Here is a 115343-nt window from a genome sequence, read left to right as displayed (position 1 = left end):
CCGGAATGATCGGACAGGACCATATCCGCCGGCTGACCCATGTGATCACCGGTACGCAGGTCACCGCGGTGTTCGACATCGACACCGCGCGCGCCGAGGAGGTCGCCGCGTCCGTCGGCGCCCGCGCCCTGCCCAGCGGCTCCGAGGTCATCACGGCGGACGATGTCGACGCCGTCGTGATCACCTCCTGGGGCCCGACCCACGCCGAGCACGTCCTCGCCGCCATCGCGGCGGGCAAGCCGGTCTTCTGCGAGAAGCCGCTCGCCACCCTCCCCGAGGACTGTCTGAAGATCATCGAGGCGGAGACCGCCCATGGCACCCGGCTCGTCCAGGTCGGCTTCATGCGGCGGTACGACGCGGGCTACCGGCAGATGAAGGAGGTCATCGCGTCGGGCCGGATCGGCGAGCCGCTGATCGTCCACTGCGCACACCGCAACCAGAGCGTCCCGGAGTCCTACACCTCCGCGATGGCCGCGCAGGACACCGCCGTTCACGAGATCGACGTCCTGCGCTGGCTGCTGGACGACGAGATCCGCTCCGTACAGGTGCTGAGGCCGCGCAGGACCCGCAAGCGGCACGAGCACCTCCAGGACCCGCAGATCATGCTCTTCGAGACCGCTGAGGGCGTCCGGATCGACCTGGAGGTCTTCGTCAACTGCCAGTACGGGTACGACATCCAGTGCGAGACCGTCGGCGAGGAGGGCACCGTCCGGCTGCCCGACCCGGCGGCCGTGGCGGTACGCGGCGGCGGCAGCGCCTCCACCGGGATCCTCCAGGACTGGAAGGGCCGCTTCGAGGCCGCCTTCGACACCGAGTTCCGCGAGTGGGCCGAGTCCGTCGCGACCGGCACCGAGCCCACCGGCCCCTCCGCCTGGGACGGCTACGCCGCGACGGTCATCACGGACGCCCTCGTCCAGGCGCTGGAGTCCGGCGAGATCGTCCGTGTCGACGCCCTGGAGAAGCGCCCCGCCTTCTACGGCGGAGCCTCCTGACCGTACGAACCGCCTGAACCCCAACGACCGCCGCCCGGCCGGACCCACGGAGTCCGGCCGGGCGGCGGTTTTGTGCTGTCGGGACCGCTTCGCGGTGAATCGGGCCCGATTCCGTCCGGCCCCTGCCCGAAGAATTTTCCGGATGAAACCGCAGGCCAACGGTGTGATGACGATGTAATGACCACCCCCCGGCCGGAAAGTTGGAAAGTTTCCGCACGCGACCTGAACGGATGGGGCACTGTTCTCGTATTCAAGAACATCGGCTCCTTCGAACGTGATCGCTCAGGGACGGGAATGACCGGCAACCGATGCCGGCGGAAGGGCGTGGCCGGCAGTGGACAGGGAACCGATCACGGTCACGACCGCCTATCACGTGGCGCAGGGCCGTGAGCGGGAATTCAGCTCGTGGGCCATGGCTTTATTGGGTGCGACCGCCCGCGCTCCGGGGTACTTGGGCGGTGGCGTACTCGCTCCCGGAGATTCCGGGGTCGAATGGCATGTCATTCACCGGTTCGACTGTGAGAGATCCGCCGGAGTATGGGAGGAATCCGCCGCCCGGGTGCAGTGGGCGGCCCAGGGGGACCGGCTCGCCAGAGAGACGGGACACCGCAGGATACGCGGGCTGAAGCCCTGGTTCGAGGGCCCGGCGGCACTGCCCCTGCCGGTGCCTCCCAAGCCTCCGCCGAAATGGAAACTGTGGATGGTGAATATGAGTGCGGTCTTCCCTCCCGTGCTCATATTCAATCTGACGGTCATTCCCTACCTCAACCATTTCAATGCTCTCGTACGGACTCTTATTCTCTGCCTGGCCGTAACAGCCATTGTCACCTGGGTACTCATGCCTCGCCTCCAGCGCTTTCTCAAAAAATGGCTTTACCCGCCATTGCGGGCGCTGCGCGGACGGCACAAGCGGCGGTCCCGCGCAAACGGGCGGGCCGCATGAAGGCTGCGTAAAGAACCGGAAGGCCCCGGAAAGACGAAAAGGAGGTGGGCCGGGTGAAGACTCTGCTCATCGACAACTATGACTCGTACACGTACAACCTGTTTCAGCTGATAGCCGAGGTCAACGGCGAGGAGCCGGTCGTCGTGCTCAACGACGCCCCGGCCGGCGCCGAGCTGGATCTGCTGGAGTTCGACAACGTCGTGGTGTCCCCGGGGCCTGGACACCCCGGCAGAGAACGCGATTTCGGTATCGGTACGACCCTGCTGGCGCGGGCGAACATCCCCGTACTGGGAGTGTGTCTCGGGCACCAGGGCATCGCGATCGGCGAGCAGGGCGCGGTGGGTTCCGCGCCCCTGCCCCGGCACGGCCATCTGTCCACGATCAGACACGACGGCCGGGGGCTGTTCCGCGGAATACCGCAGAACTTCACCGCGGTGCGCTACCACTCGCTGTCCGTGCGCGAGCCGCTGCCGTCGACCCTGGAGGCCACCGCGTGGGCCGAGGACGGGGTGCTGATGGGGCTGCGGCACCGTACGCGCCCGCTGTGGGGTGTGCAGTTCCACCCCGAGTCGATCCTCACCGAGTTCGGCCACCGGATGCTCGCCAACTTCCGTGACATGACGGCGGCCAGACCCCGTCCCGCCCGGCCCCGGGCCCCGAAGCAGCGGCAGGGCGCCGGGCCCGGAGCCGCCGCGACGCCCGCGGAGGCCGGTGTGTCCGGCGGTGGCCATCGGCTGCACAGCAGGGTCATCGGCACGGCGGTCGATCCCGAGACGGCGTTCACCCGGATGTCCGCCGACGCGCCGCGCGCGTTCTGGCTGGACAGCTCCCTGGTCGAGGCCGGGCAGTCCCGCTTCTCGTTCTTCGGGGACGGCAGGGGCCCGCTGAGCGAGTTCGTACGGTACGACGTCGAGGCCGGCCTCAGCGAGATCGAGCGGCCGGGACAACCGGTCCGCCGGGTCGAGGGCAGTGTGTTCGACTACCTCCGGGAGCGGCTGGCGCTGCGCGCGGTGGACGCCCCGGAGCTGCCCTTCGACTTCACGACCGGCTATGTCGGCTATCTGGGGTACGAGGTGAAGGCGGACTGCGGTTCGCCGGGCCGCCACCGGGCCGACACCCCGGACGCCTGCTGGCTCTTCGCCGACCGGCTGGTGGTCGTGGACCACCAGGAGGGGAACACCTACGCCGTCTGTCTCGCCGAGGACACACCGCTCGGCCTGCGGGACGCCACCGACTGGCTCGACACCGCCGTGACGGAGCTGAGCGGTGTGCCCGCCGCCCCATCCCCCTGCGAACCCCGGCCCTCCGTACCGGGGCACGGCCTCGATCTGACCGCCGCCGAACCGTGGCTGGTGCGCGACCGCGCGGGCTATCTCGCCGATATCGAGTCCTGCCAGCGGGAGTTGAGAGAAGGGGACAGTTACGAGATCTGCCTCACCAACGCCGCCAGACCGCCCGCGCCACGTGACTCGTACGACTACTACCGGGTGCTGCGACGGTACAACCCGGCGCCGTACGCGGCCTATCTGAAGTTCGGGGAGGTCGATGTGGCCTGCTCGTCCCCCGAGCGGTTCCTGCGGATCACCCGGGACGGGGTCGCCGAGGCCAAACCGATCAAGGGCACCGCGCCGCGTGGCGCCACCGAGACGGAGGACGCCCGGCTGCGGGCGTCGCTCGCGCTGGACGAGAAGACCCGCGCCGAGAACCTGATGATCGTCGATCTGCTCCGCAACGATCTGGGGCGGGTCTGCGAGACCGGGTCCGTACGGGTCCCCCGGCTGATGGCGGCCGAGACGTACAGCACCGTGCACCAGTTGGTCTCCACCGTCGAGGGGCGGCTGCGCCCGGACACCGACGCGGTGGAGTGTGTCCGCGCCTGCTTCCCCGGCGGTTCGATGACCGGCGCGCCGAAACTGCGGACGATGGAGATCATCGACTCGCTGGAGACCGAGGCGCGCGGTGTCTACTCCGGCGCCATCGGCTATCTCAGCTGCAACGGCGCCGCCGATCTCAATATCGTCATCCGCACGGCCGTGTTCAGCGGCGGCCGGATGCGGCTGGGCGCGGGCGGCGCGATCGTCCTCGGCTCGGATCCGGCGGCGGAGTACGACGAGATGCTGCTGAAGACCGCGGCCCCGATGCGCGCCCACCGCGACCTCACGGTCGGGGAGGCCACGCGGGCCGCCACTCCCACGGCGCCGCTGGTCCCGCTGGTGGCCCCCCTGGATACCGCCGTCGCCGTCGCAGAGGAGCCGGTCCGATGACACCCCCGTCCACACTGCGGCTGACCCCCCGCTCCGCGTTCCGCTCCCCCACCGGGCAGACCGCCGAGCGGCCCGCTCCGGGCCGCGGCCACCCGGACCGCGCCTGTCCGGGCAACCTGGCGGCCGATCTGGCCGATCTGGCGGTACGTCACCACTGGACCGACCGGCCCGCGTTCCACCAGGACCACCGGGTCTGGACCCACGGCGAGGTGCACGGCCTCGCCGCGCGGGCGGCCACCGTCCTGGCCGACCACGGGGTGCGCGCGGGCGACCGGGTGCTCCTCGCGCTCCCCGACTCCATCGCGTGGGTGACCACCTTCCTCGCCACCGCGCGGCTCGGCGCGGTGGCCGTGCTGGCCAACCCGGAACTGCCCACGGACAACCATGACTTCATGGTCGAGGACGCCGGCGCCACCCTCTGTGTCACCGGTCCGGGGCTGGAGGACCGCTTCACCCCCGACAGGCGTCTCTGCGCGGACCAGTTACTCGCGCTCACCTGCACCGCCGCCCCGGCCGCCCCCCATCCGGCCGGGTCGGACACCCCCCTGTACATCCAGTACACCTCCGGAACCACCGGGCGTCCCAAGGGGGTTGTGCACCGCCACGGCGACCCGGAGGCGTACTACGAGTTCATCGGGAGGCGGCTGCTGCGGATCGAGCCCGACGATGTCACCCTGTCGGTCTCCAAGCTCTTCTTCGCCTACGGCTTCGGCAACGGGTTCGTCTTCCCGCTCTTCTCCGGCTCCTCGGCCGTCCTGGTCGGCCGGCGCCCCACCCCGGCCGCCCTGGACGAGCTGGTCGCCCGGCACCGGGTCACACTGCTGTACTCCGTACCGTCGGCCTATGCCGCTCTGGTGGCCGACCGGTCCGACGGGCACGCGGTGTGCTTCTCCTCCGTACGCGCCGCCGTGTCGGCCGGGGAGGCCATGCCCGCCGGGCTCGGCGAGCGGGTGACCGAGCTGCTCGGGGCACCCGTCCTGGAGCAGCTGGGCTCCACCGAGGCGGGCCACGCCTTCTGTGCCAACAGCCTCTCCCACAACACACCGGGTACGGTGGGCCGGCCGGTGCCCGGGTACGAGGTGGAGCTGCGGGACCCCTCGGGGCGTCCCGTGGCCGAGGGCGACGAGGGCGAACTGTGGGTCAAGGGACCGACGTTGACCTCCGGCTACCTCAATCTGCCCGAGGCCACCGCGCGGACCCTGTCCGGCGGCTGGCTGGCCACCCACGACCGGGCCCGCCGCGAGCCGGACGGCACGTACCGCCATCTGGGGCGGTCGGACGACATGGAGATGGTCGGCGGCATCACCGTCTCCCCCCTTGAGGTCGAGGGGGTGCTGCGGACCCATCCTGGGGTACGGGAGGTCGCCGTGGCGGCGGTCACCGACGAGGCGGGCGCCTCCCGGCTGCGCGCCTTCGTGGTGACGCACCCTCAGAACGCGTCCGAGACAAGTGAGTCCGACATCCCCGAGGAATCCGTGGACCGCGTGGACCGCGTGGACTCCGAGAAGTTCGAGAAGTTCGAGGAGGAGATCCTCGCCCTGGCCCGGCGCCGGCTGGCCCCCTTCAAGGTGCCTCGGACGGTGCTCGTGGTGCCGTCGCTCCCCCGCACCCCGACCGGCAAGCTCCGGCGCCATCTGGTGCGCCAGGGCTCCTGGTAGCCCCCACACATCAGGAAGGAACGGCCCCCATGCGTCACACCCTCTTCTCCGAGCGCGGGTTCTATCTCGGCATGATGTTCCACCGGGCCGCCGCCCGGTTCGGCTCCGTACCGGTCAGTCTGGACCGGCCGCTGGACGTATGTCCCGGGGCGGGGCTCGGCCTCGGCTATCCGGAGCTGGCCGCCCTCGTCGACGATCTGTCGGCGCGGCTGTGGGCGGCCGGGGTCCGGCCGACCGAGCGGGTCGCCATCCACAAGTCGGACAACTTTGACATCGCGGTGCTGACCTGCGCCGCCTCCCGGATCGGCGCGGTCCCCGCGCTGCTCTCGCCCGGCCTGGACGGGCCGGTCGCCGGCGAGCTGCTCGGGCGTCTCGATCGGCCCTGGCTGATCACCGACCGGGCCAAGCTGGACGGTCCGCTGTGCTCCGCGGGCCCGGCGGGCGGCGATGTCTCCGCTCTCGTACGCGAGGTGCTGACCGTCGACGACGGACCGGGGCCGACCCCGGGCGTACCGCTGGAGAAGTTCGCCGGGGCGCCCGCGCACGCGCCGGTACGGCTGCATCCCCGCGAGCCCTCGCTGATCACCCACAGCTCGGGCACCACCGGCACCCCGAAGCTGGCGGTGCACTGTGCCAACACCATGTGGAACCGGCTGGTCCCGCAGAAGGCGATGGGGTGGCCGACCCGGGGCGAGACCGCGGCGCTGCACATGTCCTTCGTCCACTCGCGCTTCTACCATCTGCTCGGTGTGCTGCTGAACTTCGGCTCCCCGCTGGTGATGATCGTCGACCCCGACCCGGCCGCCGCCGGACCGCTGCTCGCCGCACACCGCCCCGGCATCGTCGAGACGCACCCCAACACCTTCGTCCTGTGGGAGGAGTTGGCCGAGGCGCCCGGCGATCCGCTGTCCTGGGTGCGTTCGTACGGCTCCACCTTCGACGCGATCCATCCGCGCACCGTCCAGCGGCTGCTGGGCGCCTCGCACCGGCGCGCGCCCTGGCTCATCCAGCTGTACGGGCAGAGCGAGACGGGCCCGGTCGCCTTCCAGTGGTACACCCGGCGCGGAGCCGCCCGTACGGACGGACGCCGGGTCGGGACCGCGATCCCCGGATTCACCCGGATCCGGATCGCGGACAGCACGGGCAGGCGTGCCAAGGCCGGTACCGCAGGCCGGATCGAGGCCCGCACCCGGGGCAGGATCCTCACCTATCTCGGCGCGCGGGATACCTATGACCGCCAACTGCGGGACGGATGGTGGCAGATGGGGGACATGGGCTATCAAAGCCGATGGGGCGGGCTGTATCTGATGGACCGTGAGATCGACCGGATCGATTCCATGGAGAGCAATCTGGAGGTCGAGGACGTACTGATGTCCCGCCTCGAAGAGCTGCGCGAGATCGTCATCGTGCCCGGCGCCGAGCGCGAGCCGGTGCCGGTGGTGTGTGTACGGGGCGACGAGCCGCTCGACACCCGGCGGTGGGACGAGGCGACCACGGACCTGCCGAGGATGGCGACCCCCCTCCAGTGGCGGTTCGACGATCTGCCGAGGACCTCCACCTGGAAGATCAAGCGGGTCGAGATCGTCCGGATGCTCGCCGAGGGCGCGCTGCCGGCCGCCCGGTTCGGGGTCTGAGATGGCGCCGCCCGTGCTGGTCGTGGGCGCCGGTCCGGTGGGCATGGCGGCGGCGCTCGCGCTGCGGGCGCGCGGGCTGCCGGTGACCGTGCTGGAGGCCGACCGGAAGGGCCGTGAACGGCCGGGCAGCCGGGCCCTGTTCGTCCATCGCGAGACGCTCCAGCTCCTGGACGCGATGCGGCCGGGGCTGGCCGCCGAGATCACCGCGTACGGCCGGACCTGGCACACCAAACGCACGCTGTACCGGGGGCGGGAGGTGTACGCGCGCACCTTTCCGCCGCCCGAGGACGGGCCGGGGGCCGGTTTCTCCGCCGCCCGCACACCGTTCACCAGTCTGCGGCAGGTGGACACCGAGCGCTTCCTGCTCGCCGCGTGCGACAGCGCCGGGGTGCGCTTCGAGTGGGACGCCCGGGTCGGGGACGTCCGGGTCTCGGCGAACACCGTCGAGGTCACCACCGAGGACGGCCGGAGCTGGACCGCGAGCCATGTCGTCGCGGCGGACGGCGCCCGCTCGGCGGTGCGGCGGGCGCTGGACATCCCCATGGAGGGCACCCGCTCGTCCGGGTTCCATGTCGTGGTCGATGTCGCCGACATCCCGGGGTCCGAACTGCCGCTGGAGCGGGTCTTCCACTACGAGCACCCGAGAACCGACGGCCGCAGTGTGATGCGGGTGCCGTTCACCGGCGGTTTCCAGCTCGACCTCCAGTGCCGGGACGACGACGACCCGGAGGAGTACGGTACGGACGAGGCGGTACGCGGCTGGCTGCCCGGTGTGGTGGGCGACGGCTACGCCGACCGGGTGCTGTGGGTCTCCACGTACCACTTCCTGCGCAAGGTGGCCGGCGCGTTCACCGATCCGGGGCGGCGGGTGCTGCTGGTCGGCGAGGCCGCGCATCTGTTCCCGCCGTTCGGCGCGCGGGGCATGAACAGCGGGATCGCGGACGCGGCCGCAGCGGCGGCAGCGGTCGCCGCCAACTCCCCTGCCGCGGTCGAGGAGTTCGCCGTGGCCCGGCGGGAGGCAGCGCTGTTCAACAGCGCGGCGGCGGGGACGGCCCTGGCGCATCTGCGTCCCGAGCGCCGGATCGTCCGGGCGAAGCAGCGGGTGGCGGCGACGCTCTCCTCCGTCCTGCCCTGGTGCGGGGCGTGGCTGGAGCACGCGCCGTACGGCCCGCGGCACGGCTCGGCGGCGAGCGCGGGCCGCAAGTACTGACACCACGGGACAGCACGCGGGACAGCACACACGGAGCAGCCGGGAGGCACGGCCAGGATGACCACCACACACATCGAAGCGACCTCCACAACGATCGGGGGACAGGTTCTGGGCTGGACGCCGGGGCGTGGGCTCACCCTCGTGGACGAACCGCCGGACCAGTTCCACGGGCTGCTGCCGGCCGCCGATTCCTGGCTGGTGCTGGACGGCCGGGTACGCGCCCTGGCCCGGCACCGCGAGCGGTTCCTGACCGCGTGCGCCGACGCCTCCGACCTGCCCGCCGTCCAACTGGTCTCGTTCTGGCGGGACATGACGGCCGCGCTGCCGCGCGAGGGCGCCTGGTTCCCCCGCGTCGAGCTGCTGACCGCGGACCACTCCCCCCGGCTGCGGGTACGGATCAGATACTCGCCCCGGCGTACCTCCGGGGTACGGGTCTGGGCCTCGGGCCAGCCGGATCCGCGTACCGTACCGCGCCGCAAGGGGCCCGACCTCGACACACTGACCGGGGTACGGCACCGGGCGGGCGACCAGGGAGCCGACGAGGCCGTACTGACCAGCGCCTCGGGGCTGGTGCTGGAGGCGACCAGTTCCAGTGTGCTGTGGTGGGAGGACGACACACTGTGTCTGCCCTCACCCCGGCTGCCGGTACTGCCCGGGGTCACCACCGCGATCATCCAGGACCACGCCGGGGAGTCCGGGATCCGGGTCCTCCACCGGGAACGGACCTTGGCGGAGCTGGCGGGCCGCGAGGTGTGGCTCGTCAACGCCCTGCACGGGATCCGCCCGGTGACCAGCTGGCTGGGCCCACCGATGCTCGCGGGTCCGGCTGCACACGCCGCGCGGTGGCAGAAATGGCTGAATGGCATCGCGGAGCCGCTGCCGGACCACTGATCCGCGAATCACCGAACCTTCGGGCGGCGGACTCACCGGGTCGCCCACTCGCCGCACAGAATTCACCTAAAAGACATAAACGGGCGCGCCGGGTCGAAAGGATCGACCCGGCGCGATATTCGGCGTTCAGGAATTCTTCGGGGCGGGCCGATAACCGCCCGGCACCATACGTGTCGCGATGGCGATGCGGTTGTACGCGTTGATGACGGTGGCCGCCCAGATCAGCGCCGCGACCTGCTCCTCCGTGAAGACCCCGGCCGCCTCCCGGTATACCGCGTCAGGCACCTGGCCGTCGTTCACCAAGGTCACAGCCTCGGCCAGGGCCAGGGCGGCCCGCTCCCGCTCGGTGAAGAACGGGGTCTCGCGCCAGGCGTTCAGCGCGTAGACACGCTGCTCGGTCTCGCCCTGCGCACGGGCGTCCTTCGTATGCATATCGAGACAGAAAGCGCAGCCGTTGATCTGCGAGGCGCGGATCCTGATCAGTTCGAGAAGCTCCGGTTCGACCTTGGCGTCGCTCGCGGCGGAAACGGCGGCGGCGTGCAGCGCGCCCATCGCCCCGGAAACCTGCGGGGTTATTTTCTTGAGGGCGACACGGGGCGCGGTTTCGTTATTCGTCATAGCCGAACTCTATTACCCGGGAAAGCCCCGGCGCGTACCGAATCCAGGATTCGGTACGCGCCGTTGTCAGGAAGTACGCGGCTCGCGACGCGAGCTGACGGTATGTCAGTAGGGGCCGTTCACGTTGTCGATCGAGCCGTACCGGGCGGCCGCGTAGTTGGCGGCGGCGGTGATGTTGGCGACCGGGTCGTAGCTGTCGAACGACGTACCGGGCACGTGGTACGCGCGGAAGGTCGGGTCGATGACCTGGAGCAGGCCCTTGGACGGAATCCCGGCGGCGGCGTTGGAGTCCCAGAGGTTGATCGCGCGCGGGTTGCCCGAGGACTCGCGGATGATGTTGCGGTAGAGGCCGTTGTACGTGCCGGGGATGCCGCGCGCGGCCATGATGTCCAGCGACTCGCGGATCCAGCCGTCCAGGTTGTTGGCGTAGGTCTTGGCGGCGGCCGGAGCGGCGGCGGGCTTGGCGGCCGTCGCGGCCTTTCCGGCGAGCGCCAGCTGGAGACCGGGCTTGATCAGCTCCGGGTTGCCGCCGATGACCGTGCGGTTGTTCTCGTACAGCTTCTTCCAGCCACCACTCAGGGAGTGGGCGGCGGCGATCCGGGAGAGGGAGTCGCCCACGACGACGGAGTAGGTCGCGGTGGTGGCCTTCTGTACGACGGTGGTGACCGTCGGTACCGACTTCACGGCGGCGCTCTGCGCGGACGGCGCCGCGTGGGCCGTGGTGGCGGCCATCAGCGGAAGCGCGAGTACGACGGCGCTGCCCGCGCCCGCGGCGACGAGCCTCCTGGCGAGCGGACCGGCTCCGGTACGACGGTGCTTGGCCTTTGTGGGCATGACGAATTCCTCTCCGTCGCCTGCGAGGTGAGCTGTCGGATTCGGGCTGGAGATGCCCGGTCGCGGTATGAGCGCGACTTCACCCCTAGCCGATCCCCGGTCTCTGAATCGGCGGCTTACCTGGGTTCCCCGCTCCTGCCGTACGTGTGAGTGAGTGGATGAGTGTGGTTTCCGGACAGCGGCAGGATTCGGCGTTCCACCCGGATTGACGAGAACGTAAGCGAGAACGCCAGGACAAAACAAGTCCGGAATTCACGAGCAGCCCTCGCGGGCCGTTCCGAACGGGAAAGATCAAATTATTCGCCCGCCGCCGGGGGGCTCAACTTTCCTTTGCCGTGAGCCGAATGGACGGGCAGTCAGAGACCGCGAACCCACCACGGGCGTGACGCACATCACGGATAAAGTGGATCATCCGCCCCAACAAGACCCAACATGAGCGACCATATCCCCCAAATACCCCAGACACGAAACTAGCGACAAAATTACCTAAAACGCCCATAGTGACAACAGGGCTCGCGGAGATCATCCCGGCACACGGACCCCCGATCCGGATAATCCACAGAGCGAGGGAACGAATGAGAATGATCGAATTCAAAACCCCTCACTCGCCGCCCGGGACCGCCCGGACCGCTCTCCTTCCTCCCTCTCCCGTCGCCCCGGACCCGACCCTTTTCCCGCACCTCTCCAAATCCCTTCGGAAGCCGCCGAGTTCGACAGCCGATCCCCTTACCGCACCAGGGAGAAAGGGCGTTGACGAGAAAGGGTCCTGTCGTATTTCGCACCGGCCCGCCCGGCACCAGGCACCCGCCAGCAGGAAACACGCGGGCGGGAGCCGCCGGGGCCGGCGGGCGGCCTGTCGGGCAGGGCTCCCAGCAGGCCCCGACTGTACGGGGGGCGGGGGGCAGGGCGCCGAAGGAGGCGGCGGCCTCGGCCGGTTCGACGAAGCGCCCGGCGCCCATGACCGCGATCCGGTCGGCGACGGGAGGAGGGCCGGCCACCGCTGTCCGGCGAGCGGGGCGCCCGCGCGCCCCTGGATGAGGGAGCCGAGGCTCGCGGTGCGGGAGGACGGCCCGTGCCCGAGGGGTTAAACCCTCAAGGTCATTGCCCGCCCCTTATCCCGCTCTTTTATTCCGCCCCCGTCGTCCCCAGGCCACCCGGGGTGTTCGCGTACCCAACCAGCAAATCTGGTACGGAACTCGGCCGAGCGCAACCATACTTTGCGCCACCCTCACAGCTCCATACAAGATCGCCGACGGAAGGGAGGACTAGACCTGGACGACTTCGTATGGCCATGCTTAAGGTGGATCGTTCAAGTGAGAGGGGTGGAAGTGGCGTTCGCTTTACACCGTCACATCTCCCCTGTCGAAGGTGTGTACGCATTTGACGAGGGGGCCGCGCTTTCGAAGATCCATATCGTCGACGGCGGCATTGACGGCGCCCGGCTCGCTCGCGGACGGGGCCGGTACGCCATCATCCGGCCTCTCTTCTCCGCCGTCGCGGAAACGAAGGACGAACGCTTTCGCCGCGAGACCTTTCCCGGGAACCCCTATGCGGTACCGCGCGAGCAGCGGTCGGGGGAAGGCCGGATTCGAAAAGCAGTTCGCTTGAAGCCATCGTCGCCACACGGACCGCCACTGGGGGAAATCTATATGTCGGATCTACGGCCACCTGAGATCGGCGTACGAAGCGGACGCGCTCAACGCGGCACGTGACGCGCACCGGGGAGCGGTGCGGGCCGCTCCCCGGGGTTCGATACGCGCCGCACCCTGCGGCGCACATCAGGTCCGGCGCCGGACATCCTGGCGCTGCCGGGTCACCCTCGCGATGCTCGGCCGCGCCGGGGCAGGGACAGCTCGGTTTCCGGCGGCCGTCCCACGCGTTCCCCGAGGCCGTCGTATCCGGGAGATACGCGAGGCGTTGCACCTTTCCTTCGACGTCTTGAAAGAAGGCTCATTTGTCCGACCGGAACAGCTCTCGATCCATGCTCGCCCGCGGCCTGAGCGTCCTGCGGTGCTTCCGCCCGTACGAACGGGAAATACCACTCTCCGAGCTGGCGCGACGGGCCGACATGCCGAAGGCGACGGCTCACCGCATCGTCGCCGTATTACTGAAGGAGCACATGCTGGAGCGCGGCGAGAACGGCCTGCGGCTGGGTGTGGCACTTTTCATGATCGGTACTCGGGTGCCGGGGCAGCGGGAACTGCGGGACGTGGCCCGGCCATTCGTCGAGCGGCTGCACCATCTCACCCGTGGTGGCGTGTTCGTCTTCATATCCGACACGCTCGACGCGGACACCGCGTTGGTCGACCAGATCCACCATTCCCAGGGCAACGAAAAGGAGTTCGGGGAACAGGTCGCGATCTCCACCCGCGCCGCCCGGGAAACCCTCAGATTTCATGGAAGAACCGGTACGCGAAACGTACCGCCGATCCGCACGGGAGTGAAGGGAGGAGGCATCGGGGCATTCGGTGGTGAAGAGGTGATACACGTCCGCCGGAAGGATCTTGTCATTCTGCGTACGGCCGAAACCGTCGCCCTCGCGGCCCCGTTGCTGCTGTCGCCCGACACCGTGATCGGCGCCCTCGCCGTCTCCGCGCCGTCCGGCTGGCTCCTCGAAACACAGGCGGCCTCCCACCTCCAGGCAGCCGCCGCGGCTGCCTCCCGCGCCCTGCAACGCACCCCGGCGCTGGCCCGCCGGTCCTGACGCCCGCGGGCGGGCCCGACCCGCGGCCTCAGGGCACCCGGCCCCGGGCGCCCCGAGGCTGCGCCCGCGCGGCCGGGCGGACCGAGGTGATCAGGCTCGGCAGCAGCCGTCCGGCGAGGTACTCGGCTCGCGCGGCGGTCAGCGTGTCCCGGATCAGGTCGGTCGCGGCCTCGCCGTAGATCCCGGCGATGCTGCCGCGGAAGAGCCGCACCACCTTGAGCCGCTCCGCGAGCAGCGCCAGTGCCCACGGCGTCAGGTCGTGCCGGACCACGTCCGGGAACCCGGCGTCCGCCAACTGCCGCAGCCGGTCCGGGAGCGGCGTCGTGAAGAAGACCCCCTCCGGATGTGTCCCACGGAACGCCCGCGACGGAGGTGCCGACGTGGGCGTGAGACTGACCTCCTCGGTGAGGACCAGCGCACCGCCCGGCCGCAGCAGCCGCGCGGCCTCCCGCAGGACCGCCCCCGGGTCGGGGAAGTGCGGCATCGACCCCGTCACCACCACCACGTCGAGCGAACCGTCCGGCAGCGGGACCTCGGCCGCCGACGCGCACACCTCGGTGATCCGCGTGAACCCGTGCCGTTCGCTGATGCGGCGGCCGACCGCGACATGCTCCGCCACCAGCTCCACGCCGTAGGCGCGCCGCACGGATACGCCGACCGTCGCCAGCCGGTCCACCAGGTGGCGCAGGGCGCCGCCGAACCCGCTGCCCAGCTCGCAGAGCGCCACCGGCGCGGACGGGGTGCCGGTGTCCACGGCCCAGGCCCGTACGACATCGGCCACCAGGTCACAGCCCTGTGGCCCGAAATGGCCCATCTGGTCGAGTCCGAGCAGCCCGCTCGGGCCCTGTTCCCCGGTGAACTCGACGATCGACCGCTCGGTACGCTCCCAGTCGTGCAGGGCCGGGAACAGCTCCCGGTGGTAGGCGTACTGCGCTCCGCGCTGGTCCGGGGGGTCGGCCGACCGCGCGCCATGGCCCGGCCCCCCGGTCACCGCGCGTCCCGGCGCGGCAGAGCGGTGGACGTACAGGGCGTGAACGCACAAGTGGACGTACAGGTGGACGTACAGGGCATGGGCGGGCGGGTCACGGGCACGGGGACTCCTCCTCGGGAACCGGGGGACGGCTTACCGGACGAGCGGCGGACCGGACGGACAGCCACCGGCGTACGCGGTGACGCGGTGCGGCTCACGACGGCGACGGGGCGCGGAACTCGTCCGGCACCGCGGCGCACACCGCGTCCAGCACCGACAGCGCCTCCTGCGCCTCCTCGTCCGTGGCGACGAGCGGCGGCAGCAGACGCAGCACCTCGGGCCGGCCCAGACAGGGGGACACCACCAGACCGGACCGGCCGAGTTCCATCAGTACGTGTCCGGCCACCGCGTCCGTACCGAACTCCACGCCCCACAGCAGCCCCCGCCCCCGCACCTCGGTGACGAGCGAGGGGTGGCGCCGGGCCAGGTCGGTCAGGCCCGCCGCGAGCAGCCCGGCGAGCCGGTCGCCGCGCGGGGCCAGTTCCTCCACGGCGACCAGGGTGGCCAGGCCCGCGGCAGCCCCCAGCGGGTGGCCGGAGAAAGTCGTGGTGTGGACGAACGGGTCCTCGGCCAGCGGCCGGTACAGCTCGGGCGTGGCCACCACCGCGGACACGGGCTGCACCCCGCCGCCGAGGGCCTTGCCGAGCAGTACCGCGTCCGGTTCCAGGCCGCTGTCCGCGCCGGCCAGCCGGGGTCCGCAACGGCGCAGGCCCGTCTGGATCTCGTCGGCGATCACGAAGGCGCCGTGTGTGCGCGCGGCGTCGCCCAGCGCCCGCAGGAAAACCGCGTCCAGGGGCCGCACCCCGCCCTCGCCCTGGACCGGTTCGACCAGGACGGCGGCGACCTCGGGGCCCGCGAACGCGGCCGCGATCGCGGAGACGTCCGGTGCCAGGTGGGTCACCCCCGGCAGCAGCGACTCCAGCGAGCGGCGGTAGCGCGGGTTCCAGGTCGCCGCGAGGGCGCCGAGGGACTTGCCGTGGTAGGCCCCCTCGACGGCCAGGACCCGGGTGCGCCCGGTCGCCAGGCGGGCCAGCTTCAGCGCGGCCTCCACCGCGTCGGAGCCGTTGAGGCCGAGCCACACCTTCGTCAGCCGTCCGGGGTCCGCCCAGCCGGCGAGCGCCCGCGCGAAGCGGGCCGTGGTGGGGTTGCCCAGGACCCGGGTGGAGACCGGCATCGCCTCCAGCTCCCGCCGTACCGCGCGCACCACATCCGGGTGTCGCTGCCCGAGCAGGGTCACCGCGTAGCTGCCGAAGTCCAGCAGGCTGCGGCCGTCGGACAGCCGCAGCCGGGCGCCCGCGCCGTCGGCCTCCACGGCGCCGGTGCCGTTCATGCCGTACACCAGGGCGAGTTGGGGCGACAGGTGTGCGCGGACGGCGGCGAGCGCGCTCCGCGCGGGTTCCTGGCCGGTGAGCGCTGTCATAGAGGGATCGGTCTTCCTCTCGTCTCTCGTGTCGCGGACCGCGCGCCCACCGTGGCCGGGCGGCGGCCGCTCCCTCCGTACGAAAGTACGAAGGGCGGGAAGGACGGGTGGGTCACGGCGGCGGCGCACCCCCACGGCCAGTAGTTCTAGTCCGCCGCCGACTCCCGGGGAAGCCGCGTTCCGGCAGCCGGAACGTTGCCTCTTCCGGGGTACGGCCGTTGGCAGGATGGCGGGGGCCGGCCGCCCCGACCGCGCCCCGCCGCCGCCCCGGCGGGCCCGGCGCCCCCGTGGCCCCGGAGTCACCGCCCGCGATCCGGCCGGGCGCCGTCCCGCCCGGGACCGCCGCGGGCCCCGCCCGCCACCGCTTCGTAGCCGAAAGGTGCCCGACCACATGCAGACCACGTCAGCCGGTGCCGTCGCGTTCCCGAACGCCGACACCCTCGCCCGGCGCCTGGACGCGTTCCTGGAACAGCGCGGCCTGACCCGGGAGGTGGTGCGCGGCGAAGCCGACCAGGGCATGGGCGCCCCGGTACTCGCCGTCGTCGCCGGTTCGGTGCTCGCCGGTTTCGGCAACCACCGCAGCGACCTCGACCTCCTGGTCCTCGTCGAGAACGACCGGCTCACCCGCTTCCCGATCCAGTCCCACGAACACGGCTCCCTCATCGACGTCAACATCCGCCGGGCGAGCGCCGTCCGCGTCACCACCGCGGCGCTCGCCACCACCCCGTGGCCACGGTTCGACAGCGTCACCGAGGACGCGTGGAACCACCGGCGACGCGCCCTGAACACCGTCGGCCGCCTTGCCCTGGGCCTGCCCCTGACGGCCGAACCGCCCTGGGACGACTGGCACGCCTCCCTGCGCGCGCCCTGGCTCGCCGAGGCGATCACCCGGTGGTACGCCGTCGAGGCGCACCGCCTGGCGCTCGCCGCCCGCTGGCTGCTGCCGTACAAACCCCACGCCGCCGCCGCCCGTGCCCGGGAGGCCGTCGTCGCCGCCCTCAACGCCCGCGCCGCCGCCGCCGGCGAGCTGTACTTCGCGTCCAAGTGGGCGGGCGAGAAACTCAAGGTCCTGGGCGACACCGAAGGGCTCGCCGTGCTGCGCGCGGCCCTCGTCCCCGAGGTCGACGTACCGCGTGCGCTGGCCGACGTCGACCGCCTCGTGGGCGCCCCCGACGGGCTGCACGCGGTGCTGCGCTGGGCCGCCGGCGTCACGACGACCCCCCTGGACGACCGGACCGTGACGGACCGCTGGCAGCTGCGCGCCGTGGAGACCCCCGGGGTCGGCCTCCCGCCCGGCGACGGCGACACCGTCGTCTGGTCCGGCCCGGCGGACACCCGGCCCCCGGACGACCTGCTGCGGCTGTTCGTACACAACCTGGTGTGGTGCGCCGTGGCCCACCCCGACCCGGAGGTGCCCGCGTGAACCGGACAGCGACGCCCGTCGCGACCGAACCGACCGATCTGCGGCGGCTGCTCGTCTTCCGTGCGCACGGCGCCGCCCGGCTGCTGCTCGGCTGCCGCGCCCGGCTGGAGGACGTCGAGGGCGCCATCGTCGCCGGACAGCACGAGACCGCCGTCCTCATGGCGTACGAACTCGTACAACTGTCCCTGTCCGTAAGAGGGTTGCGCACCGAGGGCGAGCTGACGTACGGACGCGACGAGGTCGCCTTCGACCCGTTCGCCGGTGTACCGGAGGACGAGATCCGTGCCGGGCTGCGGCTCGCCGCCGAGGGCCGCGACGCCACCGGCGAGGACGGCACGGCCTGGCTGGCACGGCTCCACGCCCATGTCCGCGTCACCGAGGCGCAGCTCGGGTACGCCGAGCCGCTGCCCGACGTCCGCTCCGGCAGCGGCATGCTGAAGGGGTTCAAACTGGCCCGGACCTGGGAGCCGCTGCTGCGCCGCGCGGCCCTGCCCGACCTGCTCCCGGACGCCTGGAAGCGCCGTGCCGACTGATCCCCCGCCGGGTCCGGCCGACGCTCCGGTCCTGTCGCTGCGCGGTGTCGGCAAGCGGTACGGCGCCACCGTCGCCCTGCACGACGTGAGCCTCGCCATCCCCGAGGGCCGGATCGTGGGCCTGCTCGGCCACAACGGAGCCGGCAAGTCCACCCTGATGTCCCTGGCCGCCGGGCTGCTGCGCCCGGACACGGGCACCGTCGAGGTGTGCGGCCTGCCGGTGGCGCGTGTCCGGAACCGGCTCGGCCTGGCCCCCCAGGATCTCGGCGTCTACCCACCGCTGACCGTGCGCCAGAACCTGCGGTTCTTCGCCGAGCTGGCCGGGGTGCGCGGGCGCGACGTGCGCCGGCGCACCGAGGACGTCGCCGAACCGCTCGGCCTGACCGCCCTCCTCGACCGGCGGGTCGCCCGGCTCTCCGGCGGCGAGCAGCGGCGCGTACACACCGCGGTCGCCCTCCTGCACCGCCCCCGGCTGCTGCTGCTCGACGAACCCACCGCGGGCGTCGATGTCGAGACCCGCACCCGACTCATCGGCCACGTCCGGGAGCTGGCGGCCACCGGCACGGCCATCTGCTACTCCACCCACTACCTCCCCGAGGTCGAGGCGCTCGACGCCGATGTGGCCGTCCTCGACCACGGGCGGATGATCGCCGGGGGGCCACTGCCCGACCTGGTCCGCGACCACGGGGACGGCTGGGTGGAGCTCACCTTCACCGGCGCCCCGCCCGAGCTGCGGCTGCCGTGGCCGGTCACCGCGGACGGGGAGTCGCTGCGCGTCCGCGCCGACCAACCGCACCTGGCCGTGCCCGGGATCCTGGCCGCCCTCGGCGACCACGCCTCCCGGCTGGCCCACCTGAACGTGGTCCGGCCCAGCCTGGAGAACGTATTCCTGCGCCTGACCGGACAGCGGTACGCGGCGGCCACGCCCCCGTCGACCGGGACACCCGACGGACCTCCCCCGGACGGGCGACAGAACACGGAGGCGGTGCGCCATGCGTGACGGATCCCTCGGCCGGGTCGTCGCCCTGGTCCGGCAGGACGGCCGACTGCTGCTGCGCGACCCCGCGCCGCTGATCGTCCGGACCGTCATGCCGCTGCTGATCATGGTCTTCATGCAGCCCCTGTTCCGGGCGGCGCTGCGCGCCGGCGGCGAGAGCGATGCCAACGGCGCCGAGCAGGGTGTGCCGGGCATGGCGGTGATGTTCCTGTTCTTCCTGGTCAACCTCGTCGGCTTCGCCACGTTCCGGGAACACGGCTGGAACACCTGGGACCGGCTGCGCGCCGCGGGCGCCCGCCCCGGCGAACTCCTCGCGGGCCGCGTCGTGCTGCCCCTCGTGGTCGCCGTCCTCCAGTTGGCGGTGGTCTTCGGCGCCGGTGTGCTCCTGTTCGACCTGCGGGTACGCGGTTCCTGGACGGCGCTGCTCGTGGTCGCCGTCCCCCTGTCGCTGTGCGTGGTGATGGTCGGCATGGCGTTGGCGGCGGTGTGCCGCACCATCGCCCAGCTGAGCGTCCTGGCCAATCTGCTCGCCCTGTTCTTCGCCGGGCTCGGCGGCGCCCTCGCCCCGCACGCCACGCTGCCCGCCTGGACCCAGCCGCTGGCGCCCGGGGTCCCCAGCTACTGGGCCATGCGCGGCTTCACCACCGTCATCCTCGACGGCGGCGGGGTCGAGGACGTCCTGCTGCCCGCCGGAGTGCTGTGCGCCTTCGCCGTCGGGCTCACCGCGCTCACCCTGCTCTTCTTCCGCGCCGACCAGCGCAAGCTCTCCTGGTCCTGAACGCGCCGCGGCCCCGAGCCCCTTCGGAGCCCCTTCCGTCAGAGAGAGGCACCCCATGCCCGCCGTCGTGGTCTTCGACTGCTTCGACACCCTTGTCACCTCCGCGCCGCTGCCCGGCCCCGAGGTGTGGACCGCGTCCCTGGCCGACACCCTGGACCTGGACGCGCGCGACGCGGGCGCGGTCGCGCGGTCGGTCTTCGCCACCCTCCACGCGGCCATGTCCGACCGGTCCGCGCTCCAGCCGGCCACCCTCGGCCTGCTCGACGCCGCCCTGCGCGAACGGGGTACGCCCCGTGGCATCCCCGCTCAGGAGCGGGCGCTGTGGCGCGCGCTCGGCTGCGAGGACCCCGGCCAGTACGGGCTGTGCGTGCCGGTGGCCGACGCCCTGCGGCGGGTCGCCGACGCCGGGCACACCGTACGGCTGCTGTCCAACTGCTACCTGCCCTCCCCGCTGATGCGGCGCCTCCTGGAGCGCCTGCGCGCCCCCGGCGTATGGGAGCAGGGCCTGTTCACCGCCGACGGAGGCCCGAAGAAGCCCGACGCACGCGCCTTCCAGCAGATCGGGGAGGGCGCCTTCGACCGGCGCGTCATGGTCGGCGACTCCCCCGAACTCGATCTCGTGCCCGCCGCCGCCCTGGGCTGGGAGACCGTCCGCATCGATCCCGTACGACCCGACCCGGCGCCCCTGTACGCCCTCCTCGGGTGCTGAGCGCTCCGTCGTACGCGACACCGGCCCTGTCGTACGCGGCACGGCTCGTCGTACGCGGCACCGGCCCGGAGCACGCCCAACAGCCGGGGAAAACAGCGTTCCGCACAAAGAAACACCCGCTGAATTCCACCGACCGGCCTCCTACCGTTCCTGATGGCGCCGCTCGAAGCGGCCGTACCGCCGCGACCCCGGCGCCGTCGCCTTCCCGCGCTCACGCAGAAGGAGCCACCCATGCACTGCCCCGCTCCGCCTCCGGCGCCCCGGCCCGTCTCCGACGGTGCCGCCGCATGACCGCTCCCGCCGCCGACGCCCCTCCCCCGCACCTCGCCCTGCTCGACGCCGGGTGGCGCACCCCGCCGCTCCCCGTCCCGCCCCGCGAGGGCGCCTGCGGACCCGAACGCATCCGGGCCCTGGCGGCCGCGGGCTACGCCGCCCTGCCCATCCCCGGCGAATTCGGCGGCGCGGGGGCCGGGCTGCCCGAGGTGGCCGCCGCCCAGCGCGTACTGGGCCGGAGCGACCCGTCCGCGGCCATCGCGCTCAACATGCACGCCTTCACAGTCGGGCTCATGGCCGACTACTGGGAGCGCCACCGCGACACCACCTGGATGCTCCTGGAGGGCATCGCCGAGGCCGGCGCCCTGGTGGCCTCCGCCTTCGCCGAGCCCGGCGGCAGCCCCAACTTCATGAGCAGCCGCTCCGAGGCGGTCCCGGTGGGCAAGAGCTACCGGGTGACCGGGGTGAAGTACCCCTGCTCGCTCGCCACCACCGCCACCCTGGTCTGTCTGACCGCCCGGGTCACCGGCACCGACGAGACGATCCTCGCCCTGGTGCCGCGTACGTCGCCGGGGCTGACCGTGGAGGGCGAGTGGCCCTCGCTCGGCATGACCGGGTCCGACACCGCCCGGCTCGTACTGCGCGATGTGGACGTCGACGACCGGCTCGTCTTCCACCGCGGCCCCGCCGACGTCATCGACGACACCGTCGTCTCCGGGATGGTGTGGTTCGCGGTGCTCCTGACCGCCACGTACCACGGTGTGCTCAGCGGTCTGCTGGACGAGGCCGCCCGCCAGATGACCGGCGCGGGCACCTACGGCCCCCGGACCGCGCTGCTCGGCCGCGCCACCCGCGAACTGCTCGTCCTCGGCGGCGCCTGCCGCCAGCTGAGCACGGACTTCTCCGACGGGACCCTCACCGGACACGCCGCCCTCGCCTCGGCGGTGGGGCTGCGCGCCTCGCTCAGCGAGACCCGTGACCGGGTGCTGGCCGCGCTCACCCCCGTACTCGGCGGCCGTCTCTACGGGCGGGGCCAGCGCGCCGCGGACCTCCTGGTGGACTCCCTCGCCGTCCACCACCATCCGCCCTCCCTGCTCACCTGCGACGAGGCCATCGGCGCCCACTGCACCGGCCGTGACATCACCTTCGACCCGGCCCGCTGACCCGCCACCGTCCCTGCTCCGCTCTCTCCCGCGCATCCCTCGAAGGAGACCCGCAGCCATGCCCCACGTCGAGGTCCAACTGCCGATCAAGGCCCCGGCGGCCGACGCCTGGCAGGCCGTCATCAGGCTGGAGGACTACGCCGCCTACATGGAGAACGTCGAGTCCGTCACCGTCCTCGGCGAGGACGGTGACGGAGTGCGCACCAGCGCCTGGTCGGTCCTGCTCAAGGGCTCCGTCCTGGAGTGGGTCGAGAAGGACGAACTCGACGAGGACGCCCGGGTGATGTCCTTCTCCCAGACCTCCGGCGACCTCGACGAGTTCACCGGCTACTGGCGGGTCGACGACCTCGGCGACGACACCTCGGTGGTGACCTTCTCGGTCGCGTTCGAGATCGGTATCCCGCTCCTCGCCGACATGCTCAACCCCGTCGCGAGCAAGGCGCTGCGGGAGAACTCCGAACACATGCTGCGCGCCATCGAGCGCCGCATCACGACCGCCCCATGACCGGCCCCGTCCTGGTCACCGGGGCCACCGGCGCCGTCGGCAGCGCCGTCCGCCGCGCGCTGGAGAGCGCCGGCCACACGGTCCACGGGGTGAGCCGGCGCGGCGGGTCCGGCCCCGGGCAGCACGCCTGGCGCGTCGGGCAGGACGCGCCGCCCGACGCGCTGCGCGGACCGTGGAAGGCCGTGGTGCACTGCGCCGCCGACACCCGCTGGAACCTGCCCGCCGACAAGGCCGAACAGGCCAACGTCGACACACTGCGCGCCGTGCTCGCCGTCATGGATCCCGGCACCCATCTCGTCCATCTGTCGTCCTCGTTCGCCACCGGTCTGGCGGGCGATGTCACCGCCACCTCGCCGGACGCCTACCGCAACTCCTACGAGTGGTCCAAGGCCGCCGCCGAACGCCTGCTGCACGCCGAGCGGGACCGTGCGGACATCGTGCGGTTCCCCATCGCCATGGGCGCCCGCGCCGACGGCCACCTGGACCGCTACAGCGGCTTCTTCTGGCTGCCCGCGGCCCTGTGCAGCGGCGCCGTACCCGCGCTGGTCGCCGAGGACAAGGCGTTCCTGGACATCATCAGCACCGACGATGTCGCCGCCCACGTCACCCGGCTGGTGGCCGGCGGCCCCCCGGACGGGGTGCGCCTGTCCGTCCTGGGGCGCGGCGACCGGGCCCAGCGGACCGTCGGCGCGTTCGACACCGTACGCGAGGCGCTCAACGACTGGCGGGCCGCGCACGACCTGCCGCGGCTGGAGGGCCTGCCCTATGTCAGCCCCGAGCAGTGGAACCGCTTCTACCTGCCCTTCGCGGAGGGGCACCTGGACCGTACCCAGCTGCTGCGCGTCACCGCCTTCCGCTCCTATCAGGGGTACCTGTCGGTGACCGAGCCCTTCGCGGTCACCCACCAGGTCGACGACACCACCGGGACGCTGTTCCGCTCCATCCGCCGCTGGGCCGCGACCCACGAGACCGCCGCCCGCCGCACCCCCCGGCCCTGGCGCGCCTGAACCGCCCCGCTCCCGACCTCCCGGCCAGCGCCGGGGCCCGTCCAGAAAGGAACACCCCAGATGAAGGCCATACGTGTCGCGCTCGCCGGTACCGGTAACTGCGCGTGGAGCTTCAGCCAGTTCGCCGCCCAGGCGCAGGCCGCCCCCGAGGCGTCGCTGCCGGGCCTGATGTGCCCCACCGTCGGCGGCTACCGGCTCGCCGACGTGCGGGTGGTGGTGGCGTTCGACGTCGACGCCGACAAGGTCGGCCGCCCGCTGGCCGCCGCCTTCGAGGCGCCCGCCATCTCGGCCACCCGCTTCGCCGAGCTGGGCGCCGACCGGGACGCGCCCGTCCTGGCGGCGCCGCTGCTCGACGGCCTCGCCGGGCCGCTGAGCAGCGTGATCACGCCCGCCCGGGAAGTGCGCGACGCCACCGCCGAGGGCGTCGCGAAGGCCCTCGTCGAGCACGATGTGGACGTCCTGGTGATCGCCCTGCCCACCGGCGCCGCGCAGGCCGTACGCATGTTCGCCGAGGCCGCCCTCACCGCCGGCGCGGCTGTGGTCAACTGCACGCCCGAGGTGGTCGCCCGCGACGCGGAGCTCAGCTCCCGCTTCGCCGACTCGGGCGTACCGCTGCTCGGCGACGATCTGCGCAGCCACGTCGGCGCCACCACCCTGCACACCGCGCTCATCGAACTGCTCCTCAGCCGTGGCCTGGAGCTCGACACCACGTACCAGCTCAACGTCGGCGGCAACACCGACTTCCTGAACCTGGCCGACACCACCCGCTCCGCGACCAAGTTCACCTCCAAGGCCAACGCGCTGCGGGCCGCGGGTATGACCGACGTCCACGGGGTGGCCGGGCCGAGCGGCTTCATCGGGCACCTGGGCGACACCAAGCTGTGCTTCGCCAACGTACGGGCCCGGTCCGTCCTGGGCTCGGAGGTGCAGATCGACCTCAAGCTCACCGTCGAGGACAGCCCCAACGCCGCCGGCGTCATCGCCAACGCCGTCCGCGCCGCGAAGACCGCCGCCGACCGGGGCCTGTCCGGAGCCGTGCACGGGCCCGCCCCGATGCTCTTCAAGAGCCCGCCGAACGGTCTCCCCGAGTCGCAGGCGCGCGCCGCGTTCCTCGACTTCGCCTCCTGACCCGCACCACGGCCACCCCCTCCCCGCCACGAGAGAGACGGACCATGCTGTCGATTGAACGGCACCATCAGTCGGTCGAGGACCTGCCCTACGAACTGGTCGAGCGCAAGGGGGTGGGCCACCCCGACACCATGTGCGACGCCATCGCCGAGCGCATGTCCCGCTTCTACTCGCAGTACTGTCTGAGCCGGTTCGGCGGCGTCGCCCACCACTGGTTCGACAAGGTCACCCTGTACGGCGGCGGCGCCGACATCGACTACGGGCGGGGCGAGCTCACCGCGCCGTACCGGGTCAAGGTCTTCGGCAAGTGCGCCTTCCGCGTCGGGTCCGTCGAGATCCCCGTGCGGGACCTGATGTTCCGCGCCGCCTCGGAGGTCCTGTCTGAGGTCACCACCGGCTTCGACCCCGCCCGGCACCTGGTGGTCGAGCTGGGCGTCGTCGACCACCAGGGCTCCGGCCGCGGGGTCTCCCGCTACCAGCCGGCGAGCCCGGCGGACCTGGTGCGGCCGTACGCCGCCGGTCTGGTGTCCAACGACACCAACCTGCTGCACGGCTACGCCCCGCTGTCCCGTCTGGAGACCGCCGTACTGGGCCTGGAGAACCTGATCAACGGCCCCGACTTCAAACGGCGCCACCCGGACACCGGCTGGGACGTGAAGGTGTTCGGCAGCCGCCGCCGCGACACCTTCAGCCTCGTGGTCAACATGCCCTTCCTCGCCGCGCACATCGAGTCCATGGACCACTACCGGGCGCGCAAGGCCGTCGTACAGAAGGAGCTGGAGGAGTACACGCGGTCCCTCCTGGGCCCGGCCGACTTCACCATGCTGATGAACGCCACCGACCGCAACGGCCGCCCCTATCTCACCGCGCTCGGCTCCGTCGCCGACACCGGCGACGTCGGTGTCGTCGGCCGGGGCAACCGCGTCAACGGGCTGATCACCCCGATGCGGCCCATGAGCATCGAGGCGCCCGCGGGCAAGAACCCGCTGGACCACACCGGGAAGATCTACAACGTCATGGCGATGCGGCTCGCCCGCCAGGTGCACGAGCAGTGCGGCGGCCCCGCCCAGGTGCACATCTTCACCTCCAAGGAAGCCCCGCTGGAGCGGCCCGACGAGGTCGTCGTCACCGCGCCCGAGGCCGACGAGCAGACGGTACGCGCCCTCGTCGAGGCGGCCGTCGCCGGCTCCGGCGACCTGACGGCCGAACTCATCGAAAAGGGCATCACCCTGTGGTGACCGCCGCCGGGGCGCGCGCCCTGGCCGCCGCCGCCGGGCGGGCCGCCGAGCGACGGGACACCGGTCCCGCGCCCGTCGGCCCCCCGGAGACCGGCAGCCACTTCGCGGTCCTGGTCAAGCCCGAGGTGATGACGCCCGCGTACGCCGAGGACGCGCTCGCCACGGCCGTCGACGTCCTCACCGCCGACGGCGTCCGGGTGCTGCGGGCCGCGGTCCTGCCCGCCGCGGACTTCACCCGCCGCGGCCATCTGCTGCTGCACTACCCCCGGCTGCACCGGGTCGCCGCCGACGGCGCCCGGGCCCTGACCACCGCGGCCCGCCGCGCCCTGCTGGCCCTGCTGCCCGGCGCGGACGACGACGACGCGTTCGGCGCGTACGAGGCCACGACCCGCGAGGCGGGCCTCACGCCCGAGGCGCTGGAGGAGCGCTGCCGGTCCGGGGGCATCCACAAGCTGGGCTCGGGCTCCTACGCCTCGCTGGTCGAGGTCCACGGGCGGCCGGTCGCCGTCCTCAACGGCTTCCTGCCCGCCCTCACCGAGGGCTACCGCGCGCCGGGCGCCCAGGTCGGCCTGCTGGAGTGCCACAGCCCCCGCGAGATCGCCGCCCTGCGCGGTGATCTGCTCGGCGCGCTGCACCCCGGCGCGGCCGACCCCGCGTCGCTGCGCGGCTCCCTCGGCGCACTGGGCGGGCGGCACGGCATCGCGCTGTCCGAGGGCCGCAACGCGGTGCACCTGTCGGCCGGGCATCTGGAGGCGATGTTCCAGGTGTGGCGCTACTTCGGCGCCCCGGACCGGCGCGGCCCGGGGGACACCGCGTTCGGACGGACCCTGACCGCCGCCGGCGTACCGGAGACGGCGCTCGCGGCGCTCGCCGCCGACCCTGATCTCCCCGCCGACCCTGCTCTTCCCGTCGGCACAGCGGAGACCCTCTCCCCGCACGGCGCCACCGAGGGCCTCGCCCGGGACGCGGTCCTGGAGCGCGTACGGCACTGGACCACCCGACAGGCCGGGGACGGCCGCAAGGAGAAGCCATGACCACCGGCACCGGAGACACCATCCCCCGTGGCACCAGAAGGCTCACCGGCCGCACCGCCGTGGTGACCGGCGGCGCCCAGGGCATCGGCGCCGCCGTCGTGGAGCGGCTGTGCGCCGAGGGCTGCCAGGTCCTCGTGTACGACAAGAGCGCCGAGCACGGCGAGGCCGCCGTGGCCCGCTGGCGCGAGCAGGGCCACGCCGTGGCGCTCGCGGTGGGCGACGTCACCGACGGGGACGCCCTCGCGGCGGCCTTCACGGGCCTGCCCGACGGCTGGCCCGCGCCGACGCTCCTCGTGAACCTCGCGGCCGGTTTCGTGTTCAAGGGAATCGAGGCGACCGCGGCCGACTGGCACGCCGCCCTGGACCCCACCATCGTCGGACTGTCCCTGGCCACCCGGGAGTTCGTCGCCCATCTGCCGGACCGGGACGCGGACGCGGCGATCGTCAACATGGCGTCCATCTCCGCGCACATCGCGCAGAGCGGCTACCTCACCTACAACACCGGCAAGTCCGCGGTCCTCGGCTTCACCCGGTGCATGGCCCAGGACCTCGCGCCCCGTGGTGTCCGCGTCAACTCCGTGAGCCCCGGCACCGTATGGAACGCCAACAACGAGCGCCACCACCGCGAGGCCCTCGGCCTGGACCGGGCCGCGGCCGAGGCCGCCCCCGAGCACGGCGGGAAGTTCCTGCTGGGGCGGTTCGCCGACCCCGCCGAGGTCGCCGCCCCGATCGCGTTCCTGCTCTCCGGCGAGGCCAGCTTCGTCACCGGCGTCGATCTGCCCGTCGACGGCGGATATCTGGCGGTGTGAGCGTGATCGATCTGCACACCCAGCACGAGCGCTGCGGACACGCCACCGGCTCGTTGCGGGACTATGTCACCACGGCCCTGGAGATGGGCGTGCGCGTCCTGGGCCTGTCCGATCACACCCCGATGTTCGCCGCCGCCGAGGACCACGCCCTGCCCCGGGTGGCGATGCCCAAGTCGGAGTTCCCGGCGTACGTCGCCGAGGCCCTCGCCCTGAAGGAGGAGTTCGCGGGCCGCATCGAGGTCCTGGTCTCCGCCGAGGCCGACTATCTGGCCGGCGCGACCGAACCGTACGCGCGGGAGCTGGCCCGCTACCCCTTCGACTACGTCATCGGCTCCGTGCACATGTTCGAGGGCAAGGACATCTTCGACACCAGCCGCTGGGACGGTCTGGACGACGGCGAACTGCCCGCCGTCAAGGCGCGGTTCTTCCGTACCGTCGCGGACTGCGCGCGCACCGGTCTCTTCCACGTGATGGGCCATGTGGACGCGCTCAAGGGCAACCACCCCCGGCTGGGGACGGTGCCCGCGCCCGCCGCCGCCGACGAGATGCTCCGGGCGATCCGCGACTCCGGGGCCGTCCTGGAGGTCAACACCTCCGGCAACACCAAGCGGCACGGCGGCTGGTACCCCGAGACCGACATCCTGGAGCGCGCCCACCACTTCGGCGTCCCTGTCACCTTCGCCTCCGACGCCCATGTGCCCGAGCGCCTCTGCGACCAGTACGCCGACGTGGTCCGGGTGCTGCGCGGCATCGGCTTCCGGCAGTGGACGGTCTTCCGGTCCGGCCTGCCCCACGTCCTGCCGATGGAGTGACGGCCACCCCGTCCCGTACCCCGCCCGCGACACAGCCCGCCCCGGGAGGAGCGCCCATGCGCGTCACCGACACCACCACCGCACAACCCGCCGGAGCCGTCACCCGCCACCTACGGATACGCACCCACCATCCGCTGCGGCTGATCACCGCCTCCACCGGATCCGACGCCCTGGTGTCGGAGACCTTCTGGCCGCCGGGCATGCTGGGCGTCACGGCGGTGGACCGCGCGTCCCGGCCCGAGCTGACCGTCGTCGACCTGGTCCGCGAGCCCGCCGACATCGCCGCGCTCCTCGACGACGCCGCCGCCACCGGCACGGCCGGCGACTTCGAACTCACCCGTGGCTACCGCCAGCCCCGCCACGACGGCGCCACCTGGACCGTGTTCACCCTGCGCGACGTCAACGCCGACGAGGTGGCCGCCCTCGTCCGCAGCGAGGACCGCCTCACTCTGGTGCGGCCCCCGACCGGCCTCGGGGACCGGTGGCTCACCCGGATCGTCCGCGACATCGCCACCCGGATCGCCAAGGCGGAGGGCTCCCTCGTCCTGCACTCCTCCGCGTTCGTGCACGCGGGCGGCGCCTACCTCGTGATCGGCGACTCCGGCGCGGGCAAGTCCACCACGGCCGTCGCGCTCGCCCGGCTGCTGCCCGACGCGGGGTGGATGGGCAACGACCGCATGCACCTCGACCGGCACACCGACGGCTACGAGGTGACCGCCTGCCCGCTGCCGCTGGCGATCAACAAGGGCTCGCTCGACGTCATGGGCGTCACCGACTTCGCGTCCTGGCCGATCCGCGCGGGCCTCCCGGCGCCGGGGTCGGACTGGGACCAGCTGCACGGCGAGGACAAGCTCAAGCTCAGCTCCCAGGAGGTCCACCGGCACCTCGCCGTGCCGGTCGTGCCCCGCGCCGAACTCGCCGGGGTGATCCTCCCGTCCATCGACCTCACCGCCGACTACTCCTTCGCACCGGCCGACCCCGGTCACACCGCCGGGGTGGTCCGGCGCAACTGCTTCTCCCTGGACGACAACCTGTACGGCGAGGACTGGCTCGGCGTGCCCGTCCGGGACCGTACCGAGCCACCGTCCGTCGACGCGTTCCTCGGTCACCTCGCCAAGCTGCCCGTGCTGCGCTGTACGGTGACCGGCGCCGCCGACGTGGCCCGGCTCGCCGACGACTTCCGGGCGGCCGTCCGCAGATGACCGGCGCGGCGGTGCCCGGCGGCCCGCTCAGTGGCCGTCGGGCGCCGCCGTGTCCAGCTCCGCCGCCACCGCCGCCACCAGCGCGGCGTTGTCCGCGAAGCGGGCCCAGAACCGCCCGACCCAGCCCAGGTACCAGGGGCCGAGGTCGGCGCCGCGCCGCACCAGCAGGTCGACGTGGTCGCGCCGGGGCAGGAACCACAGCGCCCCGAGCCGGGCCAGGTCCACCGCCTGCCCGTACGGCACGCCGACCCGGCCGCGCAGCCGGCGCAGGAAGTCGCGGACGGCGGCCGGGTCCAGGACGAAGTCCCCGCGGCCCCGCCGGCACGACAGCCACAGCGCCTTGCCCGCGTCCGCGGGCCGCCGGGAGAAGCCGGTCTCGTCCCAGTCGATCACCGTCCAGCGGCCTGGCCCGGCCGTGATCAGGTTCCGGCCGTGCAGGTCCCCGTGGTGCACCACCAGGGAGTCCGCCCGGGTGAGCCGGGCCGCGCCGGCCAGCGCCGCCGGCAGCTGGGCGTCCACGGCGCGCGCCGGCACCGCCCACTCGCCGGTGAGGAGCGGCGCCACCCGGGCCCGCTCCCGCTCGGCGTCGCCCAGCCAGGCGGTGGCGTAGTCGCCGACCAGCCCGTCCTCGACCGCCGTGCCCCGTGCGCCCGTGGCCAGGGCCGCCAGGACGTCCATCACTTCGGGCAGCTGGGCGCGCGCGTCGTCGGACGGGGCGCCCGGCGCGTACGGCCGCACGACGACCAGCCGGTCCCGGCCGCCCGCGCGGACGGTGGCCAGGTCCAGCACCCGCGGGTACCAGGGCGCGCCCCGCAACAGGGCGTCGACCCGGCGGATCCGGGACGCCTCGACGGCGCCGGACCGTTCCGGGCAGTGCACCTTCACCGCGTAGGCCACCCCCGCCTCGACGAGCCGGTACGAGGCGTTGAGGCCACGGCCCGACAGCTCCTCGGCGGCCCCGGCCGCGACGCGTGCCGCGGCCTGCCGGGCATCCGGCGCGGCGGGCGCGCTCATGGCGTACGACGGCCGGCGGCGGGCCCGGTGTCCAGCCAGCCGGTGACCGAGGCGACCAGCTCGTCCAGCGGCCGGGAGCTGTCCTGGCGCAGCACCGGGCAGTCCAGCGTGGCCAGCCAGCGTTCGTCCTTGGCCTGGCGGCCGGGGGCGTCGCCGTTCTCGTAGCCCCGGGCCCACTCCATGAAGTCGTGGTGCGCGGCCTCCTGGCTGCCGCCCCGCCCGATGGTGTCCCCGTACCGTACGACCTCGCGGCTCATCAGCCGCCCCATGCGGGTGTCGGCGTCGATGGTGAGGAACACCACCGCGTCGACCTCGGCGATGACGGGGTCGCCCCAGCCCCGCAGCGTCCCGGAGAGCACCCACGCCTCGCGGGGCACGAACAGCGTCCGCATCAGCGCGAGCCGCTCCTCGACGGGCCGTTTGTGCTCGTAGGGAGGGGTGCTCGGCAGCCACAGGTAGTCGTCCACGTCGGCGTGCGGCACCGCCCAGAGGGTCGCCAGGGCCCGCCCCAGGGTGGTGCTGCCCGCTCCGCTCGGCCCGGTGACCAACAGCCGGTGCCCGGCCATGGGGCGCCTCCTCTTCCACAGTCCACGGTCGATCTTCACAGTCCACGGTCGATCCAACCACCCTACCCACACGGCGGGTTCGTCCCGGCACGGATGTACGGGGGTTACGCTCACCGCCATGCCGACCGCCCTGGTGACCGGAGTCTCCCGTGGTCTGGGAGCGCATGTGTGCCGCGCCCTGAAGTCCTCGGGCCACCGTGTGCTGGGCGTGGGCCTGGCCGCCGCGCCCGGCACCGGCGATCTCGACGGCTACCGGGTGGCCGACCTGCGCGCGCCGCTGCCCCCGGACCTGTTCGCCGGTGAGGAGGTCGACGTCCTGGTGCACAACGCCGGGGTGTACCTGGACGACCCGCGCCGTGGCTACGGCGACCTGTTCGCGCTGTCGGTGGCGGATCTGCGCGACACCTTCGAGGTCAACCTGTTCGGCGCCGCGCGGATGGTCCTGGAGTACGCCCCCCGCATGCTGGACCGCGGGTCGGGGCGCGTGGTGTGCGTGTCCTCGGGCATGGGCCGCCTCCAGGACGCCGACGGCGCGTCGTTCGCCTACCGCTCGTCCAAGCTGGCGCTGAACTCCCTGGTCCTGTCGGTGGCCCGGCACTTCGCCACGGGCACCGGCGACCTCGCCGCGTTCGCGTACTGTCCGGGCTGGATCCGTACCGGGATGGGCACCGACGAGGCGCCGCTCGACCCCGGCCCCGTCGCCGAGGACCTGGTCCGGCTGCTGGCCCGGCCCGCCGCCGAGGCCAACGGCCGGTTCTTCCGGGGCGGCGCGGAACTCGGCTGGGACGTCCGCGGCCCCTTCGTGGGCCCGGCCGAGGAGCCCGGCGAGGAGCCGCCCCGGAGGCCGGGCGCCGGGCGCGGGTGACGCCCGGCCGCGTACGGCAGCCGGCGTTCCGCCCAGCGGAATCGCCCCGGACAGACCCGGACCGCCTTGCCATGCTCGGTGGAGCGGTCCCGCGCGGCGTCGCGCCGCCCCCGTACGGGACCGGGTCGCCGCGCGACGCGGTGCGAACCGGCCCGTGGCACGGGCCCCACCCTGATCCGGAGGTGAGCCCGGCATGCGACCGACCGAAGCGCCACGCCCGTACCTCGTCCGCTCCCGCTTCGCGACCACCGGCCTGATGTGCGTACCGTCCGTCGCGGCGGAGATCGACCGACTGGCCCGCCCCTATCTGACGGTGGAGCCCGGCCTCGCCGGTCCGGGCGACTGGCAGGTGGGCGCGGGGCTGCCGGCCACCCCCGGGGCCGTGCCCGAGCCGGTCCGCGCGCTCGGCGAGCCCACCGTGGAGTACGCCGTCGACCATGCCGCGCGCCGCCTGTTCCACCTGGCCCCGGAGGGCCCGGCCTGGGCCTGCCAGTCGCTGCTGCGGGCCACCCGCGCGGTGCACCGCTCCGCCGCCGCCCGCGGCGGCATGCTCTTCCTGCACGCCGGGCTGGTCGAACTGAACGGCCTGGGCGTGGCCCTCGTCGGCGGCAGCCGCGCGGGCAAGACGTCGTTCGTGATGGCCGCCGTCCTCGACGGCCAAGGCGTCATGGTGTGCAACGACGACGTGAGCCTGTCGGCGGACGAGACCGGGCGCGGCGTACTCGGGGCGGGCTGGCCCCGGTCGGTGTCGGTGCGCCTGGACACCCTGGACCTGCTGTTCGGGCCGGAGCGGGCGCGGGCCGTCCAGGACGGTCTGACGCACCCGGCGAACGCGACACTGCCGAGCCTGCGCGCCTCCGGTGTCGAGCGGCACGGCACCGCGCTGATCTACCCCTGGGAGTACGCCGACCTGCTGAAGACGGAGATCGGGCGCTCCGCACGGGTGGACGCGCTGGTGCACCTGAGCCTGGCCGACGCCCCCGACGAGGCCGAACTGTCCGCCGTCGCGCCACGGGAGCGGGCCGCGCTGCTCGACCGGCATGTCCTGGACACGCCGAACAAGCACCTCAACATCTTCGGCCACGCGCCGGATCCGCGGATCCCTCTGCGCACCCGGGACGCGCTGACCGCCCTGCCCACCTTCCGCTTCCGGTACGTGTTCCGCGACGTACGCCGCGAGGTCGACCGGCTCGGCGCGCACCTGCGCGCCGCGCTCCCGGTGGTGTGAGGGCCGCGCGGGCCGCGGACCGGCCGCGCCCGGACGGGCCGACAGCCCACGAACGTACCGCCGACCGACCACTACCAGAGAGGGGCAGAGCGGACGTGCTCTCCTTCCGATCCCATATCTCCGCGGTCACCGCCATCGACGACTTCGACGAGCAGGACGTCCTCGCGCGCGTCCATCTGGCGCCGGACGACATCCTGCTGCTGTCCGGTTCCCTCGTGGACGGTTCCGGTACGCCCTCCTCCGACTTCGACTTCTGTGTGCTGGCCCGCGACAAGGACGAGCGCTTCCACCGCGACACGTTCCCCCGCGAGCGGCACATGCGGTACTACACCAGCGGTGACCGAGTGCGGGCGAGCTTCGACTACCTGTCGCGGAGCCTGCTCGGCGTGGACGTCGAGTACCGCACCGTGCGCGAGGTCACCGACATGCTGGCCGCCCACGCCGACCTGTACGCCTATCTGCGTACCCGGGCCCGCAAGTCCTCCGCGTTCGCGACCTCCGCGGTCGACTTCCGGCTGCTGTCGCGCCTCACCTACGGAGTGCCGCTGACCAACGCGCCCGCCTTCGAGGAGGTCGCCCGGCTGGTGCGGCCCGGCGAGGTCGCCTACACCGCGTTCCGTACCGCCGTGGGCAGTTACCCCGACTTCCGGGACCTGGCGGGCATGTGGGCGCAGGGCGACCACGAGTCCGCGCTGATCGCCGCCCGCAAGCTCGGCACCGACACCTTCCGGGGCCTGACCCACGTCCACGGCAACACCAACCGCAACCCCAAGTACCTGGCGCGGTTCCTGACCCGCCTGCCGCAGCGGCTGGCCCCCGTCACCGACCGGTTCCGGCATCTGAACGCCTACGGTGTCGCGGAGCCCGCCGCGGCGGCCGACGCGGTGCTGGAGTGGCTCGACCTCGTCGACCTGGCCTTCGCCGAGATCCGCCGGGTCCGTGACACCACCGAGGCGTTCGTGAGCGGCGCGGACTTCATGGACCTGCTCAAGGGCGAACTGCACCGGACGATGAGCTGGAACGCGGAGATCTCCAACGAGTACTGCTTCCGCGCCCGCGAGGCCACCGACGACGTACCGCCGCTGCGCGACCTGCTGACCGCGCTGACGCGGCGCCGCGCGGCCGGCCTCGGCCTGCCGCTGCGGGACTGGGCGGAGGGCCGCGCCGCGCCCGCCGGGGAGGACAACAAGTCCGCCTGACCTGCCGGCCGCGCATCCACCCGCCCCGGCCCTCCTCGCACGTCCCCTCCGTCCCAAGGGAGACAAGCTCGTGTGCCGCATCTACGGCTACCTCGGCGCCGACCCCGGCCGCGCCGCGATGGACCGCGCCCGCGACGCCCAGCTGTCGGGCGGTCCCGACCAGCAGGACCGGGTGTGCGGGGACGGGTGGGGGCTCGGCTGCAACCGCCTGTCGATCCAGGACCCGGCCCACGGCCGACAGCCGTTCACCAACGCCGACGGCTCCGTCGTCCTCGTCTTCAACGGCGAGATCTACAACTTCCGCGCGCTGCGCGACGAACTCGCCGCGCACGGTGTGAGCGTCGAGGGCGATTCCGACGGCTCGGTCCTGCTGCCCTTCTACGAGCTGTACGGCGAGGACTTCGTCGACCGGCTCGACGGCATGTACGCCATCGCCGTGGTCGACCTGCGCGCCGGACCGCGGCTGCGTCTGTGGTGCGATCCGCTCGCCGTCAAGAGCCTCTACTACCGGGTTACGGACGACGGCGTCGTCTTCGCGTCCGAGCTCGACGGCCTGACCGCGCTGTGCGGGCACACGCCTCCGCTCGACCCGGCGGCGGTGGACCACTACCTGAACTGGCAGTGCCTGCCCGCCGGTGCGACCTGGTACCGGGACGTGGCCACCCTGCGGCCCGGCGAACGCCTGGAGCACGACGGGCGGTACGCCGTCCGGCCCGCGGCGCGCGCCCCCGCTGCCGTGCCGCCCGACGCGGAGTGCGGACCCGAGGCCCTGCGCGCCCTGCTCGACCGGGAGACCGCCCGGATGTGCCGGCAGGAGTCACCGGTGGCCCTCCAGCTCTCCGGCGGCCTCGACTCCGCGGCCCTGGCGAGCCTGTTGTCCGCCCACCGGTCCGATGTCACCGGCTTCCACGTCACCCACGAGGGCACGCACGACACGGACGAGGAGCGGTACGCGCGCGCCGCCGCCGCGCACGCGGGCATCCCCCTGGAGGTCGTCGAGGTGCGCGAGGCGGAGGTGCCCGACCTGCTGCCCGCGATGGTGCGCGCGCTCGGCACGCCCAACGCGACCCCGCACGCCCTGAGCGCGTACGTACTGTTCCGGGAGATCTCCGCCGCCGGATTCCGCGTGTGCTTCGTCGGCGACGGCGCCGACGAACAGTTCGGCGGCTACCGCCGCTACAGCACCGCCCTGGCCGCCACCGACGGCACCTGGCCCGAACGCTATCTGGACCGCCTCTCCCTGGTCCCGCACGCCGAGTACCGGAGCCTCTGCTCCCCCGGCTACCGGGCCCTGCTCGACGAGGGCACCAGCAGCCGGCGGCAGGCCAGGGAGCTGCTGGACCGGGCCGCGGCCTCCCGCCTGGAGCGGTTGCTGACGTTCGACCGGCTGTACAAGCTGCCCGCGCTGAACCTGCGCAAGCTCGATCACCTGTCCATGGCCCACTCGGTCGAGGGCCGGGTGCCCTACTGCCAGCCGGCGGTCACCCGCTTCGCGCGCCGCGTCCCCGACCCGCTGAAGGTCGACGGCGACCGGCGCAAGGGCGTCCTCTGGGACGCGGGCGCGCCCCTGATCCCGGCTGCGGTGCGCCAACGCCGCAAGCAGCCCTTCACCTTCCCGGTCTCCCATTTCCTGCGCCCCGGCGGGAAGTTGTGGGAGTTCACGACCGATATCCTGACCCGGCCCCGCCTGTGCGCGGCCGGCTACCTGAGCGGGACGGCCGTCCGCGACGTCCTCTCCGCCCACGCCGCGGGCCACGACCGGGCGAAGCTCCTGTGGGGCCTGATGGTGCTCGAACTGTCCTTCCCCGGCCCGTCCGCCTGACGTCCTGCGGTACCGTCCGGCACACATGGGCCCGAACTCTCAGCGGAAAGGCACATCACGGTGCGCAACGTCTACGTCGTCACCCACCCGGAGGCGAGCCACCACGTCGACGGACTGGTCGGCGGCTGGTACGACTCCGAACTCACCGAGAACGGCCGCCGGGACGCCGCCGCCCTCGCCCGCGCACTGCGCGTGCGGATCCCCGAGGACGCCGATGTCGACGTGATCTCCTCCGACCTGCTCCGCACCCGCGGCACCGCCGAGGAGATCGCCGGACAGTTCGGCGTCACCCCGGTATGGGACCCGAGGCTCCGCGAGAAGTCGTACGGCGAGGCGGAGGGCCGCCCCCAGGAATGGCTGGACAAACGCTTCCTGCCGCCCCCGGCCACCGGGAACCGCATGGACCACCACGAGGGCGTCCAGGGCGCCGAGACGAAAACGGTGTTCGCCGAACGCGTCTACGCCGCCATGGACGACATCCTGCGCCTCGACAGCGAGCACCAGATCGTCGTCACCCACGGCTTCGCCCTGACCTTCGTGGTAGCCGCCTGGGCCCGCCTCCCCGTCGACGCACTGGGCTACGTCAACTTCCGCGCCCCGTCCGGCAGCGTCACCCACCTCCGGGAGGACGACTTCTTCCACAACCGCCAGATCGTCCACCTGGGCGACACCGGCCACCTGACCTCCTGACCGACCGGAACCCGCCCCGTCATGCGCGCCTACAGCGAACCGCTGGTACGCGCCCGCCACAAGGTTCCCGGACGGCGCCGGAGGGGAACGGGCGGGAAGCGCCCGTGCGGCGCTTCCCACTCTCGGCCCCTTTCACGCCCCGCGCGTGGTGGTACACCTCACCATCCGGATCTGGTCGTGATCCGTCGCGTCGCCGAGCGGACCCGTAGGCTGACCGGCGCAGCTGGTTCGCACCCGTCCGCCAGGCGGGAGGCGTCGTAAGAGGGAACCCGGTGGGAATCCGGGACTGCCCCGCAGCGGTGAGTGGGAACGACCGCCGTCATACGCACTGGGCCCGACATACAGGGGCTGGGAAGCGACGGCCAGTAGGCGTCCTCCATCAGGAGGATGTGCCCGCGAGTCCGAAGACCTGCCCGTTGCCCGCGTACGACCACTCGTGCGCGGATATCCCGGTGACCTCGTGGGCGGGTCGGCGTACATATCCGGCGGACGACCGCGCTTTTGCCGCGCGGGTCGCTTTCCGTCGGGTTCGTCATCCTTCGCGTCCTCGTCCCGTCGCCGGGATCTCAGGGATTCATCTCGCGAAGGAGATCTCCGTGACCACTGAGACCGCAGCCGCGGCAGCACGGGCCACCGTGTACGGCTACCCCCGCCAGGGCCCGAACCGGGAACTGAAGAAGGCCATCGAGGGGTACTGGAAGGGCCGCGTCGACGCCGACGCCCTCCGGGCCACCGCCGCCGAACTGCGCCGCACGAACTGGCAGGAGCTGGCCGAGGCCGGCATCGACGAAGTGCCGACCGGCGATTTCTCGTACTACGACCACGTCCTGGACACCACCGTCATGGTCGGCGCGATCCCCGCCCGCCACCGGGAGGCCGTGGCCGCCGACGCGCTGGACGGCTACTTCGCGATGGCGCGCGGCACGCAGGACGTGGCGCCGCTGGAGATGACGAAGTGGTTCGACACCAACTACCACTATCTGGTACCGGAGTTGGGCCCTGACACCATCTTCACGGCCGACTCGGCAAAGCAGGTCTCGGAGTTGCGGGAGGCCCTCGGCCTCGGGCTGACCGCCCGCCCGGTGCTGGTCGGCCCGGTCACCTATCTCCTGCTGGCCAAGCCCGCCCCGGGTGTGCCGACGGACTTCGACCCGCTCACGCTCCTCGACCGGCTGCTGCCGGTGTACGCCGAAGTCCTTGCCGCCCTGCGCGCGGCCGGCGCGGAATGGGCGCAGTTGGACGAGCCCGCCCTGGTCCAGGACCGCACCCCGGCCGAGCTGAACGCCGCAGCCCGCGCCTACCGCGATCTCGGCGCCCTCGCCGACCGGCCGAAGCTGCTGGTCGCCTCCTACTTCGACCGGCTCGGCGACGCGCTGCCGGTACTGGCCAAGGCTCCCGTCGAGGGGCTCGCGCTGGACTTCACCGAGGCCACCGCGGCCAACCTCGACGACCTGGCCTCCGTGGGCGGGCTGCCCGGCAAGCGCCTGGTCGCGGGCGTGGTCAACGGCCGCAACATCTGGGTCAACGACCTGGCCAAGTCCCTGTCCACGCTCGGCACCCTCCTCGGCCTGGCCGACCGGGTCGACGTGGCCGCCTCCTGCTCCCTGCTCCACGTCCCGATCGACGCCGCCGCGGAACGCGACATCGACCCGCAGATCCGGCGCTGGCTCGCCTTCGCCAGGCAGAAGACGAGCGAGATCGTCACCCTCGCCAAGGGCCTCTCCCAGGGCGTCGGCGCGATCACCGGCGAACTCGCCGCCAACCGCGCCGATCTGACCTCCCGCGCGACCTCGCCGATCACGCACGATCCGGCCGTACGGGCCCGGACCACCGCGGTCACGGACGCCGACGCCCGCCGCTCCCAGCCCTACTCCGTACGCACCACCGCGCAGCGGGCGCACCTCGGGCTGCCCCCGCTGCCGACCACCACCATCGGTTCCTTCCCGCAGACCGGCGAACTGCGCGCCGCCCGCGCCGATCTGCGCGCGGAGCGCATCGACACGGCCGGTTACGAGGAGCGCATCAGGGCCGAGATCGGCGAGGTGATCTCCTTCCAGGAGAAGGCCGGTATCGACGTCCTGGTCCACGGCGAGCCCGAACGCAACGACATGGTCCAGTACTTCGCCGAACAGCTGACGGGGTACCTCGCGACGCAGCACGGATGGGTGCAGTCCTACGGCACCCGCTACGTCCGCCCGCCGATCCTGGCCGGCGACATCTCCCGCCCGGAGCCGATGACGGTGCGCTGGACGGCGTACGCCCAGTCCCTCACCTCACGCCCGGTCAAGGGCATGCTCACCGGTCCGGTCACCATGCTGGCCTGGTCCTTCGTCCGCGACGACCAGCCCCTCGGCGACACCGCCCGGCAGGTCGCCCTCGCCCTGCGCGACGAGGTGAACGACCTGGAAGCCTCCGGAACCTCCGTGATCCAGGTCGACGAGCCGGCCCTGCGCGAGACCCTGCCGCTGCGGGCCACCGACCGCCCGGCCTACCTGGCGTGGGCCACCGAGGCGTTCCGGATCAGCACCAGCGGGGTGCGTGAGGACACCCAGATCCACACGCACATGTGCTACGCCGAGTTCGGGGACATCGTCCAGGCGATCGACGACCTCGACGCCGACGTCATCAGCCTGGAGGCGGCCCGCTCGCACATGCAGGTCGCCCGTGAACTCGCCGCCCACGGCTACCCGCGCGAGGCCGGCCCCGGGGTGTACGACATCCACTCCCCGCGCGTTCCGAGCAGCGAGGAGGCCGCCGAACTGCTCCGTACCGGCCTGAAGGCGATTCCCGCCGAGCGCCTCTGGGTCAACCCCGACTGCGGTCTGAAGACCCGCGGCTGGCCCGAGACCCGCGCCTCGCTGGAGAACCTGGTCACCGCCGCCCGTACGGTCCGCGAGGAACTCTCCTCGTCCTGACGGCAAGCCCAGTCCGCCGGGGAAGGACGCACCCACCGTCCTTCCCCGGCCCGGCATCGGAGAAAGCACCAGCACATGGCTCTCGGCATGCCCAGCACCAGGGCAGACAGCGCGGTATCCATTCGCGATCTCCTCCAACGGGGAGGCCGCTCCTACTCATTCGAATTCATGCCGCCACGCAGCACGGCGGCCGAGGCCGGCCTGTGGACGGCGATCCGCCGTCTGGAAGCACTGTCGCCCACCTTTGTCTCGGTGACCTACGGCGCCGGCGGCTCGACGAGAGGCCGGACCGTCAACGTCACCGGGCGGATCGCCCAGGAGACCACCCTCACCCCGGTCGCCCACCTCACCGCGGTGGACCACAGCGTCGCCGAACTGCGCAACATTCTCGGCCACTACGCCGATCAGGGCGTGCGCAATATCCTCGCGCTGCGCGGAGACCCGCCCGGCGACCCGCTCGGTCCCTGGAGAACACATCCGCGGGGTGTCCGATACGCGGCCGAACTGGTCAGCCTGATCAAGGAATCCGGAAACTTCTGTGTCGGCGTCGCCGCCTTCCTCGAGATGCATCCCCGCTCCCCCGACCGGGACAGCGACATCCGTCACTTCGTCGACAAGTGCCGGGGCGGAGCGGACTTCGCCATCACCCAGATGTTCTTCGACGTCGAGGACTATCTCCGCTTCCGTGACCGGGTGACAGCGGCCGGCTGCGAGACACCGATCATCCCGGAGATCATGCCGGTCACCACCGTCCGCTCACTGCGACGTATTCCCACGCTCTCCACCGCCGTCTTCCCCGCCCGGCTGGCCGAGAGAATGCTTGCCCTGCGGGACGATCCCAAAGCGGTCAGAGCACTCGGAATCGGCCATGCCACCGAGATGTCCCGCCGTCTGCTCGCCGAAGGGGCTCCCGGACTGCACTTCATGACCATGAATTTCTCAACGGTGACGACAGAGATCTATCAGAACCTGGGACTCCATGAATAATCACCCAGCCCTCCCGCCCGTGGGAATCCATCGCCCTTCGCTGGTCGGGATCGTCAACATCACCACGGATTCGTTCTCGGACGGGAACAACTTCCTGACCGCGCACGCAGCGGTGGCCCACGCCCTCCGGCTGCGCGCGGAGGGGGCCGACGTCATCGAACTCGGGCCTGCCGCGAGCCATCCGGGAGCACAGCAGGTGACCGCGGCCGAGGAGATGAGGCGGCTGGCCGATGTGATCGACCAACTGGTCGCCGAGGGCATCCCGGTATCGGTCGACTCCTACCAGCCCGCCACACAGCGGTTCGCCGCCGCGCGGGGCGCCACCTATCTCAACGACATCCAGGGCTTCGGCGATCCCGCCCAGTACGAGGAACTCGCCGGCACCGGCTGCCGGCTCATCGTCATGCACTCCGTGCAGCGTCACGGCCTCGCCACCAAGGTACGAACCGACCCCACGCAGGTGTGCAGAGGCATCGAGGAGTTCTTCGACGAGCGCCTGGCCGCGCTGGAAACGGCCGGCATCCCTCACGACAGGCTGGTCATCGATCCGGGACTGGGCTACTTCCTGGGCAGCGGTCCCGAACCGTCACTGAGAACCCTGGCCGGTCTCGAACAGTTGAAAGCCCGCTTCGACGTACCGGTGCTCGTCTCCCCCTCCCGCAAGTCGTTCCTGCGGACGCTCACCGGCAGCGGCCTTTCCGCCATCGGTCCGGCCACCCTGGCGGCGGAACTGTATGCCGCTCGCAGGGGGGCGGACTTCATTCGTACCCATGACATCGCCGCCCTCCGGGACGCGCTCACGGTTTTCGAAGCCCTGGAATCGGCAAAGGAGGGGGTTTGGTGACGCGGCGGTGAACGTACCGGCCCCTGAGGTGCCCCCCGGAGTGTGGACACAGGGGTTCATGCCGCGAGTGTGAGTCTACGTTCTGTTTGGTGCTGTTGTTCGAACTCGACGGGTGAGAGGTAGCCGAGCGAGCTGTGGCGCCTTCGCCCGTTGTAGTACGTCAGCCACTGGAAGAGTTCCAGTCTGGCCTGGCTGATCGTCGTGAAGAGCCTCTGGTTCATCGTCTCTCTCTTCAGCCCCTGCCAGAAGCTCTCGGCGAGGGCGTTGTCGTAACTCGACCCGACGCGGCCCATGCTCCTACGGATCCCGAAACGGTCGCAGACCTGGGCGAACGTGTTCGAGGTGTATTGGGATCCCCTGTCCGCGTGGAAGATCACCCCGGCCACGCTGCCGCCCCGGGTCGCCACCGCCATCTTCAGCCACCGCGTCGTTTCTGAACTCCACCGGATATGGAGACTTCCGTCCCACCAGGACGCCCTTCCTCGGACCTACAGGATCCATTGTCAGAGTGTCCACACCACGGGAGTCACCTCAGCGTCACCGACGCATCAAGCAGGGGCATTCAGGCAGTTCCAATACCCGACTCCACCGTTACATCTCCAGCCCGACGCCCACCGGGCCGTACTCGGCGCCTGGGAACGCCTTGAGGCCCCGCTGACCCTTGCCATATAGAACGCCTGGACCGGCCCTTCCCCCTCTCGTCAGGCGAGAGAGGAAGGGCCGGTTCTTTGTCCACCGGCCTTGCGGGTCCAGCCCGGCTCCCGAGGCAGGCAGATGCCGATGGTGCCGAGACTTCGAGCGTCAACATCCACGCTGAGTAACGGCAAACTCCATGGTCAGAGCGGCGCCAGACCATGATCAACGAGCGTCAGATGAGCGTCGCGAGCGTCATTTCAGCGTCAAGACATCGCCCGCAGCACCCTCGACGCACATCATGCGCATCGACAAAACCCCCGCTCAGTCGTCCTTCTTCACCGGCTCCAGAATCGCCACGCACTCCACGTGGTGCGTCATCGGGAACAGGTCGAAGGCCCGCAGCGTGCGCGGCTTGTAGCCGCCCTCCCGGAAGTACGCCAGGTCGCGGGCGAGGGCGGCCGGGTCGCAGGCGACGTAGGCGATGCGGCGGGCGCCCAGGGAGGCGAGGTGTTTGACGGTCTGTTTGCCGGCGCCCGCGCGCGGGGGGTCCAGGACGATGAGGTCGGTCTTGGTGATGTGGGTGCGCGGGAGGACCTGGTCGACCTTGCCCTGTTCGATACGGACCCGGGGCATCGCCTGGAGGTTGTGGCGGGCGTCCTCGACAGCGCGCTTGCCGGATTCGATGCCGAGCACCGCGCCGGTCTCGCCGACGCGCTCGGCGATGGCTCCCGCGAACAGGCCGACCCCGCAGTAGAGGTCGAGCGCGGTCTCGCCCTTCCTCGGCATCAGGCCCTGCATCACGGCCTCGATCAGCAGCTGGGGTGCGCTCGGGTGCACCTGCCAGAAGCCGCCCATGCCGACGCGGTACGTACGGCCGTCGGCGCGCTCGCGGACGAAGGCGCGGCCGTGGACGCGGTGGACGCCGCCGTCCTGCTCCGCCACCCGCAGTACGGAGACGGGCTTGTCCAGCTCCACCAGCGGCAGCCGGCCGCCCTCGCGCGGGGTCAGGATCACCTGGCGGTCGCCCGAGCCCGACGCGGCGATGGCCTCGACCGAGGCGATCTGCGGCCATTCGCGCCGCTCGATGCCCAGCTCGCTGACGCCCTGCGTGGCGATCATGCAGTGGTCGACCGGCTCGATCTCGTGCGAGCGGTGCTTGCGCAGCCCGGCGCGGCCGTTCTCGTCGACCGCGTACTGCACCCGTGAGCGCCACGCGGGCACCTCGCCCTGGGGCAGCTTGTCGCCGGGCGCGGGCATGACGGTCCCGTCCCAGCCGGCCTCCTCTGGGGTGAGGCCCGCGAGCCGCTGGAGCTGCTCGGTGATGACCTCGCCCTTGAGGCGCCGCTGCGCGCCGGGCTTGGCGTGCTGCCAGTCGCAGCCGCCGCAGCGTCCGGGGCCTGCGTACGGGCAGGGGGCCTCGACCCGGTCCTTGGACGCGTCGATGATCTTCACCGCGTCGGCGCGGAGATAGCGCGAGTCCGCCTCCCCCTCCGTCACCCGCGCGAGGATCTTCTCGCCGGGCAGCGCGTGCCGTACGAACAGCACCCGGCCCTCGTCGGTACGGGCGATGCAGTGGCCACCGTGGGCGACGGGACCCACCTCGACCTCGTACTCCTCCCCGATCAGCGAAGCCTGCGGTTCTGTGGACATGAGGGAGTGGCTCCAAAAATCAAAAGGGGCGAAGGGAGAGTTCAGAGGGAGGGCGGGGAGGACGGGGAAGGAGATTGCGCGGCACTTTCCGGGGGCACCGGAGGCGGCCGCCGGACGACAGCCCACAAGTCTACGTCCGGCACGACCGCGCGCCCGCCACCGGAGCGGCTCCGCCCGTCCCGCCCCACCACGAGCCACCAACCGGCCCCTACGACTTCGACTTCGGCTTCGGCCGCGAGTCCGTCGGTCCCACCGGCCCCCGCCGCACCGCGCCCGGCGCGTGGTAGGCCGCGCGCCGCTTCGCCCGCTGCTTCGCCAGCTCGGACGACTCCAGCTGGTAGGGCACCGAGGTCACCATCACCCCCGGCGTGAACAGCAGGCGCCCCTTGAGCCGCAGGGCGCTCTGGTTGTGCAGCAGGTGCTCGTACCAGCGGCCGACCACGTACTCCGGGATGTAGACGCTGATCGCGTCGCGCGGGTTCTCGGTGCGCAGCCCTCGTACGTACTCGATGACCGGCCGGGTGATCTCGCGGTACGGCGAGTCGAGGATCTTCAGCGGTACGTTGATGCCGCGCCGCTCCCACTCCTCCTTGAGCACCTTCGTCTCCGCCACGTCCACATTGACGGAGAGCGCCTCCAGCGTGTCCGAGCGCATCAGCTTGGCGTATCCGAGCGCCCGCAGCGTGGGCTTGTGGACCTTGGAGACCAGCACGATGGAGTGCACACGCGACGGCCGTACGGTGTCCTCCGACGGGTCCTCGGCCGCGGCGATCTCCGCGCCGACCCGGTCGTAGTGTCCGCGGATCGCGGTCATCGTCCCGTAGAAGATCACCATGCCGAGCAGGGCGACCCAGGCGCCATGGGTGAACTTGGTGGCGAGTACGACGATCAGCACCAGCCCCGTGAAGAAGGCGCCGAAGGTGTTGATCGCCCGGGAGCGCATCATGTGGCGGCGCTTGGCCGGGTCGCGCTCGGTCCTCAGGTGGCGGTTCCAGTGCCGGACCATGCCGGTCTGGCTGAGGGTGAAGGAGACGAAGACACCGACGATGTAGAGCTGGATCAGCCGCGTGGAGTCGGCCCCGTAGATCCCCACCAGCAGCGCGGCGGCCCCGGCCAGCAGCACGATGCCGTTGGAGAAGGCGAGCCGGTCGCCGCGCGTGTGCAGCTGGCGCGGCAGATAGCGGTCCTGGGCGAGGATCGAGCCGAGCAGCGGGAAGCCGTTGTACGCGGTGTTGGCGGCCAGGAAGAGCACCAGCGCGGTGGCGGCGGCGAGCAGGACGAAGAAGAACGTCCCGCTGCCGAAGACGGCTGCCGCGACCTGCGAGATCACCGGGTTCTGGACATAGTCCGCGCCGAGCGGCACCCCGTTGTGGACCAGGTCCGTGCCGGGGTTCTCGGCCATCTTCACATCGGTGGCCATGGCCAGTCCGATGATCCCGCAGAACATCGTGACGGCGAGCCCGCCCATCAGCGCGAGCGTCGAGGCCGCGTTCTTGCTCTTGGGTTTACGGAAGGCGGGCACGCCGTTGCTGATCGCCTCGACCCCGGTCAGCGCGGCGCAGCCGGAGGAGAACGCCCTCAGCAGCAGGAAGACCAGCGCGAAGCCGGCCAGCCCCTGGTGTTCGGGCTTGATCTGGTAATCGGCCGTGGGGGCCTGCATCGACTCGCCGAGCACGAGTCCGCGGAACGCGCCCCAGGCGATCATGATGAACACGGCGCCGACGAACACGTACGTGGGGATCGCGAAGAGCTTGCCGGACTCGCGTACCCCCCGCAGGTTCATCAGGGTGAGCAGCACGATGATCCCGATGGCGACGAAGACCTTGTGCTCGACGACGAACGGGATCGCGGAGCCGAGGTTCTCCACTCCGGAGGAGATCGAGACGGCGACGGTGAGGACATAGTCGACCAGCAGCGCGCTGGCGACGGTGAGACCGGCCTTGGGGCCGAGGTTGGTGGTGGCGACCTCGTAGTCGCCGCCGCCGCTGGGGTAGGCGTGCACGTTCTGCCGGTAGGAGGCGACGACCGTGAACATCAGCACGACGACCGCCACGGCGATCCACGGGCTGAAGTGGTAGGCCGACACACCCGCGATGGACAGCACCAGAAGCACTTCCCCGGGCGCGTACGCCACTGAGGAGAGCGGGTCGGAGGCGAAGACGGGGAGCGCGATGCGTTTCGGAAGGAGGGTCTCGCCGAGCTTGTCGCTACGCAGCGCCCGCCCGATCAGGATGCGTTTGGGCACGTCGGTCAGTTTGGACACGGAAGGGATCGTATGCGTTCGAACAAGCACGGGTGAGGGCACCACCCTCCACCCGTCGCGAGTTATACGAAAGTCATACGGAAGCCGTATCGGTCCTGGGGCTTCTGTACTGCTATGGGGATGCCGCACCCTGGTCGGCCGCCGCATAAGCTCGTACCGGAGGACGGCCGTGAATCGGCTGTCCCGGTTGGTCCCCGGTATGTCGAGAAAGAAGAGTGAACAGGGTGTTTTCGCAGGTCATCCAGGCGACCAGGACTGCGGGGTAGCGCGGCGTGCACATCGTCATCATGGGCTGCGGCCGGGTGGGCGCGACGCTCGCGCACAACCTGGAGCAGCAGGGACACACCGTCGCCGTCGTCGACCAGGACCCCACCGCGTTCCGCCGGCTCGGCGCCGGTTTCGGCGGTCGGCGTGTCAGCGGGGTCGGATTCGACCAGGACACCCTCCGCGAGGCGGGGATCGAGGACGCGGGCGCCTTCGCGGCGGTGAGCAGCGGTGACAACTCCAACATCATCGCCGCCAGGGTGGCCCGCGAGATGTTCGGCATCGAGAACGTCGCGGCCCGTATCTACGACCCCAAGCGCGCCGAGGTCTACCAGCGCCTCGGTATCCCGACCGTGGCCACGGTCCGCTGGACCGCCGACCAGATGTTGCGCCGGCTGTTGCCGTCCGGCGCCGAGCCGCTGTGGCGCGACCCGAGCGGCGGGGTGCAGCTCGCCGAGGTGCACACCTCGGCGAGCTGGATCGGCCACAAGATCAGCAGGCTCCAGGAGGAGACGGGCGTCCGCGTCGCGTTCCTCACCCGACTGGGCGAGGCGATGCTGCCGACCTCCCAGACGGTCCTCCAGGAGGGTGACCTCGTCCATGTGATGATGCGCACCGATGACATCGAGAAGGTCGAGGCGGCCTTCGCCGAGGGCCCGGACGGAGGCGGGATCTGATGCGCGTCGCGATTGCCGGAGCAGGCGCGGTGGGCCGTTCCATCGCGGGCGAGCTGCTGGAGAACGGGCACGAGATCCTGTTGATCGACAAGGCGCCGACCGCCATCTCGGTCGAGCGGGTCCCGCTCGCCGAATGGCTGCTGGCCGACGCCTGCGAGATCACCTCGCTGGACGAGGCGGCGCTCCAGCGCTGCAATGTCGTGATCGCCGCGACCGGTGACGACAAGGTCAATCTGGTCGTCTCGCTGCTCGCCAAGACGGAGTACGGCGTGCCGCGGGTGGTCGCCCGGGTCAACAACCCCAAGAACGAGTGGCTGTTCAACGAGTCCTGGGGCGTCGATGTCGCCGTCTCCACACCACGGCTGATGTCGGCGCTGGTCGAGGAGGCGGTGAGCGTCGGCGATCTCGTACGGCTGCTGCGCTTCAGCCACGGCGACGCCAACCTGGTCGAGCTGACGCTGCCCCCCGAATCGGCCGTGACCGGCACCCAGGTCGGCGATGTGAGCTGGCCGGAGGACACGTCCCTGGTCACGATCATCCGGGGCGCCCGGGTCCTCACACCGAACCCGGAGGAGACCCTGGAGGCCGGCGACGAGCTGCTGTTCGTCGCGGCCCAGGCCCGTGAGGAGCAGCTGGAGGACCTGCTCTCGGTACGCCGCGAGGACGTCGAGGCCTGACCTCCCGTACCCACACGAGCACGTACACACGGACGAGCGCCGGACGGGCTGATCCTCAGCCCGTCCGGCGCTCGTCCGTGTACGGCTACGGCTGCCGCCGGTGTCCCGGCTGCACGGCTACACCGCGCTGGCTACGGCTACCGCCGGTGGCGGGCGCGCTCCCCGGATGCCTCTGTCACGCCTCCGGCCGTCGCGGCGGCCTCGGCCGCCCGTGCCTTCTCGGCTGCCTCCTCCGCCGCCTCCTCGGCCTCCATCTCGGCGAAGACGTCGATCGGCGGCGGCGCCTTCGCGAGGAAGACCCAGGTCAGATAGACCGCGAGCAGGAACGGCGGGATCTTCAGCGCGATCAGCACCCAGCCGAGCTGGGTGGTGTCCGCCCACCAGTAGAGCGGGAAGAGGATCGCGCACTTGGCGAGCAGGATCAGCCCCCAGGCCCAGCTGGCCTTGGCGTACGCCTTCTTGCGTCCCGGGTTGCGGGTGCGCCAGGAGAGGTTCTCCTTGAAGACCGGCCCGAGGATCAGCCCGATCAGCGGCACGCCCGCCAGGGTGGTGATGATGTACGCGAGCGCCAGCCCCAGCGTGTAGATCATGCCGGGCAGATAGAAGTCCTTGGCGTTGCCGGTCATCATCGCGAAGACGACGCCGAAGGCGACACCGAAGACGCCGCTGAAGGCGTGTTTGACGGTGTCCCGGCGGACCAGCCGGACCACGACGAGCAGCAGCGAGACGCCCAGCGCCGCGATGGCCGCCGTGTGCAGGTCCTTGTTGACGGTGAAGATCGTGACGAAGAGAAGTCCGGGGAGGACCGTCTCCACCATGCCGCGCAGGCCGCCGAACGCCTCGAAGAGCGCCGCCTCGGTGACCGCTTTCGCGTCACTCTCCTGATCGGGTACGGCGGAGCCGGGGCGGTCCGGGGAATCTGTCGAGGCGGCGGGCTTGTCGAATGACGTCACCGGCTACTCCTGTCCGAGCGGTCGGAGTTCGTATTTGGGGTTGAACAGCACCCGTCGGCCGTGGCTCAGGGAGATCCGGCCGGAGGCGATCAGCTTACGGCCCGGCTCGATGCCCACGATGGAGCGCCGGCCCAGCCACACCACGTCCAGCGGCGCGGTGCCGTCGAACAGCTCCGCCTCCAGCGCGGGGACGCCCGCCCGTGGACGCAGGGTGACCGTCCGCAACGTACCAGTCACCCGGACTATCTGGCGGTCGTCGCACTCGGAGATCCGGGTACAGCCCGACGCGTGCGCGTCCTCCCGCAGCTCCTCGGACTCCAGATCCTCCTGGGAGCTGGACAGCCGGTCGAACAGCCGGCGGAAACGGCCGGTCGGCTTCTCAGCACTCATGGCTAGAGCGTACCGGGGTACGGAGACCCCTGTTCCCCGTACGTCACGGCGGGACCAGCGCCGGAAGGCGCGGAAAGGCGCGGCCCCCGGCGCCGCACGGGCCCGGACGGCCCACGGCCCCCGGCGCCGCACGGGCCCGGGAGGCCACCGCTCAGCGTTCGAAGCGGTAGCCCATCCCCGGTTCCGTGACGAAGTGGCGGGGGTGCGAGGGGTCCGCCTCCAGCTTGCGCCGGAGCTGGGCCATATAGACCCGCAGATAGTTCGTCTCCGTGCCGTACGAGGGCCCCCAGACCTCCTGGAGCAGCTGTTTCTGGCTGACCAGCCTGCCGGTGTTGCGGACCAGCACCTCCAGCAGATGCCACTCGGTGGGGGTGAGCCGGACGTCCCGGCCCTCCCGGTGCACCTTCTTGGCGGCCAGGTCGACGGTGAACCCCTCGGTCTCGACGACCGCCGGGCTCTCCTCGTCCCCGCCGACCGGCTCGGCACGCCGGACGGCGGCGCGCAGCCGGGCCAGCAGCTCGTCCATGCCGAAGGGCTTGGTGACGTAGTCGTCGGCGCCCGCGTCCAGCGCCTCGACCTTCTCGTCCGAGGTGTGCCGGGCGGAGAGCACCAGGATCGGCACCCGGGTCCAGCCGCGCAGGCCCTTGATCACCTCGACGCCGTCCATGTCCGGCAGCCCGAGATCCAGCACGACGACATCGGGGTGGCGGGCGGCGGCCAGCTCCAGCGCGCTCGCGCCGTCGGAGGCCGCGTCCACCTCGTACTTGCGCGCCCTCAGATTGATCACGAGGGCCCGTACGATCTGTGGCTCGTCGTCGACCACGAGCACCCGGGTCATAGAGGTCCGCCTTTCTGCTGTCCGGCTCATGAGAGGGCCCGGACGGATGATTCGGTTCCGGCCGGCACGGGTCCGGACGCGGCTGAGAGATTGAGGACCATGGTCAGTCCGCCGCCGGGGGTGTCCTCGGCGGCGAGGGTGCCGCCCATCGCGTCCACGAACCCGCGCGCGACCGCGAGGCCGAGACCCACGCCCGCGCCGCGCGGGGCGTCACCGTGGCGCTGGAAGGGTTCGAAGATACGATCCTTCGCCTCGTCGGGAACACCGGGGCCCCGGTCCACGACCCGCACCTCCACCCGGTCGCCGAGCGCGCTGGCGGCGACGGTGACCCGGCGTCCGGCGGGGCTGTACTTGACGGCGTTCTCGACGATGTTGGCGACCGCGCGCTCCAGCAGCCCCGGGTCGACGGCCACCATGGGCAGCGATTCGGGGATGTCCAGCTCCACGCTGTTCTCCGGTACGCCGCCGAGCGCCATCGGGACCACCTCGTCGAGGTCGATCTCACGCATCAGCGGGGTGACGGTACCGGTCTGGAGCCGGGACATGTCGAGGAGGTTGCCCACCAGATGGTCGAGGCGGTCCGCGCCGTGCTCGATTCCTTCGAGCAGCTCGGCCCGGTCCTCCTCGGACCACTCGACGTCGTCGGAGCGCAGCGAGGTGACGGCGGCCTTGATGCCCGCGAGCGGGGTCCGCAGATCGTGGCTGACGGCCGCGAGCAGGGCCGTACGGATCCGGTTGCCCTCGGCGAGCTCGCGGGCCTGTTCCGCCTCGCCCACCAGCCGCTGCCGGTCGAGGACGACGGCGGCCTGGGCGGCGAAGGCGGCGAGCACCCTGCGGTCCTCGGCGGGCAGCACCCGCCCGGAGAGCGCCAGCGCCATGTGGTCGCCGACCGGCATGTCCACGTCGGCGGCCTCGGGGCGGTCGACGGGCTGCGGTCCGACGCTGCCCGCGCGGGTCCAGGGGTCGACGTCGCTGTGGCGTTCGAGCAGCGCCACGGACTCCATCGCGAAGGTCTCGCGGACCCGTTCCAGCAGCGCGTCCAGCGCGGTCTCCCCGCGCAGCACGCTGCCCGCCAGGAAGGAGAGGATCTCGGACTCGGCGCGCAGCCGGGACGCCTGGTGGGTGCGGCGGGCCGCCAGATCCACCACCGAGGCCACCGAGACGGCCACCGCGAAGAAGATGACGATCGCGACCAGGTTCTTGGGATCGTTGACGGTCAGGGTGTGGGTGGGCGGCGTGAAGTAGTAGTTGAGCAGCAGCGAGCCCACGGCGGCGGAGGCGAGCGCGGGCCGCAACCCGCCGAGCAGGGCCGCCAGTACGGTCAGGAACAGGAACAGCAGGACGTCGTTGGCGAGCCCGAGGGTGTTGTGCAGCTCGGTCAGCAGCAGCGACAGCAGGACGGGCGCCACCACCCCGGCCAGCCACCCCGAGACGATCCGGGAGCGCCCGAGCCGCGCCCCGCGCGCCACCGGCAGCCCGCGCCCCTTGGCGACCTCCTCGTGCGTGACGATGTGCACGTCCAGGTCGGGCCCGGACTCGCGGGCCACGGTGGCGCCGACGCCGGGGCCGAAGATGTACTGCCAGGTCTTGCGCCTGCTGGAGCCCAGCACGATCTGGGTGGCGTTGACACCCCGGGCGAATTCGAGCAGCGCGGACGGGACGTCGTCGCCGATGACGTGGTGGAAGGTGCCGCCGAGGTCCTCGACCAGTTTGCGCTGGACGGCGATCTCCTTGGGCGAGGCGGCGGTGAGGCCGTCGCTCCTGGCTATGTAGACGGCGAGGATCTCGCTGCCGGAGCCCTTGGCCGCCATCCGGGCGGCGCGGCGGATGAGCGTACGCCCCTCGGGGCCGCCAGTGATGCCGACGACGATACGTTCGCGGGCCTGCCAGGTGGTGCGGATGTTGTGCTCGCCGCGGTACTGCTGGAGGTACTCGTCCACCCGGTCGGCGACCCAGAGCAGCGCCAGCTCGCGCAGCGCGGTCAGATTGCCGGGGCGGAAGTAGTGCGAGAGCGCGGCGTCGACCTTGTCGGGCTTGTAGACGTTGCCGTGGGCCATCCGGCGGCGCAGCGCCTGGGGCGACATGTCGACCAGCTCGATCTGGTCGGCGCGGCGGACCATCTCGTCGGGGACGGTCTCCCGCTGCCGTACACCGGTTATCGACTCGACGACGTCGCCGAGCGACTCCAGGTGCTGGATGTTGACGGTCGACACGACGTCGATGCCCGCCTTGAGCAGTTCCTCGACGTCCTGCCAGCGTTTGGCGTTGCGGGAGCCCGGCACATTGGTGTGGGCCAGTTCGTCCACGAGGGCGACGGCCGGGGCGCGTTCCAGCACCGCGTCGACGTCCATCTCGGTGAAGACGCTCCCCCGGTACTCCAGCTCCTTGCGGGCGACCGCCTCCAGCCCGTGCAGCATCACTTCCGTACGCGGCCGGTCGTGGTGCTCGACGAAGCCCACGACACAGTCGGTGCCGCGCTCGACCCTGCGGTGCGCCTCGGAGAGCATCGCGTAGGTCTTGCCGACGCCCGGTGCCGCGCCCAGATAGATCCGTAGCTTGCCGCGTCCCATGGCCCCATTGTCCGCCTGGTCGGCGGACGCGCCCGACCCGCCCGCCGGCCAGGCGCTCTCCCCCGCTCCGGTCATCGCGTGGAGCCACCGCCGGTCAGCTCCCGCAGGGCGATGTTGAGCGCCAGGACGTTGACCCGGGGCTCGCCCACGAAGCCCAGCACGCGCTGCTTCGTGTGCTCCTCGACCAGCCGCCGCACCTCGGGTACGGAGAGGTGGTTGCGCTCCGCCACCCGGTGGACCTGGAGCCGGGCGTACGCGGGCGAGATGTCGGGGTCGAGTCCCGAGCCCGAGGAGGTCACGGCGTCCGGCGGGACGTCGGCGGGGCGCACCGGGTGGCCGGGGGTGGAGTTGTCCCTGACGACGGCGGCCCGGGCGGCCTTCACCGACGCGATCAGCTTCGCGTTGTCGCCGGACAGGTTGGTCGCCCCGGACAGCAGCAGCCGGTACTGGGTGTTGACGCTGTTGGTGCCCAGACCGTTGGAGGGGCGCGGCTGGAACCACTTCAGGTCGGGCTCGGGGCTGCTCTGCCCCTTCTTGAGCGGCAGGTCGTAGCGCTGCCCGATGAGCGAGGAGCCGACGACCTTCCCCGCCTGCCGGACCTCGGAGCCATTGGCCTGATGGGGGAAGAGCCCCTGGGCCAGTCCGGTGACCGCCAGCGGATAGAGCACACCGCACAGGACGGTCAGGACGAGGAGGGCGCGCAGTCCGGCGCCGAGGAGCCGGGCCGTATTGCCCGCGGAGCTGTTCATGGAGGACACGCCGTTCACCCGATCCCGGGTATGAGGGAGAGGAGCAGGTCGATGAGCTTGATGCCGATGAAGGGCGCGACCAGCCCGCCGAGGCCGTAGATCCCGAGGTTCCTCCTGAGCATCCGGTCGGCGCTCATCGGCCGGTAGCGCACGCCCTTGAGAGCGAGGGGTACGAGCGCCACGATGATCAGCGCGTTGAAGATGACCGCGGAGAGGATCGCGGACTCGGGCGAGGACAGCCGCATGATGTTGAGGCGGTCCAGGCCCGGATAGACGACCGCGAACATGGCGGGGATGATCGCGAAGTACTTCGCGACGTCGTTGGCGATGGAGAAGGTCGTCAGCGCGCCCCGGGTGATGAGCAGCTGCTTGCCGATGCCGACGATCTCGATGAGCTTGGTCGGGTTGGAGTCCAGGTCGACCATGTTCCCGGCCTCCTTGGCGGCCGAGGTACCGGTGTTCATGGCCACCCCGACATCCGCCTGTGCCAGCGCCGGCGCGTCGTTCGTACCGTCGCCGGTCATCGCGACCAGCTTGCCGCCCGCCTGCTCGCGCCGGATCAGCGCCATCTTGTCCTCGGGGGTGGCCTCGGCGAGGAAGTCGTCCACGCCCGCCTCCTCCGCGATGGCCTTGGCCGTCAGCGGGTTGTCGCCGGTGATCATGACGGTCCTGATGCCCATGCGGCGCAGTTCCTCGAACCGCTCGCGCATCCCGTCCTTGACCACGTCCTTGAGGTGGATGACGCCCAGGACGCGCGCGCCCCTGTCGTCGTCCACGGCCACCAGCAGCGGTGTGCCGCCGGCCTGCGCGATGGTGTCGGTGAGCGTCCTGGTGTCCGCGGAGATCTCGCCGCCGCGCTGCTCGACCCAGGCGACGACCGACCCGGTCGCCCCCTTGCGGACCTCGCGGCGCGCGCCGTCCTCCGTGATGTCGACGCCGGACATCCGGGTCTGCGCGGTGAAGCCGACCCACTCGGCCCCGACCAGCTCGCCCCGGTGCCGCTCGCGCAGCCCGTACCGCTCCTTGGCGAGTACGACGACGGAGCGGCCCTCCGGGGTCTCGTCGGCCAGCGAGGACAGCTGTGCGGCATCGGCGAGTTCGGCCTCCGTGACGCCCTCGACCGGGACGAACTCGGATGCCTGCCGGTTGCCGAGGGTGATGGTGCCGGTCTTGTCGAGGAGCAGGGTCGAGACATCGCCCGCCGCCTCGACGGCCCGTCCCGACATGGCGAGCACATTGCGCTGCACCAGCCGGTCCATGCCCGCGATCCCGATCGCGGAGAGCAGCGCGCCGATGGTGGTGGGGATCAGACAGACCAGCAGCGCGATCAGTACGACCATGCTCTGCGCGCTGCCCGCGTACACGGCGAACGGCTGGAGGGTGACGACCGCCAGCAGGAAGACGATCGTGAGGGACGCGAGGAGGATGTTCAGCGCGATCTCGTTGGGGGTCTTCTGCCGGGCCGCGCCCTCGACCAGGGCGATCATCCGGTCGATGAAGGTCTCGCCGGGCTTGGTGGTGATCTTGATGACGATCCGGTCGGAGAGCACCTTCGTGCCGCCGGTCACGGCCGAGCGGTCGCCGCCCGACTCCCGGATGACCGGCGCGGACTCACCGGTGATGGCCGATTCGTCGACGGACGCGACGCCCTCGGTCACATCGCCGTCGCCGGGGATGATGTCGCCCGCCTCGCAGACGACCAGATCGCCGACGCGCAGCTCCGTACCGGGCACCCGCTCCTCGGTGCCGTCGCCGATCCGGCGCGCGACCGTGTCGGTCTTGGCCTTGCGCAGGGTGTCCGCCTGCGCCTTGCCGCGCCCTTCGGCGACCGCCTCCGCCAGATTGGCGAAGATCGTGGTCAGCCAGAGCCAGCCGGCGACGGCCCAGCCGAACCAGTCGCCGGGGTCGAGCGCGGCGAAGACCGTGCTCAGCACGGATCCGACGAGGACGACGAACATCACGGGCGCCTTGATCATCACCCGGGGGTCGAGCTTGCGTACCGCCTCCGGGAGGGAGCCGATCAGCTGCCGCGGGTCGAACACACCCCCGCCGGGACGTGTGGTCGGTCGAGCGGTCATGACGCCAGCCCTTCGGCGAGAGGCCCGAGCGCCAGCGCCGGGAAGTAGGTGAGACCGGCGACGATCATGATCGTGCCGACGAGGACAGCGCTGAAGAGGGGTTTGTCGGTACGGAGCGTGCCCGCCGTCCCGGGTACGGGGCGCTGCTCGGCCAGCGAGCCCGCCAGCGCGAGGACGAACACGATGGGCACGAAGCGGCCCAGCAGCATCACCAGCCCCAGGGTCGTGTTGAACCACTGGGTGTCCGCGTTGAGCCCGGCGAAGGCCGAGCCGTTGTTGTTGGCGCCCGAGGTGTACGCGTACAGGATCTCGGAGAAGCCGTGCGGCCCGGAGTTGGCCATGGAGTGGCCCGGGGTGGGCAGCGCGATGGCCACGGCGGTGAAGCAGAGCACCAGCGCCGGGGTGACGAGGATGTAGCAGGCGGCGAGCTTGATCTCGCGGGTGCCGATCTTCTTGCCCAGATATTCGGGCGTACGTCCGACCATCAGACCGGCGAGGAAGACAGCGATCACGGCCATGATCAACATGCCGTAGAGCCCGGAGCCGACCCCGCCCGGCGCGATCTCACCGAGCTGCATCCCGAGCAGCGCGATTCCGCCGCCGAGACCGGTGAACGAGGAGAGGAAGGAGTTGACCGCGCCCGTCGAGGTGAGCGTGGAGGCCACCGCGAAGATCGACGAGCCGCTGATCCCGAAGCGGGTCTCCTTGCCCTCCAGGGCGCCGCCCGCGAGGTCGAACGCGGGCCCGCCGTGGTGGAACTCGGTCCACATCATCAGCGCGGTGAAGCCGATCCAGATCAGCGCCATCGCGGCGAGGATCGCGTACCCCTGCCGGATCGAGCCGACCATCCGGCCGAAGGTGCGGGTCAGCGCGAAGGGGATGAGCAGGATCGCGAAGACCTCGAAGAGGTTGGACACGCCGTTGGGGTTCTCGAAGGGGTGGGCCGAGTTGGCGTTGAAGTAGCCGCCGCCGTTGGTGCCCAGCTCCTTGATGGCCTCCTGCGAGGCGACCGCGCCGCCGTTCCACTGCTGCGATCCGCCGAGGAACTGGCCGACCTCGTGGATCCCGGCGAAGTTCTGGATCGCCCCGCAGGCCACCAGCACCAGCGCGCCGATCACCGAGAGGGGCAGCAGGATCCGTACGGTGCCCCGCACCAGGTCCGCCCAGAAGTTGCCCAGCTCACCGGTGCGGGACCGGGCGAAGCCCCGGACGAGCGCGACCGCGACGGCCATGCCCACGGCGGCGGAGAGGAAGTTCTGCACGGCGAGCCCGCCGGTCTGGACGACCGGGCCCATGGACTGCTCGCCGTAGTACGACTGCCAGTTCGTGTTGGAGACGAAGGACGCGGCGGTGTTGAACGCCTGGTCCGCGTCGATCGAGGAGAAGCCGAGCGAGCCGGGCAGAACGCCCTGGACACGCTGGAGCAGATACAGGAACAGCACGCTCACCGCCGAGAAGGCGAGGACCCCGCGCAGATAGGCGGGCCAGCGCATCTCGGTATCGGGGCGGGCGCCGATGGCCTTGTAGATCCACTTCTCGGCCCTGAGATGCCGGGTCGAGCCGTAGACACGGGCCATGTAGTCACCGAGGGGGCGGTACGCCAGCGCGAGCGCCACGATCAGCGCCAGCAGCTGGAGCACGCCCGCGAGGACGGGGCTCATCGCTCAGAACCTCTCGGGGAAGAGAAGCGCGAGGACGAGATAGCCCAGCAGGGAGACGGCCACGACCAGTCCGACGATGTTCTCCGCGGTCATAGCTTGGCCACCCCCTTGGCGATGAGGGCCACCAGCGCGAAGACCGCGATCGTGGTGGCGACGAAGGCCAGATCGGCCATCGGGTGCTCCTGAATCGAGTACGGAAGGTCTGACTTCCTGAGGAAACCCGCTGTTCCGGCAGACCCGGCTTTCGTTGACGGTTCCCATACTCATCGGACCCCCGGCTTGACGCACTTCGTACGCCCGAACGGCTCGCCCCGCCCTGACCAGCAAAAACCGGTGGGCCGCACCCCTGATACAGGGATACGGCCCACCGGTCGCGCACAGGCGCGGGTCATACGCGAGGGGTCAGCGCACCTCGGTGATCTCGGGACCGCGCTGGAGCTGTCCCATGCCACCGGAGAAGCGCGAGCCCTCCTGCTCCTCCTGCTGGACCCCGGCGCCCTCGGCGACCATCTGGGCGTCCTCGGGCAGCTTGAGGACGATCGGGTCACGGGGCGCCATCGGTCCGTCACCGCGGACGACCACCGTGTCCCGGAAGATCTGCTCCAGCAACCCGGCGGCCTCGGGCTGCACCGCGCCCTGCCCGGAGATCACCCCGCGCAGGAACCAGCGCGGCCCGTCGACCCCGATGAAGCGCACCAGTTGGACGCCTCCGGTGCCGTCCGGCAGCTGTACGGGGACCTGGGCGCGCAGCTCCCAGCCGAGCGGGCCCTCGACCTCGTCGATGACACCGCCCTGCTCGGTGATGCCGGTGGCGATCTCCTCGCGCACCTCACCCCAGATGCCTTCCTTCTTGGGCGCGGCGAACGCCTGGAGCTGTACGGCGCTGTCGCGCACGACGACCGTGGCGGCGACGATCGCGTCGCCGGCCACCTCCACCCTCAGCTCCATGCCCTCGACCGCGGGGACGAACACGCCCCCGAGGTCCACCCGGCTCTCCTCGGGCCTGGAGACCTCGGAGATGTCCCAGGGGCCGTCGGGCCGAGGCGCCGGCGGAAGGTTCGTCCGGCGGGGGGCGTCCCCCGCCGCATCGGCGTCGGCGTCAGCGCCGGCCCCGTCGACGACCTGCTCGGTCTCGCCCGTTGCGTCCGCCGTGTCGGCGGAACCACTCTTCTTGCGACGTCCGAACACGTCACTGTCCTTCCCGGTCGGATACGACCGAAGCGTATCGATTCCCACCCTGTACCCCGCCCACGGCGGCATGACCGCCGGTGGACCCGAAGCCCCCCGTGGCCCGCGCGGAGCCGGGGAGCTCCGCCACCTCGTGGAAGCGCACCTTCTCGACCTGCTGGACCACCAGTTGGGCGATCCGGTCGAATCGCTCGAACCGCACGCTCTCGCGGGGGTCCAGATTGACCACGATCACTTTGATCTCTCCACGGTACCCGGCATCCACCGTCCCCGGAGCATTCACCAGAGCCAGGCCGCACCGGGCGGCCAGGCCCGAGCGGGGATGCACGAAGGCCGCGTACCCGTCGGGCAGCGCGATGGAGATGCCCGTGGGCAGCACCGCGCGCTCCCCGGGCGCCAGCTCGGCCGCCTCCGTGGTGACCAGATCCACCCCGGCGTCGCCCGGATGCGCGTACGCCGGAAGCGGCACCTGCGGATCGACCCGGCGGATCAGTACGTCGACGGGGGCGGCGGGCGCGGGGCTCATGGGTTCACCTCGAAGGCGCGGACGCGCCTGGCCTGGTCCGGATCGGCCATCGCCGCCCGGATCTCCTCCTGATGGCCATGGTCGATGAAGTGATCGACCTTGACCTCGATGAACAACGCGTCGGCCCGCACCGCGACCGGCCCCTCGGGGCCGCCGATCCGGCCGGTGGCCGAGCAGTAGATCTTGCGTCCGTGGACGGCGGTGACCGCCGCCTCCAGGAAGAGCAGCGCGCCGACCGGAACGGGCCGTACGTACTCGGTCTGGAGCCGTCCCGTCACCGCGATCACCCGCAGCAGCCAGTTCAGCGAGCCGAGCGTCTCGTCCAGCGCGGAGGCCAGCACACCGCCGTGCGCGAGCCCGGGGGCGCCCTGGTGGGCGGGTTTGACGCGGAACTCGGCGGTGATGTTCACACCGTCCCCGGCGCGCGTCACCAGCCGGAGTCCGTGCGGCTGTGCCTCGCCGCAGCCGAAACAGTGCTCGTAGTGCGGCCCGAGCGGCTCACCGGGCGCCGGTGCGCCGGGATGCCGTACGGGCGCCACGGCACCGGCCGGCGGCGTCAGGGGGCCCGGCCCTGTGGGGGGTCTCCCCCCGGTTGGCGCGTTACTCACAGGCGCAGACCTTACCCGCGCGGTCGCCCGCTTACCCCACCGTGCCAAGCTTGGCCCCATGGAGCCTTCCGTCGCACGCTACGACGAACGTCTGACCGCACCCCGTTCCTGGTGGGGCATTGCCGCGCTGATCTCCCTCGCGGGCGGTCTGATGCTGCTGCCGCTGGGGCCGCTGCCGCTGCTCGGCGGGCTGATCGGCGCGGGCGCCCTGGCGGCCGCCGGGGTCAGCTCGTACGGTTCCGCGCGGATCCGGGTGGTGGCGGACTCGCTGGTCGTGGGCGACGCCCGGGTCCCGGTGTCGGCGCTCGGCGAGGCCGAGGTGCTCGACAGCGAGGAGGCGCGGGCCTGGCGGCTGCACAAGGCCGACCCGCGCGCGTACATGGTGCTGCGCAGCTATGTGCCGACGGCGCTGCGCGTCCTGGTCACGGACCCGGACGACCCGACCCCGTACATCTATCTCTCGACCCGTAACCCGAAGGCGCTCGCGGAGGCGCTGACCGCCGCGAGAATCAGCCGGTCCGGCGCCTGAGGACACGGCACGTAGCCGGTCCGGCACCTGAGGACACGGCACGTAGCCGGTCGAGCCGAGGTCAGGCGGGGCCGCCCAGCTCCTTGGGCAGCCCCGGGGGGAGCTCCCCGGGGTGTTCGAGGGAGGGCAGGGCGGGCAGCGCGTCCCAGGCGATCTGGCGGGCCCGCAGGTCCTTGCGGACGTGCTCCGCGACCTTCTTGGTGTCGCGCCGGTTCATCATCGCGCCGACGGCCGCGCCGATCATGAACGGGACCAGGTTCGGCAGGGTGCGGAGCATGCGCTTGGTGATCTGCTGGCGCAGCTCGCGCTTCATGCCGCCACTGAGCGCGCCGTTGAGGGTGGACGGTCTGGTGATGTCGACCCCGCGCTCCTGGGTCCAGGAGGTGAGGTAGCCCAGGCTGCGCTCCTTGAGCGTGCCGGGCGGCCGCAGTCCGTAGACCTCGTGCAGCTCCGCGATGAGCTTCAGTTCGACCGCGGCGACGGCGGTGATCTCGGCCGCCAGCTCGGCGGGCATCGCGGGTGGTACGGGCAGCATCGCGGCGGCGCCGACCCCGGCACCCACCGTCGAGCTGGCGTTCGCGGCGCCCGCGACCAGTCTGTCGGCCAGCTCCTCGGGGCCGAGCCCCGGGAACTGCTTGCGCAGGGTCGCGAGATCGCGGACCGGGATCCGGGGCGCGTTCTCGATGATCCGGTCGGCGAGATGGCCGAGCGCCGCCCTGGCGCCCTCACCGCCCCTGCGCACGCCCCGTTTGACGCCGTCCAGGCGTCGGCCCCCGGTCACGGGGCCTCCGCGGTCGTCCTGGGCGGCTTCGAGCGAGGCCGGGAGGCCCCGCTCGTCCTTGTGCGCGCCGTGCTGGGGCAGCAGGGCGGCGGAGTGCTCGGCAGCAGGCTGTACGCCCTCTGCCGGGCCCGTGCCGCCCTGATACGCCTCCGGTGAACTCTTACGCCGGAAGCGCCGTTTCCGGGGCGGGGTGTCGCCTGCCACGGCCGGCCTGACCTCAGTCGCAGTCTCGGCAGATGGGCTGGCCGTTCTTCTCCCTGGCCAGCTGGCTGCGGTGGTGCACGAGGAAGCAGCTCATGCAGGTGAACTCGTCGGCCTGCCGGGGCAGGACCCGGACGGACAGCTCCTCGTTGGAGAGATCCGCGCCGGGCAGTTCCAGGCCCTCCGAGGCCTCGAACTCGTCGACGTCGACGGCCGAGGTCGACTTGTCGTTCCGACGGGCCTTCAGTTCCTCAAGGCTGTCCTGATCGACGTCGTCATCGGTCTTGCGTGGGGTGTCGTAATCCGTTGCCATGTGTCGCTCTCCCCCTCCGGGTATCTGTGGTGTCTCAGCGCGGGTAACGCGTGAGAGGCCGGACTTGTGCCCGACCTGAGGCGGAGATTTTGCCTCACATCAAGGTCTGTTACTCAATCGACACCCAACCGGACTCACGAGGAGTGACCGGTCTCGGGTGGCGATGGGGACCGTACACCGTCCCCGGGTTGTCGCTGCACGGGCGCCACCCCGTGTACTTCCCGTAATCCAGGCACCCGGAAACCCGGACTTTACCGGCTTTCCGATGAAGCCCCGATCACGCAGAGTGGGGCGACGGGAATTCGATCCTGTGATCGATCACACATACCCCTCCCGGGAATCGCTCCCGGGAATTCCGCGCAAAGCGAACAAAATCTTTGCCTCGCACATCACTGCGCGCAGTCTCTCAGACCGGCAGAGTGACGCGCATCACGAGACCACCACCCTCGCGCGGTTCCGCGAGGATCCGGCCACCGTGGGCGCGCGCCACGGAGCGGACGATCGAGAGTCCGAGGCCCACCCCCCGGTCGCTGCCCGTACGTTCCGTACGCAGCCGCCGGAACGGCTCGAAGAGATTGTCGATCTCGTACGCCGGGACGACGGGACCGGTGTTCGACACGACCAGGACCGCCTGGCCCTGCTGGATCTCCGTGGTGACCTCCACCCATCCCCCTTCGGGGATGTTGTACCTGACGGCGTTCTGCACCAGGTTCAGCGCGATCCGCTCCAGCAGGACACCGTTGCCCTGGACGACCGCCGCCGCGCACTCGGTGCGGATCTCCACGCCCTTGGCCTCCGCCTCGGAGAGCGCCTGATCCACCGCCCGGGTGGCGACCTCGGCGAGGTCGACCGGTTTCCGCTCCACGATCTGGTTGTCGCTGCGGGCGAGCAGCAGCAACCCTTCCACCAGTTGCTCGCTGCGCTCGTTGGTGGCCAGCAGCGTCTTGCCGAGCTGCTGGTACTCGATCGGCGCCCCCGGATCGGAGAGATGGACCTCCAGCAGGGTGCGGTTGATCGCGAGCGGGGTCCGCAGCTCGTGCGAGGCGTTGGCGACGAACCGCTGCTGCGCGGTGAAGGCGCGCTCCAGCCGCTCCAGCATCTCGTCGAAGGTGTCCGCCAGCTCCTTCAGCTCGTCGTCCGGGCCGTCCAGCTCGATCCGGCGCGCCAGGTCGGACCCGACCACCCGGCGGGCGGTACGGGTGATCTTGCCCAGCGGCGAGAGGACACGGCCCGCCATCGCGTAACCGAAGGCGAACGCGATGACGCTCAGCCCGACCAGCGCGAAGAGCGAGCGGCTGAGCAGATCGTCCAGCGCCTGCTGGCGCTGGTGGTTGACGCAGGTGTTCATCGCCTCGTTGAACTGCTCCGGCTGCGCCGTCACGGGGAAGTTGCAGGCGTCGCTGCTGACCTTGCCGCTGACGATCTTGAAAGGCAGCTCGCTGCCCACGTGCAGGGCCTGCGCGGCCAGCATGTAGATGATCGACAGCAGCAGGATGCCGGCGATCAGGAACATCCCGCCGTACAGCAGCGTCAGCCGTATCCGGATGGTCGGGCGCACCCAGGGGAGCGTCTGTTCCGGCCGCCTGGGGTCCCAGGTGGGCTTCGGGGGCGTCGTGGGGGGCGCCGGGGTGGCTGCCACCCGCATCAGATCCGGTATCCGGAGCCGGGCACGGTCACGATGACGGGCGGCTCGCTCAGCTTGCGGCGCAGGGTCATGACCGTCACGCGCACCACGTTGGTGAACGGGTCGGTGTTCTCGTCCCAGGCCTTCTCCAGCAGCTGCTCGGCCGAGACGACCGCGCCCTCGCTGCGCATCAGGACCTCCAGGACGGCGAACTCCTTCGGCGCGAGCTGGACCTCCTTGCCGTCCCGGAAGACCTCACGGCGGTTCGGGTCGAGCTTGATCCCGGAGCGCTCCAGGACGGGGGGCAGCGGCACGGTCGTACGGCGCCCGAGGGCGCGTACCCGGGCGGTCAGCTCGCTGAAGGCGAACGGCTTGGGCAGATAGTCGTCCGCGCCCAGTTCGAGCCCCTCGACCCGGTCGCTGACATCGCCGGAGGCCGTGAGCATCAGGACCCGGGTGGCCATGCCCAGCTCGACGATCCTGCGGCAGACGTCGTCGCCGTGGACGACGGGCAGGTCGCGGTCGAGCACCACCACGTCGTAGTCGTTGACCCCGATCCGCTCCAGGGCCGCTCCTCCGTCGTACACGACGTCCACGGCCATGGCCTCCCGGCGCAGTCCGGTGGCCACCGCATCGGCGAGCAGCTGCTCGTCCTCGACGACGAGTACGCGCACGTCGTTGTTCCTTCCTCTGGGCCCGTCACCCGCTGACCGGGACAGGTTGTAGCACTGACTGTGTGGCCCCATCCTGCCTCTGACGGCCATAAACCGGCGGTAAGACGATGCGGGTGACCTGGGACGTCCGGGAGAGCGCCGGATTTATCGCGCGCCCGAGGTTTCTCGGGGACGGACCCGGGGGAAGACGACTTCACACCCGAGATCACGCCCTGTTTGTGGCATGCCACACCCTTATCTGCCCCCAGATAGCTGTTCTCCAGTGGACAGAGGGTTTCTGATCTTCCCGCCGTCGGCACCTCCCAGTGCCACTGACCCACGACGAGGGGGCGCAATGGACGCGTTCACCGCCGGGCTTCTGCAGCGCATAAAGGCCACGGAGACAGATCTGACCCATGCCCGCGAGACGGGCGACGACTTCCTCGCGGATGTCGAACAGGAAGAGCTGGAAGACCTCCGTCGGCTCGCCGCCGAACACGGTGTGGAGGTCGGCGCCGCGAGCGTCTGACCCCGCACATCCGTGTTGTACGGCCGAGTCGTACAGCCCGTACAGAGCCCGTACAGAACAGAGCAGCACCACCGAGCAGTATCCGGAAAGAGCCGCGAACGACGTGTGGAGGGCCCCGCAGCCACCTTGGGTTCCAGGGGACGGCGCCGGGGCCTTCCGTGCGCCCGTGTGCGGTCGTGGTCAGTCGTGCCAGGCGCCGTGCTCCTCCAGCAACGCCTGAAGGGGCTCGAAGACGCCCTGAGCGGCCGCCACGGTCAGTTCGAAGCCCGGAGGGCCTCCCGGGCGTCCGCCGGTCCGCGCGCCCGCCTCGCGGGCGATGAGGGCCCCTGCCGCCAGGTCCCAGGGGTGCAGCCCGCGCTCGTAGTAGCCGTCCAGCCGGCCCGCCGCGACATCGCAGAGGTCGACGGCGGCCGAACCACCGCGCCGGATGTCCCGCAGCAGCGGGATCAGCCGCTGGGCGACCTCCGCCTGGTGGGCACGGACGGTGCTGACGTAGTTGAAGCCGGTGGAGACCAGCGCCTGTTCCAGCGGCGGGGCCGGGCGGGCGGAGATGCTCCGGTCGCCGAGGAACGCGCCGCCGCCCAGCACCGCGCGGAAGGTCTCGCGGCGCATCGGGACCTCGACGACCCCGACGAGCGTCTCGCCGTCCCGTTCGGCGGCGATCGAGACGGCCCAGGTGGGCAGGCCGTACAGATAGTTGACGGTGCCGTCCAGCGGGTCGATGACCCAGCGCACCCCGCTGGAGCCGGCCGAGCCGGCCCCCTCCTCGCCGAGGAAGCCGTCGTCGGGACGGTGCTCGGCCAGATAGCCGGTGATCAGCTTCTCGGCGGCGATGTCCATCTCGGTGACGACGTCGACGGGGCTGGACTTCGTGGCGGCGACGGCCAGGTCGTCCGGCCTGTCGTCCCGCAGCAGCGCCCCGGCCCGGCGGGCGGCCTCCAGGGCGAGGGCGAGCAGCTCGGCGGTCAGGGCGTCGGACGCGGTCGCGTCGGTCACTGCGGGCTCCTTCAGGCGTACGGGCTGTCGGCGCCCGCGGCCGCGGGCTTGGGCGCGCGGGCCGGGCAGCAGCCGACCGGACAGAGGTCGTGGCCCGCGCCGAGCGCGCCCAGGGCGCAGCGCTCGACCTCCAGCCCTCGTTCGACGGCGGCGCGCTCCAGGAGCAGGTCGCGTACGGCGGCGGCGAAGCGCGGGTCGGCGCCCACGGTGGCCGAGCGGCGGACCGGGAGCCCCAGCTCGGCGGCCTTGGAGGTGGCCTCGGTGTCCAGGTCGTACAGGACTTCCATGTGGTCGGAGACGAAGCCGATGGGGGCCATCACCACGGCCGGGACGCCCTCGTCGCGCAGCGTCTCCAGGTGGTCGCAGATGTCCGGTTCCAGCCACGGGATGTGCGGGGCGCCGCTGCGCGACTGGTAGACGAGGCGCCAGGGGTAATCGATCCCGGTCTCCTCGCGGACCGCGTCCACGATCACCCGGGCGACATCGAGGTGCTGGGCCACATAGGCGCCGCCCCCTCCGTGCTCCTCGACGGGTCCCGAGGTGTCGGCCGAGGCGTCCGGGATGGAGTGGGTGGTGAAGGCGAGGTGCGCGCCCGCGCGGACCTCCTCCGGCAGGTCGGCGAGCGAGGCGAGCACGCCGTCGACCATGGGGCCCACGAAGCCGGGGTGGTTGAAGTAGTGGCGCAGCTTGTCCACCCGGGGCGGGGTGAGCCCTTCGGCCTCCAGCGTGGCGAGCGCGCCCGCGAGGTCCTCGCGGTACTGGCGGCAGCCGGAGTAGGAGGCGTACGCGCTGGTGGCGAGGACGGCGATACGGCGGTGGCCGTCCCTGGTCATCTCGCGCAGGGTGTCGGTGAGGTAGGGCGCCCAGTTGCGGTTGCCCCAGTGGACCGGCAGGTCCACGCCGTGTCCGGCGAAGTCCTTGCGCAGGGCGTCGAGCAGGGCGCGGTTCTGTTCGTTGATCGGGCTGACCCCGCCGAACAGGAAGTAGTGCTGGCCCACTTCCTTGAGCCGCTCCTTGGGGATGCCACGGCCCCGGGTCACGTTCTCCAGGAACGGAACCACGTCGTCCGGCCCCTCGGGGCCTCCGAAGGACAGCAGAAGGAGAGCGTCGTACGGGGAATTCGCGTGCTGTTCCGGCATGTGCCGAATCCTGCCATCCGCCTCCGGCCACGCGACAGCAGCCCCGGCCGCCCGCGCGGAAACCCGGGGCGCCGGGCCCGTACACGGCCGTAAGCTGTCGGGCCAGATTCATTCCTTACGGAGCATCCGTTGCCCAGTTCCTACAGAGCGATCTTCGCCGTCCCCGGCACCAGGAAGTTCAGCGCCGCCGGTCTGATCGGCCGGCTGCCGCTGGCCATGATGGGCATCGGCATCGTGACGATGATCTCCCAGCTGACCGGCCGGTACGGACTGGCCGGGGCCCTCTCGGCGATGCTCGCCATGTCGGCCGCGGTCCTCGGGCCGTGGATCTCCCGGCTGGTCGACCGGCACGGCCAGGCCCGGGTGCTGCGCCCGGCGACGCTGATCGCGGTGGCGTCGGTCGCGGGGCTGCTGCTCTGCGCGCAGGGGGGCGCGCCCGACTGGACCCTGTTCGTCTTCGCGGCGGGCGCGGGCGCGGTGCCGAGCCTGGGCGCGATGGTGCGGGCGCGGTGGGCGGCGATCTACCGGGGCGCCCCGCGCGAGCTGCACACCGCGTACGCCTGGGAGTCGATCGTCGACGAGCTGTGCTTCATCGTCGGCCCGATCGTCTCCATCGGGCTCTCGACGGCCTGGTTCCCGGCGGCGGGGCCGCTGCTGGCGGCGGTGTTCCTGGTCGTCGGGGTCCTCTGGCTGACGGCGCAGCGCGCCACCGAGCCCGTACCGCAGCCGCGTGAGCAGCACACCGGGGAGTCCGCGCTGCGCTCCCCGGGGCTGCGGGTGCTGGTGGCGACCTTTGTGGCGACCGGGGCGATCTTCGGGGGCGTCGAGGTGGTGACGGTCGCCTTCGCCGACGAGCGGGGCCACAAGGCCGCGGCCAGTCTGGTGCTGGCGGTCTACGCCCTGGGGTCGTGTCTGGCGGGCGTGGTGTTCGGGGTGCTGCATCCGGCCGGGCCGCCCGCGCGAAGGTGGCTGGTGGGTGTCTGCGCGATGGCCGTGAGTATGATCCCCCTCCAACTGGCCGGGAACCTGCCGTTTCTGGCCGTGGCGCTCTTTGTCGCGGGCCTGTCCATCGCACCGACGATGGTGACCACCATGGCCCTTGTCGAAGCGCATGTACCGCGCACCAAGCTGACCGAGGGCATGACCTGGACCAGTACCGGGCTCGCGGTCGGCGCGGCGCTCGGCTCGTCCGCCGCCGGCTGGGTGGTGGACGCGGCCGGGGCGAGGGCGGGGTACACGGTGCCCGTCGCGGCGGGCGCGGTCGCGGCCGTGGTGGCGTTCCTGGGGTATCGCCGGCTGCGCGGGCCGGTGGCGATTCGGGGAGGGCGCGGGGCGGATGACCAGGAACCGGACAAGCACGACGAGCGGCACGTGGCGTAACTGGGCGGGGACGGTCACGGCCAGGCCGGCGCGGACGGTCGCCCCGGCCTCGGTGGCGGAGCTGACCGAGGTGGTACGGCGGGCCGCCGAGGACGGGCTCGGGGTCAAGGCGGTCGGCACGGGCCACTCCTTCACCGCCACCGCCGCCACCAGCGGTGTGCTGATACGCCCGGATCTGCTGACGGGTATCCGGGAGATGAACCGGGCCGCCGGTACGGTCACGGTGGAGGCGGGCACCTCGCTGAAGCGGCTGAACGTGGCGCTCGCCAGGGAGGGGCTGTCGCTCACCAACATGGGCGACATCATGGAGCAGACCGTCGCGGGCGCGATCTCCACCGGCACCCATGGCACCGGCCGCGACTCGGCCTCGATCGCCGCGCAGATCCGCGCCCTGGAGATGGTCACGGCGGACGGTTCGCTGCTGCGCTGCTCGGCCGAGGAGAACCCGGAGGTCTTCGCCGCCGCCCGGATCGGGATCGGAGCGCTGGGCGTGGTCACCGCTGTCACCTTCGCGGTGGAGCCGGTCTTCCTGCTGACGGCCCGTGAGGAGCCGATGACTTTCGACCGGGTCACGGCCGAGTTCGATCAACACGTCGCCGAGAACGAGCACTTCGAGTTCTACTGGTTCCCGCACACCGGCAACTGCAACACCAAGCGCAACAACCGCAGCGCGGGCCCCGCCGCCCCGCCCGGCCGCGTCGGGGCCTGGATCGAGGACGAGTTCCTCTCCAACGGCGTCTACCAGCTGGCCTGTTCGCTGGGCCGGACCGTGCCCGCGACGATCCCCGCCCTCGCCAGGATCTCCAGCCGCGCGCTCTCCGCCCGTACCTACACCGACATTCCCTACAAGGTCTTCACCTCACCGCGCCGGGTGCGGTTCGTGGAGATGGAGTACGCGCTGCCGAGGGAGACCGCGATCGAGGCGCTGCGCGAGGTCAGGGCGATGATCGAGCGCTCGCCCCTGAAGGTGAGCTTCCCGGTGGAGGTCAGGACCGCCCCCGCCGACGACATCACGCTCTCGACGGCCTCGGGCCGGGAGAGCACCTATATCGCGGTGCATCTGTACCGGGGCACTCCGCACCGCTCGTACTTCACCGCCGTGGAGCGAATCATGACCGCGCACGGCGGCCGCCCGCACTGGGGGAAGATCCACACCCGGGACGCGGAGTATCTGGCCACGTCCTACCCCCGCTTCGCGGAATTCACGGCGGTACGGGACCGGCTCGACCCGGACCGGCTGTTCGGGAACGACTATCTGCGGCGGGTCCTGGGCGACTGAGCCCCGCCCTCCCGCCACCCGCGGTCACCGGCCGCCGGAGGTGCCCGTTCCGGTGTCCTGCCCGGTGGTGGCGCCGCTGTCGCCGCCGGCCGTCGCGCCCCCGGAGGCGTCGGAGGCGGTGGGCGTCGGCGTGGAGCCGGCGGAGGGCGTCCCGCCCCCGGAGCCCGAGGTGTCCGAACCGGTGGCGGCCGGGGTCGGCGTGGGCGACGGGTCCGTGGCCCCGCTGTCCTGGCCGCTCCCCGTGCTCGGCCCGGCGTCGGGCGACGCGCTCGCGTCCGTACCGGCGCCGCCCGGAGTGGCGGTGGCGTCCGGTGTCCGCTCCCGGCCCGGCTCCGGGGAGGACGTGACCGCCGGATCCGGGTGGGGTACGGACCGGGCGGCGCCGCCTCCGACGACGGAGCCCACGGTCGTACCGGCGCCGCCGCTCAGGTCCTGGCCGGAGATCAGCTCGTACCCGGTGATACCGGCCATCGCCGCCCCGAAGACGACAGCGGCCGCGACGACGGGGCGTTTCCAGCCGCGGACCCGTGTGCCGTGTGTGGTGGCCCGGCCGAACTCCCCGTCGGCCCCGGCCGGGTCGGGGGCGTCCGGCTCACGGCGCGCGGCCCGCGGGGTCCGGCGCCCGCCCTGCCGCGCGGCCTGGACGGTGGCCTCTCTGAGCTGCTCGCCGGTGCGCCGGAACAGATGCTGGAAGACCGAACCGCCGCAGGTGGCGACCACGCTGACCACGCCCGCGCCGATGATCGTGCCGTACACCCCGAGCCGGGAGGCGAGCACCGCCGCCGCGACCGCCGCGAGCGCGCTGCCCGCGACCTGCGGCACGTTCAGATCAAGCCGCCGCTCCTTCCGTACCCCGTTCTCTTCCGCCCGTGTACCGCTGCCCAGCCCCTGATCCATCTACCGTCCCCGCTTGTCCATCTGTCCCGCCTTGCACCAAGAAGGGACAACTGGGCGAAACGGAAAGTTCCGGTTTTGTGGATTCTGTGAAGCAGGACACCCGCTCATGGATGTTCCGGTGTCCAACCGCCCAGGCCGAAGAGAAATCGGGCGGCGCGCCGTCCACCCGCGTGGCCCGAATGGAGTACTGTGGCGAGCCCTGGGGCCGGACTCCCTCATGGGCGTCCGGGACCTACGGGAAGGGGGCCGAACGTGGCACTCGATCCGGCGGAGCCGCGGCACCGTACGGACGCCTGCTGCTCAGAGTGACGATTTCCGTCACCCTGCGTCGCAACGGGGTACCGTGCCACCGGCGATCCAGGGCATCATGTCCGACACGCCGGGCAGCACGGAAAGGTTGTGGCAGGCTGCACCCGGGCAGGCCACACTCGACTAGCGGAAGCAGCGACGCACGTGACGTCGGCAGGCACCACCCGGGAGGTCCCCATGCCCGAACTGCGTGTCGTGGCCGTCTCCAACGACGGCACACGACTGGTGCTCAAAGCTGCCGACAGCACGGAATACACGCTGCCGATCGATGAGCGGCTCCGTGCCGCCGTCCGCAACGACAGAGCCCGCCTCGGTCAGATCGAGATCGAGGTCGAGAGCCATCTCAGGCCCCGTGACATCCAGGCGCGGATACGAGCCGGTGCCTCCGCCGAGGAGGTCGCCCAGCACGCCGGGATCCCGGTGGACCGGGTCCGTCGCTTCGAGGGACCGGTGCTCGCCGAGCGCGCCTTCATGGCCGAGCGGGCCAGGAAGACCGCCGTGCGCCGCCCCGGCGAGAACACCGGACCCCAGCTCGGCGAGGCCGTACAGGAGCGTCTGACGCTGCGCGGCGCCGAGAAGGAGAGCGTCCAGTGGGACTCCTGGCGTCGCGACGACGGCACCTGGGAAGTCCTGCTCGTCTATCTGGTCGCCGGTGAGCCGCACTCCGCGAGCTGGACGTACGACCCGCCTCGGCGGCTCGTCCAGGCCGTGGACGACGAGGCGCGCGCGCTGATCGGCGACACGGACGACACGGTCACCACGAAGGAGCCGAGCTTCCCCTTCGTACCGAGGATCGCCCGGCTGCCGCGCGACCGTTCCCTCGACCGTCCGATGGACCGGCCGGGCGAGCCGGACGAGACGAGCGAGCGGGACTCCCTGACCAGCCTGCTGGAAGCGGTGCCGAGCTTCCGGGGCGACATGGTGGTGCCCGATCGCGCCGCCCCGTCCGAGCCCGGCGAGAGCGACCCGGACGACGGCCCCGACGCCGAGGAGCCGGTGGCGCCCGCCGCCTCGGCCGGATCGGCGTACGCGGACGTGCTGATGCCGCGCTCGGTCGCCGGTCACCGCGACCGGCTCACCGGGACCACGGACCGGCAGGCCGAGGCCGATGGCGTACGTCCCGGCAGACGGGCCGCGGTACCCAGCTGGGACGAGATCGTGTTCGGCACGCGCCGCAAGAAGCAGGACTGACGCGGGCCTACGCAGGAGTAGCACGTACCTACGTACGTAATCGGAGGGGCCCGTACTCATCGCCCGGCGCATCACCCGGCGGTACGGGCCTCTCCGATCTCCCGTTGGGCGACGGCTACTTGGGGTCGGGTCCCGTGGCGACCGGGCGGGCGGGGTCCGCCGACCACTCGGACCAGGAGCCCGCGTAGAGCGCCGCCGGGATGCCCGCGAGCTCCAGGGCCAGCACCTGCTGGGCGGCGGAGACACCGGAGCCGCAGTAGACACCGACCTCCGTACCGGTGGCACCGAGCGCGGCGAAGCGGGCCGCGAGGGCCTCCACCGGGAGGAAGGTGCCGTTTTCGGCCATATTCTCCGATGTCGGGGCCGACAGCGCACCGGGGATATGCCCGCCCACCGGATCGATCGGCTCGACCTCGCCCCGGTAGCGTTCGCCCGCCCGCGCGTCCAGCAGCAGTCCGTCACGGGCCAGCGCCGCCGCGCCGTCCGCGTCCAGCAGCGGCAGCGCTCCGGGGGCGGGGACGAAATCGCCCTCCGCCGGTTCGGGGACCTCCGTGGAGAGCGGCCCCGGCCAGGCCGCGAGCCCGCCGTCCAGCACCCGGACATCGGGGTGGCCCGTCCAGCGCAGCAGCCACCAGGCGCGCGCCGCCGACCAGCCCAGCGCGCCGTCGTACACGACCACCGGGGTGTCCCGCGAGACCCCGGCCCGGCGCATCGCCGCGCCGAAGGCGGCCACCTCGGGCAGCGGATGCCGGCCGCCGACGCCGGGCGGGCCCGCCAGCTCCGTATCGAGGTCCACGTAGACGGCGCCCGGCAGATGCCCGGCCTCGTACTCCGGGCGTCCCGGGGGTCCGCCCAGCGTGAAGCGGATGTCGAGCAGGACCGGCGGACGCGGACCGGCCGACTCGCCGGCGAGTTCGGCTGCGGTGATGATGGCTGTCATGGACGCCATCCTCCCGTACGGGCCGTCCAGGTTGTCACCGGGGAGAAACGGACAGTAAACACCCGATCGAGATCCCGCCAAACGCGGCGCGGCCACAGAGCGCCGCGCGCGGGCGGGTGCAAGCATCTGCTCGGGCGCACGTCCGGCCCCATCCGGCCGTTCAAGGTCCCGAGGGAGAGAATGACGATGACCGAGGCTGCGATCCGGCGCACACCGGGCACACCCTGCTGGGTGAGTCTGATGGTGCACGGCCTTGCCGCGACCGAGGAGTTCTACGGCACGCTGTTCGGCTGGGAGTTCGAGCCGGGACCCCAGCAGCTCGGACCGTATGTCCGGGGGCTGCTCAACGGCAAGGAGATCGCGGGCATCGGCCAACTGCCCCCCGACCGTCATCTGCCGATCGCCTGGATGACCTATCTGGCCACGGACAACGCCGATCTGACGGCAGAGACGATCAGAAGCTGCGGCGGTACGGTCGGAGTCGGTCCGCTGGACGCGGCCGAGGCGGGCAGGATGGCCATAGCCTCGGACCCGGCGGGCTCGGTCTTCGGGATCTGGCAGGCGGCGGCGCACACCGGGACGGCGGTGGCGGGCGCCCATGGCACCCCCGTCTGGAACGAGCTGATCACCCGTGAGACCTCCACGGTCGGCAAGTTCTACGAAGCGCTCTTCGGGTACGAGGTGGAGGCGGTCGTCTCCGCCGACTTCGACTTTCTGACCCTGTGTCTGGAGGGCCGCCCGGTCGCCTCGCTCCACGGTGTGGGCCGGGCACTCGGCCGCGACCGGGGCTCGCACTGGATGACGTACTTCGAGGTGAACGATGTCGACGACGCCGCCCAGCTGGTCACCGAACTGGGCGGCCATGTGGTTCAGCCGCCGAGGGAGGGTGCGAACGGGCGGCGGGCGACGGTCGCCGACCCGGAGGGCGCGGTCTTCTCGATCGTACGGACGGCCACCCGCTGACCTCCGGCGCTTCCGGGAGACCCGCGATCAGCCGGACGGGACAGGCAGGACGTCCGGTGACAACGCGCCCGCGCGAGCCGTCGCGCTGGTCATCCTGCGCTGGTGATGGCGTCGGCACAGCACCTCGTAACCGACCTCGTCCGCCAGCTGGTTGACATCCCCGACCACCACCTGGGCGCCCTCGACCACCATCTCGCCGCCCACCGTGCGGGCGTTGTGGGTGGCGCGGGCGCCGCACCAGCACAGCGCCTCCACCTGAAGCGCCTCGATCCGGTCGGCCAGCTCGATGAGGCGCTGGGAGCCGGGGAACAGCTTCGTCCGGAAGTCGGTGGTGATACCGAACGCGAAGACGTCGAGTTCGAGGTCGTCCACGACCCGGGCGAGCTGGTCGATCTGGCCGGGGGCGAGGAACTGGGCCTCGTCCACGATCACATAGTCCACCCGGCCACCGCGGGTGATGCGGCCGACGAGATAGGCGTACAGATCCATGCCCTCGTCGGCCTCGACCGCGTCGGTGACCAGGCCCAGCCGGGAGGAGAGCTTTCCCTCGCCCGCCCGGTCGTCACGGGTGAAGATCACACCTTGCAGGCCACGGGCCGAACGGTTGTGTCCGATCTGTAGCGCCAAAGTACTCTTCCCGCAGTCCATGGTTCCGGAGAAGAACACCAGCTCTGGCATGAGGGGGTGACGGCCTTTCGGTGTTCGGGGGGTGGCTTCCGGGGGATGTCTTCGGCTCCGCGGAAGGCTACGAGCGTACTTCGAGCAGGGGGACGAGCTGCTCGACGGGGGTCATCGAGCCGTGCATCCCGACCATCGCCGACTCGTGCGGCTCCTGGCGGGAGGCGGTGATGACCACATCGTCGTGGGCGGCGGCGACGACATCGCCGATCCGTCCGTACACCCGCTCGTCCATCGCGCCGGGCGCTCCGAACCAGCCCGCCGCGATGGCCTCGTCCCGGCTCGCCACCCAGAACTGCTCGCCGAGCACCTCGCGCCAGACGGCTTGCACGTCGGACACGGCGCCCGGCACCGCGTACACATGGCGGGCCCGGCCCTCGCCGCCCAGCAGGGCGACCCCGGCGCGCAGCTCCCAGTCCTCGTCGAAGTCAATGCGCGACCGCTCGTCGAAGGGGATGTCGATCATGCCGTGGTCGGCGGTCACATAGAGCGCGGACCGGGGCGGCAGCTGCTCGGCGAGGCGCTGGACGAGCCGGTCGACGTACATGAGCTGGCCGCGCCAGGCGTCGGAGTCGACGCCGAAGCGGTGCCCCTTGCCGTCGACCTCGCTGTAGTACGTGTAGACCAGCGACCGGTCCCCCGCCGCGAGTTGGCCGGCGGCCAGGTCCATCCGCTCCTCGCCGGTGAGCCGGCCGTGGAAAGAACCGCCGCTGAGCGCGACCTTGGTGAGCGGGGTGTGCTGGAAGGCCGGGGCGGACACCTGGGCGGTGTACACGCCCGCCGCGTGGGCGAGCTGGAAGACGGTCGGGTACGGCTGCCACACATGCGGATCGGTCCAGGGCTTCCAGCGGAGCTGGTTCATCAGCGCGCCGGTCGCGGGGTCACGGACGGTGTACCCGAGCAGACCGTGGGCCGCGGGCGGCAGTCCCGTACCGACGGAGGCGAGGGAGGTCGCCGTGGTGGCGGGGAAACCGGCGGTGATGGGGCGGCCGGTGTTGCCGCGCGAGGTGGGGAGGAGCGAGGTGAGATACGGCGCTTCGTCCGGGTGTGCCACGATCTGCTCCCAGCCGAGACCGTCGATCAGAAAGACGCAGTTCCGGTCGGCGGGGGTCAGTTCGGGAATGGCCGCGGTCAGATTCGGTACGCCCTGGCCTGCCGCGAGCGTGGGCAGCAGATCCGCGAGCGAGCCGCTGCCGTATTCGGGCAGCGGCGCGCTGTCGAGGGCGAGCGGGACGGGGTCCTGCCAGACGGGCTGGGCGGCCATCAGCGGCCGGCCGCCGCGGTGGTCGCGGCGATGGCCTCGGACAGCGCCTGGGCGAAGACGAGCGCCTGACGGACGGTGTCGGGGCCGTCCCCGGCCTCGCTGACACGCAGACTCAGATCGTCGGCCGTGGAGCTGCCGGTGTAGCCGTGGTCCGCCTCGCAGTTGGGATCGCCACAGGCTGCGGGCTCCAGATCGATCCGGGATACGGCGCCCCAGCCGATGGTGAGAACGACCTCGCGCGGCAGCGTGCCGGGCTTGTACGCCTCGGGGTTGGCCACGACCCGGCTGACCACGACCGAGGAGATCCGGTCGATCTTGACCGACTCGGTGGAGGTGGTCGCGTACGGGGTCGGGGAGCTGGCGTCCGCGGCCTGCTCGTCGGTGTGGCTCACGATGAAGCGGTGGGCGGTCAGCACCAGCACGGTGACATGCCGACGCACCTCGTTCGCGTCGAACGTGGTCTCCTGGTGGATCAGGTACGACGCGATCGGCTCGCCACCTACGGCGGCTTCCACCGCCTCGGCCACGAGAGCCGGGTAGTAGCCGCTGCGCTCGATCGCCGTGCGCAGCCCCTGGGTCGTCGTACCGGTCTTCGCCATGGGGTCCATCCTACGGTGGCCGGATGGCTGCGGAAGACGCCGTGGGTGCGGCATTCCCCTCCGCGCGCTCCGGCACCGCCACGGCCACCTCACCCGCGCACCGCTCAGTAGCTCGGGAGCCTGCGCGGCCCCAGGTCGTCACGGGCCGGTGGCGGGGCCAGCCGGACGCTCGCGCCGAGCACGGAGAGGCCGTGTGCGGCCACGACGACGGGCTCCAGGGCGACCGAGACGATCTCGGGGTGATCGTCGACCAGCCGGGAGACCCGCAGCAGCAGTTCCTCCAGGGCGGGGGTGTCGACGGGCGCCGAGCCGCGCCAGCCGAACAGCAGCGGGGCCGTCCGAATGGAGCGGATCAGCTCGGCGGCGTCGCGGTCGGTGGCGGGCACGAGCCGGTGGGCGAGATCCCCGAGCAGCTCGGAGGGCGCGCCCGCCAGCCCGAAGGAGAGAACGGCCCCGGCCGCCGCGTCGATGGCGGCCCGTATGACGGTGTCCACCCCGCGCGGGGCCATGGCCTGGACCACGGGGCGCAGCTCGGCGGGGGTGCCGAGCGTCTCGGTCAGCTCGCGGTAGGCCAGGCGCAGTTGGGCCTCGTCGGCGAGGTCGAGCCGGACACCGCCGAGGTCGGAGCGGTGGCGCAGATGCGGCGCGGTCGTCTTGAGGGCGACGGGATAGCCGAGGCCGCCGGCCGCGGCCACCGCCTCGTCGGGGCCGGGCGCGGGAAGGACGGGGCGCACGGGGATGCCGTACAGGGCCAGCAGTCCGTGGGTGTCCTCGGCGCTGAGCGGGATGCCGTGCGGGTCGCGGGCGCCGTCGAGCAGCGTGGCTATCAGCTCGGCGGCCGCGCTCTCGTCGATGGCGTCGTCGAGGAACTCGGGGATCTTCCCCGGCTCGGCGATCTGGCGCCGCCACTGCGCGTATCCGACGGCCTCGGCCAGCGCCCGGACGGCCCGCTCGGCGGCGGGATAGGCGGGGATCCGCCTCGGTACGACGGGGGCCTCGGGCTCCGGGGCACGCGCCCCTGAGGCGGGCTCGGGGGCGGGCTCGGGGGCGGGCGCCCCCGAAGCGGGAGCGGGGACCTGCGCCCCTGAGGCGGGCTCGGGCCCGGGTGCCGGCTCCGAGAGCGCCTCCGCCAGCCCGCCGATCTCCACATGGACCACCGCGACCGGCTTCACCTGAGCGCCGCCCACCGCCTCGCGCAGGGCGGCACCCAGGGCCCCGCCGTCCGTGTGGTCCAGCGCGCCGACCTCGCCGACGTGCGGTATCGCGGTCACGACGACGGCGTCGCAGACGGGGTCGGCCAGGGCCGTGGCGAGGGCGGCCCGGAAATCCTCCGGGGTGGCCGCGGTGGTCAGATCGCGGGGCGGCAGCGGGCGCAGCCCCTCGGTGAGGCAGGCGTCGTAGGTGAGCAGGCCGAGGGATTCGGAGTTGCCCAGTATGGCGACGCGCGGCCCGGCGGGGAGGGGCTGCGAGGCGAGCAGCAGACCCGCGTCGACCAGCTCGGTGACCGTGTCGACGCGGATCACCCCGGCCTGCCGGAACAGGGCCGAGACCGTGCTGTCCGGGATACGGGTGGCCGGGACGGCGTGGCCGGGCGGCTCGCTGCCGCTGTGGCGCGCGCCCTTGACGACGACGACCGGCTTCACCGCCGCCGTACGCCGGGCGAGCCGGGTGAACTTGCGCGGGTTGCCGATGGATTCGAGGTAGAGCAGGGCGACATCGGTGTCGGGGTCCTCGTACCAGTACTGGAGGATGTCGTTGCCCGAGACGTCCGCGCGGTTGCCCGCCGAGACGAAGGACGACAGTCCGGCGCCGCGCCGGTGGAGCCCCGCGAGCAGGGCGATACCGATCGCGCCCGACTGGGTGAACAGCCCGATGCGTCCCCGGTCCGGCGGATCGGGCGCGAGGGAGGCGTTGAGCCGGACGGCGTCGGCCGTGTTGATGATCCCGAACGCGTTGGGCCCGATGATCCGCATTCCGTACGAACGGGCCTGCCGCACCAGCTCGCGCTGGCGCGCCCTGCCCTCGGGGCCGCTCTCCGCGTAACCGGCGGAGAGGACGACCAGGCCCTGTACGCCGTGTCCGCCGCAGTCCGCGACCGCCTCGGGCACCCGCTCGGCGGGCACGGCGAGGACCGCGAGGTCGACGGGGGCGCCGGTCAGCGCGACCGAGCGGAAGGCCGGGATGCCGTCGATCTCGGCCCGCTCCTCGGGGAACGCGCTGTTCACCGCGTACAGCCGGCCGGTGAAGCCGCCGGCGGCGAGGCTGCGCAGGACCGTACGTCCGACGCCGCCCGGCGCCCGGCCGGTGCCGACGACCGCGACGGAACCGGGTGCCAGCAGCCGCTGCACCGAACGCGCCTCGGCGCGCTGCTCCCGGCCGCGCTGGACGGCGAGGGACTCGGCGGTCGGTTCGAGATCGAGCGTGAGCCGTACGGAACCGTCCTCGAAGCTGCGCCGCTGGGTGTATCCGGCGTCCCGGAAGACCTTGATCATCTTGCTGTTGGCGGGGAGCACCTCGGCGGCGAAGCGCCGGATGCCCCGCTCACGGGCGACCGCCGCGATGTGTTCGAGGAGGGCCGAGGCGACCCCGCGCCCCTGGTGCGCGTCCTGGACGAGGAACGCGACCTCCGCCTCGTCCGCCGGGGCCGACGCGGGCAGCCCCTCGGCGTCGATGCGGTCGTACCGCACGGTCGCGATGAATTCGCCGCCCACCGTCACGGCGAGCCCCACCCGGTCCACGTAGTCGTGATGGGTGAAGCGGTGCACGTCCCGGTCGGAGAGGCGGGGGTAGGGGGCGAAGAAGCGGTAGTACTTCGACTCGTCGGACACCTGCTCGTAGAAGCTGACCAGCCTCCGCGCGTCCCCGGTGGTGATGGGCCTGATCCTGGCGGTGCCGCCGTCGCGCAGCACCACATCGGCTTCCCAGTGGGCGGGGTAGGCGTGGTCGGACGACGACGTTTCCATGACCGAAGCCTACGGCGGGGGTACGACAACGGCCGGTCCCGCGGCGACCCGCGGGCGGTCCGGGGCCGACGGGGAGGCCCTGCCCCGCACATGAGAGTCTGGAGCGGACACCGTTTTTAAGACTTTTCAGACTTGAAGGGCAACACCATGGCTGAGCGTCGCGTCAATGTCGGCTGGGCCGAGGGCCTGCACGCCCGTCCCGCCTCCATCTTCGTCCGTGCCGCCACGGCCACCGGCGTTCCCGTGACCATCGCGAAGGCCGGCGGCGACCCCGTCAACGCCGCGTCGATGCTCGCGGTGCTCGGGCTGGGCGCGCAGGGCGGCGAGGAGATCGTGCTGGCCTCCGCGGCCGAGGGTGCCGACGCCGCGCTGGACCGGCTGGCGAAGCTGGTCGCCGAGGGCCTCGACGAGCTGCCCGAGACCGTCTGAGCCGACCGGCACCGACCGGCGCGGAGCGATTTCGCGAGGGAGCCGTGGTCCACCGAATTCGGTGGGGCGCGGCTTTTCCGTTTCCGGTGCCGCGCTCCGTCCCGGACATAACTCTTCATCGTTTTACCGCGCACCGGACGCGGACAGCGAGAAATAGACCTCGCCCTTTTCTTCTCTTTTGTATACGGCGCGAATGTTAAGTGGGCGCACTCGCGGTGTTTACGGCATGTTGCGAAACCCTCACCTTTTCGCGGGTACGGTCCAGGCGCTTCAGCCGGTGCGCCCCCGCCGTCCGCTCGGCGTGCAGGGCCGTCAGCGCCCGCGCCCGCTCCGCGTCACCGCGCGCCACCGCGTCCACGATCGCGCCGTGCTCGGCCCAGGACTCCACGGGGTGGGCGGGCTGCTCGACCACGTACATCCAGGCGATCTTGTGCCTGAGCTGGGTGAGCAGGGAGGTCAGCGCGGGGCTGCCCGACGCCTGGGCGAGCGTCTCGTGGAACCAGGCGCCCAGGGAGCGCAGATCCTCGCCCTGGCCCCGGCGGGCCCGGTCCTGTCCCAGTCTGACCAGCCCGCGCAGGACCTTGAGATGGGCGTCCGTACGGCGCTGGGCGGCCCGTGCCGCGCCGAGCGGCTCCAGCATCAGCCGTACCTCCAGGAGGTCGGCGGCCTCCTGCTCCGTGGGCTCGGCGACACACGCGCCGACATGGCGGCGGGTGGTCACGAAGCCCTCCGACTCCAGGGTGCGCAGGGCCTCGCGCACCGGGACGCGGGAGACACCGTACCGCCGCGCCAGCTGTTCCTCGGTGAGCCTGCTTCCCCGCTCGAACAGACCGGAGACGATGTCGTCGCGAATCGCCGTGCATACCGAGTGCGCGGGAATGCGCATATCCCAACCTCCGCTTAATCCGCGCGAAACGCTGCCGATTGACTCCTGTTCCGTGACTCTATTGCAATGAAGGCGAATTTCCGAAGGGTGCCCGAAATCGATGGATATCTTTTGGCCAACGCCAGACCCGACGCCGCCCCCGACCCGACGCCGGCGTCAACAGCGAAGGCCCCGGCACGGAGCCGAGGCCTTCCAGGGATGTCCGGGGCGTACGGACGGGTCAGACGTTGGCGCCGTGCGCGCGCAGATACGCGACGGGGTCCATGTCGGAGCCGTACTCCGGGCCGGTCCTGGCCTCGAAGTGCAGATGCGGTCCGGTGGCGTTGCCGGACGCGCCGGAGAGACCGATCTGCTGGCCGGGGGTGACGCTCTGGCCGACGGAGACCGCGACCGAGGAGAGGTGGGCGTACTGGGTGTACGTCCCGTCGGCCATCCTGAGCACGATGTTGTTGCCGTACGAGCCGCCCCAGCCCGCCTCGACCACGGTGGCCGTGCCCACGGCCACGACCGGGGTGCCGAACGCGGCACGGAAGTCGACGCCGGAGTGGCTGCCGGAGGACCAGAGGGAGCCGCCCGCGCGGTACCCCGTGGTGACGTAGGAGCCCGCGACGGGGAGCTGGAAGGTGTTGAGGAGCCTGCGCTCGGCCGCGCGGGTGGCGCGCTCCTGCTCCGCGCGGATCTCCTTGGCGCGCGCCTCCGCCAGCCGCTTCGCCTCCGCCTTCGCCTGCGCCTCGGCCTTGAGCCTGGCGGTCTGCTCGGCGGCGCGGCGCTGGACCTCGGCCTGTTCGTCGATCACATCGACGAGGGAGTCGCCGAGGGTGATCGCGTGGTTCAGTCCGGTCTGCGAGGCGGCCTCGATGTCCGCGCCGGCGGCGAGGGCCGGGGAGGCGGCCAGGGTGCCGATGACTCCGGTCGCGGTGAGCGTCGCGAGACCGGCGACGCTCGCGCCGCCCTTGCGGCTCATACCGCTGCGGGCACGGTGCTTCCCGGTGGCTCGGGTGAACGCCATGGAGTGGCTGGTCCTTTCCTTCCCTCTCGCCTACCGGGTTAGCTGACGGGTTCGGAGCAGGAAGGTCTCCTACGGGCCCCTCCGCGCGGGCCGAGCCGCGAAGGCGTCCGATTCACCCCAGGGACTGATGGGTCCCCGGCTCCCCCTCGGCTCGCGCCTGACGGGGACTCGGCGATGGCTGCCCGGTGCCACGGATGCGGCGGGATGCTGGCGGACAACCGGACCGACGCTAGGCGTGTCGTCTTTCGTTCGCCAACCGAACAGGCTGTTTTGTCATATAGCCCACAGGCCAGACGGGAAGATTCACCAAGGAAGCGGACATAAAGAGGGAACCCCGGCAGCCGAGGCCACCGAGGTTCCCTCCCGCGGACGAATCAGCCGGTGACAACCGTCACTTCACCGATACCGAGAGCCTCGACCGGCTCCTTGATCTGTGCGGCGTCCCCGACCAGTACGGTGACCAGCCGGTCCACCGGGAAGGCGTTGACGGCCGCCGCCGTCGCCTCGACGGTGCCGGTCTCCGCCAGCCGCGCGTACAACTGCGCCTGGAAGTCGTCCGGAAGGAACTGCTCGACCTGGTCGGCCAGCGTGGCCGCGACGGAAGCCGCCGTCTCGTACTTCAGCGGCGCCACCCCCACCAGGTTCTGTACGGCCACATCGCGCTCGGCGTCGGTGAGCCCCTCCGCCGCGAGCGTGCGCAGCACCTTCCAGAGGTCTTCCAGCGCCGGGCCGGTGGACGCGGTGTCCACGGAGCCGCTGATGGCGAGCATCGCGGCGCCGGTCGCCCCGCCCGGGGCGGTGGGTGACGAGGAGCGCAGCACCTGGCCGAAGGCCCGTACGCCGTAGGTGTAGCCCTTCTCCTCGCGCAGCACCCGGTCGAGCCGGGAGGTGAGCGTGCCGCCCAGGCAGTAGGTGCCGAGGACCTGGGCGGGCCAGACCCGGTCGTGCCGGTCGGCGCCGATCCGGCCGATCAGCAGCTGGGTCTGGACGGCGCCGGGGCGGTCCACGATCACCACCCGGCCCGTGTCGTCCGCGGTCACGGGCGGTACGGGCCGGGGCGCGGCGGTGTCGCCGGTCCAGGCGCCGAGGGTGTCGGCGAGGATCTCGTCCAGGTCGACCCCGGTGAGGTCGCCGACGATCACGGCGGTGGCCGTGGCGGGGCGTACGTGCGCCTCGTAGAAGGCGCGTACACCCGCGGCGTCGATGCGCTCCACCGTCTCGGCGGTGCCCTGGCGTGGCCGGGACATCCGCAGGGAGGCCGGGAACAGCTCCTTGGAGAGCTGCTTGGCGGCCCGGCGGCCGGGGTTGGCGGTCTCGTGCGGGATCTCGTCGAGCCGGTTGCGTACGAGCCGGTCGACCTCGCTGTCGGCGAAGGCGGGGGCGCGCAGCGCCTCGGCGAGCAGGCCGAGCGCCTTGGGCAGCCGGGAGACGGGGACCTCCAGCGAGACCCGTACCCCCGGGTGGTCGGCGTACGCGTCGAGCGTGGCGCCGCAGCGCTCCAGCTCGGCCGCGAACTCCTCGGCGGTGTGCTTGTCGGTGCCCTCGGAGAGCGCCCGTGCCATGATCGTGGCCACGCCGTCGAGGCCCTCGGGCTCGGCGTCCAGCGGGGCGTCGAGGTTGATCTCGACCGCCACCACCTGCTGTCCCGGGCGGTCACAGCGCAGGACCGTCAGGCCGTTGCCGAGCGCGCCGCGTTCGGGGGCGGGGAAGGCCCAGGGCCTGGCCACGCCGGCCGTCGGCTGCGGATGGAAGTCCATGGTCACGGCAGCGTCGGTCACTGGTCCGCCCCCTCGTGCTCGTTGTCGGTCCCGGCGGCGTCGGCGTCCTCGGCGGTGAGCGGCTCGTACACCAGCACCGCCCTGTTGTCTGGGCGCAGTCGCGCGGCGGCCACAGCCCTGACCTCTTCCGCGGTGATGTCCAGCACGCGCGTGACGGCGGAGAGCGCCAGCTGCGGGTCGTCGAAGAGCACGGCGAACCTGCACAGTTCGTCCGCGCGGCCCGCGACCGTACCGAGCCGGTCCAGCCACTCGCGCTCCAGCTGGGCCTGGGCCCGCTCCATCTCCTCGTCGGTGGGGCCCTCGGCGGCGAGCCTGGCCAGCTCCTCGTCGACCGCGGCCTCGATCTTCGGGACCTCGACACCGCCGGACGTCTTCACATCCAGCCAGCCGAGCGACGGGGCGCCCGCCAGCCGCAGCAGCCCGAAGCCGGCCGCGACGGCGGTCTGGTCGCGCCGTACCAGCCGGTTGTGCAGCCGGGAGGACTCGCCGCCGCCGAGGACGGTGAGGGCGAGATCGGCCGCGTCGCACTCGCGCGTGCCGTCGTGCGGCAGCCGGTAGGCGGCCATCAGCGCGCGCGCCGGCACCTCCTCGTGGATCTCCTCGCGCAGCTCCTCGCCGATGATGTCGGGCAGCGAGCCGTCGCGCGGCGGCTTCTTGCCGTCGTGGGACGGGATCGAGCCGAAGTACTTCTCGACCCAGGCGAGCGTCTGCTCGGGGTCGATGTCGCCGACGACCGACAGCACCGCGTTGTTCGGCGCGTAGTTCGTACGGAAGAACGCGCGGGCGTCCTCCAGCGTGGCGGCGTCCAGATCGGCCATCGAGCCGATCGGGGTGTGGTGGTAGGGATGGCCCTCGGGGTACGAGAGCGCTGTCAGCCGTTCGAAGGCCGTACCGTAGGGCACGTTGTCGTACCGCTGACGGCGCTCGTTCTTGACGACGTCCCGCTGATTTTCCATGGACTCTTCGTCGAGCGCGGCGAGCAGCGAGCCCATCCGGTCGGCCTCCAGCCAGAGCGCCAGCTCCAACTGGTGGGTCGGCATGGTCTCGAAATAGTTGGTGCGCTCGAAGCTCGTGGTGCCGTTCAGGGAACCACCGGCCCCCTGCACCAGCTCGAAGTGACCGTTCCCCGCCACCTGCTTCGAACCCTGGAACATCAGGTGCTCGAAGAGGTGGGCAAGCCCTGTACGCCCCTTGACTTCATGGCGTGAGCCGACGTCGTACCAGAGGCAGACCGCGGCGACCGGGGTCAGATGGTCCTCGGAGAGCACCACGCGCAGGCCGTTGGCCAGGCGGTGCTCGGTCGCTGTCAGGCCGCCGGAACCGGCCTGCGCTGTGGCCGTGTGACCCATGGGCATGTACGTCCCTTCGATCGCGATATGGAGAAGTCCTGCCACTGTATGCAAGCGCGCTGACACCTGGCGAAGTTCCCCCGCAACGCACCCCCGGCCGACTCTCGACGACGGGTCGAGGTCGGCGTTGTCAGTGGCTCGGTCCACAATGGTCCGCGTCAGTTCCAGAAGTTGCCGTACAGAACCTGTGAAGGAGCCGCAGCCGCGATGGCCCGCCGCAGCACGAAGACCCCGCCGCCGGAGGACTTCGAGGAGAAGATCCTCGACATCGACGTGGTCGATGAAATGCAGGGCTCCTTCCTCGAGTACGCGTACTCGGTGATCTACTCCCGGGCCCTGCCCGACGCCCGGGACGGCCTGAAGCCGGTGCACCGCCGCATCGTGTACCAGATGAACGAGATGGGCCTGCGCCCCGACCGCGGGTATGTGAAGTGCGCCCGCGTCGTCGGCGAGGTGATGGGCAAGCTTCACCCGCACGGAGACGCGTCGATCTATGACGCGCTGGTCCGGATGGCACAGCCGTTCTCCATGCGGCTGCCGCTGGTCGACGGCCACGGGAACTTCGGTTCCCTCGGAAACGACGACCCGCCGGCCGCCATGCGGTACACCGAGTGCCGGATGGCTGACGCCACGTCACTGATGACGGAGTCGATCGACGAGGACACCGTCGATTTCCAGCCGAATTACGATGGCCAGGAGCGGGAACCGGTCGCACTTCCGGCCGCGTATCCGAACCTCCTCGTCAACGGCACCTCCGGGATCGCGGTCGGCATGGCGACGAACATGCCCCCGCACAACCTGGGCGAGGTCGTGGCGGCCGCACGCCATCTGATCAAGTATCCGGGCGCCGACCTGGAGACACTGATGCGTTTCGTGCCGGGGCCCGATCTGCCGACCGGCGGCCGGATCGTCGGGCTGACCGGCATCAAGGACGCGTACGAGAAGGGCCGGGGCACCTTCAGGATCCGGGCCACCGCGACGGTGGAGGACGTCTCCGCGCGCCGCAAGGGCCTGGTTGTGACGGAGCTTCCCTTCTCGGTCGGTCCCGAGAAGGTGATCGCCAAGATCAAGGACCTGGTCTCCGCCAAGAAGCTCCAGGGCATCGCGGACGTCAAGGACCTCACCGACCGGGCGCACGGTCTGCGCCTGGTCATCGAGATCAAGAACGGCTTCGTGCCCGAGGCCGTCCTGGAGCAGCTCTACAAGCTGACGCCCATGGAGGAGACCTTCGGCATCAACAATGTGGCGCTGGTCGACGGCCAGCCGTTGACGCTGGGTCTCAAGGAACTGCTGGAGGTCTATCTCGACCACCGGTTCACGGTGGTGCGCCGACGCAGCGAGTTCCGCAGGACCAAGCGGCGCGACCGGCTCCACCTGGTCGAGGGGCTGCTCGTCGCGCTCATCGACATCGACGAGGTCATCCGGCTGATCCGGTCGAGCGACAACTCGGCACAGGCCAAGGAGCGGCTGATCGAGCACTTCTCGCTGAGCGACATCCAGACGCAGTACATCCTGGACACGCCGCTGCGCCGGCTCACCCGGTTCGACCGGATCGAGCTGGAGAGCGAGCGCGACCGGCTCACCGGCGAGATCGACGAGCTGACCGGGATCCTGGAGTCGGACACCGAGCTGCGCAAGCTGGTCTCGGCCGAACTGGCCGCGGTGTCGAAGAAGTTCAGCACCCCCCGGCGGACGGTGCTGCTGGAGTCCGCGGGCTCCGCCGTGGCTTCCGTACCGCTGGAGGTCGCGGACGACCCGTGCCGGGTGCTGCTCTCCTCGACCGGTCTGCTGGCCCGTACGGCCAACGGCGAGCCGCTGGAGGGCGGTGACGGCAGGCGCGTCAAGCACGATGTGATCGTCTCTGCCGTGCCCGCCACGGCGCGCGGCGACATCGGCGCGGTGACGTCCACCGGGCGGCTGCTGCGGATCTCGGTGATCGATCTGCCACAGCTGCCGGACACCGCTGCCGAGCCCAATCTGTCCGGTGGGGCGGCGGTCTCGGAGTTCCTCGCGCTGGAGGGCGACGAGGAGCTGATCTGTCTGACCACGCTCGACGAGTCGTCCCCGGGGCTCGCCCTGGGCACGCTCCAGGGCGTCGTCAAGCGGGTCGTGCCCGACTATCCGTCCAACAAGGACGAGTTGGAGGTCATCTCCCTCAAGGAGGGGGACCGGATCATCGGCGGCGTCGAGCTGCGTACGGGCGAGGAGGACCTGGTCTTCATCACCTCGGACGCCCAGCTCCTGCGCTACCAGGCCGCGCAGGTACGGCCGCAGGGCCGGCCCGCGGGCGGTATGGCGGGCATCAAGCTGACCGAGGGTGCCTCGGTGATCTCCTTCACCGCGGTGGACCCGGCGGTGGACGCGGTGGTGTTCACCGTCTCCGGTTCGCACGGGACGCTGGACGACTCCGTACGTACGGCGAAGCTCACCCCGTTCGACCAGTACCCGCGCAAGGGCCGGGCGACCGGCGGGGTGCGCTGTCAGCGGTTCCTGAAGGGCGAGGACGTGCTGGCCCTGGCCTGGACGGGGGCGAGTCCGGCGCGCGCCGCGCAGAAGAACGGCACACCGGTCGAGCTGCCGGATCCGGACCCGCGCCGGGACGGCTCGGGCACCCCCTTCGCCCCGGAGATCGCCGCGCTGGCGGGGCCCATGCTCTGACCGCGTGTTGACCGCTCCCGCTGTTCCGGCCGTTCGACGGCCGGAACAGCGGGAGTGGCGTCACGGCCCGTCCGGGGCCTGCTCCGGGTCCGGTCCCTCGGGGTCCGGCTCGGGCTCGCCCCCGGGCGAGCCGGGTACGTAACGCAGGACGCCCCACATGGAGCGGTCGGCCTCGGCCGTGTCCCGCGCTCCGTTCTCCCCGGCCGCCTGTTCCGCCGCCTGCTCTTCCGCCGCCGCCCGGCCTTCCGCCTCCGTTGCCCGGCATGCCTCCAGCTCCTTGAGCAGCGCCTCGCGGTCGAGGCCCGAGCCGATCAGCACCAGCTGGGTGAGGCGCTCCTCGCCGCGCGCCCAGGGCACCGGGTGGAACCTCAGCGACCGGCCCACCGCGTGCAGGGCGTAGCGGCGGGCGGGGTCGGCCGCGCCGAAGTCGACGAACCCCTTGATCCGGTAGAGCCCGGCGGGCCTGGAGTCGAGGAAGTCCATGAGCCGTCGCGGACTCATCGGGCCGCGCGCGGTGAACGAGACGCTCTCGTAAGCCGCGTGGAGATGGCCCTCGTGGCCGCCACGACGGTCCCCGTATCCCTCGGCCTCCTGGTGAGCGTCCCCCTGGTGGCCGCCCTCCTGCAGATCCTCGTACAGGTCCTCGAAGGTGAGCTGACGCGCCTTCTCCTCCTCGGCCGGCCGGACGGCCGGGTCGAAGAGCAGCTCCGGATCGACCCGCCCGTACGAGGCGGAGACCACCGGTGTCCCCGGGCCCAGTTCGCCGAGGGTGGCGAGGATACGCCGGTGCTCCGGTCCGGCCACCCGGTCGGTCTTGTTGAGGACCACGAGATCCGCGAGCGCCAGATGCCGGTCGGTCTCGGGATGGCGCTCCCGGGTCGCGTCGAACTCGGCCGCGTCGACGACCTGGACCAGCCCTCCGTACACCGTGTTCGGGTTGTCGCCGTTGAGGATCATCCGGACCAGCTCCTGCGGCTCGGCCAGTCCGCTCGCCTCGATGACGATGATGTCGATCCGGGCGGACGGCCGGCTGAGCAGCTCCAGATAGCCGTCGAGTTCGCTCGCGTCGACGGCGCAGCACAGACAGCCGTTGCCGAGCGAGACCGTCGAGCCGACCTGTCCCGCGACCGTCATCGCGTCGATCTCGATCGCGCCGAAGTCGTTGACGACCACCGCGATCCGGTTGCCCGCGCGGCGGCGCAGCAGATGGTTGAGCAAGGTCGTCTTGCCCGATCCCAGAAAGCCGGTGAGGACGACCACCGGGATCTGCTTCCTGCTCAAGAGCGCGCCTCCGTACTGCGTGGTTCGGTTCGGTCCCGCGCTCAGCGGGCCGGGACCGGCTGGGGCGGGGGCGGTCCCACGTAGCGGGCCGCCGGGCGGATGATCTTGCTGTCCTCCGCCTGCTCCAGGATATTGGCGCTCCAGCCGACGACCCGGGCCGCGGCGAAGGTCGGGGTGAACATCTCGCGCGGCAGCCCGCACAGCTCCATGACCACCCCGGCGTAGAACTCCACGTTGGTGTGCAGTTCCCGGCCCGGCTTCAGCTCGGCAGGGCCGCGTCCGGCAGCTCTCCGTAGAACATCAGATACCAGACGTCCTCGAAGTTTCGGCTCCGTGCCAGCTCGACGGCGGAGTACTGGCGGTAGTGGACCACCGCCCGCCATGTGAAGCTGCACGCCAATGTCGATCTCGCGCTGGCCGCGCTGTCCGTGACCGCCGGAATGCCCGCCGAGGCGGGCGAGACGGTCTTCGCGGTGGCCCGGACGGCGGGGTGGATCGCGCACGCGCTGGAGGAGTACGGCGAGAAGCCGCTGCGGATGCGTCCGAGCGGGCAGTACAACGGCCCCCGGCCGCCCCGGGAACTGCCCTGAGGAAACCTCCGGCCCACCCGGGCGGGGGAGATCGCGGAAGGATTTCGGAAAGGCCGCCGGGCCCTCTACCGTTCGTACACATGAGTGCCGGACCGCACACCACCGGCGTACGGCGGCGATTCGGCTGGCCGCGCCGGGTCTTCTCCCAGATCCTGCTGACGCAGCTCGCCATCGCCGCGGGCGTCACCGTACTGGCCACCGGGCTCTTCCTCGCGCCCTTCAGCCGTGAACTCGACGACCAGGCGATGCGCCGCGCCCTGGCCATCGCGGAGACCACCGCGTCCCCGCGCGTCGCCGCCGAGCTGCTGGCGTCCCGGCCGACGGCCGACGGGCCGGTACAGGCCGAGGCCGAGCGCGTCCGGGTGGCCTCCGGCGCCGAGTACGTGGTGGTCATGGACCGGCGCGGGGTGCGCTGGTCGCACCCCGACCTCCGGGCGATCGGGCGCGTCGTCTCCACCGACCCCAGCGGCGCCCTCGCAGGTGAGCACGTCATGGAGCTGGACAGCGGCACCCTGGGCCGCTCCGCCCGGGGGAAGGTGCCGCTGCGCGACCGTACGGGAGAGATCGTCGGAGCCGTCTCGGTCGGTATCGCGTACGACAGCGTCCGCGACCGCTTCCTCTCCGCGATCCCCGGGCTGCTCGCGTACGCGGGCGGCGCCCTGGCCGCGGGGGCCCTGGCCGCTTATCTGATCTCCAGAAGGATCCAGCGGCAGACCCATGACCTGGCCTTCTCCGATATCGCGGCGCTGCTCACCGAGCGCGAGGCCATGCTCCACAGTCTGCGCGAGGGCGTGGTCGCGCTGGACAGGACCGGCCGCGTCCGGCTGATGAACGACGAGGCGCAGCGGCTGCTGGGCCTCGGCCCCGATGCCACCGGCCGCCCGCTGGACGAGCTGCTCGGCGAGGGCCGCACCACCGAGGTGCTGACCGGCCGGGTCCGGGGCGAGGACCTGCTCGCGGTACGGGGCAGCCGCGTCCTGGTCGCCAACCGGATGCCGACCGACGACGGGGGCGCCGTCGTCACGCTCAGGGACCGCACGGAGCTGGAGCGGCTGGGCCGGGAGCTGGACGCCACCCGGGGGCTGATCGACGCCCTGCGCGCCCAGGACCACGAACACGCCAACCGCATGCACACCGTGCTCGGGCTGCTGGAGCTGGGCATGTACGAGGAGGCGGCGGAGTTCGTCACCGAGGTCGTCGGGGTGCACAGGATCACCGCCGAGGAGATCACCGAGCGGATCCATGACCCGCTGCCCGCCGCGCTGCTGGTCGGCAAGGCCACGGTCGCCGCCGAACGGGGCGTCTCTCTGCGGCTGTCGCCCAACACCCTGCTGCCGGACCGGCTGGTCGACCCGCAGGGCCTGGTCACGGTGGTGGGCAATCTGGTCGACAACGCGCTGGACGCGGCGGCCGGTTCCGCCGATCCCCGGATCGAGGTGGAGCTGCGCGCCGAAGGCCGTACGGTCGTCCTCGTCGTCTCCGACAGCGGCCCCGGGATCCCGGCCGACCGGCACGAACTGGTCTTCACGGAGGGCTGGTCGACCAAGGAGCCGCCCGCCCACGGCAGACGCGGCCTCGGCCTGGCTCTCGTGCGCAGGCTCGCCGAGCGGCAGGGCGGCAGCGCGCGGGCCGGCGCGGGCGCGGACGGCGGCGCCGAGTTCACCGTCGTCCTCCCCGAGGCGCTGACCGAGGCGGGCCCCGAAGGGACCACGGACCCCCTGTCCACCGCCGGTACGGCCGATGTGGAGCGGGGACGGACAGCGACGGGCGGGACACGGTGATCGACGTGCTGATCGTGGACGACGACCTCCGGGTGGCCCAGGTCAACACGGCCCATGTGGCCAGGGTCGCGGGCTTCCGGGTGGTCTCCCAGGCCCACTCCGCCGCCGAGGCACTGACCCGGGTCGCCGAACGCCCCGTCGACCTGATCCTCCTCGACCACGGACTGCCGGACGGGAACGGCCTCACGGTCCTCCGGGAGCTGCGACGGCTCGGCCACCGGACCGATGTGATCATGGTCACGGCGGCGCGCGACATCGCCACCGTCCAGTCCGCGATGCGCCACGGCGCGCTCCAGTACCTGATCAAACCGTTCGGGTTCGCCGGCCTGCGGGCCAAGCTGGAGGCGTACGCGACGCTCCGCCGCACCCTGGAGAGCGGCGGCGAGACCGAACAGGCGGAGGTGGACCGGATGTTCGGAGCGCTCTCCGCCGCGGTCGGCCCGCCCCTCCCCACCGGCCACTCGGCCGCCACCGCCGCACTGGTGCGCCAGGTGCTGATGGCCGCGGACGGGCCGCTCTCCGCGCACGACATCGCGGAGCGCGCGGGGATGAGCCGACAGACCGCTCAGCGCTACCTCAAGCTGATGGAACGGTCCGGACGGGTACGGCTCACGCTCCGGTACGGCGCGACCGGGCGCCCCGAGCACCGCTACGCGTGGGCGGCGGGCGCGGGCGCCTGACAGCGCGTACCCCGGCGTACGCGGGCACTTGCTACGTACTCCCCGTACTGTCCCCCGCTCAGACGGCTCCCGCGCCGGTCAGCGACCGCACCTCGGTCTGCGCGTGCTTCGCCTCGTCCGGCGGCTCGGCCGAGGTGACCGTACCGATCCAGCCCGCCAGGAAGCCCAGCGGGATGGAGACCACGCCCGGGTTCTGGAGCGGGAAGAGCTGGAAGTCCGCCCCGGGGAAGACCGATTCGGGGCTCCCCGAGACCACGGGCGAGAGCAGCACCAGCACAACGGCCGGAATCAGCCCTCCGTACACGGACCACACAGCGCCGCGCGTGGTGAAGTTCCGCCAGAACAGCGAGTAGAGCAGGACGGGCAGATGGGCGGAGGCGGCGACCGCGAAGGCGAGACCGACCAGGAAGGCGACGTTCAGGTCCCGCGCGAGCAGGCTGAGCCCGATGGACACGGCGCCGACCCCGGCGGCCGCCACCCGTGCCACAGCGACCTCGCCGCGCTTCTTGGCGTGCGGGCGCTTGAGCGAGGCGTACAGGTCATGGGCGACGGAGGCCGAGGAGGCGAGCGTGATGCCCGCGACGACAGCGAGGATGGTGGCGAAGGCGACCGCCGCGACCACCGCGAAGAGCACCGTGCCCCCGGTCGACCCCGCTCCGCCGCCGAGGTCGAGGGCGAGCAGCGGTACGGCGGTGTTCCCGGCCGGGTTGGCGGCCCGTACCGCGTCGGAGCCGACCAGCGCCGCCGCGCCGAAGCCGAGCACGATCGTCATCAGGTAGAAGCCGCCGATGAGCCCGATGGACCAGATGACCGAGCGGCGGGCGGCGCGCGCGGTGGGCACCGTGCAGAAGCGCGACAGGATGTGCGGCAGCCCCGCCGTCCCGAGGACGAGGGCGAGCCCCAGGCTGATGAAGTCGAGGCGCGCGGTCCCGTCTCCGCCGTACTTCAGCCCCGGGGCCAGGAACTCCACTCCGTGGCCACTGCGCACGGCGGCGGTGTTCAGCAGGGCGTTGACATCACCGTGGAACCGGACCAGGACCAGGACGGTCAGCGTGAGCGCCCCGGCCATCAGCAGGACGGCCTTGACGATCTGGATCCAGGTGGTGGCGCGCATCCCGCCGAGCGAGACGTGGATGACCATCAGCGCGCCCACCCCGATCACGGTCCAGGCGCGCGCCGCCCCGCTCGTACCGCCGAGCAACAGGGCGACCAGACTGCCCGCACCGACCATCTGCGCCACCAGATAGAGCACGGAAACGGTCACCGAGGAGGTGCCCGCGGCGATCCTGACCGGCCGTTCGGCCATCCTGGCCGCGACCACGTCGGCGAGGGTGAAGCGTCCACAGTTGCGGACGAGTTCGGCGACGAGGAGCAGGACGACCAGCCAGGCCACCAGGAAGCCGACCGAGTAGAGCATGCCGTCGTAGCCGAAGAGGGCGATCACACCGGAGATCCCGAGGAAGGAGGCCGCGGACATGTAGTCGCCCGCGATGGCGAAACCGTTCTCCATCGGCGAGAAGAGCCGGCCGCCCGTGTAGAACTCCTCGGCCGAGCCGTGGCGGTGCCCGCTCACCCATGCGGTGATCCCCAGGGTGACCGCGACGGACGTGCTGAACAGCAGCAGCGCCAGGGTCTGGTGGTCGCCGCTCACCGGCCGGTCCCCCCGGTACGCTCCGGCGTCCACCCGGACATCTGCCCAGGCGTCCGCCCCGATGTCCGCTCCGATCTCCGCTCCTGGTCGAACACGGTCCAGCGCAGTTCGAGCGCCGCGCGGTCCCGGTACAGCCGGGCATGGCGGGCGTATGCCCAGGTCAGCAGGAAGGTGGAGAGAAACTGGCCGAGACCGGCCACCATCGCCACATTCACCGCGCCCGCCACGGGCAGGGCCATCAGCCCGGGGGCGGCTGTCGCCATCACGACATACGCGAAGTACCACAGGAGAAAGGCGATCGACGCCGGTACGACAAACCTTCGGTAGCGGCCGCGCACCTCCTGGAAGGCGGCGCTGCGCTGCACCTCCGTATAGATGTCGACGGCCGTACGCGCGTCGGCGGCGTCCTGACCGGGCCCGGGGACCACGCTCCCCTCGGCCGGTACGGACGCCATGGCTATGTCCGTACCCGCGGAATCGCCCCAGTCCGAGGCCAGCGCGGCGTACCACGGGTCGTCGAGCCGCACCGTCGCGGCGTCGCGCCCTTCCTGCTTCTCCACCGGTCCACTCTCCCTGTCGGCGAACCTTTTCGGCCGCGTAGCAAGGATGGGCAGCGGGCGGGTCCCCGGCTCCGGTTCTCTCCCGACTTCACCCCATCAGGTGACAGTTGTCCCGGAAGGCGGCTCCGGAGGCGGGATGAGTCCGCGTTCATAGGCATATCGGACGGCCTGTGCGCGGTCGCGCACCCCGGTCTTGGCGAAGAGGTTGTTGATATGCGTCTTCACGGTGGCCGCGCCGATGTGCAGCCGGGCGGCGATCTCCTTGTTGGAGAGCCCTTCGGCGACGAGCGAGAGCACCTCCGCCTCCCGCGCGGTGAGCCCGTCCGGCGGCTCGGCCGGGACGGGCGCGGCGGGCGGTACCGTGACCCGCTCCAGCAGTCTGCGCTGTACGGACGGGGCGAGCCCCGCCTGTCCCGCCAGGACGTCCTCGATCGCCCGGACGATCTCCTCGCCCTGGGCGTCCTTGGTGAGATAGCCCCGGGCACCCGCCTTGAGCGCGGCGAACAGCGAATCGTCGTCGGCGTAGGTGGTGAGCACCACGACCTGGGTCGCCGGATGCTCGTGACGGATACGGCGGGTCGCCTCCACGCCGTCGCAGCGGGGCATCCGCAGATCCATCAGGACGACATCGGGGGCGAGTTCGGCGACGAGGGCGACGGCCTCCTCGCCGTCCCTGGCCGCGCCGACGACCTCGATGCCCGGCAGCAGGCCGAGCAGCATCACGATGCCCTCGCGCACCACGGCCTGGTCATCGGCCACGACCACCCTGGCCGTCATGCCGGCACTCTCAGCCGCACGCTGAAACCTTTCCCGTCGAAACCATCGGACCCACCGGAACCATCAGAACCACCGGACCCGCCCGAACCATCGAAGCCCTGCGCGCCGAAGGACCCGCGTGAACCGTCACCGACCCCGTCCAACGCCCCCGGCCCTGCCTCCAGGGTGCCGCCGAGCAGCTCGGCGCGCTCCCGCATCCCCAGCAGACCGTACCCGGCCCCCGCCCCGGCCTGCCCGGCCGGTCCCGGCCCCCGCCCACCGGAGTCCCGTACCTCCAGCGTCACTCCGTCCGGGGCGTACGCGAGCCGGATCCGCACCCGGGCACCGGGCGCGTGTTTGCGTACGTTGGTCAGCGCCTCCTGCGCCACCCGGCGCACCGTCTGGGACGCCTCGGCCCGCAGGGGCCTCGGCTCGCCCGCGATCTCGACCTCGGCGCCGTCCAGGGCGGCCAGCTCGCGGAGGTACTCCCCGAGGGGCACCATCTCGCCGCGCAGCGCGGAGAGCGCCTGGCGGGTCTCGGCCAGCCCTTCGCGCGCCATGGAGCGCGCGGCGACGACGCGCTCCAGGATCTGGTCGCGGAACGGGCCGGGCGGCTCCTGCTCGATCCGCAGCCGCGCCGCCTCCAGGTGGACGAGCTGCGCGGAGAGGCTGTGTGCCAGGACATCATGGATGTCCCGGGCGATCCTGGCCCGCTCTGCGAGGGCGGCCGACTCGGCCTCCGCGACCCTGGCCGCCCGCTCCTGGGCCAGCAGCCGCTGGGTGGTGCCGCGCGTCTCGGCGTCGAGCCGCAGCGCGTAACCACCGAGGAGCAGCCCCGCGACGGTCAGTACGGTGGTGAGCCAGGACGCCCGGTCGCTCAGTACGAATCCGGTGAGCGTGGCCAGCGTGATGGGCAGGGCCGCGACAAGGGGCAGCCGTCTCATACCGGTCAGGGCACAGCCGCACCACAGCACGATCGCGACGACCTCGAACCCGGTCCGGTGCGCGGCGAAGCCCGCGCCCACCAGCAGCGCCAGCAGCCCGACCGACCGCCACAGAGCGTGGTGGAGGGTGGCGTGGTAGAACGCCCAGGCACAGAGGACGACGGCGGACAGACCTCCCACAGCGGCGGCCACGCCCCAGTCGGCGACATGACGCCGGCTGAAAATCGTCCACACCAGCACGGCCAGTACGACCAGCCGCACGAGCCGGGCCAGCCACCGCCGGGCATCGGCGAGGCCCTCCCGGGAGAGCGCCTCCCGCGAGGGCCACTTCGTCCAGTCCTCTGGCGTCACACACGGTCCTTCCACGGCTCGGCGGCTGCACGATCACCGTACGACGGGCCGGGGCCGTTCGAGGAGCCGATGGCGTGGGCCCGCCACACCAGAACCCCTCTGCGGACCAGGATGGAGGCGGCGAGCGCGAGCAGCAGCGCCCCGGTGCCCTGGTGGACACCGAGCAGGGCACCGGCCGCGACCATCCCCACCCGTACCGCGATACCACCGGCCCAGACTGCCGCCGTGGCCCGTGTGCCCTTGGACCACACCGTGCCGTCCGGCTCGGCCCAGATCCGACTGGTCCAGGCCCAGCCGAGGCCCACCACCAGCCCCACCACCAGCTCGGCGCCGAGCAGCAGCGCCGACAGCTCCTGGTCGTGCCCGTCGATGACGCCCGGCTCGCGCAGGGCGGCGACCACCAGGATCACCGGCAGGACGAGCCAGCCGCGCCCCTCGGTGGCGATCCGCTGCGGCTTCGACTGACGCACCGCGATCAGCGCGATCACGCCGACGATCACCAACACATTGACAAGGGACATCGGGACCTCCGGAACGAGAAGTTCAACGACTTCGACGTTACGGAGAAAGCCCAGGTCGGAGCATCGGCTCGGGGGTTGACCGAGGGTGGGGAAACGGCCTCCACCCAGGGGTGGAGGCCGCTCGGCGGTTCACCGGGGAGAGACCGTCAGGCGTCGATGCGCGAGCGGTCCAGCGTCGCCGCGGAGCTGGTGATGAACTCCTTGCGGGGCGCCACCTCATTGCCCATCAGCAGGTCGAAGACCTGCTCGGACGAGTCCAGGTCCCCGATGTTGATCCGCCGCAGGGTCCGGAAACGGGGGTCCATGGTCGTCTCCGCCAGCTGGTCGGCATCCATCTCGCCCAGGCCCTTGTAGCGCTGGATGGCGTCCTTGAACCGGATGTTCTTGCGCTGGTACTCCAGCAGTGTCTGCCGCAGCTCGTTGTCCGAGTACGTGTAGACGTACTTGTCCTGACCCTTCTTGGGCTGCACCAGCTCGATCCGGTGCAGCGGCGGTACCGCGGCGAAGACCCGGCCCGCGGCGACCATCGGCCGCATGTAGCGCTGGAAGAGCGTGAGCAGCAGACAGCGGATATGGGCGCCGTCCACATCGGCGTCGACCAGCAGCACGATCTTGCCGTACCGCGCCGAGTCGAGGTCGAACGTCCGGCCCGAGCCCGCCCCTATGACCTGGATGATCGCCCCGCACTCGGCGTTCTTCAGCATGTCGGTGACGGAGGACTTCTGTACGTTGAGGATCTTGCCCCGGATCGGGAGCAGCGCCTGGAACTCGCTGTTCCTGGCGAGCTTGGCCGTACCGAGCGCGGAGTCGCCCTCCACGATGAACAGCTCGCTGCGCTCCACGTCGTCGCTGCGACAGTCGGCGAGCTTGGCCGGCAGCGAGGAGGACTCCAGCGCCGTCTTCCTGCGCTGGGCGTCCTTGTGCTGACGGGCCGCGATTCTCGTACGGGCGGCGGCGACGGCCTTCTCCAGCACGGCGCGGGCCTGCGCCTTGGCGTCGCCCTTGGTCGCCGTCAGGAAGGTCTTGAGCTCCTTGGCGACGACACTGGCGACGATCCGGTTGGCCGCCGAGGTGCCGAGGACCTCCTTGGTCTGGCCCTCGAACTGCGGCTCGGCGAGCCGCACGGTGATCACCGCGGTGAGGCCCTCCAGGGCGTCGTCCTTGACAATGTCGTCCTCGGCGACGCGCAGCATCTTGGCCGAGCGCAGTACCTCGTTGACCGTCCTGGTGAGGGAGCGTTCGAATCCGCTCACATGCGTGCCGCCCTTGGGGGTGGCGATGATGTTGACGAACGACCTCGCCGTGGTGTCGTACCCGGTGCCCCAGCGCAGGGCGATGTCGACGCCCAGCTCACGGGTGACCTCGGTGGGCGTCATGTGCCCCAGCTCGTCCAGGACCGGCACGGTCTCCTTGAAGGTGCCCTGTCCCGTCAGCCGCTGGACGTCGCAGACGGCCTTGTCCTGCGCCAGGTACTCGCAGAACTCACTGATGCCTCCGTCGAAGCGGAAGGTCTCCTCGATCTTGCCGTTGGCCTCGCTCTCGCCGATCCCCCGCTCGTCCCTGACGACGATGGTCAGTCCGGGGACCAGGAAGGCGGTCTGGCGGGCGCGCTGGTGAAGCGTCTCCAGGGAGAGCCTGGCGTCCTTGAGGAAGATCTGCCGGTCGGCCCAGTAACGCACGCGCGTGCCGGTCCTGATCTTGGGCACTCGCTTGCCCTTGACCAGCCCGTTCGCCGCGTCGAAGGGGCTGTCGGGCCCCTGCTCGGCGAAGAAGCCGGGGACCCCGCGCCGGAAGCTGATCGCGTGGGTGGCGCTGTTGCGGTCCACCTCGACGTCCAGCCGCGCGGAGAGCGCGTTGACCACGGAGGCGCCCACTCCGTGCAGACCGCCCGACGCGGCGTACGAGCCGCCACCGAACTTTCCGCCGGCGTGCAGCTTGGTCATCACGACCTCGACACCGGAGAGGCCGGTCTTGGGCTCCACGTCGACCGGGATGCCCCGGCCGTTGTCCTTGACCTCGACGGAGCCGTCCTCGTGGAGGGTCACGTCGATGTGGTCGCAGTAGCCGCCCAGGGCCTCGTCCACGGAGTTGTCGATGATCTCCCAGAGGCAGTGCATCAGACCGCGGCTGTCGGTCGAACCGATATACATTCCGGGGCGCTTACGGACTGCTTCGAGCCCTTCAAGGACGAGCAGGTGCCGCGCGGTGTAGTTGGAGCCGTCACGGTCTGCTGTCAGCAGCGCTGTGGACGGCACGGACGTATCGGCGGTCACGCGGTTCGCTCCTCGCTGAATTTGAGATGTGGCCCGATGGGGTAAAGGCCCGGCGTCTGTCATCGGTCAGAGGGTACAGAGCCCTGGTAGAGCCGTTGTCACGCCACCCTCGCGCATTCTCATGCTAGTCCAAGGTCGCATAGGTGTTCGATCCTTCGTTGGAGTGAAGCACACATCACGTTCCCTTCCAGGCATGAACCATTTAGGCTCCGGGCACGTCCTCATCAACAACCGGCAAGCCAGCCGGTGAGGGCGACCCCCCGACAAGCGACTTCAAGCACCGTCAAGCAACGCGAAACCCGTAGAGCGAAGCCCAGCGAAGCGATACGGCCCATTCGCCGCCAATCGTCACCACCCGCCAGCACGGAAGATTAGTTTTCGAGGAAAAGCCGCGAGCGGGAACGTTTTCGGCCTGGTTGGATGTTGACCCTGGTACGACAGCTCGTCGAGCTAGAGAAGAGGCGACGTGACTACTGTTCTGACCCCCGCGAGCCCGCTGACCGCGGCTGACCGCTGCGACCGGTGCGGCGCCCAGGCCTATCTGCGCGTCCTCCTGTCCAGCGGTGGTGAACTGCTCTTCTGCGCCCACCACGGACGCAAGTTCGAGCCGGAACTCAAGAAGATCGCCGCGGAAATACAGGATGAGACCGACCGACTGACGGCCGTACCGGCCGGCGGCGGTGAAGAGGAACACTGACACCTCGCATCCACGACGAGCCAAGGGCCGGTCCTGTGACCGGCCGACGGGCGACCGCTCCTGCACAGGAGGGCGGCCGCCCGTTCTCGTCGTCGTGCCACCGTTCCCGTCGTCATGGCGGGAGCACAGCGCCTCCGGGCGAGCAGGCAGGCGCGCGCCGCGACGACCCGCGACGCGCGCTCCCTCCTCATCTCGGTCCGCGCGCTCCGATCGCCTCGGCGACCAGTGGCGCGGACGTATCGATCCGTGTGTAGACGCCGGGGCTCCCGGCCCGCCCGCAGCCGCTCCCCCAGGAGACCAGCCCGATAAGCCGCCCCTGGGCCACCAGCGGCCCGCCACTGTCCCCCTGGCAGGCATCGTGCCCGCCCGCGAGATCGCCCGCACAGAGCATCGTGGAGGCCTCGTAACGGTCCCCCTGGCCGCCGGGGTAGGCATGCTCGCACTCCGAGTCCGCCAGGACCGTCACGGACACCGAGCGCAGCGCGCCCGCGTACTCCCCGGACCCCGAGGTGTCGCCCCAGCCGTAGACCGCCGCCGGAACGCCGGGCGCGGTAGCGGATCCCCCCGGTTCCGCCGGCGGGATCACGTACCCCTCGGGCAGCCCGGCCGCCAGTGTCAGCACGGCCAGATCCGAGGCGTTGCCACCCGGTTCGTACGCCGGATCGATCCGTACGGACCGCACCAGCACCTCCTTCCCGCCGGAACCGCGCAGCCGTTCGCGTCCCGCGATGACCCGCAGGTCCCGTACGTCCTTCGGAGCCGCGCCGAGAACATCCCGGCCCATGCAGTGCGCGGCCGTCAGTACTTTCGCCGGCGCCACCACCACGCCGCCGCAGAACTGACCCGCCCTGGTGCCGCCGAAGCGGTCACGGCTGGACAGCGCCACCACCCAGGGACTGTCGGCGATCTTCACCGGCCTGCCACCGATGATCACCCTGTCGGCGGAGGCCGGAACGGCGGTGGCGAGCGGCAGCACCGCCCCCACCGCGGCCACCGCCAGCCCTCCGGTCAGCGCTCGGGCAAGGGAACGACGCATGCGGTCTCCTGACTCTCCGGTGGATTATGACCTACCCAGAGTCATCCACCCGGTCGGCCCCCGCACTCCGGCGCACAGCGCGAAGGCCCGGATCCGAGGTGGCATCCGGGCCTTCCGCCGTGCTCCCGCGCGCCCCGGGAGTTCCCGGGACGGGGGCGCTCAGCCGCTAGTCGAGGTAGTCGCGCAGAACCTGCGAACGCGACGGGTGACGCAGCTTCGACATCGTCTTGGACTCGATCTGACGGATGCGCTCACGCGTCACGCCGTAGACCTTGCCGATCTCGTCCAGCGTCTTCGGCTGGCCGTCGGTGAGACCGAAGCGCATGGAGACCACACCCGCCTCACGCTCGGAGAGCGTGTCGAGCACCGAGTGCAGCTGCTCCTGGAGCAGCGTGAAGCTGACCGCGTCGGCCGGGACGACCGCCTCGGAGTCCTCGATGAGGTCGCCGAACTCGCTGTCGCCGTCCTCGCCCAGCGGGGTGTGCAGCGAGATCGGCTCCCGGCCGTACTTCTGGACCTCGATGACCTTCTCGGGGGTCATGTCGAGCTCCTTGGCCAGCTCCTCCGGGGTGGGCTCGCGGCCCAGGTCCTGGAGCATCTGGCGCTGCACGCGCGCGAGCTTGTTGATGACCTCGACCATGTGCACCGGGATACGGATGGTGCGGGCCTGGTCGGCCATGGCGCGGGTGATCGCCTGACGGATCCACCAGGTGGCGTACGTGGAGAACTTGTAGCCCTTGGTGTAGTCGAACTTCTCGACCGCGCGGATCAGACCGAGGTTGCCCTCCTGGATCAGGTCCAGGAAGAGCATGCCGCGGCCGGTATACCGCTTGGCCAGCGAGACCACGAGCCGGAGGTTGGCCTCCAGCAGGTGGTTCTTGGCGCGGCGGCCGTCCTCGGCGATGATCTCCAGCTCGCGCTTGAGCTTGGGCGCGAGCTTGTCGGAGTTGGCCAGCTTGTCCTCGGCGAAGAGACCGGCCTCGATGCGCTTGGCGAGTTCGACCTCCTGCTCGGCGTTGAGGAGCGGGACCTTGCCGATCTGCTTCAGGTAGTCCTTGACCGGGTCGGCGGTGGCACCCGCGACGGCGACCTGCTGGGCGGGCGCGTCGTCCTCGTCGTCGTCGGAGAGTACGAAGCCCTTGTTCTCGCCCTCGGTCTCCTCCTCCTCGCCCTTGCCGACCTGGACGTCATCCGTCAGCTCTTCGCCGTCGACCTCGTCGGCGTCCTTCTTGCCCGCGGTCTTCTTGGCCGTCGTCTTCTTGGCGGCGGTCTTCTTCACCGTGGCCTTCTTGGCCACGGTCTTCTTCGCGGCGGCCTTCTTGGCGGGGGTGAGGGAATCGTCCCCGTCCACGGTCTCCGCCGTCGAGGCGGAGGTGGCCGCGACGGTCCTCGTCGTGGTCGTCCTGGCCGCGACGGTCTTGGTGGCGGTGCGCTTGACCGGGCTCTTCGCTGCGACGCTCTTGCGGGTGCGCTTCGGCGACTCCGCGGCACTGACCATCAGCGTCACACCCTCTTCCTCGAGGATCTGATTGAGGCTGCGCAGAACATTCTTCCACTGGGTTGGCGGAATCTGGTCGGCCTCGAAGGCGCGACGCACGTCATCGCCGGCGATCTGCCCATCAGCCTTTCCCCGCTCGATGAGCGCCATCACAGACTCGGACTCGGCGATCTCCGGCGGGAGCGTACGGGATGTGCTGGCCGACACGAACAACCTCTCGGAACGATGGAAACGGCTTCCGGCCCCGCCCATGATCGGGCCGGAGCCGACGACCGTCGGCTGGGGATGTGCCGACGGCGCGGGCTTGGACCTCAGAGGTGAATACAGCGCCACACGTGGCGGTCGTATTCCCTCCTCGGCTGTCACCTCTTAGGTCATCGCCCTGCCTCCGGGAGTGTTACGCCCAATCCACGTGGCCCGAGTCACACCGCATTTACGGCAAAGCGACCAGAAGTGGTATTCAACATCCCACAATTCGTGTCGCCGGACCCTTCGGGGCCCGGCGACACACGATGCGTACATCCCCGTACGCCCTGGTCCGGGGGAGGCTCAGTGCTCGCGCGGCGCCGGGACGACGCGCTCCACCTCGGGCTGGACCGTCAGCAGCTGGCGCATGGCCGCCTCCGCCGCGTTCGGGTCGCCGCCCGCGAGGGCCTCCACGATCCGCGCGTGATGGTCGAGCGAGACCTCTGTGGGGCGGTCGCAGCCCGTGACCGGACCGCCGGAGACCTGGAGGGCCGCCGAGACGATGCCCGAGAGGTGCTCCAGCATCCGGTTCCCGGCGAGCTGGATCAGCAGCGAGTGATATTCGGCGTCCGCGCGCGAGAAGGTGATCGAGTCACCCTGGGCGAGTGCGTGGCCCATGATCCCGACCATCTCGGAGAGCCGCTGCTGTACGTCGGCCCGGCCGTGGCCGGCCGCCAGCCGGGCGGCGAGGGGCTCGATCGTCCAGCGGAGCTCGCTCAGCTCACGGCGCTGGTCGTCGCGCTGCGGTCCGAAGGCACGCCATTCGATGATGTCGGGGTCCAGCAGATTCCAGTCGCTCACCGGCCGGACACGGGTACCGACATTGGGCCTGGCGCTCACCAGCCCCTTGGCCTCAAGGACCCGCAGCGACTCGCGGACCACTGTGCGGGAGACCTCGAAGCGCTGTCCGATCTCCTCGGGTACGAGCGGCCGGTCGGCGCCCAGGTCACCGGAGACGATCATCTGGCCCAGCTGCTGGACGAGTTGGCCGTGCAGCCCGCGGCCGCGGCTGCTCGCCGTACGCCGGCCCACGCGGCCCAGATCGGTGTCGGCGCCGTCCCAGACGGGTGCGGTCATACGGTCGGCGCCGGGCGCCTCCGCGAAGGGGTAGCGGTCGAGTTCGCCCGAGTCGGCGAGGCCGGAATCGACGGAGCGGGCGGCGGTCATCATGGTGTGCGCAAGGGTACTCACGCATCCTTTGTCGGCGTTGCTTCCGTCGCCCTTGAGGTCTTTGGTGAAAAGCACACGAAAGGGTGATCGGCACTCGCCCTTTGATTGACGCCTTATGGTAAAGAAGCAGGCGTTATCAGGGGAGTTGCGAACACTGCGGCACGGTCCGGTCGTTTAGTGGTCACCAACGGGCCCTGCGGCGAAGCCCGGTGAGCAGATACGCGCAGAGCAGGGCCGTCAGCGACAACATGAGCGCCGCGGCGACCGGCCGGACGACGAGTCCGGCCGTCACCGTCAGCCAGTGATCGATCTGGTGCGGCCACTGCGGCCAGGCCAGCTCCCGAAGCCTGCCGGGAAGCCCGGCGACCGAACGCGCGGACGGACCCGCGAGCGCCTTCTGCACCAGAGGAACGACCAGGGTCGGTACGGCGACGACCGCGGCCACCCCGGCGGCCGTGACCCGGAAGACCCCGGCCCCCAGCAGCCCCGCCCAGGCACAGCCGACGACGAGCCCCGCCCAACCCGCGCTCAACGCCGGCCAGTTGCCCGGCACGGGCACCGCGTCCGCGCCGTACACCAGGCGCAGCGCACCGGCGTCGGCGACCACCGCCAGCAGCGCGAGCAACAGGGCCGCGCCCGCCGTCACGGCGAACTTGGCGAGGAGCAGCCCCAGACGGCGCGGGACAGTGCCCCTGGCCGCCGCGAGGGCCGGGTAGCGGAACTCGTCGCCGAACGACAGGGCGCCCAGCAGCCCGGCACCGAGGGCCGCGGGCGGCAGGGGCAGGAAGGCGGGCCAGGCCGCGAGCAGACCGGGCAGCGGGGTGCCTCCGGTACGGGCGAGCGGTACGGCGAGGGCCACGGAGGCGACGAGGACGGCCAGCGCGGTCAGCGGCGCGGTGCGGACGCCGAGCATGCGGCGCAGCTCGTAACGCACCGGCCTGAGCGGGCCACGCGCCGGACGCGCCACGGGCCGCGCGGGCGGCGGCCCGGCCTGGGCGGGTACGGGCACCGGCCCCGCCCCGGGCACCGGTCCGGGGCCGGTGTCGCCGGTCTCGTCGGCGAGCCGGTGGACCAGGACGCCGTGCCGGAAGGCGGTCTCCCCGATCTCCGGGCAGCTGCTGCCGTAGACGGTGAGCAGGCTGCCCGCCTCGGCGACCACTTCGACGGAACGCCGGTCCGCGCGGGCCTCGCGGTTGAGCGCGTCGGCGAGCCGGGCGGCGTGCGGCGTCCTGACGGCGACGCGGGGGCGCAGCCGGGTGCGGGCGAAGGAGGCCGCGTCCTGGTCTGCGACGAGGCGGCCCTCGTCGATCGTGACGACGCGGTCGGCGGTGCGGGCGGCCTCCTTGGGGTCGGCGGTGGTGTACAGGACGGTGCCGCCGTGGTCCGCGTGGGCCCGCAGCAGCCCGTACAGCCAGCTGTTCTCCCGTGGCGAGAGGCCCGCGGAGGGGGCGTCGAGCAGCAGGGTGTGCGGATCGCCGAGCAGCGCGGAGGCGAGTCCGAGCCTGCGGTCCATGCCCAGCGAGAGGGAGCCGAGACGCTCGTCGCGCAGCGCGCCGAGGCCGACGACGTCGAGGAGCTCGTCGGCGCGCGAGGCCGGGACCCCGGCGGCGGCGCAGAGCATCCGCAGCTGGCCCCTGGCGGTACGGGCGGGGTGTCCGGGCACATCGCCGAGGAGCACCCCGACCTCGTGGGCCGGGCGGGCGAGGGCGTGGAGCGGGCGGCCGCGGAAGTAGGTGACCCCGCGTCCCGGCTGGAGTTCGAGCATCAGCCGGAGCGCGGTGGTCTTGCCGGCGCCGGGGGCGCCGAGAAGTGCCGTGACGCGGCCGGGCGGCGCCTCGAAGGTCAGATCGTCCACGGCGGGGGCTAGGTCTCGACGGGGGGCGCTGGTCAGTCCGATGGCCTGGAGCATCGCTTCTCTCACGGGGAGGTGACCGCTCGGTGGCAGTGCGGTTACTCCCGCAAGATAACGCGATATGTCCGACTTTCAACGTAGGGCCGTCGCCGGGTGTCCCCCGCCGGGCGCCGGGCCGGTCAGACCTCGGGACGCAGCATCGGCGGATTGAGCACGGTCGCCCCGCCGGCCCTGAACAACTGCGCGGGCCTGCCGCCCTGCCGGGTGGTGGTCCCCCCGGACGGCACGAGGAAGCCCGGGGTCCCCGTCACCTTCCGGTGGAAGTTACGGGGGTCGAGGGCCACGCCCCACACCGCCTCGTAGACCCTGCGCAGCTCGCCGACGGTGAACTCGGACGGGCAGAACGCCGTGGCCAGCGAGGAGTACTCGATCTTGGAGCGGGCCCGCTCCACCCCGTCCGCGAGGATCCGCGCGTGGTCGAAGGCGAGCTGGGCGGGCTGCTCGCCCTCCCGGGCGAATCCGCCGCCCCCGCCGAGCAGCGCGTCGACGGGCGCCCAGCGCGCGCTGTTGGCGTCTCCTCCGGCCCGGGGCGCGGGGAGGTCGGGCGAGAGCGCGAGATGCGCCACGCTGACCACCCGCATCCGGGGGTCCCGATCAGGATCCCCGTACGTGGCGAGCTGTTCCAGATGGGCCGCGTTCCCCGGGGCCGGGGAGACCTGACCATGGGCGCAGAGCCCGGTCTCCTCGGACAGCTCGCGCGCCGCGGCGGCGGCGAGGTCCTCGTCCCCCCGGACGAAACCACCGGGCAGCGCCCACCTGCCCTGGAACGGCGGCTCTCCGCGGCGCACCACCAGCGCGCAGAGCGCGTGGCGGCGCACGGTGAGCACGACCAGATCGACGGTGACAGCGAATGCCGGGAAGGCCGAGGGGTCGTAGGGGGACATGCAGGTGATCATAGTCGTCTCCCTGACGATAAACAGTCGTTCGAGCATCCCCGGACGACCACCTCCCGGCCACCTCGATGATCTTCACCCCTCGGCCACCCGGCCTTCCCGCCCGTCTCACACCGCCGGCCGGCCGCCGTTCCCACCCGGTGGACGCGGTCGCCGTCCTGCCGTCATCGCCCGCTCCTGGTCCCGCGCCGGCCGCCGTACCGTCCCGCCCGGCCGCGCGCCGCCCTCGCTCCGTCGCGCGGTCCCTTCCGCGACAGGGACCGCGCCGTGGCCGGACGGCCCGCCCCCGGGCTCGCGGTACGGACCCTGGGCCGTCCCGTCGCCGTATGCCCGCCGGAGACGGTCTCCCTGGCGCCGCGCTCCTCGCGCAGACAGCCGCGCAGCGTCTCGGGGTCGAGTCCCTGGTTGCACGCCTGGTGGAGCAGCTGGGCGAAGACATACCCGGGATCGCGCCGCAGGGCGAGCCCGAGGGCGACCCGGGCGGCGGGCTCGTCCCCGGTGGACCAGGCGACCCAGCCCGCCAGGGTCAGCGGGGCCGCCGCGTGCTCCGCGTACGCGCCGACGCAGCGGCGGGACAGCGCGCGCCAGAGCCGTAGGGCCGCTCCCGCCTCCGCCCCCTCCATCCACTCGGCGGCGCGGTCCCGGGTCTCCCGGTCCTGGAGCCCGAGGATGACGGCGGCCGCCTCGTCATTGCTGATGAGCCGGTCGTCCTCGGCGTCCTGGCCGGGCCGCCCGGTCCCCGGCGTCCCCCGCAGCCGCTCCATGAGCCCGCGCGCCGTGCTCAGCGTCTCCGCGCCGACCCGCTCCCGGCTCCCGCCGCTCAGGATCCTGGGCACGAGCGCGGCGCCCGCGTCGTCCAGCGCCCGTTCCTGCGCCTCGGCGGCCGGGGTCCGCCAGGGCTCCAGACGCGCTTCCATCTCCCTCAGCGATCCCCGCACCCGGACCCCGGCGTAGGCGGCCGCGGCGGCCATCACCGATGTACCGGGCAGGGCCAGCCCGGTCCCCTCGGGCGGACAGCAGCGCGCGTCGGGGCAGCAGTAGGACCAGTACCTCCCGCCGGAGATACAGAGCACTTCCTGTACGGGTACGTCGAGGGCGCCGCAGGCGGTGCGCAGCCGCTGCGCGAGGGGGCGCAGCCGCTCCATCACCTGGGTGCCCGTCTCGCCCTCGGCCGGGTCCTGGCAGAGGAAAGCGACGATGGCGTCGGGGCGGGAGCCGCGCCGCTCGCTGCCCTCGATCAGACACTCGGCGAGCTGGTCGGCCACCGGGAGCCATTCCTTCGGCGAGGCCGGGATCCCGAGCCTGAGGCGTCCGCCGAAGCGGCCGCGGTCGCCGTGGAGCGCGACCATGACGACGGAGTCGTCGGGGTGGAAGCCGAGCAAATACGGCAGGGCGTCGGCGAGTTCCGCGGGACCGCGCAGGGTGATCTGCTGCTGGTCGGCGGATCCGGTCGGTTCGTGGTGCTTGTTCATGGCACGACGGTCCCGCGTCGGGCGAAATCCCGCGACCCCTGTGGATAACGTTATCCACAGGGCGTCGGGCGCATTCGCGGTTTGTCGGAGCCATCGGGTTGCATGGGGACATGACCAACGCAGACCGCGCAGCTCTCCGGGCCTCGGCCGACTCCGTACTCGCCCGCCTCGTCGGTGACGCCACCGGCGCCGCCCGGCTGCGCGAGGACCAGTGGCGGGCCATCGAGGCGCTCGTCGCCGACAAGCGCCGGGCGCTGGTCGTCCAGCGGACCGGCTGGGGCAAGTCCGCGGTGTATTTCGTGGCGACCTCGCTGCTGCGGGAGCGGGGCGCGGGTCCGACCGTGATCGTCTCGCCGCTGCTCGCGTTGATGCGCAACCAGGTGGAGGCCGCGGCGCGGGCCGGGATCAAGGCCCGCACGATCAACTCCTCCAACGCGGAGGAGTGGGACGCGATCCAGGACGAGGTGGCCGGGGGCGAGGTCGATGTCCTGCTGGTCAGTCCCGAGCGGCTCAACAATCCGGACTTCCGCGATCAGGTCCTGCCCCGTCTCTCCGCCGCCACTGGCCTGCTGGTGGTCGACGAGGCGCACTGCATCTCCGACTGGGGCCATGACTTCCGGCCGGACTACCGGCGGTTGCGCACGATGCTCGCGGAGCTGCCGTCCGGCGTTCCGGTCCTGGCGACCACGGCCACGGCGAATTCCCGGGTGACGGCCGATGTCGCGGAACAGTTGGGGACCGGGGCGGGGACGGACGCGCTCGTGCTGCGCGGGCCGCTGGACCGGGAGAGCCTCAGCCTCCATGTGCTGCGGCTGCCGGACGCGGCACACCGGCTGGCCTGGCTGGCCGACCATCTGAACGAGCTGCCGGGGTCGGGGATCATCTACACCCTGACGGTCGCCGCCGCCGAGGAGGTGACGGCCTATCTGCGCCGGTGCGGGCACCCGGTCACCTCGTACACCGGCCGTACGGAGAACGCCGACCGGCAGCAGGCGGAGGACGATCTGCTGGCGAACCGGGTCAAGGCGCTGGTCGCCACCTCGGCGCTGGGCATGGGGTTCGACAAGCCCGACCTCGGCTTCGTGGTGCATCTCGGCTCGCCCTCCTCCCCCATCGCCTACTACCAGCAGGTGGGGCGCGCGGGCCGTGGGGTGGAGCATGCCGAGGTGCTGCTGCTGCCCGGCAAGGAGGACGAGGCGATCTGGCAGTACTTCGCCTCGGTCGCCTTCCCGCCCGAGGAGCTGGTCCGCCGCACCCTCGATGTCCTGGGGCGGGCCGACCGGCCGTTGTCGCTGCCGGCGCTGGAGCCGCTGGTCGAGCTGCGGCGTACACGGCTGGAGACCATGCTCAAGGTCCTCGACGTGGACGGGGCCGTGCACCGGGTGAAGGGCGGCTGGACCGCCACGGGACAGCCCTGGGTGTACGACACCGAGCGGTACGCCTGGGTGGCGCGCCAGCGGCAGACCGAGCAGCAGGCGATGCGCGACTACGCGTCGACGGACGGCTGCCGGATGGAGTTCCTGCGGCGGCAGCTGGACGACGAGCTGGCCATCGCCTGCGGGCGGTGCGACAACTGCGCCGGGGTCCGATTCGAGGACAAGGTGAGCGTCGGCGCCCTCGATGCCGCGCGCGGTGAGCTGGGCAGGCCGGGGGTGGAGGTGGAGCCCCGCAGGATGTGGCCGACCGGGCTCGCGGCGGTCGGTGTCGACCTGAAGGGGCGGATTCCCCAGGGGGAGCAGACCTTCGCGGGGCGTGCGCTGGGGCGGCTCTCCGATATCGGCTGGGGCAACCGGCTCCGGCCGATACTCACGGCGCAGGCTCCCGACGGGCCGGTGCCCGACGATGTGGTGAGCGCCGTGGTCAGTGTTCTCGCCGACTGGGCGAAGGGGCCGGGCGGCTGGGCCTCCGGCGCCGCCGACGCGCCGCCCCGGCCGGTCGGGGTGGTCACCATGGCCTCGCACGGCAGGCCCCGGCTCGTCGGATCGCTCGGCGGCCGTATCGCGGAGGTGGGCCGGATGCCGCTGTTGGGCTCGGTCGCCCACGCGCCGGGGGCGGCCGATGCCCGTATGTCGCGTACCAACAGCGCTCAGCGGGTGCGCGCGCTGCACGAGACGCTGGCCGTGCCGCCCGAGCTGGCCGCCGCTCTGGTGGCTGCGGACGGCCCGGTGCTGCTCGTCGACGACTTCTCGGAGAGCGGCTGGACTCTCGCGGTGGCCGCGCGGCTGTTGCTCAGGGCTGGCGCGAAGGGGGTGTTCCCGCTGGTCCTCGCCGTTCAGAGCTGACGTGAGGCTTCGGCTCGGGCATCTCTGGGCAAGGATATGAAAGTCATATCTACGCATTATGGTTCGAGGGCGCTAATTGCTCGTTGCCGCGCGCCCCCGCGCCAGTGAGAATTGGAACCGCCCCCGCACGACCCGATCGCGATCCGCATGGGTTGTGCCGCGGCGCGTCCCCGCCCGATTCCTGCCCGCAGTGTGGGCGCGTATGCGAAGGGAGGAACGTGACCTTCGGATTCGCTCCGTCCGCAGCCACTTCGATCAACAGACAGGCCGACTCCGTCAACCGCCTCGCCAGGATGCTCGAACCCGCCGAGTGGGCGGCGGCGGGGATACCACTGCTGCGCGACCCCCGCGAGGTCGTCAGCGGCCTGCACAGCAGACACCGGCCGACCCCGTCGACCGCCGTCGTGGCCGTACTCGACCACGAGGAGCGGCTCGCCGCCAGCGCGTCGTTCGTCCCGCGTGCCGCCGCGCCGGTGGACGGCTGGGAGTTCCGTAACGCGCTGCTGGCACATCTGCGCCGGGTCATCCCGCACGATCTGCGCCGGCGCACTCCTGTGCGTACCGCCGTTCTGCTCTACTGCCGCGACGGAGACGATCGGTGGACGGAGGAGGACGGGGCCTGGATGTGGGGGCTCCGGGACGCCTGCACCCTGCACGGGCTGCGGTGCGGCGCGTACATCACGCTCACCCGCGGCGGCTGGCAGGTGCTGGGCGAGGGCCGTGGCGGCCGTCGGCCCAGTTCGGATTCGCCGCCCGCCGCGCTGGCGGAGACAGCCTCCGAGCCCGGCACCGCGGCGCTGCGCAGTGCGGGCGGCGCGGCCGACGCCCTGCGCCGCACGGCCGCCCGCTGAGCGGACGGGCGGCCATCGAAGCCCTCGCGGCGGCCCGGCCCCCCTGAACGGGCGGCCGGGTCACGACCGGTCCGTACGATCCGCGCCTCCGTGCCACCAGGACACGGGCGTCGTACGGTTCAAACGCCCGCGCCGAGCAGCGACGTGGCCCGCTCGGAGTCACCGCACACAATGAGCAGTGCGGTGGCCCGCTCCCTGGCCAGGGGCAGTGCCTGCGCGACGGCGTCATCGTCGCCGCCGTTGAGCACGACGACCACGACGGGCCGCGACTGCGCGCGGGCGGCAGCTGCGGCACCGGCGAAGAACACGTCTTCACGGGTGTCCTGCTGCGCCCAGTAGGACGTCTCGCCGAAGGACAGCTCGTGGGCCGCCCACGGGTGCTGTTCGCCGGTGGTGAGCACCAGGATGTCGCCCGGCGCCCGACCGGAGTCGAGCAGCATGTCCACCGCCTCGTCGGCGGCGTCGAGCGCACCGTCCACCGGAGCCGGGATCAGCTGGATCTGGGGGACGGAGGAGGTCGGAGTGGTGGTGCCGGACGGCTGGGGCTGTCCGGCGGAGCTGTGCGAGCGCTGCGCCGGCGGCGCGGGCCTCGCGGGACCGGGGCCCGGACGTCCGGGACGCGGTGTCGCCGCGGAGCGCGGCCCGGGGACGGGACGCGGACCGGGTACAGGACGGGGGGTCGGCGCGGTACGGCCGGTGGCCGGCGTGACGCTGGGACCCTGGGCTCTCTCGTGAATCTGAGGCTCCTGAGGGATGAGAGGCATGACTGGATGTCTATCAAACACCGGTACGAAAAGCACCAGTGGGTGGGCACATTCGTACCCATACCCATGGCCGGGAAGGCTCACGGGCGGGAAAGGCACCGACTCGCGGAACGCGGACGTTCCGGAAGGCGGACGATCAGAAGTCGAAGCCGAGTTGGCCCCCGCTTTCCATGGCCGCGGTCTCCGGGGAGACCCTGGCCTTCTTGAGATGCCGCCACCGCGGCAGCCCGTCGAGATAGGACCACGAGAGCCGGTGCTGCGCGGTCGGCCCCCGCTCCTCCAGCGCCGCCCGGTGCACCGGCGAGGGATAGCCCGCGTTGGCTCCGAAGGCGTATGGAACGTACTCCTCGGATCCGGCGCCCAGTTCGGCCATCATCGCGTCCCTGCGCACCTTGGCGAGCACCGAGGCCGCCGCCACCGAGATGCAGGACTGGTCGCCCTTGATGACCGTACGCACCTCCCAGGGTCCTCCGAGATAGTCGTGCTTCCCGTCGAGGATCACCGCGTCGGGCCGTACCGGCAGCGCCTCGAGTGCGCGTACGGCGGCGAGTCTGAGCGCCGCGGTCATTCCGAGGGCGTCGATCTCCTCCGGGGAGGCGTGTCCGAGCGCGTACGAGGTGACCCAGCTCTCCAGCTCACCGGCCAGCTCCGTACGGCGTTTGGGGCTGATCAGCTTGGAGTCGGTGAGACCGGCCGGAGGTCTGCGCAGTCCGGTGACGGCCGCGCACACCGTCACCGGCCCGGCCCACGCTCCGCGTCCGACTTCGTCGACGCCCGCGATGATCCTGGCGTCGGTGGTGGCGCGCAGCGAGCGCTCGACGGTGTGCGTGGGTGGTTCGTACGGCATGGCACCAGTCAGGTTACGCCGCCCGGACGCCGCATGACAGACCGGGTACCGCCCGCCCGCGCGGAACCGGGCGGAATCGGGCGGGCGGCTCGACGTCGGGTCCGTACGCCGTCCCCTTCGAGGACGTCACAGCCGGTCGCGGCCGACCCCTAGCAGGAGGAGACGGTGGCGTCGGCCTTCCGCTTCGCCAGCAGCTCACGGGCCCGATGCTCGGACCAACTGGTCGCGTACCGGGGCTTGTCCCCGGTCAGATTCCGTTCGACGCCCGCCAGCGCGCACGAGCGCAGCGGCTCGGGCAGCCGGTCGAGCGCCTGCACGGCGTCGGCGGACAGGTCCTGGAGGTAGGGGATGCCCATCGTGTGCAGACGCTCGTACCGCTGGACGTTCCGCTCGGCGACGACCGCGTCCGGCGAGATCAGGCCGAAGGTGAGGACCGCGGCTCCGGCGCTCGCGGCGACGGCGCGCGGCAGCCAAGGACGGTGGTGTGTCGGTCACGAGGCCCCTCCGACCGGGCCCCGCGGCGGTGGAGCGACGTGTACGACCCGGCGTCTCGTCTGCGCGCCTGTCGAAGATCAACACGGCGGCGGTGGCCGAAAGCAACCACAGGGACCGGGGCCGTACCCCTCCTCACGCCCTGCTGTGGCAGGGCATGACAAACAGCGCCGGGGCCCGGTCAGCCGGCCGCGGCCGTCGGCAGCCAGCCGGGCAGCGCCTCCGTCCGCTCCCGCCAGTGCTCCGGCGGCGCCCCCACCGGGCCCGCGGCGACCACGCCGCCGACAATGGCGCAGGTCGTGTCGACATCGCCGCCCACCTGCGCCGTCGTCCAGAAAGCCCGCTCGAAATCGCCGAGCGCGCGGGCGGCCGACCAGAGGGCGAACGGCACGGTGTCGTGCGCGGTGGTCCTGCGTCCGCAGCCGAGCACGGCGGCGACGGTCGCCCCGTCGTCGTAGTCCAGCATGTCCCGGGCGCGCCGCAGCCCCGCCGTCACCGCGCTGCGCGGCATCAGCGCCACGACCCCGTCGAGCAGCGCCCCGGGCGTCGGCGGTCCGGTGGGAGCGGCCGCGAGGGCGGCCGCGGCGGCCACCGCCATCGCGCCGACGACGGCCTCACGGTGCTGGTGTGTGGTGTACGCGGAGACCTCGGCCTGATACGTGGCCTGCTCGGGGTCGTCGGCGTACCAGGCCCCGAGGGGCGCGATCCGCATCGCGGCCCCGTTGCCCCACGACCCCTGCCCGTTGAAGAGCCCGGCGGCCAGCTCACGCCAGTCGCCGCCCTCGCGGACGAGCCTGAGCATCCTGTTCACCGCGGGACCGTAGCCCCGGTCGAAGTCATGGCGTACGGCGAAGGACCGCGCCAGAGCGTCCTGGTCGATACGGCCGTGACCGGCCAGCACCGCCAGGACCGAGGTGCCCATCTCGGTGTCGTCGGTCCACTGCCAGGTGCCCGGCGGCAGCTCGCGCCGTTTCAGCAGCGGATAGTTGGCGGGGACGAAGAACTGGGAGCCCAGGGCGTCTCCCACGGCCAGACCCCGCAGGCTGGCGAGGGCGCGCTCGAAGCGTCGGTCGAGTGTCCGTTCAGAGCTGGAATCGGCGGTCATGTCTCCGTCATTCTATCCGGTGCGGCCGTACGGCTCGGGGGTGCGCCAGCGCGTGAAGGGCCGGTCCAGGGTGTATCTGCCGTCCTCGCCGAGCAGCAGGATCCTGGTCTCCGCGTTGCCCGGGTTGGACAGCGATTCGAACTCCGCCACCGACCAGTGGAACCACCGCATGCAGAACAGCCGCATGGTCAGCCCGTGCGTCACCAGCAGCACGTTCTCCGGCGAGTCGGGGGCCTCGAAGCTCCGGTGGAGCGACTCCAGGAACGCGCCGACCCGGTCGTACACATCGGCGCCGGACTCGCCCTGGGCGAAGCGGTAGAAGAAGTGCCCGTACGCGTCCCGGTACACCTTCTGGAGCCGCACGTCCTCCCGGTCCTGCCAGTTCCCCCAGTCCTGTTCCCGCAGGCGCGGTTCCTCCCGTATCCGCACCAGAGCGGGATCGAGACCGAGGGCCCGGAACGTCTCATGGGTCCGGCGGTACGGGGAGACGAAGACGCTGACCCGCTCCCGGCCGAACAGCTCGCGCAGCCGTACGCCGGTCTCTTCTGCCTGTCTGCGGCCGGTTTCGGTGAGTCTCAGGGCATGGTCGGGCTCGCGTTCGTACACCGTGTCGTCCGAGTTGCCCTCCGACTCGCCGTGCCGGACAAGGACGATGCGTCGCGGTCGCGCCATGCCATGACCCTAGAACGGCCGGAATCCGGCCGTACGGCGGCCCGGCTCTCCGGGCGTCCATTCGGCGTAGCCGCAGGTGGGAGCGGTGGAGCTGCGGCCGAGGAGCCTCGACCGGGGCAGCGACGGCCCGACAGGCGGGGTCAGACCGTCCAGGGCGCTTCGAGGTCGACGACGTCCCCCGCCAGCGCCGCCACATCCGCGGCGGTCTGCGCGCGCAGCGTCAGCCGCTCCACGCGCTCGATCCGGTACTTTCCGTGCTCGGCGGCCGCCTGCCACATCGAGAGCACGATGAACTCGTGTCCGGGCGCCTCCCCGAAGAGGCCCCGCACCATGCCGGGCGACCCCGCCATCGCGGGGTTCCACACCTTCTCCTGCATGAGCGCGAAATGGTCCACCCGGTCCTCGTGGACCTTGCAGTGCGCGACCCGGACCACATCGGCGTCCGTGAACCTCGGCTCGAACCCGGTCTTCACATCGAAGCGGTGGTCGAACAGTCTGACCTGGGTGTCCGTGAACGTCCCGGACTGCGAGGCGGCCAGCCGGTCGTGCGAGCGCGCCATGAACGAGTCGTAGAACGCGCGGCTCTCCCAGAACGCGAACACATGGGCCACGCCCGGCCTCGTCCTGCTCCATCCCCCGCTCTGCCCCCGGAACCCCGGCTCACCGAGCAACCCCGCCCATTTCCGCTGCCCGCGTTCAAACCCTCTACGGTCGACCACGGTGCAGCGGGTCCACTTGACCAGCACCGCGCCATCGTACGGGGCGGGACGTGGCACCGGTCACTCTCTTCGGAGCCGTGACGCGGACGCGATACGGCCGCGCCGGGGCCGCGTTCGTCCACCGATTGGGGCGAGTATCGGCCAAGCCGGCCTCAACTGGTCGGATCACAGAGCGTGTTGTCAGTGCCCCGCACTAGCCTCAAGGCCGTGAAGTTATGGCTCTGGCTGCGTTGTCCAGAGGGCCTTGAGGTGCGGTTTCGGCGGACATGAGGAGCGGAGCCCCGGTAGAACTGGC

The 115343-nt window shown here is 71.6% G+C and carries 99 protein-coding genes, 3 pseudogenes and 3 riboswitches (1 of these 105 running past the window's edge); of the genes and pseudogenes, 45 read left to right on the top strand and 57 right to left on the bottom strand.

Annotation, left to right across the window (positions count from 1 at the left end; all coding sequences use genetic code 11):
• The 6 genes from ACIP8W_RS24995 to ACIP8W_RS24970 form a co-directional block, all read left to right on the top strand.
• On the top strand, positions 1–992 hold the 3' portion of the coding sequence (locus ACIP8W_RS24995) for a Gfo/Idh/MocA family protein (protein WP_401949477.1). It extends 28 nt beyond the left edge of the window; 992 of the gene's 1020 nt are visible here — the last part of the coding sequence; the start codon falls outside the window, past its left edge; its stop codon occupies positions 990–992.
• Between the two features lie 996 nt (positions 993–1988).
• Positions 1989–4199 carry an aminodeoxychorismate synthase component I gene (gene pabB / locus ACIP8W_RS24990; RefSeq protein WP_402204676.1) on the top strand — a complete coding sequence of 737 codons (2211 nt, stop codon included), beginning with the start codon at positions 1989–1991 and terminating at the stop codon, positions 4197–4199.
• Positions 4196–5857 (top strand): AMP-binding protein, encoded by a 1662-nt coding sequence (locus ACIP8W_RS24985; RefSeq protein WP_401949471.1) that lies wholly within the window; start codon positions 4196–4198, stop codon positions 5855–5857. The genes pabB and ACIP8W_RS24985 overlap by 4 nt, the downstream gene beginning before the upstream one ends.
• 29 nt (positions 5858–5886) lie before the next feature.
• A complete protein-coding gene (locus ACIP8W_RS24980) occupies positions 5887–7491 on the top strand; it encodes a class I adenylate-forming enzyme family protein (protein WP_402204674.1) in 1605 nt (534 codons plus the stop codon).
• A gap of 1 nt (position 7492) precedes the next feature.
• A complete protein-coding gene (locus tag ACIP8W_RS24975; RefSeq protein WP_401949466.1) occupies positions 7493–8701 on the top strand; it encodes an FAD-dependent monooxygenase in 1209 nt (402 codons plus the stop codon).
• 57 nt (positions 8702–8758) lie between these two features.
• Complete coding sequence (locus ACIP8W_RS24970) at positions 8759–9592, top strand: aminotransferase class IV (RefSeq protein WP_402151214.1); 834 nt, start codon at positions 8759–8761, stop codon at positions 9590–9592.
• 126 nt (positions 9593–9718) lie between these two features.
• Here ACIP8W_RS24970 and ACIP8W_RS24965 read toward each other — a convergent pair whose 3' ends face one another.
• Entirely contained in the window at positions 9719–10210 is a 492-nt protein-coding gene (locus ACIP8W_RS24965; protein ID WP_401949461.1) for a carboxymuconolactone decarboxylase family protein, read from the bottom strand.
• A 105-nt stretch (positions 10211–10315) separates the two neighbouring features.
• On the bottom strand, positions 10316–11044 hold the full coding sequence (locus ACIP8W_RS24960) for a transglycosylase SLT domain-containing protein (protein ID WP_402151217.1): 729 nt from the start codon (positions 11042–11044) through the stop codon (positions 10316–10318).
• A gap of 4 nt (positions 11045–11048) precedes the next feature.
• Positions 11049–11211, bottom strand: a riboswitch (cyclic di-AMP (ydaO/yuaA leader).
• Positions 11212–13025: 1814 nt separating this feature from the next.
• Here ACIP8W_RS24960 and ACIP8W_RS24955 point away from each other — a divergent pair.
• Positions 13026–13748, top strand: a complete 723-nt coding sequence (locus ACIP8W_RS24955; protein WP_401949456.1) for a helix-turn-helix domain-containing protein — start codon at positions 13026–13028, stop codon at positions 13746–13748.
• Between the two features lie 28 nt (positions 13749–13776).
• Here ACIP8W_RS24955 and ACIP8W_RS24950 read toward each other — a convergent pair whose 3' ends face one another.
• Both ACIP8W_RS24950 and ACIP8W_RS24945 read right to left on the bottom strand, forming a co-directional pair.
• Positions 13777–14739, bottom strand: coding sequence for a class I SAM-dependent methyltransferase (locus tag ACIP8W_RS24950; RefSeq protein ID WP_401949453.1), 963 nt, complete (start codon positions 14737–14739; stop codon positions 13777–13779).
• 193 nt (positions 14740–14932) lie between these two features.
• The gene (locus tag ACIP8W_RS24945; protein ID WP_402204670.1) at positions 14933–16198 is read right to left on the bottom strand and encodes an aspartate aminotransferase family protein; all 1266 of its coding nucleotides are present in this window, start codon (positions 16196–16198) and stop codon (positions 14933–14935) included.
• A 391-nt stretch (positions 16199–16589) separates the two neighbouring features.
• On the opposite strand from ACIP8W_RS24945, the gene ACIP8W_RS24940 reads away from it, so the two are divergent.
• The 14 genes from ACIP8W_RS24940 (at position 16590) to ACIP8W_RS24875 (ending at position 29809) form a co-directional block, all read left to right on the top strand.
• Complete coding sequence (locus ACIP8W_RS24940; protein WP_401949447.1) at positions 16590–17621, top strand: hypothetical protein; 1032 nt, start codon at positions 16590–16592, stop codon at positions 17619–17621.
• Positions 17618–18154: a hypothetical protein gene (locus ACIP8W_RS24935; protein WP_401949444.1), complete on the top strand. Its 537-nt coding sequence runs from the start codon at positions 17618–17620 to the stop codon at positions 18152–18154. The genes ACIP8W_RS24940 and ACIP8W_RS24935 overlap by 4 nt, the downstream gene beginning before the upstream one ends.
• Positions 18144–19154 carry an ABC transporter ATP-binding protein gene (locus ACIP8W_RS24930; RefSeq protein ID WP_401949442.1) on the top strand — a complete coding sequence of 337 codons (1011 nt, stop codon included), beginning with the start codon at positions 18144–18146 and terminating at the stop codon, positions 19152–19154. Before ACIP8W_RS24935 ends, ACIP8W_RS24930 begins: the two co-directional genes overlap by 11 nt.
• Positions 19147–19929, top strand: a complete 783-nt coding sequence (locus ACIP8W_RS24925) for an ABC transporter permease (RefSeq protein WP_401949438.1) — start codon at positions 19147–19149, stop codon at positions 19927–19929. The genes ACIP8W_RS24930 and ACIP8W_RS24925 overlap by 8 nt, the downstream gene beginning before the upstream one ends.
• A 55-nt stretch (positions 19930–19984) precedes the next feature.
• Complete coding sequence (locus ACIP8W_RS24920) at positions 19985–20638, top strand: HAD family hydrolase (RefSeq protein WP_401949435.1); 654 nt, start codon at positions 19985–19987, stop codon at positions 20636–20638.
• A gap of 287 nt (positions 20639–20925) precedes the next feature.
• The gene (locus ACIP8W_RS24915) at positions 20926–22074 is read left to right on the top strand and encodes an acyl-CoA dehydrogenase family protein (protein WP_401949432.1); all 1149 of its coding nucleotides are present in this window, start codon (positions 20926–20928) and stop codon (positions 22072–22074) included.
• A gap of 58 nt (positions 22075–22132) precedes the next feature.
• Complete coding sequence (locus ACIP8W_RS24910; RefSeq protein ID WP_401949430.1) at positions 22133–22579, top strand: type II toxin-antitoxin system RatA family toxin; 447 nt, start codon at positions 22133–22135, stop codon at positions 22577–22579.
• Positions 22576–23586: an NAD-dependent epimerase/dehydratase family protein gene (locus tag ACIP8W_RS24905; protein ID WP_401949428.1), complete on the top strand. Its 1011-nt coding sequence runs from the start codon at positions 22576–22578 to the stop codon at positions 23584–23586. The genes ACIP8W_RS24910 and ACIP8W_RS24905 overlap by 4 nt, the downstream gene beginning before the upstream one ends.
• Positions 23587–23646: 60 nt before the next feature.
• Positions 23647–24714, top strand: coding sequence for a hypothetical protein (locus tag ACIP8W_RS24900; RefSeq protein WP_401949426.1), 1068 nt, complete (start codon positions 23647–23649; stop codon positions 24712–24714).
• A 44-nt stretch (positions 24715–24758) separates the two neighbouring features.
• Positions 24759–25952 (top strand): methionine adenosyltransferase, encoded by a 1194-nt coding sequence (locus ACIP8W_RS24895; protein ID WP_401949423.1) that lies wholly within the window; start codon positions 24759–24761, stop codon positions 25950–25952.
• A complete protein-coding gene (locus ACIP8W_RS24890; protein ID WP_401949421.1) occupies positions 25949–26986 on the top strand; it encodes a hypothetical protein in 1038 nt (345 codons plus the stop codon). Before ACIP8W_RS24895 ends, ACIP8W_RS24890 begins: the two co-directional genes overlap by 4 nt.
• Positions 26983–27795, top strand: coding sequence for an SDR family NAD(P)-dependent oxidoreductase (locus ACIP8W_RS24885; protein WP_401949418.1), 813 nt, complete (start codon positions 26983–26985; stop codon positions 27793–27795). Before ACIP8W_RS24890 ends, ACIP8W_RS24885 begins: the two co-directional genes overlap by 4 nt.
• Positions 27792–28607: a histidinol-phosphatase gene (locus ACIP8W_RS24880; RefSeq protein WP_401949415.1), complete on the top strand. Its 816-nt coding sequence runs from the start codon at positions 27792–27794 to the stop codon at positions 28605–28607. Before ACIP8W_RS24885 ends, ACIP8W_RS24880 begins: the two co-directional genes overlap by 4 nt.
• A gap of 56 nt (positions 28608–28663) precedes the next feature.
• Positions 28664–29809: a hypothetical protein gene (locus ACIP8W_RS24875; protein ID WP_401949412.1), complete on the top strand. Its 1146-nt coding sequence runs from the start codon at positions 28664–28666 to the stop codon at positions 29807–29809.
• Between the two features lie 27 nt (positions 29810–29836).
• On the opposite strand, the gene ACIP8W_RS24870 is transcribed toward ACIP8W_RS24875, so the two are convergent.
• Positions 29837–30823 (bottom strand): phosphotransferase, encoded by a 987-nt coding sequence (locus ACIP8W_RS24870; protein WP_401949409.1) that lies wholly within the window; start codon positions 30821–30823, stop codon positions 29837–29839.
• A complete protein-coding gene (locus ACIP8W_RS24865) occupies positions 30820–31389 on the bottom strand; it encodes a hypothetical protein (protein ID WP_401949406.1) in 570 nt (189 codons plus the stop codon). The genes ACIP8W_RS24870 and ACIP8W_RS24865 overlap by 4 nt, the downstream gene beginning before the upstream one ends.
• 118 nt (positions 31390–31507) lie before the next feature.
• Between ACIP8W_RS24865 and ACIP8W_RS24860 the strand changes: the two genes are divergently transcribed.
• The 8 genes from ACIP8W_RS24860 to folP all read left to right on the top strand — a co-directional run bounded on the left by ACIP8W_RS24860 (position 31508) and on the right by folP (position 41939).
• Positions 31508–32254, top strand: a complete 747-nt coding sequence (locus ACIP8W_RS24860; protein WP_401949404.1) for an SDR family NAD(P)-dependent oxidoreductase — start codon at positions 31508–31510, stop codon at positions 32252–32254.
• 193 nt (positions 32255–32447) lie between these two features.
• The gene (locus ACIP8W_RS24855; RefSeq protein ID WP_402204663.1) at positions 32448–33482 is read left to right on the top strand and encodes a hypothetical protein; all 1035 of its coding nucleotides are present in this window, start codon (positions 32448–32450) and stop codon (positions 33480–33482) included.
• Positions 33483–33577: 95 nt separating this feature from the next.
• Entirely contained in the window at positions 33578–34681 is a 1104-nt protein-coding gene (locus tag ACIP8W_RS24850) for a hypothetical protein (protein ID WP_401949399.1), read from the top strand.
• Between the two features lie 70 nt (positions 34682–34751).
• A complete protein-coding gene (asnB, locus tag ACIP8W_RS24845) occupies positions 34752–36503 on the top strand; it encodes an asparagine synthase (glutamine-hydrolyzing) (RefSeq protein WP_402204661.1) in 1752 nt (583 codons plus the stop codon).
• A gap of 60 nt (positions 36504–36563) precedes the next feature.
• Positions 36564–37193, top strand: a complete 630-nt coding sequence (locus ACIP8W_RS24840; protein WP_401949394.1) for a histidine phosphatase family protein — start codon at positions 36564–36566, stop codon at positions 37191–37193.
• 207 nt (positions 37194–37400) lie between these two features.
• Positions 37401–37625: riboswitch (cobalamin riboswitch) on the top strand.
• Between the two features lie 164 nt (positions 37626–37789).
• Positions 37790–40108 carry a 5-methyltetrahydropteroyltriglutamate--homocysteine S-methyltransferase gene (gene metE / locus ACIP8W_RS24835; protein ID WP_401949392.1) on the top strand — a complete coding sequence of 773 codons (2319 nt, stop codon included), beginning with the start codon at positions 37790–37792 and terminating at the stop codon, positions 40106–40108.
• 75 nt (positions 40109–40183) lie between these two features.
• Positions 40184–41095 carry a methylenetetrahydrofolate reductase [NAD(P)H] gene (metF, locus tag ACIP8W_RS24830; RefSeq protein WP_401949389.1) on the top strand — a complete coding sequence of 304 codons (912 nt, stop codon included), beginning with the start codon at positions 40184–40186 and terminating at the stop codon, positions 41093–41095.
• Positions 41088–41939: a dihydropteroate synthase gene (gene folP, locus ACIP8W_RS24825; RefSeq protein ID WP_401949387.1), complete on the top strand. Its 852-nt coding sequence runs from the start codon at positions 41088–41090 to the stop codon at positions 41937–41939. The genes metF and folP overlap by 8 nt, the downstream gene beginning before the upstream one ends.
• A gap of 56 nt (positions 41940–41995) precedes the next feature.
• Here folP and ACIP8W_RS24820 read toward each other — a convergent pair.
• From ACIP8W_RS24820 to ACIP8W_RS24810, 3 genes and pseudogenes are all read right to left on the bottom strand, one after another.
• Positions 41996–42418: pseudogene (locus tag ACIP8W_RS24820) on the bottom strand (transposase); the annotation flags it as partial.
• Between the two features lie 478 nt (positions 42419–42896).
• A complete protein-coding gene (locus tag ACIP8W_RS24815) occupies positions 42897–44225 on the bottom strand; it encodes a class I SAM-dependent RNA methyltransferase (protein WP_401949384.1) in 1329 nt (442 codons plus the stop codon).
• A gap of 208 nt (positions 44226–44433) precedes the next feature.
• Positions 44434–46488, bottom strand: coding sequence for an APC family permease (locus tag ACIP8W_RS24810; protein ID WP_402149988.1), 2055 nt, complete (start codon positions 46486–46488; stop codon positions 44434–44436).
• Between the two features lie 272 nt (positions 46489–46760).
• Here ACIP8W_RS24810 and ACIP8W_RS24805 point away from each other — a divergent pair, with 272 nt between their 5' ends.
• Entirely contained in the window at positions 46761–47429 is a 669-nt protein-coding gene (locus ACIP8W_RS24805; protein ID WP_401949378.1) for a potassium channel family protein, read from the top strand.
• Entirely contained in the window at positions 47429–48106 is a 678-nt protein-coding gene (locus ACIP8W_RS24800; protein ID WP_401949375.1) for a potassium channel family protein, read from the top strand. Before ACIP8W_RS24805 ends, ACIP8W_RS24800 begins: the two co-directional genes overlap by 1 nt.
• Before the next feature lie 137 nt (positions 48107–48243).
• On the opposite strand, the gene ACIP8W_RS24795 is transcribed toward ACIP8W_RS24800, so the two are convergent.
• From ACIP8W_RS24795 to ACIP8W_RS24745, 11 genes are all read right to left on the bottom strand, one after another.
• Positions 48244–49059: a DUF3159 domain-containing protein gene (locus ACIP8W_RS24795; protein WP_401949372.1), complete on the bottom strand. Its 816-nt coding sequence runs from the start codon at positions 49057–49059 to the stop codon at positions 48244–48246.
• A 3-nt stretch (positions 49060–49062) separates the two neighbouring features.
• Complete coding sequence (locus ACIP8W_RS24790) at positions 49063–49449, bottom strand: OB-fold nucleic acid binding domain-containing protein (protein ID WP_401949369.1); 387 nt, start codon at positions 49447–49449, stop codon at positions 49063–49065.
• A gap of 151 nt (positions 49450–49600) precedes the next feature.
• Positions 49601–50287 (bottom strand): response regulator, encoded by a 687-nt coding sequence (locus ACIP8W_RS24785; RefSeq protein ID WP_401949367.1) that lies wholly within the window; start codon positions 50285–50287, stop codon positions 49601–49603.
• Positions 50288–50313: 26 nt separating this feature from the next.
• Positions 50314–52857 (bottom strand): ATP-binding protein, encoded by a 2544-nt coding sequence (locus ACIP8W_RS24780; protein WP_401949365.1) that lies wholly within the window; start codon positions 52855–52857, stop codon positions 50314–50316.
• A gap of 71 nt (positions 52858–52928) precedes the next feature.
• Positions 52929–53606 (bottom strand): potassium-transporting ATPase subunit C, encoded by a 678-nt coding sequence (locus ACIP8W_RS24775; RefSeq protein ID WP_401949362.1) that lies wholly within the window; start codon positions 53604–53606, stop codon positions 52929–52931.
• A gap of 14 nt (positions 53607–53620) precedes the next feature.
• The gene (gene kdpB, locus ACIP8W_RS24770) at positions 53621–55684 is read right to left on the bottom strand and encodes a potassium-transporting ATPase subunit KdpB (protein ID WP_401949359.1); all 2064 of its coding nucleotides are present in this window, start codon (positions 55682–55684) and stop codon (positions 53621–53623) included.
• A complete protein-coding gene (gene kdpA / locus ACIP8W_RS24765) occupies positions 55681–57345 on the bottom strand; it encodes a potassium-transporting ATPase subunit KdpA (RefSeq protein WP_401949356.1) in 1665 nt (554 codons plus the stop codon). Before kdpA ends, kdpB begins: the two co-directional genes overlap by 4 nt.
• Before the next feature lie 3 nt (positions 57346–57348).
• Positions 57349–57438, bottom strand: a complete 90-nt coding sequence (gene kdpF / locus ACIP8W_RS24760) for a K(+)-transporting ATPase subunit F (protein WP_388244487.1) — start codon at positions 57436–57438, stop codon at positions 57349–57351.
• Positions 57439–57747: 309 nt separating this feature from the next.
• Positions 57748–58533, bottom strand: a complete 786-nt coding sequence (locus tag ACIP8W_RS24755; RefSeq protein ID WP_401949353.1) for a DUF3710 domain-containing protein — start codon at positions 58531–58533, stop codon at positions 57748–57750.
• Position 58534: 1 nt separating this feature from the next.
• Complete coding sequence (gene dut / locus ACIP8W_RS24750; protein WP_401949350.1) at positions 58535–59059, bottom strand: dUTP diphosphatase; 525 nt, start codon at positions 59057–59059, stop codon at positions 58535–58537.
• The gene (locus ACIP8W_RS24745) at positions 59056–59598 is read right to left on the bottom strand and encodes a PaaI family thioesterase (RefSeq protein ID WP_401949347.1); all 543 of its coding nucleotides are present in this window, start codon (positions 59596–59598) and stop codon (positions 59056–59058) included. The genes dut and ACIP8W_RS24745 overlap by 4 nt, the downstream gene beginning before the upstream one ends.
• Positions 59599–59725: 127 nt before the next feature.
• On the opposite strand from ACIP8W_RS24745, the gene ACIP8W_RS24740 reads away from it, so the two are divergent.
• The gene (locus ACIP8W_RS24740) at positions 59726–60196 is read left to right on the top strand and encodes a DUF3093 domain-containing protein (RefSeq protein ID WP_401949344.1); all 471 of its coding nucleotides are present in this window, start codon (positions 59726–59728) and stop codon (positions 60194–60196) included.
• Positions 60197–60257: 61 nt separating this feature from the next.
• On the opposite strand, the gene ACIP8W_RS24735 is transcribed toward ACIP8W_RS24740, so the two are convergent.
• From ACIP8W_RS24735 to ACIP8W_RS24720, 4 genes are all read right to left on the bottom strand, one after another.
• Positions 60258–61181: a hypothetical protein gene (locus tag ACIP8W_RS24735; RefSeq protein ID WP_401949341.1), complete on the bottom strand. Its 924-nt coding sequence runs from the start codon at positions 61179–61181 to the stop codon at positions 60258–60260.
• A 13-nt stretch (positions 61182–61194) separates the two neighbouring features.
• Entirely contained in the window at positions 61195–61491 is a 297-nt protein-coding gene (locus ACIP8W_RS24730; protein ID WP_401949338.1) for a DUF4193 domain-containing protein, read from the bottom strand.
• Positions 61492–61897: 406 nt separating this feature from the next.
• On the bottom strand, positions 61898–63130 hold the full coding sequence (locus ACIP8W_RS24725; RefSeq protein ID WP_401949537.1) for a sensor histidine kinase: 1233 nt from the start codon (positions 63128–63130) through the stop codon (positions 61898–61900).
• 5 nt (positions 63131–63135) lie between these two features.
• Positions 63136–63789 carry a response regulator transcription factor gene (locus ACIP8W_RS24720; protein ID WP_401949335.1) on the bottom strand — a complete coding sequence of 218 codons (654 nt, stop codon included), beginning with the start codon at positions 63787–63789 and terminating at the stop codon, positions 63136–63138.
• A gap of 334 nt (positions 63790–64123) precedes the next feature.
• Between ACIP8W_RS24720 and ACIP8W_RS24715 the strand changes: the two genes are divergently transcribed.
• On the top strand, positions 64124–64297 hold the full coding sequence (locus ACIP8W_RS24715) for a hypothetical protein (RefSeq protein ID WP_401949332.1): 174 nt from the start codon (positions 64124–64126) through the stop codon (positions 64295–64297).
• 180 nt (positions 64298–64477) lie between these two features.
• On the opposite strand, the gene ACIP8W_RS24710 is transcribed toward ACIP8W_RS24715, so the two are convergent.
• Entirely contained in the window at positions 64478–65293 is an 816-nt protein-coding gene (locus ACIP8W_RS24710) for an inositol monophosphatase family protein (RefSeq protein WP_402152400.1), read from the bottom strand.
• A gap of 11 nt (positions 65294–65304) precedes the next feature.
• The gene (locus ACIP8W_RS24705) at positions 65305–66432 is read right to left on the bottom strand and encodes a ferrochelatase (RefSeq protein WP_402152403.1); all 1128 of its coding nucleotides are present in this window, start codon (positions 66430–66432) and stop codon (positions 65305–65307) included.
• A gap of 129 nt (positions 66433–66561) precedes the next feature.
• Here ACIP8W_RS24705 and ACIP8W_RS24700 point away from each other — a divergent pair, with 129 nt between their 5' ends.
• Complete coding sequence (locus ACIP8W_RS24700) at positions 66562–67812, top strand: MFS transporter (protein WP_401949325.1); 1251 nt, start codon at positions 66562–66564, stop codon at positions 67810–67812.
• Positions 67769–69091, top strand: coding sequence for a D-arabinono-1,4-lactone oxidase (locus ACIP8W_RS24695; RefSeq protein ID WP_401949322.1), 1323 nt, complete (start codon positions 67769–67771; stop codon positions 69089–69091). The genes ACIP8W_RS24700 and ACIP8W_RS24695 overlap by 44 nt, the downstream gene beginning before the upstream one ends.
• 24 nt (positions 69092–69115) lie before the next feature.
• Here ACIP8W_RS24695 and ACIP8W_RS24690 read toward each other — a convergent pair whose 3' ends face one another.
• Positions 69116–69988, bottom strand: a complete 873-nt coding sequence (locus ACIP8W_RS24690; protein WP_402152409.1) for a hypothetical protein — start codon at positions 69986–69988, stop codon at positions 69116–69118.
• A gap of 453 nt (positions 69989–70441) precedes the next feature.
• Here ACIP8W_RS24690 and sepH point away from each other — a divergent pair, with 453 nt between their 5' ends.
• Complete coding sequence (gene sepH / locus ACIP8W_RS24685; RefSeq protein ID WP_402204651.1) at positions 70442–71488, top strand: septation protein SepH; 1047 nt, start codon at positions 70442–70444, stop codon at positions 71486–71488.
• 115 nt (positions 71489–71603) lie between these two features.
• Here the strand turns inward: sepH and ACIP8W_RS24680 are convergent, their stop codons facing one another.
• Positions 71604–72428: a sulfurtransferase gene (locus ACIP8W_RS24680; protein ID WP_401949314.1), complete on the bottom strand. Its 825-nt coding sequence runs from the start codon at positions 72426–72428 to the stop codon at positions 71604–71606.
• 186 nt (positions 72429–72614) lie between these two features.
• On the opposite strand from ACIP8W_RS24680, the gene ACIP8W_RS24675 reads away from it, so the two are divergent.
• A complete protein-coding gene (locus ACIP8W_RS24675; protein WP_401949311.1) occupies positions 72615–73391 on the top strand; it encodes a VOC family protein in 777 nt (258 codons plus the stop codon).
• Between the two features lie 27 nt (positions 73392–73418).
• On the opposite strand, the gene ACIP8W_RS24670 is transcribed toward ACIP8W_RS24675, so the two are convergent.
• From ACIP8W_RS24670 to ACIP8W_RS24655, 4 genes are all read right to left on the bottom strand, one after another.
• On the bottom strand, positions 73419–74069 hold the full coding sequence (locus tag ACIP8W_RS24670; RefSeq protein ID WP_401949308.1) for a thymidine kinase: 651 nt from the start codon (positions 74067–74069) through the stop codon (positions 73419–73421).
• Between the two features lie 67 nt (positions 74070–74136).
• The gene (locus ACIP8W_RS24665; RefSeq protein ID WP_401949305.1) at positions 74137–75333 is read right to left on the bottom strand and encodes an alkaline phosphatase family protein; all 1197 of its coding nucleotides are present in this window, start codon (positions 75331–75333) and stop codon (positions 74137–74139) included.
• A complete protein-coding gene (locus tag ACIP8W_RS24660) occupies positions 75333–75932 on the bottom strand; it encodes a DUF5998 family protein (RefSeq protein WP_402152412.1) in 600 nt (199 codons plus the stop codon). The genes ACIP8W_RS24665 and ACIP8W_RS24660 overlap by 1 nt, the downstream gene beginning before the upstream one ends.
• 104 nt (positions 75933–76036) lie before the next feature.
• Positions 76037–78895, bottom strand: a complete 2859-nt coding sequence (locus ACIP8W_RS24655; RefSeq protein ID WP_402204648.1) for a GNAT family N-acetyltransferase — start codon at positions 78893–78895, stop codon at positions 76037–76039.
• A gap of 147 nt (positions 78896–79042) precedes the next feature.
• Here ACIP8W_RS24655 and ACIP8W_RS24650 point away from each other — a divergent pair, with 147 nt between their 5' ends.
• Positions 79043–79324, top strand: coding sequence for an HPr family phosphocarrier protein (locus tag ACIP8W_RS24650; protein ID WP_401949298.1), 282 nt, complete (start codon positions 79043–79045; stop codon positions 79322–79324).
• Between the two features lie 196 nt (positions 79325–79520).
• Here ACIP8W_RS24650 and ACIP8W_RS24645 read toward each other — a convergent pair whose 3' ends face one another.
• From ACIP8W_RS24645 to ACIP8W_RS24630, 4 genes are all read right to left on the bottom strand, one after another.
• Positions 79521–80210: a GntR family transcriptional regulator gene (locus ACIP8W_RS24645; RefSeq protein WP_401949295.1), complete on the bottom strand. Its 690-nt coding sequence runs from the start codon at positions 80208–80210 to the stop codon at positions 79521–79523.
• Positions 80211–80430: 220 nt separating this feature from the next.
• Positions 80431–81219 (bottom strand): M23 family metallopeptidase, encoded by a 789-nt coding sequence (locus tag ACIP8W_RS24640; protein ID WP_401949292.1) that lies wholly within the window; start codon positions 81217–81219, stop codon positions 80431–80433.
• Between the two features lie 12 nt (positions 81220–81231).
• A riboswitch (cyclic di-AMP (ydaO/yuaA leader) is annotated at positions 81232–81403 on the bottom strand.
• A gap of 190 nt (positions 81404–81593) precedes the next feature.
• Entirely contained in the window at positions 81594–82976 is a 1383-nt protein-coding gene (locus ACIP8W_RS24635; protein WP_401949535.1) for a M16 family metallopeptidase, read from the bottom strand.
• 17 nt (positions 82977–82993) lie between these two features.
• On the bottom strand, positions 82994–84352 hold the full coding sequence (locus ACIP8W_RS24630; protein WP_401949289.1) for a M16 family metallopeptidase: 1359 nt from the start codon (positions 84350–84352) through the stop codon (positions 82994–82996).
• 201 nt (positions 84353–84553) lie between these two features.
• On the opposite strand from ACIP8W_RS24630, the gene ACIP8W_RS24625 reads away from it, so the two are divergent.
• A complete protein-coding gene (locus ACIP8W_RS24625; RefSeq protein WP_401949287.1) occupies positions 84554–87004 on the top strand; it encodes a DNA topoisomerase (ATP-hydrolyzing) subunit A in 2451 nt (816 codons plus the stop codon).
• A 60-nt stretch (positions 87005–87064) separates the two neighbouring features.
• Here the strand turns inward: ACIP8W_RS24625 and ACIP8W_RS24620 are convergent, their stop codons facing one another.
• From ACIP8W_RS24620 to ACIP8W_RS24610, 3 genes and pseudogenes are all read right to left on the bottom strand, one after another.
• Entirely contained in the window at positions 87065–88285 is a 1221-nt protein-coding gene (locus tag ACIP8W_RS24620) for a CobW family GTP-binding protein (RefSeq protein WP_401949285.1), read from the bottom strand.
• Between the two features lie 41 nt (positions 88286–88326).
• Positions 88327–88554, bottom strand: a pseudogene (locus ACIP8W_RS24615) (citrate/2-methylcitrate synthase); the annotation flags it as partial.
• Positions 88545–88658: a citrate/2-methylcitrate synthase gene (locus tag ACIP8W_RS24610; protein ID WP_401949542.1), complete on the bottom strand. Its 114-nt coding sequence runs from the start codon at positions 88656–88658 to the stop codon at positions 88545–88547. The gene ACIP8W_RS24610 and the pseudogene ACIP8W_RS24615, both read right to left, overlap by 10 nt.
• On the opposite strand from ACIP8W_RS24610, the pseudogene ACIP8W_RS24605 reads away from it, so the two are divergent.
• The 3 genes and pseudogenes from ACIP8W_RS24605 to ACIP8W_RS24595 all read left to right on the top strand — a co-directional run.
• Positions 88654–88875: pseudogene (locus ACIP8W_RS24605) on the top strand (citrate/2-methylcitrate synthase); the annotation flags it as partial. The gene ACIP8W_RS24610 and the pseudogene ACIP8W_RS24605 sit on opposite strands and share 5 nt — an antisense overlap.
• Positions 88876–88955: 80 nt before the next feature.
• A complete protein-coding gene (locus tag ACIP8W_RS24600; RefSeq protein ID WP_401949282.1) occupies positions 88956–90656 on the top strand; it encodes an ATP-binding protein in 1701 nt (566 codons plus the stop codon).
• Entirely contained in the window at positions 90653–91336 is a 684-nt protein-coding gene (locus ACIP8W_RS24595; protein ID WP_401949280.1) for a response regulator, read from the top strand. The genes ACIP8W_RS24600 and ACIP8W_RS24595 overlap by 4 nt, the downstream gene beginning before the upstream one ends.
• 58 nt (positions 91337–91394) lie before the next feature.
• On the opposite strand, the gene ACIP8W_RS24590 is transcribed toward ACIP8W_RS24595, so the two are convergent.
• The 6 genes from ACIP8W_RS24590 to ACIP8W_RS24565 all read right to left on the bottom strand — a co-directional run bounded on the left by ACIP8W_RS24590 (position 91395) and on the right by ACIP8W_RS24565 (position 98392).
• A complete protein-coding gene (locus ACIP8W_RS24590) occupies positions 91395–92987 on the bottom strand; it encodes a cation acetate symporter (RefSeq protein ID WP_402204644.1) in 1593 nt (530 codons plus the stop codon).
• Positions 92984–93547 carry a DUF485 domain-containing protein gene (locus ACIP8W_RS24585; protein WP_401949276.1) on the bottom strand — a complete coding sequence of 188 codons (564 nt, stop codon included), beginning with the start codon at positions 93545–93547 and terminating at the stop codon, positions 92984–92986. The genes ACIP8W_RS24590 and ACIP8W_RS24585 overlap by 4 nt, the downstream gene beginning before the upstream one ends.
• A gap of 96 nt (positions 93548–93643) precedes the next feature.
• Positions 93644–94324, bottom strand: coding sequence for a response regulator (locus ACIP8W_RS24580; protein WP_401949273.1), 681 nt, complete (start codon positions 94322–94324; stop codon positions 93644–93646).
• Positions 94321–95598: a sensor histidine kinase gene (locus tag ACIP8W_RS24575; RefSeq protein WP_402204643.1), complete on the bottom strand. Its 1278-nt coding sequence runs from the start codon at positions 95596–95598 to the stop codon at positions 94321–94323. The genes ACIP8W_RS24580 and ACIP8W_RS24575 overlap by 4 nt, the downstream gene beginning before the upstream one ends.
• Positions 95595–96119, bottom strand: a complete 525-nt coding sequence (locus tag ACIP8W_RS24570; protein WP_401949268.1) for a DUF1453 domain-containing protein — start codon at positions 96117–96119, stop codon at positions 95595–95597. Before ACIP8W_RS24570 ends, ACIP8W_RS24575 begins: the two co-directional genes overlap by 4 nt.
• A gap of 146 nt (positions 96120–96265) precedes the next feature.
• The gene (locus ACIP8W_RS24565) at positions 96266–98392 is read right to left on the bottom strand and encodes a type IIA DNA topoisomerase subunit B (protein WP_401949266.1); all 2127 of its coding nucleotides are present in this window, start codon (positions 98390–98392) and stop codon (positions 96266–96268) included.
• 466 nt (positions 98393–98858) lie between these two features.
• Between ACIP8W_RS24565 and ACIP8W_RS24560 the strand changes: the two genes are divergently transcribed.
• The gene (locus ACIP8W_RS24560; protein ID WP_030350144.1) at positions 98859–99089 is read left to right on the top strand and encodes a hypothetical protein; all 231 of its coding nucleotides are present in this window, start codon (positions 98859–98861) and stop codon (positions 99087–99089) included.
• 187 nt (positions 99090–99276) lie between these two features.
• Here ACIP8W_RS24560 and ACIP8W_RS24555 read toward each other — a convergent pair whose 3' ends face one another.
• The 6 genes from ACIP8W_RS24555 to ACIP8W_RS24530 form a co-directional block, all read right to left on the bottom strand.
• Positions 99277–100125 (bottom strand): S1 family peptidase, encoded by an 849-nt coding sequence (locus tag ACIP8W_RS24555; protein ID WP_402204642.1) that lies wholly within the window; start codon positions 100123–100125, stop codon positions 99277–99279.
• Between the two features lie 166 nt (positions 100126–100291).
• Positions 100292–101830 (bottom strand): RNA polymerase sigma factor, encoded by a 1539-nt coding sequence (locus ACIP8W_RS24550; protein ID WP_401949260.1) that lies wholly within the window; start codon positions 101828–101830, stop codon positions 100292–100294.
• Positions 101831–102172: 342 nt separating this feature from the next.
• Positions 102173–103060 (bottom strand): FadR/GntR family transcriptional regulator, encoded by an 888-nt coding sequence (locus ACIP8W_RS24545; protein ID WP_401949257.1) that lies wholly within the window; start codon positions 103058–103060, stop codon positions 102173–102175.
• Positions 103061–103220: 160 nt separating this feature from the next.
• Complete coding sequence (locus tag ACIP8W_RS24540) at positions 103221–104948, bottom strand: ATP-binding cassette domain-containing protein (protein WP_401949532.1); 1728 nt, start codon at positions 104946–104948, stop codon at positions 103221–103223.
• 122 nt (positions 104949–105070) lie between these two features.
• Positions 105071–105835, bottom strand: a complete 765-nt coding sequence (locus ACIP8W_RS24535; RefSeq protein WP_401949255.1) for an NUDIX domain-containing protein — start codon at positions 105833–105835, stop codon at positions 105071–105073.
• Positions 105836–106008: 173 nt separating this feature from the next.
• On the bottom strand, positions 106009–107316 hold the full coding sequence (locus ACIP8W_RS24530; RefSeq protein ID WP_401949252.1) for a DUF4192 domain-containing protein: 1308 nt from the start codon (positions 107314–107316) through the stop codon (positions 106009–106011).
• Between the two features lie 110 nt (positions 107317–107426).
• On the opposite strand from ACIP8W_RS24530, the gene ACIP8W_RS24525 reads away from it, so the two are divergent.
• Both ACIP8W_RS24525 and ACIP8W_RS24520 read left to right on the top strand, forming a co-directional pair.
• Positions 107427–109598: a RecQ family ATP-dependent DNA helicase gene (locus tag ACIP8W_RS24525; RefSeq protein WP_401949249.1), complete on the top strand. Its 2172-nt coding sequence runs from the start codon at positions 107427–107429 to the stop codon at positions 109596–109598.
• Positions 109599–109816: 218 nt separating this feature from the next.
• On the top strand, positions 109817–110449 hold the full coding sequence (locus tag ACIP8W_RS24520; RefSeq protein ID WP_401949247.1) for a hypothetical protein: 633 nt from the start codon (positions 109817–109819) through the stop codon (positions 110447–110449).
• A gap of 119 nt (positions 110450–110568) precedes the next feature.
• Here ACIP8W_RS24520 and ACIP8W_RS24515 read toward each other — a convergent pair whose 3' ends face one another.
• The 6 genes from ACIP8W_RS24515 to ACIP8W_RS24490 all read right to left on the bottom strand — a co-directional run bounded on the left by ACIP8W_RS24515 (position 110569) and on the right by ACIP8W_RS24490 (position 115075).
• Positions 110569–111213, bottom strand: coding sequence for a hypothetical protein (locus ACIP8W_RS24515; protein ID WP_401949244.1), 645 nt, complete (start codon positions 111211–111213; stop codon positions 110569–110571).
• Between the two features lie 136 nt (positions 111214–111349).
• Positions 111350–112060, bottom strand: a complete 711-nt coding sequence (locus ACIP8W_RS24510) for a ribonuclease HII (RefSeq protein ID WP_401949241.1) — start codon at positions 112058–112060, stop codon at positions 111350–111352.
• Positions 112061–112209: 149 nt separating this feature from the next.
• On the bottom strand, positions 112210–112530 hold the full coding sequence (locus ACIP8W_RS24505) for a DUF4153 domain-containing protein (protein ID WP_401949529.1): 321 nt from the start codon (positions 112528–112530) through the stop codon (positions 112210–112212).
• 203 nt (positions 112531–112733) lie between these two features.
• Complete coding sequence (locus tag ACIP8W_RS24500; protein WP_402150908.1) at positions 112734–113657, bottom strand: ADP-ribosylglycohydrolase family protein; 924 nt, start codon at positions 113655–113657, stop codon at positions 112734–112736.
• 12 nt (positions 113658–113669) lie between these two features.
• Positions 113670–114329 carry a histidine phosphatase family protein gene (locus tag ACIP8W_RS24495; RefSeq protein WP_402204640.1) on the bottom strand — a complete coding sequence of 220 codons (660 nt, stop codon included), beginning with the start codon at positions 114327–114329 and terminating at the stop codon, positions 113670–113672.
• A 140-nt stretch (positions 114330–114469) separates the two neighbouring features.
• On the bottom strand, positions 114470–115075 hold the full coding sequence (locus ACIP8W_RS24490; RefSeq protein ID WP_401949526.1) for a YdbC family protein: 606 nt from the start codon (positions 115073–115075) through the stop codon (positions 114470–114472).
• Positions 115076–115343: the final 268 nt, after the last annotated feature.

The sequence above is a fragment of the Streptomyces sp. NPDC088554 genome, assembly GCF_044752945.1.
Lineage (GTDB): Bacteria > Actinomycetota > Actinomycetes > Streptomycetales > Streptomycetaceae > Streptomyces.
This window is presented reverse-complemented; position numbering and strand designations above follow the sequence as displayed.

What these genes read in the sequence shown, in the direction of transcription:
- ACIP8W_RS24975 (WP_401949466.1), top strand. Translation starts at nt 7,493, where the DNA reads ATGGCGCCGCCCGTGCTGGTCGTGGGCGCCGGTCCGGTGGGCATGGCG.
- ACIP8W_RS24645 (WP_401949295.1), bottom strand. Translation starts at nt 80,210, where the DNA reads ATGCGCATTCCCGCGCACTCGGTATGCACGGCGATTCGCGACGACATC.
- ACIP8W_RS24510 (WP_401949241.1), bottom strand. Translation starts at nt 112,060, where the DNA reads ATGCCGTACGAACCACCCACGCACACCGTCGAGCGCTCGCTGCGCGCC.
- ACIP8W_RS24670 (WP_401949308.1), bottom strand. Translation starts at nt 74,069, where the DNA reads ATGCCAGAGCTGGTGTTCTTCTCCGGAACCATGGACTGCGGGAAGAGT.
- ACIP8W_RS24785 (WP_401949367.1), bottom strand. Translation starts at nt 50,287, where the DNA reads ATGACCCGGGTGCTCGTGGTCGACGACGAGCCACAGATCGTACGGGCC.
- ACIP8W_RS24905 (WP_401949428.1), top strand. Translation starts at nt 22,576, where the DNA reads ATGACCGGCCCCGTCCTGGTCACCGGGGCCACCGGCGCCGTCGGCAGC.
- ACIP8W_RS24875 (WP_401949412.1), top strand. Translation starts at nt 28,664, where the DNA reads ATGCGCGTCACCGACACCACCACCGCACAACCCGCCGGAGCCGTCACC.
- metF (WP_401949389.1), top strand. Translation starts at nt 40,184, where the DNA reads ATGGCTCTCGGCATGCCCAGCACCAGGGCAGACAGCGCGGTATCCATT.
- kdpB (WP_401949359.1), bottom strand. Translation starts at nt 55,684, where the DNA reads ATGACCGCTCGACCGACCACACGTCCCGGCGGGGGTGTGTTCGACCCG.
- ACIP8W_RS24980 (WP_402204674.1), top strand. Translation starts at nt 5,887, where the DNA reads ATGCGTCACACCCTCTTCTCCGAGCGCGGGTTCTATCTCGGCATGATG.
- ACIP8W_RS24910 (WP_401949430.1), top strand. Translation starts at nt 22,133, where the DNA reads ATGCCCCACGTCGAGGTCCAACTGCCGATCAAGGCCCCGGCGGCCGAC.
- ACIP8W_RS24970 (WP_402151214.1), top strand. Translation starts at nt 8,759, where the DNA reads ATGACCACCACACACATCGAAGCGACCTCCACAACGATCGGGGGACAG.
- ACIP8W_RS24945 (WP_402204670.1), bottom strand. Translation starts at nt 16,198, where the DNA reads ATGACAGCGCTCACCGGCCAGGAACCCGCGCGGAGCGCGCTCGCCGCC.
- ACIP8W_RS24570 (WP_401949268.1), bottom strand. Translation starts at nt 96,119, where the DNA reads ATGTCCCTTGTCAATGTGTTGGTGATCGTCGGCGTGATCGCGCTGATC.
- ACIP8W_RS24665 (WP_401949305.1), bottom strand. Translation starts at nt 75,333, where the DNA reads ATGGCCGCCCAGCCCGTCTGGCAGGACCCCGTCCCGCTCGCCCTCGAC.
- ACIP8W_RS24515 (WP_401949244.1), bottom strand. Translation starts at nt 111,213, where the DNA reads ATGCCTCTCATCCCTCAGGAGCCTCAGATTCACGAGAGAGCCCAGGGT.
- ACIP8W_RS24870 (WP_401949409.1), bottom strand. Translation starts at nt 30,823, where the DNA reads ATGAGCGCGCCCGCCGCGCCGGATGCCCGGCAGGCCGCGGCACGCGTC.
- ACIP8W_RS24600 (WP_401949282.1), top strand. Translation starts at nt 88,956, where the DNA reads ATGAGTGCCGGACCGCACACCACCGGCGTACGGCGGCGATTCGGCTGG.
- ACIP8W_RS24540 (WP_401949532.1), bottom strand. Translation starts at nt 104,948, where the DNA reads ATGCTCCAGGCCATCGGACTGACCAGCGCCCCCCGTCGAGACCTAGCC.
- ACIP8W_RS24695 (WP_401949322.1), top strand. Translation starts at nt 67,769, where the DNA reads ATGACCAGGAACCGGACAAGCACGACGAGCGGCACGTGGCGTAACTGG.
- ACIP8W_RS24650 (WP_401949298.1), top strand. Translation starts at nt 79,043, where the DNA reads ATGGCTGAGCGTCGCGTCAATGTCGGCTGGGCCGAGGGCCTGCACGCC.
- ACIP8W_RS24530 (WP_401949252.1), bottom strand. Translation starts at nt 107,316, where the DNA reads ATGAACAAGCACCACGAACCGACCGGATCCGCCGACCAGCAGCAGATC.
- ACIP8W_RS24580 (WP_401949273.1), bottom strand. Translation starts at nt 94,324, where the DNA reads ATGACGGCCAGGGTGGTCGTGGCCGATGACCAGGCCGTGGTGCGCGAG.
- ACIP8W_RS24675 (WP_401949311.1), top strand. Translation starts at nt 72,615, where the DNA reads ATGACCGAGGCTGCGATCCGGCGCACACCGGGCACACCCTGCTGGGTG.
- ACIP8W_RS24690 (WP_402152409.1), bottom strand. Translation starts at nt 69,988, where the DNA reads ATGGATCAGGGGCTGGGCAGCGGTACACGGGCGGAAGAGAACGGGGTA.
- ACIP8W_RS24775 (WP_401949362.1), bottom strand. Translation starts at nt 53,606, where the DNA reads ATGAACAGCTCCGCGGGCAATACGGCCCGGCTCCTCGGCGCCGGACTG.
- ACIP8W_RS24800 (WP_401949375.1), top strand. Translation starts at nt 47,429, where the DNA reads ATGCGCGTCGCGATTGCCGGAGCAGGCGCGGTGGGCCGTTCCATCGCG.
- ACIP8W_RS24925 (WP_401949438.1), top strand. Translation starts at nt 19,147, where the DNA reads ATGCGTGACGGATCCCTCGGCCGGGTCGTCGCCCTGGTCCGGCAGGAC.
- kdpF (WP_388244487.1), bottom strand. Translation starts at nt 57,438, where the DNA reads ATGACCGCGGAGAACATCGTCGGACTGGTCGTGGCCGTCTCCCTGCTG.
- ACIP8W_RS24860 (WP_401949404.1), top strand. Translation starts at nt 31,508, where the DNA reads ATGCCGACCGCCCTGGTGACCGGAGTCTCCCGTGGTCTGGGAGCGCAT.
- ACIP8W_RS24955 (WP_401949456.1), top strand. Translation starts at nt 13,026, where the DNA reads ATGCTCGCCCGCGGCCTGAGCGTCCTGCGGTGCTTCCGCCCGTACGAA.
- ACIP8W_RS24790 (WP_401949369.1), bottom strand. Translation starts at nt 49,449, where the DNA reads ATGAGTGCTGAGAAGCCGACCGGCCGTTTCCGCCGGCTGTTCGACCGG.
- ACIP8W_RS24535 (WP_401949255.1), bottom strand. Translation starts at nt 105,835, where the DNA reads ATGTCCCCCTACGACCCCTCGGCCTTCCCGGCATTCGCTGTCACCGTC.
- ACIP8W_RS24895 (WP_401949423.1), top strand. Translation starts at nt 24,759, where the DNA reads ATGCTGTCGATTGAACGGCACCATCAGTCGGTCGAGGACCTGCCCTAC.
- folP (WP_401949387.1), top strand. Translation starts at nt 41,088, where the DNA reads ATGAATAATCACCCAGCCCTCCCGCCCGTGGGAATCCATCGCCCTTCG.
- ACIP8W_RS24885 (WP_401949418.1), top strand. Translation starts at nt 26,983, where the DNA reads ATGACCACCGGCACCGGAGACACCATCCCCCGTGGCACCAGAAGGCTC.
- ACIP8W_RS24960 (WP_402151217.1), bottom strand. Translation starts at nt 11,044, where the DNA reads ATGCCCACAAAGGCCAAGCACCGTCGTACCGGAGCCGGTCCGCTCGCC.
- ACIP8W_RS24815 (WP_401949384.1), bottom strand. Translation starts at nt 44,225, where the DNA reads ATGTCCACAGAACCGCAGGCTTCGCTGATCGGGGAGGAGTACGAGGTC.
- ACIP8W_RS24900 (WP_401949426.1), top strand. Translation starts at nt 23,647, where the DNA reads ATGAAGGCCATACGTGTCGCGCTCGCCGGTACCGGTAACTGCGCGTGG.
- ACIP8W_RS24500 (WP_402150908.1), bottom strand. Translation starts at nt 113,657, where the DNA reads ATGACCGCCGATTCCAGCTCTGAACGGACACTCGACCGACGCTTCGAG.
- dut (WP_401949350.1), bottom strand. Translation starts at nt 59,059, where the DNA reads ATGAGCCCCGCGCCCGCCGCCCCCGTCGACGTACTGATCCGCCGGGTC.
- ACIP8W_RS24705 (WP_402152403.1), bottom strand. Translation starts at nt 66,432, where the DNA reads ATGCCGGAACAGCACGCGAATTCCCCGTACGACGCTCTCCTTCTGCTG.
- ACIP8W_RS24780 (WP_401949365.1), bottom strand. Translation starts at nt 52,857, where the DNA reads ATGGGACGCGGCAAGCTACGGATCTATCTGGGCGCGGCACCGGGCGTC.
- ACIP8W_RS24555 (WP_402204642.1), bottom strand. Translation starts at nt 100,125, where the DNA reads ATGCGTCGTTCCCTTGCCCGAGCGCTGACCGGAGGGCTGGCGGTGGCC.
- ACIP8W_RS24920 (WP_401949435.1), top strand. Translation starts at nt 19,985, where the DNA reads ATGCCCGCCGTCGTGGTCTTCGACTGCTTCGACACCCTTGTCACCTCC.
- ACIP8W_RS24660 (WP_402152412.1), bottom strand. Translation starts at nt 75,932, where the DNA reads ATGGCGAAGACCGGTACGACGACCCAGGGGCTGCGCACGGCGATCGAG.
- ACIP8W_RS24625 (WP_401949287.1), top strand. Translation starts at nt 84,554, where the DNA reads ATGGCCCGCCGCAGCACGAAGACCCCGCCGCCGGAGGACTTCGAGGAG.
- ACIP8W_RS24965 (WP_401949461.1), bottom strand. Translation starts at nt 10,210, where the DNA reads ATGACGAATAACGAAACCGCGCCCCGTGTCGCCCTCAAGAAAATAACC.
- ACIP8W_RS24635 (WP_401949535.1), bottom strand. Translation starts at nt 82,976, where the DNA reads ATGGACTTCCATCCGCAGCCGACGGCCGGCGTGGCCAGGCCCTGGGCC.
- ACIP8W_RS24680 (WP_401949314.1), bottom strand. Translation starts at nt 72,428, where the DNA reads ATGACAGCCATCATCACCGCAGCCGAACTCGCCGGCGAGTCGGCCGGT.
- ACIP8W_RS24715 (WP_401949332.1), top strand. Translation starts at nt 64,124, where the DNA reads ATGGACGCGTTCACCGCCGGGCTTCTGCAGCGCATAAAGGCCACGGAG.
- ACIP8W_RS24655 (WP_402204648.1), bottom strand. Translation starts at nt 78,895, where the DNA reads ATGGAAACGTCGTCGTCCGACCACGCCTACCCCGCCCACTGGGAAGCC.
- ACIP8W_RS24985 (WP_401949471.1), top strand. Translation starts at nt 4,196, where the DNA reads ATGACACCCCCGTCCACACTGCGGCTGACCCCCCGCTCCGCGTTCCGC.
- ACIP8W_RS24740 (WP_401949344.1), top strand. Translation starts at nt 59,726, where the DNA reads ATGGAGCCTTCCGTCGCACGCTACGACGAACGTCTGACCGCACCCCGT.
- ACIP8W_RS24865 (WP_401949406.1), bottom strand. Translation starts at nt 31,389, where the DNA reads ATGGCCGGGCACCGGCTGTTGGTCACCGGGCCGAGCGGAGCGGGCAGC.
- ACIP8W_RS24940 (WP_401949447.1), top strand. Translation starts at nt 16,590, where the DNA reads ATGCAGACCACGTCAGCCGGTGCCGTCGCGTTCCCGAACGCCGACACC.
- kdpA (WP_401949356.1), bottom strand. Translation starts at nt 57,345, where the DNA reads ATGAGCCCCGTCCTCGCGGGCGTGCTCCAGCTGCTGGCGCTGATCGTG.
- ACIP8W_RS24630 (WP_401949289.1), bottom strand. Translation starts at nt 84,352, where the DNA reads ATGCCCATGGGTCACACGGCCACAGCGCAGGCCGGTTCCGGCGGCCTG.
- ACIP8W_RS24640 (WP_401949292.1), bottom strand. Translation starts at nt 81,219, where the DNA reads ATGGCGTTCACCCGAGCCACCGGGAAGCACCGTGCCCGCAGCGGTATG.
- ACIP8W_RS24525 (WP_401949249.1), top strand. Translation starts at nt 107,427, where the DNA reads ATGACCAACGCAGACCGCGCAGCTCTCCGGGCCTCGGCCGACTCCGTA.
- ACIP8W_RS24730 (WP_401949338.1), bottom strand. Translation starts at nt 61,491, where the DNA reads ATGGCAACGGATTACGACACCCCACGCAAGACCGATGACGACGTCGAT.
- ACIP8W_RS24855 (WP_402204663.1), top strand. Translation starts at nt 32,448, where the DNA reads ATGCGACCGACCGAAGCGCCACGCCCGTACCTCGTCCGCTCCCGCTTC.
- ACIP8W_RS24915 (WP_401949432.1), top strand. Translation starts at nt 20,926, where the DNA reads ATGACCGCTCCCGCCGCCGACGCCCCTCCCCCGCACCTCGCCCTGCTC.
- ACIP8W_RS24495 (WP_402204640.1), bottom strand. Translation starts at nt 114,329, where the DNA reads ATGGCGCGACCGCGACGCATCGTCCTTGTCCGGCACGGCGAGTCGGAG.